The sequence below is a fragment of the Priestia sp. BR_2 genome (genome assembly GCF_041954005.1).
In the GTDB taxonomy this organism is placed as follows: domain Bacteria; phylum Bacillota; class Bacilli; order Paenibacillales; family Paenibacillaceae; genus Paenibacillus_AQ; species Paenibacillus_AQ lautus_A.
The window spans coordinates 1-115,343 of record NZ_JAVFHM010000110.1; the positions used below are offsets into that span (position 1 = coordinate 1).

106 protein-coding genes, 1 rRNA gene and 1 riboswitch (1 of these 108 running past the window's edge) are annotated in these 115,343 nt (G+C 52.7%); of the genes, 22 read left to right on the forward strand and 85 right to left on the reverse strand.

The window, feature by feature from the left end; translation table 11 throughout:
* Together RB298_RS03015 and RB298_RS03020 are read right to left on the reverse strand one after the other, a co-directional pair.
* Positions 1-162: ribosomal RNA gene (locus RB298_RS03015) — 16S ribosomal RNA — on the reverse strand; the annotation flags it as partial.
* 466 nt (positions 163-628) lie between these two features.
* Positions 629-1,510, reverse strand: a complete 882-nt coding sequence (locus RB298_RS03020) for a nucleotidyltransferase-like protein (protein WP_015737450.1) — start codon at positions 1,508-1,510, stop codon at positions 629-631.
* A 185-nt stretch (positions 1,511-1,695) separates the two neighbouring features.
* On the opposite strand from RB298_RS03020, the gene RB298_RS03025 reads away from it, so the two are divergent.
* Entirely contained in the window at positions 1,696-2,061 is a 366-nt protein-coding gene (locus tag RB298_RS03025) for a YgzB family protein (protein ID WP_009594056.1), read from the forward strand.
* A 130-nt stretch (positions 2,062-2,191) separates the two neighbouring features.
* Here the strand turns inward: RB298_RS03025 and RB298_RS03030 are convergent, their stop codons facing one another.
* The 20 genes from RB298_RS03030 to uptA all read right to left on the reverse strand — a co-directional run bounded on the left by RB298_RS03030 (position 2,192) and on the right by uptA (position 17,608).
* Entirely contained in the window at positions 2,192-3,841 is a 1,650-nt protein-coding gene (locus RB298_RS03030; RefSeq protein ID WP_441007221.1) for a glycosyl hydrolase family 18 protein, read from the reverse strand.
* Between the two features lie 188 nt (positions 3,842-4,029).
* Entirely contained in the window at positions 4,030-4,449 is a 420-nt protein-coding gene (gene perR / locus RB298_RS03035) for a peroxide-responsive transcriptional repressor PerR (protein WP_009594041.1), read from the reverse strand.
* A gap of 87 nt (positions 4,450-4,536) precedes the next feature.
* Positions 4,537-5,856 (reverse strand): DUF4097 family beta strand repeat-containing protein, encoded by a 1,320-nt coding sequence (locus tag RB298_RS03040; protein WP_096776972.1) that lies wholly within the window; start codon positions 5,854-5,856, stop codon positions 4,537-4,539.
* 57 nt (positions 5,857-5,913) lie between these two features.
* Positions 5,914-6,531, reverse strand: a complete 618-nt coding sequence (locus RB298_RS03045) for a hypothetical protein (RefSeq protein WP_096776971.1) — start codon at positions 6,529-6,531, stop codon at positions 5,914-5,916.
* A gap of 196 nt (positions 6,532-6,727) precedes the next feature.
* A complete protein-coding gene (locus RB298_RS03050) occupies positions 6,728-7,441 on the reverse strand; it encodes an MgtC/SapB family protein (RefSeq protein WP_096776970.1) in 714 nt (237 codons plus the stop codon).
* A 48-nt stretch (positions 7,442-7,489) separates the two neighbouring features.
* Positions 7,490-7,948, reverse strand: a complete 459-nt coding sequence (locus RB298_RS03055; protein WP_096776969.1) for a GNAT family N-acetyltransferase — start codon at positions 7,946-7,948, stop codon at positions 7,490-7,492.
* Positions 7,949-8,164: 216 nt separating this feature from the next.
* The gene (gene gatB / locus RB298_RS03060) at positions 8,165-9,604 is read right to left on the reverse strand and encodes an Asp-tRNA(Asn)/Glu-tRNA(Gln) amidotransferase subunit GatB (RefSeq protein ID WP_192570574.1); all 1,440 of its coding nucleotides are present in this window, start codon (positions 9,602-9,604) and stop codon (positions 8,165-8,167) included.
* Between the two features lie 30 nt (positions 9,605-9,634).
* On the reverse strand, positions 9,635-11,092 hold the full coding sequence (gene gatA, locus RB298_RS03065) for an Asp-tRNA(Asn)/Glu-tRNA(Gln) amidotransferase subunit GatA (RefSeq protein ID WP_009594131.1): 1,458 nt from the start codon (positions 11,090-11,092) through the stop codon (positions 9,635-9,637).
* Positions 11,093-11,112: 20 nt separating this feature from the next.
* Positions 11,113-11,400: an Asp-tRNA(Asn)/Glu-tRNA(Gln) amidotransferase subunit GatC gene (gene gatC, locus RB298_RS03070; RefSeq protein ID WP_009594109.1), complete on the reverse strand. Its 288-nt coding sequence runs from the start codon at positions 11,398-11,400 to the stop codon at positions 11,113-11,115.
* Between the two features lie 174 nt (positions 11,401-11,574).
* Positions 11,575-11,955 (reverse strand): ATPase, encoded by a 381-nt coding sequence (locus RB298_RS03075; RefSeq protein WP_096776966.1) that lies wholly within the window; start codon positions 11,953-11,955, stop codon positions 11,575-11,577.
* A 211-nt stretch (positions 11,956-12,166) separates the two neighbouring features.
* Positions 12,167-12,943, reverse strand: coding sequence for a hypothetical protein (locus tag RB298_RS03080; RefSeq protein WP_096776965.1), 777 nt, complete (start codon positions 12,941-12,943; stop codon positions 12,167-12,169).
* Complete coding sequence (locus tag RB298_RS03085; protein WP_375121779.1) at positions 12,940-13,863, reverse strand: ABC transporter ATP-binding protein; 924 nt, start codon at positions 13,861-13,863, stop codon at positions 12,940-12,942. The genes RB298_RS03080 and RB298_RS03085 overlap by 4 nt, the downstream gene beginning before the upstream one ends.
* The gene (locus RB298_RS03090) at positions 13,860-14,054 is read right to left on the reverse strand and encodes a PLDc N-terminal domain-containing protein (protein WP_015737460.1); all 195 of its coding nucleotides are present in this window, start codon (positions 14,052-14,054) and stop codon (positions 13,860-13,862) included. The genes RB298_RS03085 and RB298_RS03090 overlap by 4 nt, the downstream gene beginning before the upstream one ends.
* A 36-nt stretch (positions 14,055-14,090) precedes the next feature.
* Complete coding sequence (locus RB298_RS03095) at positions 14,091-14,300, reverse strand: hypothetical protein (protein ID WP_304145438.1); 210 nt, start codon at positions 14,298-14,300, stop codon at positions 14,091-14,093.
* The gene (locus tag RB298_RS03100; RefSeq protein WP_096776963.1) at positions 14,297-14,635 is read right to left on the reverse strand and encodes a YxlC family protein; all 339 of its coding nucleotides are present in this window, start codon (positions 14,633-14,635) and stop codon (positions 14,297-14,299) included. The genes RB298_RS03095 and RB298_RS03100 overlap by 4 nt, the downstream gene beginning before the upstream one ends.
* Positions 14,619-15,176 carry an RNA polymerase sigma factor SigY gene (gene sigY, locus RB298_RS03105; RefSeq protein WP_096776962.1) on the reverse strand — a complete coding sequence of 186 codons (558 nt, stop codon included), beginning with the start codon at positions 15,174-15,176 and terminating at the stop codon, positions 14,619-14,621. Before sigY ends, RB298_RS03100 begins: the two co-directional genes overlap by 17 nt.
* A gap of 237 nt (positions 15,177-15,413) precedes the next feature.
* Positions 15,414-15,605, reverse strand: coding sequence for a hypothetical protein (locus tag RB298_RS03110; protein WP_009594128.1), 192 nt, complete (start codon positions 15,603-15,605; stop codon positions 15,414-15,416).
* A gap of 180 nt (positions 15,606-15,785) precedes the next feature.
* Positions 15,786-16,424, reverse strand: a complete 639-nt coding sequence (locus RB298_RS03115; protein ID WP_015737464.1) for an MBL fold metallo-hydrolase — start codon at positions 16,422-16,424, stop codon at positions 15,786-15,788.
* Between the two features lie 2 nt (positions 16,425-16,426).
* Positions 16,427-16,993 (reverse strand): thioredoxin family protein, encoded by a 567-nt coding sequence (locus tag RB298_RS03120; RefSeq protein ID WP_096776960.1) that lies wholly within the window; start codon positions 16,991-16,993, stop codon positions 16,427-16,429.
* Positions 16,994-16,996: 3 nt separating this feature from the next.
* The gene (uptA, locus tag RB298_RS03125; protein WP_096776959.1) at positions 16,997-17,608 is read right to left on the reverse strand and encodes an undecaprenyl phosphate transporter UptA; all 612 of its coding nucleotides are present in this window, start codon (positions 17,606-17,608) and stop codon (positions 16,997-16,999) included.
* A gap of 163 nt (positions 17,609-17,771) precedes the next feature.
* Here uptA and RB298_RS03130 point away from each other — a divergent pair, with 163 nt between their 5' ends.
* Entirely contained in the window at positions 17,772-18,086 is a 315-nt protein-coding gene (locus RB298_RS03130; RefSeq protein ID WP_009594078.1) for a hypothetical protein, read from the forward strand.
* 238 nt (positions 18,087-18,324) lie between these two features.
* On the opposite strand, the gene RB298_RS03135 is transcribed toward RB298_RS03130, so the two are convergent.
* From RB298_RS03135 to yyaC, 5 genes are all read right to left on the reverse strand, one after another.
* Complete coding sequence (locus tag RB298_RS03135; RefSeq protein ID WP_096776958.1) at positions 18,325-20,484, reverse strand: O-antigen ligase family protein; 2,160 nt, start codon at positions 20,482-20,484, stop codon at positions 18,325-18,327.
* A 366-nt stretch (positions 20,485-20,850) separates the two neighbouring features.
* Entirely contained in the window at positions 20,851-22,041 is a 1,191-nt protein-coding gene (locus RB298_RS03140) for a class I SAM-dependent methyltransferase (protein WP_176502548.1), read from the reverse strand.
* Between the two features lie 27 nt (positions 22,042-22,068).
* On the reverse strand, positions 22,069-22,896 hold the full coding sequence (locus RB298_RS03145; protein ID WP_486045716.1) for a DUF6483 family protein: 828 nt from the start codon (positions 22,894-22,896) through the stop codon (positions 22,069-22,071).
* Between the two features lie 204 nt (positions 22,897-23,100).
* The gene (locus tag RB298_RS03150; protein ID WP_015737470.1) at positions 23,101-23,892 is read right to left on the reverse strand and encodes an alpha/beta fold hydrolase; all 792 of its coding nucleotides are present in this window, start codon (positions 23,890-23,892) and stop codon (positions 23,101-23,103) included.
* Positions 23,893-23,998: 106 nt separating this feature from the next.
* A complete protein-coding gene (yyaC, locus tag RB298_RS03155; RefSeq protein WP_486045718.1) occupies positions 23,999-24,538 on the reverse strand; it encodes a spore protease YyaC in 540 nt (179 codons plus the stop codon).
* Between the two features lie 178 nt (positions 24,539-24,716).
* Here yyaC and RB298_RS03160 point away from each other — a divergent pair, with 178 nt between their 5' ends.
* Positions 24,717-24,944 carry a DUF1128 domain-containing protein gene (locus RB298_RS03160; protein WP_015737472.1) on the forward strand — a complete coding sequence of 76 codons (228 nt, stop codon included), beginning with the start codon at positions 24,717-24,719 and terminating at the stop codon, positions 24,942-24,944.
* A gap of 105 nt (positions 24,945-25,049) precedes the next feature.
* Here the strand turns inward: RB298_RS03160 and RB298_RS03165 are convergent, their stop codons facing one another.
* Positions 25,050-25,769: a pirin family protein gene (locus RB298_RS03165; protein WP_096776953.1), complete on the reverse strand. Its 720-nt coding sequence runs from the start codon at positions 25,767-25,769 to the stop codon at positions 25,050-25,052.
* A 65-nt stretch (positions 25,770-25,834) separates the two neighbouring features.
* Entirely contained in the window at positions 25,835-26,839 is a 1,005-nt protein-coding gene (locus RB298_RS03170; RefSeq protein WP_486045721.1) for an asparaginase, read from the reverse strand.
* Between the two features lie 281 nt (positions 26,840-27,120).
* On the opposite strand from RB298_RS03170, the gene RB298_RS03175 reads away from it, so the two are divergent.
* The 3 genes from RB298_RS03175 to RB298_RS03185 all read left to right on the forward strand — a co-directional run bounded on the left by RB298_RS03175 (position 27,121) and on the right by RB298_RS03185 (position 28,403).
* Positions 27,121-27,378, forward strand: coding sequence for a GlsB/YeaQ/YmgE family stress response membrane protein (locus RB298_RS03175; protein ID WP_015737475.1), 258 nt, complete (start codon positions 27,121-27,123; stop codon positions 27,376-27,378).
* A gap of 48 nt (positions 27,379-27,426) precedes the next feature.
* The gene (locus RB298_RS03180) at positions 27,427-27,837 is read left to right on the forward strand and encodes a YtxH domain-containing protein (protein WP_009594054.1); all 411 of its coding nucleotides are present in this window, start codon (positions 27,427-27,429) and stop codon (positions 27,835-27,837) included.
* Positions 27,838-27,971: 134 nt separating this feature from the next.
* Positions 27,972-28,403, forward strand: a complete 432-nt coding sequence (locus tag RB298_RS03185; RefSeq protein WP_036663874.1) for a DUF5665 domain-containing protein — start codon at positions 27,972-27,974, stop codon at positions 28,401-28,403.
* 99 nt (positions 28,404-28,502) lie between these two features.
* On the opposite strand, the gene RB298_RS03190 is transcribed toward RB298_RS03185, so the two are convergent.
* The 11 genes from RB298_RS03190 to RB298_RS03240 form a co-directional block, all read right to left on the reverse strand.
* The gene (locus RB298_RS03190; protein ID WP_096776951.1) at positions 28,503-29,480 is read right to left on the reverse strand and encodes a magnesium transporter CorA family protein; all 978 of its coding nucleotides are present in this window, start codon (positions 29,478-29,480) and stop codon (positions 28,503-28,505) included.
* Between the two features lie 122 nt (positions 29,481-29,602).
* Positions 29,603-30,373 (reverse strand): sigma-70 family RNA polymerase sigma factor, encoded by a 771-nt coding sequence (locus tag RB298_RS03195; protein ID WP_009594120.1) that lies wholly within the window; start codon positions 30,371-30,373, stop codon positions 29,603-29,605.
* Entirely contained in the window at positions 30,370-30,819 is a 450-nt protein-coding gene (gene rsbW / locus RB298_RS03200) for an anti-sigma B factor RsbW (protein ID WP_015737478.1), read from the reverse strand. The genes RB298_RS03195 and rsbW overlap by 4 nt, the downstream gene beginning before the upstream one ends.
* Positions 30,820-30,851: 32 nt before the next feature.
* Entirely contained in the window at positions 30,852-31,175 is a 324-nt protein-coding gene (locus RB298_RS03205) for an STAS domain-containing protein (protein ID WP_009594079.1), read from the reverse strand.
* 112 nt (positions 31,176-31,287) lie between these two features.
* Positions 31,288-32,967 carry a response regulator gene (locus tag RB298_RS03210; protein ID WP_486045725.1) on the reverse strand — a complete coding sequence of 560 codons (1,680 nt, stop codon included), beginning with the start codon at positions 32,965-32,967 and terminating at the stop codon, positions 31,288-31,290.
* A gap of 20 nt (positions 32,968-32,987) precedes the next feature.
* Positions 32,988-33,842 carry a CheR family methyltransferase gene (locus RB298_RS03215; protein ID WP_486045727.1) on the reverse strand — a complete coding sequence of 285 codons (855 nt, stop codon included), beginning with the start codon at positions 33,840-33,842 and terminating at the stop codon, positions 32,988-32,990.
* 78 nt (positions 33,843-33,920) lie between these two features.
* The gene (locus RB298_RS03220; RefSeq protein WP_486045729.1) at positions 33,921-37,580 is read right to left on the reverse strand and encodes a response regulator; all 3,660 of its coding nucleotides are present in this window, start codon (positions 37,578-37,580) and stop codon (positions 33,921-33,923) included.
* Positions 37,577-38,752 (reverse strand): SpoIIE family protein phosphatase, encoded by a 1,176-nt coding sequence (locus tag RB298_RS03225; protein ID WP_096776948.1) that lies wholly within the window; start codon positions 38,750-38,752, stop codon positions 37,577-37,579. The genes RB298_RS03220 and RB298_RS03225 overlap by 4 nt, the downstream gene beginning before the upstream one ends.
* A gap of 251 nt (positions 38,753-39,003) precedes the next feature.
* A complete protein-coding gene (locus RB298_RS03230) occupies positions 39,004-39,345 on the reverse strand; it encodes a YflT domain-containing protein (RefSeq protein WP_009594092.1) in 342 nt (113 codons plus the stop codon).
* 87 nt (positions 39,346-39,432) lie between these two features.
* A complete protein-coding gene (locus RB298_RS03235; protein ID WP_096776947.1) occupies positions 39,433-39,966 on the reverse strand; it encodes a hypothetical protein in 534 nt (177 codons plus the stop codon).
* A gap of 56 nt (positions 39,967-40,022) precedes the next feature.
* A complete protein-coding gene (locus tag RB298_RS03240; protein ID WP_036663863.1) occupies positions 40,023-40,544 on the reverse strand; it encodes a DUF948 domain-containing protein in 522 nt (173 codons plus the stop codon).
* Positions 40,545-40,822: 278 nt separating this feature from the next.
* On the opposite strand from RB298_RS03240, the gene RB298_RS03245 reads away from it, so the two are divergent.
* Positions 40,823-40,987, forward strand: a complete 165-nt coding sequence (locus tag RB298_RS03245) for a DUF1328 domain-containing protein (protein ID WP_036663891.1) — start codon at positions 40,823-40,825, stop codon at positions 40,985-40,987.
* 123 nt (positions 40,988-41,110) lie between these two features.
* On the opposite strand, the gene RB298_RS03250 is transcribed toward RB298_RS03245, so the two are convergent.
* The 3 genes from RB298_RS03250 to RB298_RS03260 form a co-directional block, all read right to left on the reverse strand.
* Positions 41,111-42,616 (reverse strand): DHA2 family efflux MFS transporter permease subunit, encoded by a 1,506-nt coding sequence (locus tag RB298_RS03250; protein WP_096776946.1) that lies wholly within the window; start codon positions 42,614-42,616, stop codon positions 41,111-41,113.
* A 56-nt stretch (positions 42,617-42,672) separates the two neighbouring features.
* Positions 42,673-43,122 carry a MarR family transcriptional regulator gene (locus tag RB298_RS03255; RefSeq protein WP_096776945.1) on the reverse strand — a complete coding sequence of 150 codons (450 nt, stop codon included), beginning with the start codon at positions 43,120-43,122 and terminating at the stop codon, positions 42,673-42,675.
* A 256-nt stretch (positions 43,123-43,378) separates the two neighbouring features.
* On the reverse strand, positions 43,379-43,957 hold the full coding sequence (locus RB298_RS03260; RefSeq protein WP_096776944.1) for a hypothetical protein: 579 nt from the start codon (positions 43,955-43,957) through the stop codon (positions 43,379-43,381).
* Between the two features lie 188 nt (positions 43,958-44,145).
* Between RB298_RS03260 and RB298_RS03265 the strand changes: the two genes are divergently transcribed.
* Positions 44,146-44,490, forward strand: a complete 345-nt coding sequence (locus RB298_RS03265) for a hypothetical protein (protein ID WP_096776943.1) — start codon at positions 44,146-44,148, stop codon at positions 44,488-44,490.
* 108 nt (positions 44,491-44,598) lie between these two features.
* Here the strand turns inward: RB298_RS03265 and RB298_RS03270 are convergent, their stop codons facing one another.
* Positions 44,599-45,474 carry a cation diffusion facilitator family transporter gene (locus RB298_RS03270; protein WP_036663860.1) on the reverse strand — a complete coding sequence of 292 codons (876 nt, stop codon included), beginning with the start codon at positions 45,472-45,474 and terminating at the stop codon, positions 44,599-44,601.
* A 222-nt stretch (positions 45,475-45,696) separates the two neighbouring features.
* Here RB298_RS03270 and RB298_RS03275 point away from each other — a divergent pair, with 222 nt between their 5' ends.
* Positions 45,697-45,885: a hypothetical protein gene (locus RB298_RS03275; RefSeq protein ID WP_486045734.1), complete on the forward strand. Its 189-nt coding sequence runs from the start codon at positions 45,697-45,699 to the stop codon at positions 45,883-45,885.
* 116 nt (positions 45,886-46,001) lie between these two features.
* Here the strand turns inward: RB298_RS03275 and RB298_RS03280 are convergent, their stop codons facing one another.
* Positions 46,002-47,627 carry an ABC-F family ATP-binding cassette domain-containing protein gene (locus tag RB298_RS03280; RefSeq protein ID WP_090913202.1) on the reverse strand — a complete coding sequence of 542 codons (1,626 nt, stop codon included), beginning with the start codon at positions 47,625-47,627 and terminating at the stop codon, positions 46,002-46,004.
* A 160-nt stretch (positions 47,628-47,787) separates the two neighbouring features.
* Here RB298_RS03280 and RB298_RS03285 point away from each other — a divergent pair, with 160 nt between their 5' ends.
* On the forward strand, positions 47,788-47,982 hold the full coding sequence (locus RB298_RS03285; protein WP_486045736.1) for a hypothetical protein: 195 nt from the start codon (positions 47,788-47,790) through the stop codon (positions 47,980-47,982).
* Between the two features lie 90 nt (positions 47,983-48,072).
* Here the strand turns inward: RB298_RS03285 and RB298_RS03290 are convergent, their stop codons facing one another.
* The 4 genes from RB298_RS03290 to RB298_RS03305 form a co-directional block, all read right to left on the reverse strand.
* A complete protein-coding gene (locus RB298_RS03290; RefSeq protein WP_096776941.1) occupies positions 48,073-49,104 on the reverse strand; it encodes an MBL fold metallo-hydrolase in 1,032 nt (343 codons plus the stop codon).
* Between the two features lie 127 nt (positions 49,105-49,231).
* Positions 49,232-49,333, reverse strand: a complete 102-nt coding sequence (cydS, locus tag RB298_RS03295) for a cytochrome bd oxidase small subunit CydS family protein (RefSeq protein WP_015737491.1) — start codon at positions 49,331-49,333, stop codon at positions 49,232-49,234.
* Between the two features lie 5 nt (positions 49,334-49,338).
* Positions 49,339-50,370 carry a cytochrome d ubiquinol oxidase subunit II gene (locus RB298_RS03300; RefSeq protein WP_375121784.1) on the reverse strand — a complete coding sequence of 344 codons (1,032 nt, stop codon included), beginning with the start codon at positions 50,368-50,370 and terminating at the stop codon, positions 49,339-49,341.
* The gene (locus tag RB298_RS03305; protein WP_486045739.1) at positions 50,367-51,719 is read right to left on the reverse strand and encodes a cytochrome ubiquinol oxidase subunit I; all 1,353 of its coding nucleotides are present in this window, start codon (positions 51,717-51,719) and stop codon (positions 50,367-50,369) included. The genes RB298_RS03300 and RB298_RS03305 overlap by 4 nt, the downstream gene beginning before the upstream one ends.
* 356 nt (positions 51,720-52,075) lie before the next feature.
* Between RB298_RS03305 and RB298_RS03310 the strand changes: the two genes are divergently transcribed.
* A complete protein-coding gene (locus RB298_RS03310; protein WP_096776938.1) occupies positions 52,076-53,206 on the forward strand; it encodes a virulence factor in 1,131 nt (376 codons plus the stop codon).
* Between the two features lie 118 nt (positions 53,207-53,324).
* A riboswitch (Lysine riboswitch) is annotated at positions 53,325-53,506 on the forward strand.
* A 113-nt stretch (positions 53,507-53,619) separates the two neighbouring features.
* Complete coding sequence (locus tag RB298_RS03315; protein ID WP_096776937.1) at positions 53,620-55,071, forward strand: amino acid permease; 1,452 nt, start codon at positions 53,620-53,622, stop codon at positions 55,069-55,071.
* Between the two features lie 74 nt (positions 55,072-55,145).
* Here RB298_RS03315 and RB298_RS03320 read toward each other — a convergent pair whose 3' ends face one another.
* The 5 genes from RB298_RS03320 to xylA all read right to left on the reverse strand — a co-directional run bounded on the left by RB298_RS03320 (position 55,146) and on the right by xylA (position 62,865).
* A complete protein-coding gene (locus RB298_RS03320; RefSeq protein ID WP_486045742.1) occupies positions 55,146-56,288 on the reverse strand; it encodes a transglutaminase domain-containing protein in 1,143 nt (380 codons plus the stop codon).
* Positions 56,289-56,395: 107 nt separating this feature from the next.
* Positions 56,396-58,747 (reverse strand): YcdB/YcdC domain-containing protein, encoded by a 2,352-nt coding sequence (locus RB298_RS03325; protein ID WP_486045744.1) that lies wholly within the window; start codon positions 58,745-58,747, stop codon positions 56,396-56,398.
* A 193-nt stretch (positions 58,748-58,940) separates the two neighbouring features.
* Positions 58,941-59,564 carry a bifunctional 4-hydroxy-2-oxoglutarate aldolase/2-dehydro-3-deoxy-phosphogluconate aldolase gene (locus RB298_RS03330; protein ID WP_486045746.1) on the reverse strand — a complete coding sequence of 208 codons (624 nt, stop codon included), beginning with the start codon at positions 59,562-59,564 and terminating at the stop codon, positions 58,941-58,943.
* Between the two features lie 270 nt (positions 59,565-59,834).
* Positions 59,835-61,331, reverse strand: coding sequence for a xylulokinase (gene xylB, locus RB298_RS03335; RefSeq protein WP_096776933.1), 1,497 nt, complete (start codon positions 61,329-61,331; stop codon positions 59,835-59,837).
* 217 nt (positions 61,332-61,548) lie between these two features.
* A complete protein-coding gene (gene xylA / locus RB298_RS03340) occupies positions 61,549-62,865 on the reverse strand; it encodes a xylose isomerase (protein WP_015737501.1) in 1,317 nt (438 codons plus the stop codon).
* Positions 62,866-63,233: 368 nt separating this feature from the next.
* Between xylA and RB298_RS03345 the strand changes: the two genes are divergently transcribed.
* Positions 63,234-64,406, forward strand: coding sequence for an ROK family protein (locus tag RB298_RS03345; RefSeq protein WP_486045749.1), 1,173 nt, complete (start codon positions 63,234-63,236; stop codon positions 64,404-64,406).
* Positions 64,407-64,557: 151 nt separating this feature from the next.
* Positions 64,558-64,761, forward strand: a complete 204-nt coding sequence (locus RB298_RS03350) for a hypothetical protein (protein ID WP_009594106.1) — start codon at positions 64,558-64,560, stop codon at positions 64,759-64,761.
* Between the two features lie 124 nt (positions 64,762-64,885).
* On the opposite strand, the gene RB298_RS03355 is transcribed toward RB298_RS03350, so the two are convergent.
* From RB298_RS03355 to RB298_RS03375, 5 genes are all read right to left on the reverse strand, one after another.
* Complete coding sequence (locus RB298_RS03355; protein WP_006212730.1) at positions 64,886-65,122, reverse strand: glutaredoxin family protein; 237 nt, start codon at positions 65,120-65,122, stop codon at positions 64,886-64,888.
* A gap of 66 nt (positions 65,123-65,188) precedes the next feature.
* The gene (gene trxB / locus RB298_RS03360) at positions 65,189-66,130 is read right to left on the reverse strand and encodes a thioredoxin-disulfide reductase (RefSeq protein WP_486045751.1); all 942 of its coding nucleotides are present in this window, start codon (positions 66,128-66,130) and stop codon (positions 65,189-65,191) included.
* Between the two features lie 416 nt (positions 66,131-66,546).
* Complete coding sequence (locus RB298_RS03365) at positions 66,547-67,611, reverse strand: leucine-rich repeat domain-containing protein (RefSeq protein ID WP_452520737.1); 1,065 nt, start codon at positions 67,609-67,611, stop codon at positions 66,547-66,549.
* Between the two features lie 136 nt (positions 67,612-67,747).
* On the reverse strand, positions 67,748-69,772 hold the full coding sequence (locus RB298_RS03370; RefSeq protein WP_486045754.1) for a heavy metal translocating P-type ATPase: 2,025 nt from the start codon (positions 69,770-69,772) through the stop codon (positions 67,748-67,750).
* Between the two features lie 340 nt (positions 69,773-70,112).
* A complete protein-coding gene (locus RB298_RS03375; RefSeq protein ID WP_486045756.1) occupies positions 70,113-71,222 on the reverse strand; it encodes a PEP-utilizing enzyme, TIM barrel domain protein in 1,110 nt (369 codons plus the stop codon).
* Positions 71,223-71,409: 187 nt separating this feature from the next.
* Here RB298_RS03375 and RB298_RS03380 point away from each other — a divergent pair, with 187 nt between their 5' ends.
* A complete protein-coding gene (locus RB298_RS03380; RefSeq protein WP_486045758.1) occupies positions 71,410-72,024 on the forward strand; it encodes a nucleotidyltransferase domain-containing protein in 615 nt (204 codons plus the stop codon).
* Between the two features lie 86 nt (positions 72,025-72,110).
* Here RB298_RS03380 and RB298_RS03385 read toward each other — a convergent pair whose 3' ends face one another.
* Both RB298_RS03385 and RB298_RS03390 read right to left on the reverse strand, forming a co-directional pair.
* Positions 72,111-73,403, reverse strand: coding sequence for a homocysteine synthase (locus RB298_RS03385; protein ID WP_009594125.1), 1,293 nt, complete (start codon positions 73,401-73,403; stop codon positions 72,111-72,113).
* Positions 73,404-73,553: 150 nt separating this feature from the next.
* On the reverse strand, positions 73,554-74,381 hold the full coding sequence (locus RB298_RS03390; RefSeq protein WP_486045760.1) for an SDR family NAD(P)-dependent oxidoreductase: 828 nt from the start codon (positions 74,379-74,381) through the stop codon (positions 73,554-73,556).
* A gap of 240 nt (positions 74,382-74,621) precedes the next feature.
* Here RB298_RS03390 and RB298_RS03395 point away from each other — a divergent pair, with 240 nt between their 5' ends.
* Positions 74,622-74,879: a DUF3949 domain-containing protein gene (locus RB298_RS03395; protein WP_277747071.1), complete on the forward strand. Its 258-nt coding sequence runs from the start codon at positions 74,622-74,624 to the stop codon at positions 74,877-74,879.
* A 75-nt stretch (positions 74,880-74,954) separates the two neighbouring features.
* Here RB298_RS03395 and RB298_RS03400 read toward each other — a convergent pair whose 3' ends face one another.
* From RB298_RS03400 to RB298_RS03430, 7 genes are all read right to left on the reverse strand, one after another.
* Positions 74,955-75,812 (reverse strand): ATP-binding cassette domain-containing protein, encoded by an 858-nt coding sequence (locus RB298_RS03400; protein ID WP_036663839.1) that lies wholly within the window; start codon positions 75,810-75,812, stop codon positions 74,955-74,957.
* Positions 75,805-76,647: a hypothetical protein gene (locus RB298_RS03405; RefSeq protein WP_015737511.1), complete on the reverse strand. Its 843-nt coding sequence runs from the start codon at positions 76,645-76,647 to the stop codon at positions 75,805-75,807. The genes RB298_RS03400 and RB298_RS03405 overlap by 8 nt, the downstream gene beginning before the upstream one ends.
* Complete coding sequence (locus RB298_RS03410; protein WP_009594062.1) at positions 76,628-77,317, reverse strand: RNA polymerase sigma factor; 690 nt, start codon at positions 77,315-77,317, stop codon at positions 76,628-76,630. The genes RB298_RS03405 and RB298_RS03410 overlap by 20 nt, the downstream gene beginning before the upstream one ends.
* Positions 77,318-77,371: 54 nt before the next feature.
* Positions 77,372-79,606, reverse strand: a complete 2,235-nt coding sequence (locus RB298_RS03415) for an ABC transporter permease (protein ID WP_486045764.1) — start codon at positions 79,604-79,606, stop codon at positions 77,372-77,374.
* Positions 79,599-80,468 (reverse strand): ABC transporter ATP-binding protein, encoded by an 870-nt coding sequence (locus tag RB298_RS03420; protein ID WP_036663835.1) that lies wholly within the window; start codon positions 80,466-80,468, stop codon positions 79,599-79,601. Before RB298_RS03420 ends, RB298_RS03415 begins: the two co-directional genes overlap by 8 nt.
* Positions 80,469-80,785: 317 nt before the next feature.
* Positions 80,786-81,691 carry an aldo/keto reductase gene (locus tag RB298_RS03425; RefSeq protein WP_486045766.1) on the reverse strand — a complete coding sequence of 302 codons (906 nt, stop codon included), beginning with the start codon at positions 81,689-81,691 and terminating at the stop codon, positions 80,786-80,788.
* A gap of 50 nt (positions 81,692-81,741) precedes the next feature.
* Positions 81,742-82,536, reverse strand: a complete 795-nt coding sequence (locus tag RB298_RS03430; RefSeq protein WP_081746330.1) for a sulfite exporter TauE/SafE family protein — start codon at positions 82,534-82,536, stop codon at positions 81,742-81,744.
* A gap of 122 nt (positions 82,537-82,658) precedes the next feature.
* Between RB298_RS03430 and RB298_RS03435 the strand changes: the two genes are divergently transcribed.
* Complete coding sequence (locus RB298_RS03435; protein ID WP_015737517.1) at positions 82,659-82,844, forward strand: hypothetical protein; 186 nt, start codon at positions 82,659-82,661, stop codon at positions 82,842-82,844.
* A 43-nt stretch (positions 82,845-82,887) separates the two neighbouring features.
* Here RB298_RS03435 and RB298_RS03440 read toward each other — a convergent pair whose 3' ends face one another.
* Together RB298_RS03440 and RB298_RS03445 are read right to left on the reverse strand one after the other, a co-directional pair.
* Positions 82,888-83,442: a hypothetical protein gene (locus tag RB298_RS03440; protein WP_486045768.1), complete on the reverse strand. Its 555-nt coding sequence runs from the start codon at positions 83,440-83,442 to the stop codon at positions 82,888-82,890.
* Positions 83,439-84,341, reverse strand: a complete 903-nt coding sequence (locus RB298_RS03445; RefSeq protein ID WP_486045770.1) for a hypothetical protein — start codon at positions 84,339-84,341, stop codon at positions 83,439-83,441. Before RB298_RS03445 ends, RB298_RS03440 begins: the two co-directional genes overlap by 4 nt.
* A gap of 193 nt (positions 84,342-84,534) precedes the next feature.
* Here RB298_RS03445 and ymzB point away from each other — a divergent pair, with 193 nt between their 5' ends.
* The gene (gene ymzB, locus RB298_RS03450; protein ID WP_192570541.1) at positions 84,535-84,876 is read left to right on the forward strand and encodes a protein YmzB; all 342 of its coding nucleotides are present in this window, start codon (positions 84,535-84,537) and stop codon (positions 84,874-84,876) included.
* A gap of 154 nt (positions 84,877-85,030) precedes the next feature.
* On the opposite strand, the gene RB298_RS03455 is transcribed toward ymzB, so the two are convergent.
* The 5 genes from RB298_RS03455 to RB298_RS03475 all read right to left on the reverse strand — a co-directional run bounded on the left by RB298_RS03455 (position 85,031) and on the right by RB298_RS03475 (position 92,503).
* Positions 85,031-87,220 carry an alpha-galactosidase gene (locus RB298_RS03455; RefSeq protein ID WP_192570540.1) on the reverse strand — a complete coding sequence of 730 codons (2,190 nt, stop codon included), beginning with the start codon at positions 87,218-87,220 and terminating at the stop codon, positions 85,031-85,033.
* A gap of 47 nt (positions 87,221-87,267) precedes the next feature.
* Entirely contained in the window at positions 87,268-89,310 is a 2,043-nt protein-coding gene (locus RB298_RS03460; protein WP_486045772.1) for a beta-galactosidase, read from the reverse strand.
* Between the two features lie 115 nt (positions 89,311-89,425).
* Complete coding sequence (locus RB298_RS03465) at positions 89,426-90,712, reverse strand: ABC transporter substrate-binding protein (RefSeq protein ID WP_213580955.1); 1,287 nt, start codon at positions 90,710-90,712, stop codon at positions 89,426-89,428.
* A gap of 70 nt (positions 90,713-90,782) precedes the next feature.
* Positions 90,783-91,622, reverse strand: a complete 840-nt coding sequence (locus RB298_RS03470; RefSeq protein WP_015737524.1) for a carbohydrate ABC transporter permease — start codon at positions 91,620-91,622, stop codon at positions 90,783-90,785.
* Positions 91,622-92,503, reverse strand: coding sequence for a carbohydrate ABC transporter permease (locus tag RB298_RS03475; RefSeq protein WP_486045775.1), 882 nt, complete (start codon positions 92,501-92,503; stop codon positions 91,622-91,624). Before RB298_RS03475 ends, RB298_RS03470 begins: the two co-directional genes overlap by 1 nt.
* Positions 92,504-92,627: 124 nt before the next feature.
* On the opposite strand from RB298_RS03475, the gene RB298_RS03480 reads away from it, so the two are divergent.
* Together RB298_RS03480 and RB298_RS03485 are read left to right on the forward strand one after the other, a co-directional pair.
* Positions 92,628-94,472 carry a cache domain-containing sensor histidine kinase gene (locus tag RB298_RS03480; protein ID WP_249732910.1) on the forward strand — a complete coding sequence of 615 codons (1,845 nt, stop codon included), beginning with the start codon at positions 92,628-92,630 and terminating at the stop codon, positions 94,470-94,472.
* The gene (locus RB298_RS03485; RefSeq protein ID WP_096776915.1) at positions 94,450-96,087 is read left to right on the forward strand and encodes a response regulator transcription factor; all 1,638 of its coding nucleotides are present in this window, start codon (positions 94,450-94,452) and stop codon (positions 96,085-96,087) included. The genes RB298_RS03480 and RB298_RS03485 overlap by 23 nt, the downstream gene beginning before the upstream one ends.
* A gap of 127 nt (positions 96,088-96,214) precedes the next feature.
* On the opposite strand, the gene RB298_RS03490 is transcribed toward RB298_RS03485, so the two are convergent.
* From RB298_RS03490 to yicI, 8 genes are all read right to left on the reverse strand, one after another.
* Positions 96,215-98,248, reverse strand: a complete 2,034-nt coding sequence (locus RB298_RS03490) for a beta-galactosidase (RefSeq protein WP_486045778.1) — start codon at positions 98,246-98,248, stop codon at positions 96,215-96,217.
* A gap of 78 nt (positions 98,249-98,326) precedes the next feature.
* Positions 98,327-100,726 (reverse strand): glycoside hydrolase family 95 protein, encoded by a 2,400-nt coding sequence (locus tag RB298_RS03495; protein WP_486045815.1) that lies wholly within the window; start codon positions 100,724-100,726, stop codon positions 98,327-98,329.
* Positions 100,727-100,896: 170 nt separating this feature from the next.
* The gene (locus tag RB298_RS03500) at positions 100,897-102,609 is read right to left on the reverse strand and encodes an ABC transporter substrate-binding protein (RefSeq protein WP_486045780.1); all 1,713 of its coding nucleotides are present in this window, start codon (positions 102,607-102,609) and stop codon (positions 100,897-100,899) included.
* A gap of 77 nt (positions 102,610-102,686) precedes the next feature.
* Complete coding sequence (locus RB298_RS03505) at positions 102,687-103,595, reverse strand: carbohydrate ABC transporter permease (protein WP_009592812.1); 909 nt, start codon at positions 103,593-103,595, stop codon at positions 102,687-102,689.
* A gap of 15 nt (positions 103,596-103,610) precedes the next feature.
* Complete coding sequence (locus RB298_RS03510; RefSeq protein ID WP_009592813.1) at positions 103,611-104,573, reverse strand: ABC transporter permease; 963 nt, start codon at positions 104,571-104,573, stop codon at positions 103,611-103,613.
* Positions 104,574-105,156: 583 nt separating this feature from the next.
* Positions 105,157-106,713, reverse strand: coding sequence for a response regulator (locus RB298_RS03515; RefSeq protein WP_486045783.1), 1,557 nt, complete (start codon positions 106,711-106,713; stop codon positions 105,157-105,159).
* Positions 106,688-108,496 carry a cache domain-containing sensor histidine kinase gene (locus RB298_RS03520; protein WP_096776909.1) on the reverse strand — a complete coding sequence of 603 codons (1,809 nt, stop codon included), beginning with the start codon at positions 108,494-108,496 and terminating at the stop codon, positions 106,688-106,690. Before RB298_RS03520 ends, RB298_RS03515 begins: the two co-directional genes overlap by 26 nt.
* Before the next feature lie 213 nt (positions 108,497-108,709).
* A complete protein-coding gene (yicI, locus tag RB298_RS03525) occupies positions 108,710-111,037 on the reverse strand; it encodes an alpha-xylosidase (RefSeq protein WP_486045785.1) in 2,328 nt (775 codons plus the stop codon).
* A gap of 172 nt (positions 111,038-111,209) precedes the next feature.
* Here yicI and RB298_RS03530 point away from each other — a divergent pair, with 172 nt between their 5' ends.
* The gene (locus tag RB298_RS03530) at positions 111,210-112,088 is read left to right on the forward strand and encodes a helix-turn-helix transcriptional regulator (protein ID WP_192570532.1); all 879 of its coding nucleotides are present in this window, start codon (positions 111,210-111,212) and stop codon (positions 112,086-112,088) included.
* Here RB298_RS03530 and RB298_RS03535 read toward each other — a convergent pair.
* A complete protein-coding gene (locus RB298_RS03535) occupies positions 112,083-113,486 on the reverse strand; it encodes a glycosyl hydrolase family 18 protein (RefSeq protein ID WP_404565840.1) in 1,404 nt (467 codons plus the stop codon). The two genes, RB298_RS03530 and RB298_RS03535, sit on opposite strands and share 6 nt — an antisense overlap.
* Positions 113,487-113,807: 321 nt before the next feature.
* The gene (locus RB298_RS03540; protein ID WP_486045788.1) at positions 113,808-114,560 is read right to left on the reverse strand and encodes a YqcI/YcgG family protein; all 753 of its coding nucleotides are present in this window, start codon (positions 114,558-114,560) and stop codon (positions 113,808-113,810) included.
* Between the two features lie 183 nt (positions 114,561-114,743).
* On the opposite strand from RB298_RS03540, the gene rnjA reads away from it, so the two are divergent.
* Positions 114,744-115,343, forward strand: the beginning of a protein-coding gene (gene rnjA / locus RB298_RS03545; protein ID WP_015737537.1) for a ribonuclease J1. 1,119 nt of this gene lie beyond the right edge of the window; the window shows 600 of its 1,719 coding nt (coding positions 1-600); its start codon is at positions 114,744-114,746; its stop codon lies beyond the right edge, outside the window.

Sequence of the window (115,343 nt, forward strand, 5' to 3'; positions counted from 1 at the left end):
TTCCGGTAGTTATCCCAGTCTTGAGGGCAGGTTGCCTACGTGTTACTCACCCGTCCGCCGCTAACCTTCAGGAGTGCAAGCACTCCATCAGGTCCGCTCGACTTGCATGTATTAGGCACGCCGCCAGCGTTCGTCCTGAGCTAGGATCAAACTCTCCAATAAAGTTTGACTTGCTCATTTCTAAACTGACGAGAATTTGTTCAATTCTCTATTTCAACGCCCCACCGAAGTGGTTCGTTTTACTCACTCGTTGTTCAGTTTTCAAAGATCAACTTCTTTGTCTTTCGCCGAAAACTCATTTCAGCGGCGACCTTTATAATATATCATGCTGCCCATCATTTCGTCAAGAACTTTTTTTGAAAACTTTTTAATTCGACATCTTCTTAACCGAATTATCAAAGTCCCTTTCGAAGGGGCGAGTTATAATGTATCACAGAAACAGCTGGCTCGTCAACATGATTCGGCAAATTATTTTTCGACTTCATGTAACAAAGTAATCGACACATTATTCGCTAAGCCTTCCCCCTATCTTGATGTCACTCTCGTTAGATACTGTTTCCTGAGACGCGGTTTCATAAACGTTAGATTAACTTCTTCTGCACAAAAAAAGAAGGACTCCCGTCCTTCCTCATAAGTCGGTGTAGTACCGGATGGCTTCAGACCCGTAGGATCTGGATTCCCTCCATAACGGAACTTCCTTCACCAGCGACCGATACACCAATTTGCGCATCACGATCGGCAGCTCCTTGCATACTGGTGCCAGCTCAGGGTGGAGCACCAGCTCCTGTATCGTCCAAGGATTCCGACGGCTTCTTAATATGCGGAGCAATAGCGCAGAAGAACTCTCCAGCTTGGATATCATCGAGAATTCATAGGCAAGCAAGGCCAGCTCTACCCGTTGTCCCAGCGTTTCCGTGCTGACCGTAAGCTCTTCATATAACTTGCGTACAGGCGTGTTTAATCCTGTAATCTGCTCCCAGACCGCCGATTCCGGATGAATCCCCCGCTCGATCAGCTCCAGCTCGCCCCAATGGTGCAGACCTTCCAATAGAGTATGGTAAGCATCCAGCACCCGCTCCTCCTTCAAAAGCATCTTGGCATCCATGTACTTTTGCAGGAAGTGGGCAAAGCCTATAAACAATTTTTGCTCCCGGAACGGTTCTGCGAACCTGAGGAAATCTCGCCGCAGATTGGAAAGGCGATCTTGATTGTCTTTTATGACATCCCCTTCCAGGAGGCATTTGATCAGTACTTTGTGCGTGCCCCTCAGGAGCTCCCGATGCAATTCGTCCAAGCCGATGCTTAACACCTGACAGCGTTCCCCGCCTACGATAGAATGCTGGATGGGAGGCTCATCAGGTGTTCCGTCATACACGACAACAATATTGACCTCAAAATCGTGAACTAGTGATCCTCGCTGCATTTTGTCCGAATTACGGTATGCTATCGCTCCTACAGCTTCCTCATCAACCGTATTTCCATAATAAAAAGAAAAGTTGGTTAATTCCACGTTTCCCTCCATACATTCCTTGGCGAATTTCAGCCATTTCAGTTATAATGTAATTCTACATGTCCATGTAAGTTCCTTCTTTTAGGAGATAAGATCTTATAAGATGACAAACGGAATTCAAGATTTCATTTCTTGTTTCGCCTTATTCCATAAACAACTATTTGAATGGACAGGAGTTTTCGAGCATGATCTTTAAGAATGCAAAAATCAACGCCTTCCGCACATGGGGATTGCTGCTGACAATGCTCGGCATGGGCCTTATGGTGCTTGGCACGGCCGGTATCGTATTCTTTGGACAAGCAGGCAAAATATTTGCCGGTATCGGATTGGTGTTTGGCCTGATTATGATGCTGGGAAGTCTCGGCATTTACTTTTGGGCAGGCATGCTGTCCACGAGCGCCGTCCAAATCCAGTGTCCGGAATGCAATAAACTGACCAAAATGCTGGGCAAAACCGACCGCTGCATGTTCTGCCATACGATTTTGACGCTGGATCCAAGCCAAGCCAACATCACAGCAGAAGAGCTTGAAGCCCAGCAGATCAAATCCTGACAAGGATTTGCAGAACCTGCTTATATGTAGGATTCGCAACGCTTAAGACGAATAAACACAAAGAACCCGGTTATCGCGAGGATAACCGGGTTCTTTGTGTTTAGGATAAGAATGATAAGTTCATGGATTCCTAATCGTGTATCGTCTTAAGAACATGCCAGGTTTCCGGGACGGCAAAGCTTCGATTCCAGGAAGCAATGCCGCCAAGCTCCAGCTTTTTGGCCATTTTGACCCGGGATTGCAATGAAGTGCCGTCTTCCATCCATATCTTCTTAATGGACTCTCCCTCCGTGAATTGGACATAATTCTGTCCGGTCCCGGCATCCAGCGAGCCTTTCACCTTCTGCTCCTTCAGCAGGGCTTGCAGCTTCTCCATACCAATCGCTTTGGAGGAAACCTTCGTCTCTCCCGCTTCGCTCGTTTCCGTCCAGACCCTTGTATATAACGGTACGCCCAACACCAGCTTGGATGGCGGTACTGCATCCTCTTCCAGGATTCGCCTTACCGACTGCTCAGCCCATGGCAATGAGGAGACCGATCCCGCTTTCGGACTGGTGGCCCAGTGCTCGTCGTAGGCCATCACCATCATGTAATCAACGGTTTCGCCAAGTCGTTTCCGGTCGAGAAAGAGCGACCACATCTCGCTGTTCGATTTGGGCGTAACGTCGATGGACACAATCAAACCTCTGGCTTTGGCCAGCGGCTTCATTTCCCGCACGAATTGTACGACATGATCTTTATCCTTGGTGTAGACATTTTCAAAGTCGATATTGATACCGTCAAGATTGTATTGCTTGGCATAAGCCAGCATCTGTTCGATGATATGGGATCTTCTATCGAACGTAGACAGCGCTTCGGTTGTCAGGTCAGGGTCGAAGCTGTTGTCCATAAGACCCCAAACTTCCTTGTTCCTGTTATGCGCCCAACTCACATACTGCTTAACCGCTTTGGACTTGACCGTTCCTTCTCCGTCCACGATGCTGAACCAGGTCGGACTGACCACGTTGACCCCGGGCAGTTCGCCAATGCTATCCGTGCTTGGATTCTTGGTGTAAACGGCTTCCCATACCAGGTTGACCGACTTGTTCTTCCATTCCAGCTCAGCCCGCGAAGGGGTCTGCTTCAGAGCCGGAATTTCTTTCAGTTCCCCAAGCTCGATCTGCTCTTTAAGAACATATCCCGTATACCCGTTATCCGCCTGAACGAATAACCATCCCTCCTCTTCGCGCCATACCCGAAGCCGCTCGCCGGCCGGCATGTCCAGTACGAACGGGGACTTCTTCTCCCCGCTCTCGCGCAGAGCCACGGTGTCCTCAGGTTTACCGGGAGCCGCCTTCGCAAGCTGAATCGCATCCCCGGCGCGCATCAAAATGACCGCGCCTGTTGCCGAGTCTTCGTGAACGGCCACGCCATAATGCTGTTTGAGCGGCTTCAGCGGAACGTAAGCAATGCCGTTAACCAGTTCAGGCGCATACGGCAGGGTCACCGTTTTGCCGTTCAGTTCCCCCTTCGTGCTATCCATCTTCATGCGAAAAACCGATTCGGAAGTCGTGATAATAATCGATTCCGTTTCCTGCTCGTAACGGATGTCGGCATCCACGCTCTCCTGAATCACCGTGATCGGCAGCAGCAGCTCTTCGCCGGAACCCAGAGCAGGATGCTCCTTCAATTCGCCCTGAACGAAAATCGGCTTGTCCATTCCGCGCCAGTCCGGTACGGTATAGGTCTGGTTCGGAAACAACGTGGTGACAACCCACCAGACCCCCGCCGCAATCAGCATCAGCCCCAGATAAAAAGAGCTTCTGTTTGCACGCCTCTTTTTTCCCCGATATCTTCTTCTTGCCAAACTACTCCCCCATTTCACTTTCGCCAAATCGCCCCAATGCCGTCGCGAAAAAATAAGCCGTTAAAAATAAAAACGTGTGGAATGGTTCATTCCGCACGTTCATCATCTATAACAACCGGCGTCTATTGACAGGACTTGCAGAGCCCATACAGCTCCATTCTCAGTCCCTTTACTTCAAATCCGGTGCTTTTCTCAGCCTGCACTCCCACATCTTCGAGGGACGGATAGCTGAAATCTTCGATTTTGCCGCAACTTTGACAGATGACATGATGATGGTCGGAGACGTTGGCGTCAAAGCGACTCGAATTGTCTCCGTACGTCAGCTCACGCACCATGCCGGCTTCAATAAACATTTTTAAATTGTTATATACTGTGGCTACGCTCATACTAGGAAAATTAGGTTCCAGAGCCCGATAAATATCATCCGCTGTCGGATGGCCCATAGATTCCACCAAATACGTTAAAATCGCATGACGTTGCGGCGTGATTCGGACACCGGTCGTTTTCAGTTGTTCCAGCGCATGCTGTACGGACGTTCCCATGGTTGCCCACCGCCTTCAAGTTTAACTGGTTTTTACAAAGCTTAGATCGCTCTTACGCTTTATTGTACGGCGTTTCTTGGATTGTTGTCAATCCGGCAGAGGCGTCCAGCCCCCGCTGTTCCGGCCTTCCTCCTGTTCCGGGTAGCTCCGGTAAATGTTCAGGTTACTGTTACCTTCAATGCGAATGGAATGCTCGCCGGTGCCGGATTCCCCGGAAATGGTTTTCTGCTCGATCTTAAGATTAGGCAGCGTGGTCAGAATTCTTCCGTAACTAATCGTCCCTTCAAGCTTGTAATCGCCCTCGAGAGGAACATGAAGATTCATCTCTCCAACCGCGCTATATACATTCCAATCGCCTCCGATCCGAGGGGAACGAATGGCTACTCCGCCATTAAGGGACTCGGCGCTTAATTGCGACTCCGCACCGCTGATCAGAATATTGCCGTTCCTCGTCTGGACCCGGATATGATCCGTCGTTCGTTTGACCGTCATGTTTCCTACTTGCGTGGTCAAGTCGGTCTCGCCCGTGATGTCGACGGCCAGCATATTCCCGCGGTTGGTGGACATTTTAATATTACCGATAACGCCGCGCGCGGTCATTTCGCCGTTCAGCGTTTTGCCTGTGACATTCCCGTAGACCCGATCCATCGTGATGGGTCCATTCCCGCTCTCCAGCAAAATATTCTCAATCGCCTCCACGCGGTTTAAGGTAATCGCTCCGTTCATCGTCCGTATCTCAAAATTGAACCGGCGATCATCCGGGACCGCGATATTCAAATTCATTCGGGGCTGCCGTTTACCCGATTCTCCATAGGCTTTTCCCTTGGACCGAATCGTGATCGTCTTGCCTTCCCCGACCTCGATCGTCGACTGCTCGGCGATCGCCTCCGCTACACCGGGCTGCTCTCGGTCGACCCACACTACCGCTTCGACCCGGATATCGTCGACATCCTGCCGCGTGATGGAGATATCTCCGTTCAAGTGATCGACGATGATCTTCTCGGTGTCGAGCTCCACCGGTATATCCAGTGCCGGCTTCTGGAACCGGTTATCTTCCGCTTCGCTGTAATCCACGCCCGCTGCCGTCAAATTCAGGCTCACCCGGTTCCAGAGATGAAGGAAATGCTCCTGCTGGGAAATCACGAATACGGACGCCGTAACGGCGACTGCCAGCAGAATTCCCCGAATATCCGGCCGAAACCGAAATTCCCTGCGCCGGCCCAGGGCGCGGGACAGCGTATACCTGACTATATATTCAACGCCGAGCAGGATAAACAGCAGCGGCCACCAACGCTGGAGCATGAATATATAATCCGTCCCTCTCCACTCGTCAAGCAGCAGCAAAGCGCCCGTACTGACAAGCAGCAAGGCGGCCGTATATCGCCCAACTCTGATTTTGTGTTTCATCCGTCTCCTCCCCTCGTCTGATTACGCGGCTTTCACCCATGTGCCGCTGTACGTGTACTATAGGGATTTCCTCTTGTCTTTATGATGCCTGAGAGCTTCCCGGATCCCGGCCCAAATCCCGACAACGATGAGCACGACGGCGGAGGCCTCCGCACCGTAGTCGCGAATTCCCTGCTGCAGCCAAGGCGGCTTCTGGTGAAACAAAATGAGCAGGGACCCGGTAACAACCAGCATCAAGCCAAAGGCGATTCCCCGTTCGCCGCGGAACAGATGATTAGCCCCGTTCCCTCTTCCGTCACCTCCGGAAGCAGCGGCTGCCTCGCCGCGTCTTTTTCGGGAAATAATATATTCGGCTGCCTGCAGCACGTCATACACGTTATAGAAATAACCGACCGGAATCAGAAGCCCCAGCACGACAAGCAACGGAACGTTGATCTGCATGCCGATGGAAGAGAAATATAGAAGCGCCGATATATCCAGCAGCAGCAGCATGATGAACGTGATTCCCTTACGGTACATGCCGAGGTACAGATGACCCAGACCTGGAATGAGAGCGGCTAATAAAAGCGCGTAGAGTTTCCGTCTTTTTCGCTGAAGTCCGGGATGCCGCTTCATCCGAATCGAGCGCCTTTTTTTCTTGCGGACTGCGGTTTGCGTTTCGGTGGTTGGATTCATAACCTTCTCGCCTCCTTCCAAACATCAAGGGACTGGCGTTGTTTACCGATGTTTTTCTTTGATAGTACCCCAATGCGAAGCCGAAGTAACTGGCAAAAAACTGGATAGGCCGTTCAGGAGAAGCTGATAAGCCTACAAAAAAACGGCCCTGCCGGTAATTCAGCAGATGCCGTTGGGTTATGATGATGGAAGCCGGTTATTCAGCCGTTACCATCGTTACGTGGCCGATTCCCCGCAATCGCCGGGTGATCTCCATCGGTTCGAATTTACGGTCGGTCAAGACTTGCAGCGAAATTTCGAGTCCTAGGACCGCAGGCTGCAATTCCCCGTATGCCGCATTGCTCCGCTCGTTTACGACGAGCTTCTTGATCACGAATTCCTGCTCCTCCAGAACCGCCGATATGTCATCCAAAATATTCGGCGTATTCGCCGCATGCAGGGTGATCAAATGCAGTTTGCTGCCGCGGATGTACCGCTGCTCCAGTTTATTAAAGACCACCAGGTTCAGAAGGATCAGCACCGTGGATACAATCGACGCAAAATAAAACCCGGCCCCTACGGCAAGCCCCACGGCACCCACAACCCAGATGGACGCGGCGGTCGTTAATCCGGTAATGGATTTGCCTGTAAACAAAATGGTGCCGGCGCCCAGGAATCCGATCCCTGTAATGACGGCCGTGGCCAAGCGCGCAGGGTCAATCCGAACGTTAATCTCGTCTACGAAATCGGAGAAACCGTAAATGGATAACAGCATAATAAGTGTAGAACCCAAGCATACCAATATATGCGTGCGAAGTCCTGCAGCATGGTTGGAACGCTCCCGTTCAAAACCGATCAAGCCGCCAAGCAGCATAGCCAGCAGCAATCGTAATAATATGGATACATTATCTATCACCCAAGGATTAGTCAAAAGAACGATACTCCCCTCACGTCACGTCTGTCGAATATGCGATATCATTCATTGTTGATGAAGATGGAACTCGGTCAATTCCACGCCCGGAGCAACCTCGAATGCATGGTCCCTCACGAACCCGAATTTCTCGTACAAGGTCACCGCCGGCGTATTGCGCGTCCCTGTCGAGACCGTGAACATCGGCGCCTCCTTGTAGCATTCCAATACATGGCGAATTAAACTCCCCGCAATACCCTTGCGAAAATGACCGGGATGGACCATCATCCGCGATATGGTAACCTGATCCTCTTCGGGCTCCACCGCTATGGCTCCGATGAGATCCCCTTCTTCATTTATATAACCAAAAAAGGTTTCCCCGCTCGCACGGATCGTCTCAAAGGTGTCCAGCAGCGGAGGAATTTCGGAGAATCCGATCAATTCGGCTTCCAAAGGGTACGCCATGTGCTGCAGGCTCCATATCTGCTGCACGGTATCCCGATCCTCCAAGGATAGTTCCTTAATCATCTGTTCATCCCCTAACCGAGTTATTGTAAGAAAAAAATCATCGGCGTGCTCTCAAAGAAGACAGACCGCGTTTAACGGTATCTTTTCTGGCGATATCAGGCTGCAGCCCCTCCGAAGTTCATACTTTCTGATATCTTAAAAAGGAACTTGCCCCGATTTCGGGACAAGCTCCACATCTTCTAAAAACATGATTCGAGGAAACCCCGGATCGTTTAATTATCCGTTCAGCACCTCAACCAGCAGTTTGTTGGCGAGGGCCGGGTTGGCTTTCCCTTTGCTCTCTTTCATCACTTGACCAACCAGGAAGCCGATCGCCTTCTGTTTGCCTGCCTTGTAATCCTCCACGGATTGCGGATTGTTCGCGACCACCTGCTCGACGATGCCCTTGATCGCACCTTCATCGCTGATTTGGACAAGTCCTTTTTCCTCAACGATTTGCGCAGGCAGCTTGCCGCTTTCCAGCATCTCCTTAAAGACGGTTTTCGCGATTTTGCTGCTGATGGTCCCCTTTTCGATCAAGCCGATCATCTCGCCCAAGCCTTGACCCGTAATCTTCACTTCAGACAGCTCCAGATTGTTCGAGTTCAAATAACCCAGCAGATCGCCCATGATCCAGTTGGATACGGATTTGGCATCCTTCGTGTAGTTCAAGCTGTCCTCAAAAAAGTCGGCGAGCAGTTTGGATGACGTAATGACCGCAGCATCATAGTCCGGCAGGCCGTACTCGGAAGCATAGCGGGCCTTGCGAGCATCCGGAAGCTCGGGGATCGTCGCGCGAACCGCCTCTTTCCACTCTTCGCTGATATGCACCGATACCAGATCCGGGTCCGGGAAATAGCGGTAGTCGTGCGCCTGCTCCTTGCCTCGCATGGAGAAGGTCTTTGCCTGGGCTTCGTCCCAGCGCCGCGTTTCCTGTACGATCACGCCGCCTTCATCAAGGATTTCCGCTTGACGGAACTGCTCATATTCCAATCCGCGCTGCACGCCGCGGAAGGAGTTCATGTTCTTCAGCTCGGCTTTCGTTCCGAATTCCTTCTGTCCCCATGGACGAAGGCTGATGTTGGCGTCGCAGCGAAGCGAGCCCTCTTCCATCTTCACGTCGGATACGTCGCAATACTGCATAATCGCGCGCATTTTCTCCAAGTAAGCCTTGGCTTCCTCCGGCGTTGAGATCTCCGGTTCGGACACGATCTCAACGAGCGGCGTTCCGACCCGGTTAAAGTCGACCAGCGATGCATAACCTCCGTCGACATGCGTGAGCTTGCCGGCATCTTCCTCCAGGTGCAGGCGGGTAATGCCGATCCGCTTCGTCTTCCCGTCCACCTCAATATCGATCCAGCCGTTTTCGCCGATCGGCTGATCGTACTGGGAAATCTGGTATGCTTTCGGGGAATCCGGGTAGAAATAGTTTTTGCGGTCGAATTTGCTGACATCGCCGATGGTGCAGTTCAGCGCCATGGCAGCCTTTATGGCATATTCCACAGCCTGGCGGTTCAATACGGGCAGAACGCCGGGATGGCCAAGGCAGATGGGACATGTATGCGTGTTCGGCGGAGCTCCGAACGCAGTGGAGCAGCCGCAAAAAATTTTGGAATGGGTATGCAGCTCTACGTGAACTTCCAATCCGATAACCGTTTCATATTTAGATGTAGACATCGATTGTTTCCCTCCTTCTCTGCCGCCGGTTTACAGTTCAGGGCGCCGTTTATGATGATCTGTATTTTGCTCGTAGGCATGCGCGACGCGCAGCACGGTCGACTCATCAAAAGCTTTCCCGATAATTTGCATTCCTACGGGCAGTCCGTCCGCGAATCCGCAAGGGACGCTTACTGCCGGCACTCCCGCCAGGCTGACAGGAATCGTCAGGATATCGTTCAAATACATCGTCAGCGGATCATCGACTTGCGTCCCCAGCTTGAAGGCCGTAGTCGGAGCCGTAGGTCCGATGATGACATCATATTGCTCGAATACTTTATCGAAGTCCTGCTTGATGAGGGTGCGGGCTTTCTGCGCCTTCAAATAATAGGCATCGTAATAGCCCGAGCTGAGCGCGTAAGTCCCCAGCATGATGCGGCGTTTCACCTCATCCCCGAAGCCTTGGCTGCGGGATTCGTGATACAGATCGATCAGGCTGCCTGCATTGTCGGAACGAACGCCGTAACGCACGCCGTCAAAGCGGGCCAGATTCGAGGAAGCCTCCGAAGAAGCAAGCAGATAATACGTAGCGACCGCATAATCGGTATGCGGCAGGGAAACTTCGTCCCAGGTAGCGCCCAGCGATTCAAGCACCTTCAGCGCATTCAGGACGGTTTCCTTCACTTCGGCATCAACGCCCTCGCCCAGATATTCTTTAGGCACGGCGATGCGCAGACCGGCAACGTCTCCGGACAATGCGCTCAGATAGTCGGGCACGTCCACTTTGGCGGATGTCGAATCCATCGGGTCATAACCGGCGATGGCTTGCAGGACATAGGCAGAATCTTCTACGTTTTTCGTCAAAGGCCCGATCTGGTCCAGCGATGAAGCGAAGGCGACAAGGCCAAACCGGGATACGAGTCCGTAGGTCGGCTTAAGTCCCACGACGCCGCAATAAGAAGCCGGCTGCCGAATGGAGCCGCCGGTATCCGAGCCCAGCGCGAAGTAAGCTTCGCCGGCAGCTACGGCCGCAGCCGAGCCGCCGCTCGATCCGCCTGGTACCCGGTCCAGGTCCCAGGGGTTGCGCACGGGATAAAAGCTGGAGTTCTCATTGGAGCCTCCCATTGCAAATTCATCCATGTTCAGCTTACCGATCGTTACGGTGTCCGCCGCGCGCAATTTGCCGACAACCGTCGCATCGTAAACCGGCGTGAAGTTAGACAGAAACTGACTTGCGCATGTGGTGCGAAGCCCTTCCGTTACGATATTGTCCTTAATTCCGACAGGAAGTCCGAACAACAGTCCGCGCGTCTCCCCAGCAGCCAGCTTGTCGTCCAAAGCCTTGGCCGATGTACGCGCGCCTTCCTCGTCCAGCGTAATAAATGCCTTTACCCGATCCTCACGTTCGGAAATACGGGTAAACGCTTGGTCGACCAGATCGGTTACGGAAAGCTCCTTATTCTGCAGCTTATTATGTATCTCCGATAACTTGTAATCAAACAGACTCAAGTGTGTATCCTCCCTCCAGGCTATTCCAAAACAGCAGGTACTTTAATTTGATCGTCTTCTTCATCCGGTGCGTTGAGCAGCACTTTCTCGATCGGCAGGCTCTCGCGCACTTCGTCTTCCCGCATGACATTGCTGAGGTGCAGCACGTGCGTAGTCGGCTCAACGCCGTCCGTATCCAATTCGTTTAATTTCTCGGCATATTGTAAAATCGCATTCAGTTGGCCGGTAAACATCTGCTCTTCTTCAGGCGTCAAATTTAATCGGGCCAGCTTCGCTACATGCTGAACATCCTTATCGGTAATGCTCATGGCTTTGCGTCCTCCTTCATGCCCCCATCCAGTTAAAGGGGTAAAGTCTGTCTCGATAACTTTTCTCATTATATTGTAGAAGCATGGAAGATTCAATCCAATGGCTTGAAGCGCGGAGCTCTCAGGAACTGCTTGCCCGTCACTTCAAAAAAGAGTCGGCCTCAGCCGACTCTCCTAGATCCAAGCGCGAAGATTCACCTGTTTGATGAAGTCCGCCTGGGACATTGCTTCCTTGGTTTCCTCTTCCTCTTCAACACTTTCCATCTCGCCGTTCATCACTTGACGAAACAGCTTCTCATTATATGTCGACAGGGCGAAATCGATGAGCGCTTCCCGCTCGACCCGCTCGGCTTCCTGTTTCAACACGATTGATTCCAGCTCTACATCATCCGCCGGAACAAAAAAATTACGGTTGAGGCTCGGAATCCGAATGACGTAATCGAACGCATTGTCCGGATTTCGGTCATACGCGATGATATAGCCGTATTGACCGATTGGAAGATTCTGCTCAAAGGCATCCGCAACGATTGTGATCTTTTCCCCTAAACGCAGCATCGTCTACCTCCTGAGTTGTCTATCCTTTTTCAAACGATAAGAAAGTATAAACTTCTATGGCTAATCATCCTTATTTCCCAAGAAAACTTCCGCTATATGCGGTCTGTCTTCCGAAAAGTAAGTCGATTGCCGTTTTCTTATCTTCATAGTCTACTAAAAAAAGATAGAGATGTCCATGTGATTCAGATAAAACCTGAATCTCCCATGGAAACTAGGATTGCGGGGACAATGGGCTCCGTCTGAGCAGCCTCGCGGCAACGATAATCGACAGCACCATGAGCAGTATCGCCACGATGATCGGAGACCAGACGCTGCTCACTTCGCCGACAATCCGCTCCGCGGCCATGCTGCTTAATCGGCCCGGGTTCCATTGAAGGCGGGAGGGCAGCAAACCGGACAAGAGCGAAAGCGCGCCGGCCACCGCCAAGCTGATGAAAGCAGCGGCAGGGCCGCGGAGGACGGCGCCGAGCGGCAGGGCAAGCGTTACGATCCAAGCCAGCCATACGACATACAATCCCCCGCCGCTGGCCACCGCTCCCCATTCCAAGGGACCGATGAGCAGATGCGTATAATACGCTGCGCCGCCAAGCCCAAGCGCAAAGGATGCGGCTACCAAAGTCATCATGGCGGCCCATTTGGCAGCCATCATGGGAATCGTGGATACCGAGCGGGCAAGAACAAGCTCAGCCGTGCCGGTGGCCCTTTCCCCAGCTACCGTGTTCATCCCCGCAAGCACAAGCACCAGCAGGCCGATGACGCTGAACTGGCTTAAGGCTGACGCCATCACGCTCTCGGCGGACGGGACGGTAAATAACGCCGCCGCTTCCGGCGGCACTTCTCCGGCCATGGTCAGGATTTCCGGCAAATAATAGGTCGATACCGGCTGCATAATGCCAAGCAGCAGAAAAACGGCGGGGACCCAAATCCATTTATAGGTCCGGCCGGACTCAAGCATCTCTTTTTGATAATAGATCCAGAACGGCTTCATGAGCCCACCACCTTCATAAACATATCCTCGAGCGTAGACGTGCCGGCTTCAAAACGAAGCAGCTCGATTCCGCCGTCGGCAAGCTCTTGGATCAAAGCGGCACGCGCCACCTCCATATCCGTCACCATCAGCTTGGCGCCGCGTTTGCCGAGCTCGATCTCTTGCACATAAGGACGGTTCGCGAGACTGTCGAGCCAAGCAACTTCCCGCTCCCCCGGTTCAACATCAATCGATAAGACCGGCTGGCGGTATTTCGTGCGTAGTTCGCTAAGCGCGCCCTTCTCCGCAATCTCCCCGTCTACCATCAGTATCATGTCATCGCAAATTTCCTCCGCATCATGAAGCACATGGGTCGAGAACAGGACGGTGACTTCCCCCCGCAGGCGGTCGAGCAGGTCCATAACCTCCCGGCGTCCGATCGGGTCCAGCGCCGATACCGGCTCGTCCAGCATGATCAGCTCCGGCTCGTGCACAAGCGCCTGTGCGATGCCAAGCCGCTGCTTCATTCCGCCGGAATAACCGGATATCCGGCGTTTGGCAGCCTGCTGCAGGCCCACCATCTCGATCACTTCCCGACTTCGCCGAAGGGCCTCTTTTCCGGATAATCCCGACAGCTTGGCGCTAAACGACAAATATTCCATACCTGACATCCAGCCATAAAACTTCGGATACTGCGGCAAGTAACCAATCCGGCGACGCCAACTGTCCGTATGGCCATCTCCCGATCCATATCGGATCTCGCCCCGGGTCGGAGGAATCAATCCTGCCAGCATTCGCAGCGTTGTCGTCTTCCCTGCGCCGTTCGGTCCCAGCAGTGCCGTACAGCCTCCGCGCTTCAATTCAAACGAGATGCCTTTAACCGGCATGATGCTTCCGATGCTTTTGGTCAGTTCGTGAATGCTAAGAAGTTTCTCCGTCAAGCCTCTCGCCTCCCCGCAATAAAATAAGCAATGCTGCCAAGAATGTTACCCAGCAATATAATCAACACCCACATCCATCTCGGCCCACGTATGTTTGCCGGCTCTGCCCGAAACAAAGATATAAGACCCGTGACCGCAAGAATCGCTTGCAGTGCAAGAATCGGCCAGATCAATCCCCAGTTAATATCCATAACAATCCCCCATGTTCCATATTTTAATAAAGAAGCTTAAGACTCACTGCCGTCTTTGCGAATGACGAATATCCAGTAAAAGAGCAGCGGCAACGGCATCGTCGTAGACCCCCATATCCCCCAGAACCAAGCCATCTTGCCAAGCCCCCGCTTCCTTGCATCCAGGAAAAGCCATGTCCCTTGGATCAGCACCAGCACAACGGCAAGGACGATCACTGCCAGCGGGCTCTCGTTCACTTCATTCATCGGATTCCCTTCTTTCCGGCAGATCTCAGACTCTTGGAAAATACAAGAACGGAAATCCCCGCGACCATGCCGAACCCGTGAATAAACAGCAGGATCATCGGCGCTGCCAAGGCAGCCATCAATCCCCCGCCGACGATAAAGAGCGCAACCAGAAGAAAGAGAAGCAACTCGTATTTCATCCGCTTCCGTTTGCGTTCCAAGGTATGAACGGCCAACGCATGCAGCCCTTCCAGGGATGGGGATGGCGCATCTTCAAACAATTGATCCACCCGCTTCATTTCCTGGTTCAATCCTTCAATCCATTTTTCATCCTCATGTTCAGGTCCTCTGACCATCGTCACCCATCTCCTTTCGCAGCTGTTTAACGCCGTAGGCGGTCCGCGATTTCACCGTTCCTTCGGGAATGCCGAGCATCGTTCCGATTTCCTCGTAGCTGTAGCCGTAATAGTGCTTCAGCAGGATGGCAATCCGATGATCCTCGGATAATCGGGACAATCCATCCAGCATATCCGTCCAGTCTTCTCCCCGCCGCTCCATCTGCCAGCGCATCCGCCTTGCCGACTGAACCGCCTCCTGCTCCAGCCATTTCTTCTCCCGTTTCTTTCGCCGGGTATTATCGATGAACAAACGGGTAGCAATGGTAATCATCCAAGAGGAGAAGGACGAAGTCCCGTTGTAACGGTTCATGTTCTCCATGCATCGAACGATGGTATCCTGCGCGGTATCTTCGGCAAGCATCGGGTCCATCGTCACTTTCAGCAAATATTTATAAAGGAAGGAGTAATGCTGCTTGAACAGCAGCGCCATGGCAGCAGCATCTCCTAACTGCGCTTGTCGTATCAAATCCTCTTCGCCAGGGATCATGATTGAAATCATCACCTTCTTTCGCCTTCGCCTGTAATACGAATAACTGCAGCCAATCGTTCAAACGGTTATTATATTTATCGTGTGCCAAATGATGTAATTTATATAGATACCTCCGGATGCTTCAGAAATTTCTTATGGTATCCGTAAAAAAACAAAAAAAAGCAGCCGGTGGACCCGGCTGCAGTCTCCAATCGGAGGGATCATTGTTTCTCACTTCATGATGAGGGTGTCATGTTAGCGGTCCACCTATTGATTCAATCTGATAACCTGCAGCCGATGATGCCATGGCTGCTGCGCGATCCCTTCATCCTTCACCAGCCTGTCCCAGACAACGGATGAAATATCCGTCTGGCCCCGCCGGCGGAACTCCGGTTGCCGATCAATCGCTTCGCTTCTTGTAACATTCCCGTTCAGCAGCGATAGATGATCTTTTCTCACTGGCGCTTCCCCCTAATCACGTCCATGCCAAAAAAACTCCCCATAAAATAAAAGAACGCAAACCGGGATGAATTCCACAGTCTGCGTGCTTCGCAATGGGTAACATTTAATTAACCGTATTGTATCAATCTTGTCTATATTTGTCCAGACAAAGTTTCCCGATTTATGTCGGATGTAATCCTACCTGCTCGCAGGAACATAAGGATTCCGCTGCTTTTCATAGCCAATGGTTGTCCGAGGCCCGTGGCCGGAGTACACAACGACCTCATCCGCAAACGTATACAGCGTGTTCTGAATGGAATCAACCAAATCGCGCTCACGGCCGCCCGGAAGATCCGTTCGCCCAACGCCTAGACGGAACAGCACATCGCCGGAAAACAGGTCATTTCCGCACTTGAAGCTCACGCTTCCCGGCGAATGGCCCGGTGTATGAAAGACCTTGAAGGTATGCCCGATCAGCTGCAGCTCCAGTCCATCGGCCAAATCGTACTCCGCCGGCTCGGTGGACAGCGGTCCGGTGACCTGAGGCCACATCAGCGAACCGTTAAGCTTTGGACTGGCCAGCCATTCGCTCTCCAAGGTGTGGAGATAGACAGGACAGTCCTTCAGCTTGCGGATCTCCTCGACGCCCCCCATGTGGTCAAAATGCGCGTGGGTCAGCAGGATCGCTTCAATCTCCAAATCCGCTATTCGCTTCACGAGCGGCCCCGGGTTCATGCCAGGATCGATAATGATCGCTTTGCCTTCTACAGGCCCTGTCAGTAAATATGCATTCGTCTGAAGCGGTCCTAAATTAAAGGTCTCAATATGAAGTGTCATGATTAAAACCCTGACATCAGTTCACGCAATTCCTTAATGATGGCAGCGTGAAACTCATACCCTTCCCCGTAGGCTTGAATGATGCTTTGCCGCGTGACGGCAAGGTTGTCCTGATAGTCCGTTGCTTCACGATCCGGATTGTTCTGCTTGAACTCAATCATAAACTTCTGAACGTGCGCCGGACGCGGTCCCCATGTGCCGAGGACATGTCCCCCGGTATCCGAAATGATCACAACCGGAATGGAACGGGCGCCCATGGTCAGGAACTGATCCATGACGTCCAGATTCTCTTCCATAATCAGCACTTCCGTCTCAATCCCCGCGGTCTCCATCGCACGGAATACGACAGGGATATTGCGCGCAACATCGCCGCACCAATCCGCTGCCAGAATGAGGACCCGCAGATCATCCCTGAAATTGAGGCTTTCAAAAAACTCTTGATCCTCTTCATTCTCCCATTTAAACTGCTCGTAGCCTGCCTTGAACGTATCCTGGTTCTTCTGCATGCCGTCCATGAATTGCTGCGGAGATATGCCCGTACCCAAATGATTTGCCATATTCATACTCATTCGTTATTTCGACCTCGCCTTCGCTGATTTTATCCATTTTATCAAAAAATAAAGAATCATGACGGCTAATGCGCCCAGCAGAATTTCCCGAACGTAAGGCCCTGCCTTCTCGTCGATATGCTCCCACTGGTCGCCCAGAAGCAATCCGAGGTATAAGAATAATGCCGTCCACGGAATAATCGCAAGGGTGGTCAACAGCGTAAACCTGCCCACATGCATTTTGGATATGCCCGCCGGGATGGAAATCGCATGTCTTACCACCGGTACAAACCGAGCCGTAAATATAACGCCGGTACCATACTTGCCGAACCATTCCTCGGCGTAGTCGATATGCTTCTTCTTAATCAGTATGTACTTCCCGTACTTCTCCAGGAAGGGTCTGCCCCCGTAACGGCCGATCCAATAAATGAATAACTGGGCGAGCACGCCGCCAACGGTACCAAAAATCATGGCACCGATAAAATGAACCTCACCCATGGAAACCAGATAACCGCCATAGGCGAGTACGATCTCGCTTGGGATGACCTCCACCATTAATCCGAGCATGATTCCGAAATAGCCCAGCTGCTGGATCCATTCAAACAGTCGGCCCACAGCCTCGTAAAAGAATTCCACGCTTGTCCCCCGCCTTCCTACTGCGTTGATTTCTAGTACTAGCCTATTCTAACACAGCCCGGGACATGCCTTCTACATGCCTTATAATGCGCCCAATTATGGGCGGCGCAGTGACTTTCGCCCGTTTCGGGACATATGGTGAAGCAAAGGAGTGAGTTAAAGCATGCATTCTCCCCATGCCAAACGACCGGGCAGCAAGCCCCCCTCCCCGCGCGGGATACGGCGGGCCTGCAGCAAAGAATTATACCGTACGACCAAGCGGCTCAAGCTGTACCTTCCTCCGGAAACCTTGAAGCAAGGAGAAGAATTGTATTATCGGAAGGTCATCGGAAATCTGATCTGGATTCACGAAAACTACAGCAATAAAAAACTGCTGTGCGACTGGTGGGAAAAAGACGTCTGCGGCGAGCTTGCCGAGCTCTGGCAGGTTCCGGAGCGCCAGCTGGCCTCCGCCTTTCGGGATGCCTTCGGGGGATGACATGCCCCCCTCTTCCCCCGTCACACCGTGAGAAATTACGACAAAAGGCTGCATTTGGATCGTCAACCGTAGATTGATAGGTCGTCCATTCTACACCGTTCGTTCTAAGGCGAACCAGCAAAGCGTCGCCAACGCCATGCCGCCCTTCATGGTACCGCGTAATGTGGGGCAAGGTAAGTCGCCGCAAACGGTTGCGATTCGGCATGATTCGCCGTAGGCAGTGCGGGGATAACGGATATCAGGGCTGCCTTGCGGCATGCTCCCGTTCTCCCCATGTCATCGTGTTATCGAAGCGGTTGGCCTGCCGAGCCGCAAGCACGGACAGATGAAAGCCACGGTCATTTCGAAAAGGATCAAGCTCATGAAGGGCAGCCGCAAGGAAGCGATAGCGCTTCAAGGTATCCCATCCGGCCCGGGCCGCCTCAACCGCTCCGGCGGAATCTCCCGCCCTGCGGTGCCAGTCCGCAAGGGCGGCCAGCTTCAGCACGGCCCGGGTTTGCTTGACCGGATTGAAACGATCCAGTTCGATGCCCCTTTTGAACCATGCCGCCGCTTCCTCCGATTCGCCTCTTAGGGAATAACCTTCTGCCAGCTTCCAGCTTAAACCCGGGTGATTCGGCGCATGCACCATGCTTCGTTTCAGCAGCGGAATCTGCTCGCTTGGGGGAAGCCATGCCGAGAGCTTTATGGCCGCATCCGTATTGGCGGGGTTCCAATTTAACGAGGATCGGAGGAGCAGGATCTGCCGGCCTGGCGGCTCCGATACGGCCCATCGCTCTTGAAGCTCGCTGATGCCCAGCGCCGCGGCGAGGAAAGTCCAAGCCGCGAGCGGGAGAATGGCCACAACCCTGAGCCGTCGCAGCAGGGAAGGGGCCAGCTCCCCTTCATAGCCGGCTTGCAGTTGATTCCATCGTTTGAACGGCCGGGTTAGCCGAGTTGCCATAGATCCATGCTGAGGCGCCTCATCGGGGGAACCCCCTGCCAAGCCCATTACCGTAAGCCACAATAGGAGCAGCCATACTAGCCCGAAGCCCCAATCGAAATCCACGGACGCATGTCCGATCAGCACGAGGGCGGGGGGCATGAATCGGGAGCTTGCCGCGATGAGCCTTGCAACCATAAAGATAACCAAAATAAGGACAAGCAGCAGCCCAATGATTCCCGTATTCAACAGGATATCCATATATCCATTATGCACCTCGGCACCCACATAGGGCTGGGACTGAATGGCAAGGTAGGATTGCCGCCACGTCTCCCCTCCCCGTCCCAGCCACGGCGACGACCGGGCCAGCTGCCAGGCGTCGCTGTACATGAGGCTGCGCGCGCTGAGCGTTGCCGCGCCGCCCAGGGTCCGATCCTGCACCTGGAGCAGGATCACGACAACCGCTGCGGCTGCCAGCAAGGCCGCAGCTCCCAGGGCCCCGGGCGCGGCGTAACGCCGGCCGGGGCCCCCGCTGTGCCGCCAGCGGCACAGCAGCAGGCCGGCGAGGACGCCGCCGGCCCAAAGCCCGGCCAGCCACAGCAGGCCGGGCAGCACGGCTGGCGCCAGCTTGGCATCCGCCAGCTGGCGGTACAGCAGCGCCGCGCTCGCCACAGGCGCGGCGGCAGCCACCAGGAGCGGCGCCAAGGCACGCCGCTCCTTGGCGAAGCCGGCCGCGCACGCAAGAGCGGCCGCGAGCCAGGCGCCGCGCGACTCCGTCAGGAGCAGCGCGGCGGTATAGGGCGCAAGCGGCAGCAGCGCAGCCGCTGCGCGGAGCGTGCCCGTCCGGTTCCGCAGGACGGACGGCAGCGCGAACAGCCGCTCCAGCAAAAAGGCGGCCATCACCGCCCCGAACGTGTTCGGGTATTGAAGCAGGCCGCCAAGCCTCGCGCCGGTCGCGCTAATGTCCGCATCCGCCGTATGATAAATCCCATACGGCAGCTCCATAAGCCCGTATACGGCAAGCAAGGCGCTGCCGCACAGCACGGCGCCCAGCAGATGCCAGCCGGCATGCATGATGCGTAAGCCGGGGCCTGTACGGCACGCGCGCCAAGCAGCAATGGCAAAAGAACCATAGCTTCCCCACAGGATGATCTCCTTCATCGTGCCTTCCAGAGAGAGGGGGCGCCCTATCCCGTGAAAGACGTAGATGAGAAGGATTGCGCAGATGCAGCCAAGAACCACCCGCAATTCTCTGTCCGAAGGTACCGCCTCCGGCAGTTTCCCCATGCCATGATTCTTCCGGCCTTGAACGGCACCATGCCAATCGGCTCCCGTCATGAGCAGCAGAAGCACGCCGAAACCCGCTCCGATCCAATATATATCCTCGTCAAAAAACATTCCGCTCCGGATACTGGCCGCAAGCCCCAGCCCGATCAGCATCATCCCGCAAACACGATGCAGGGTATTCGATGCCATTACACCACGCCCCGTTCAAGAAAGAATGCGTAACCCTTCTCCGTTTCTGCCACTTGCACGCTCCCGCTCCTCCGCGTGCCGAACATGAAACCCGCCTAATAGCCATTGTGGACCAGGACGGTCGGCGTTATTCTTGATTCAATGTTGGCGATCACATCTGGTGCTGTAAGGGCCACACGATTCCCTGGATTAAGGCTTTGATTGCCATCGCAAGAAAAACTTCTATCGACGACGCACGTTCTTAGAAGAATGACCGCGTTTAGATGTTGATTTTGTTTCGATAACCGGAAGGCCGGCTCCGAAGTTCCTATTTTCCATTAAAAAAGCGATGAACGTGCGCGCTCGCACGTTCATCGCCAAACCGGTTCAACGCGATTCCATTTCCGTATTCGGGAGCAGGTCCTTGCAAGCCCGTTCAAGGTACGGCGAGGCGCTTAAAAAATCGCGAAACGCGGTATACTCCTGCCATAGTTTATTCCGGTCTCCGGCAGAACCGCTGACCGCACGGATCAAAATATTCTTGGGCGTATGTTCCATATCGATAAACTCCAGCAGCTGCGTCTTGTATCCCATCAGGTCGAGAAGCTTGGCCCGAATGGCGTCCGTGGCCAGCGCCGAGAAGCGTTCCTTCAGTATGCCGTGGGACAGCAGCGGCTCCATGACTGGGCTCTGGACTTGGGCGAACAGCTCGTGCTGGCAGCAAGGTACCGACAGAATCACCGAAGCCCCCCAGCGGACCGCTTTTTCCAGCGCCGCATCGGTTGCGGTGTCGCATGCATGCAGCGTGACCACCATATCCACCTGCTCCAGTTCGTCATAATCCGCAATGTCGCCGACAAGAAACCGCAATTGGGTATAATTCAGTTTTTTCGCCAGCATACTGCAGTGTTCGATGACATCCGCCTTGAGATCCAATCCGACAATATTCAGCTTTCTGCGCGCGGTTACCGCCAAATAGTGATACAAAGCGAAGGTCAGATAGGATTTGCCGCAGCCGAAATCGACGATCGTAAGCGGACGGTCCTCCGGCAGATGAGGGAGGACATCCTCCACCATCTCCAAGAAGCGGTTGATCTGTTTAAATTTATCGTATCTGCGGGCAAATACTTTGCCATCCTCGCTCATGATGCCGAGCTCCACCAGAAACGGAACCGGCTCTCCCTCTTCAAGAATGTAGGTCTTTTTCCGGTTATGCGACAAATCCGTTTTGGTCTTGGAAGCGGATTTGGTCAGAATCGAAACCTTGTATTTCTTCGAAATCAGAACCTGATAGTCCGCTTCCGGCGTATAGATCATCGCTTGCCGGAATACATTTTCGAACATATCCAACAGTACGGCCTCCGCCTCATCCGCCGGCACATTCTGATGAGTGACCTTGGTTGCGGAATAATAGGCGAACTGATAGTGCAGCTTGTTCTTGAGCTCTACGGGCTTAACCGTTACTTTGCTGTAGGTCATGCCTTCCCGCTTGCGAAGCTGGCTTAGCGTAGCCGTAATCAATGATGCTTCTTCCATGATGTTATGAATCAATTTTCTTAATGCATCCAAAAGGTACATCTCGCTTTCTTTTATGTTATAGACAGGTTAATCGAGGCCGGGAAACGGTTTGTCTCCGTCCACCGCCGCATGCGGAAAACGGCGGCGGAGCTCATCCATTCCTTCCTCGACTTCCTCCAGCGGAAGCCCGCCTTTTGCCAAATCCTCGGGCCGTTTCTGCTGCAATCTTTGATAGAACCTTACGCCTTCGTCATATTCGATCTTACCGCTATCCAGCAGTTGGTGCAGGGTATTCTCCGCTTCCGCGAACATCCCCTGCTGCTCCGTAAACGCATAATAATCCAGCATCGCCGTTTCGGGCCACGCGTAAGCCCTTAAACGTTCTTTCAGCAGACCGATCCGTTCCGTCAACCCGATCAGTTTCGGATCCGCCCCTTGCAGGGCTGACTTCAAATATAACTGAAAGACCTTGGTATAGAGCATAACGGCTTCTTCTTCGCGCTCAAGCTCGAGCAGCAGCGACGCTTCCTCTTCCATCAGCCTTGCTGCACTCTGCAGCTTGTCCGCTTCCAGATAACCATGATTGCGAAAGAGCTGCTCGATATCGGCTGCGGACAAGGAGCGAAGCAGCCCTGAATTCAGTCGGAACTGCCGTTTAAAAAGCTCATCCAGCTCCCATAAAGCTTCGGTGTGCTTGCGCTCCTGCTTGAGCGAAAACACTTTGGCTATCATCTGTGTCATATCCTCAATAAGCCGCACAAGATAATCCCTGCGAAACATGCACTCGCCCCCAACCTGCATCCGTGCCGGATGCAGCGAATTGTTGACCTCATCTTTAACCTTCCGGCAATTCCCGCTGCCGAGGAACTTAGGACCGGCATGCCAGGCTGTTCGGTGAATCCCCTGCAGGCGCATTCATGCCGGGTCTATTCCAATCCGGATCACGATTAAATTGTAGGCTATCCGGGACCAGAATTCCAGTAGCCGCCCTTCTGCCTCGTTCACGCTTTGTTCAATCGGGGTCCGGATACGATGGAGGGGCCACTGCAACTGCAGCCCGCAATGCAACAAACGGATACCCCGCAATAGGAGTATCCGTTTATTATAAACGATATGGATTTATTCTTGCTCCAGCCGTCCCATGAAAGAGGAAATGACTTCGCCGAGCTTCTCGGGCGTCTCCATCATACTCATATGACCCGCGCCCTCGATCACGATCCGGGTTACGTTGTCATGATCTGTGGTAAAGGTGCGCTCCGCCGGAATCAAGCCGTCCTTCTCTCCTGCTACAAGCAGGATCGGCAGCGTGGAAGCCGAGAGCACATCGCGCCGGTCTGGACGCTCGCGCATGGCCAGCGCCGCCCCTATCGCACCTTGCGGCGGCGTAAGGTAACCGATCTCCTTCGCCCGCTGAATGCATTCCGGCTTGGTTTCCTTCGTATCCGGAGCAAACAGGCCCGGCACCAATCCGTCAACAAAAGCCGTAATGCCCTCCCCTTGGATGGTGCTGACCGCTTTCACCCGTTTCTCCTTCGCTTCATCCGAATCCGGATAGCCCGTAGAATGGATCAGGCCAAAGCCGTTCAATCGAGAAGCGTAGCGCTGGGCGAAGGAGAGCGCTATATATCCTCCGAGGGAATGACCGAGCAACGCTGCCTTCGGAATATCGAGCTCATCCATCAATAGCAGGACGTCGTCCGCCATTTGTTCGATGGTATACGATCCCATCGGTGCATCAGACCGCCCGTGACCCCGGAGATCCGGTACAATGACTCTGAAACCTTGAAGATATGGCAGTACCTGTTCCCAATAGGCGGAGCTTCCGCAGAAACCGTGAAGCAGAATGACCGGCTCACCTTGTCCCTGATCCACGTAGCAAATCGTGCTGCCGTTGCATTGTACTTTTTCCATAGCGATACCCTTCTTTCTATTCAGCGATGCCCTTGGATAGACACCCATTATTTTATAAAGAATGAACTATTATTAAACTAAAACAACCCCGGTTGAAACGCGTGTCTTACGGCCTAAGGCCAAAGGCCGCAGCGGCTTGCTTCGCTATCTGCTCCGCCATTCCCATGACCTGGTAAAGGGACGTCACTTGGAGGGTCCAATACGGCTTCGGTCCATGAACGTTCACGACCGCTGCCACGCTGTAGTCTCCCACAGCCGGCAGCTTCCCGCCGACGGATTGGGCCGGCGCCAGCGGACCTTCGCTTGTAAAGAAATAACCGACGGAAGAGGATTGTCCCAAGCAAGCATCAATGGCAATAACCACCTGATCCTCGGGTATGCCTTGAAGCTTTGCCTCAAGATTGAAAGCATCACATGGTTCGGGCAGCGTGCCGATCACCTGCGGAAAACCGTATTCCACAAGCCGGCTTCCAGTCAACGGACCGAGCGCGTCACCTGTGGAACGGTCGGTGCCAATACATAAAAATACGATGCTGCCCAGCGCATGGCGCCGCGAAATCCCCTGAAAAAAACCGGCCAGTTCATGGCCCGACATCTTGGCTTTGGCAGCATGCACGCTTGGCGTCTTGCCGGCTTGTTCGCTCATGACGGACCTCCTTGATTAAATGGTTCGATGATTAGCATCGCTGACGGTGAAGCGTTTTTTTCTGATTTTAACCTATCTTCCTCACCGATGGCAAAAACATTGGTCGAGCCGCACGCTAACATGTTACAATACAGGGATGAAAATCGTAAATCCGCCTAAGAGAGGATGGTGTTATTCCATGGATTTGAGTGAAAAATCCCAAGCAAATGTCGAGTATATGATCGAACAGATTAAAACGAAGCTACGGATGGCTACAGGCGCTGCCATGCAGGCCTCTGCCTTCTCGGTTAACCAATATGATGATATTTATGATCTGTACGATATGGTCATGAATAAACAGAATCTTAGTATTTCGGAAGTGGAAGCCGTTGTATCCGAGCTTGGACAGCTCCGCGGAAACCAGTAGGACGGTATCTTCACGTACTTTGAGTGTATTCTTAAGAAGCGCTTTTGTCATGACAAAAGCCCCGGTACTTGCGAATCTCGCAAATCCCGGGGCTTTCTGTTTACGTTATGGCATATCGATAAGGACCATTTCCGAGCTTCCCTCACTGGAGTTCCCCCGGAAGGTCAGCTCATGACGACGCTGTATCCTTGCCGCATCGCCCGCCTTAATATCGAATACGCCGTCTTCCGATGATATTTCGACATGACCGCTTATGACGTATAGATGCATTCTACGATCCCCGGCCAGACTGTACGTCAGTTCTTGTCCGGTCTCCAGTATGCTGCTGTACATCACAACATCCAGCGACTGGGGCAGGCTCGACTCACCATTGCCTGAACCGATGATCGGAAGCATCTGGTTCAATTGCTGTTCTTTTGTGAAATTGCTTTGATGGTGACTGGTCTCAAGGCCCGGCTCCGCAGGGAGAAACCACATTTCCAGATAGCGTACGTCCTCCGAAGATGAGGCATTCCTCTCGGCATGGTACACGCCGGAGCCTGTATTCACGACATGAACCGTACCGGGCGTAAGCTCCATGACCTTCCCTGTATCATCCTCATACGTCAACGTGCCTTCCAGCACCAAATGCACAATCACCAAATCATGATGAAACCTTCGATCAAACCCCTCCATCGGTTGGAGCACGTATTCATTATGCGCCAGAAGGCTTCCAAAGTGCTCGTTATGCGGGTCTGTATAATCACCAAAAGAAAAGCTGAATTCGCTGTGAATACCGTCTTCATGGGTAGTATGTCTTTCCGCTGCCGTCATGATTTTAATCATGGCCGGTCACCTCCGCCTTTTTTACTATTCAATACCCCGGCGGTTTCCGGTCTAATCAGTCGCCTTTAAGCGTGGAGCAGCTTAAATCCGGTTTCTACCCTGCCTACTCGAAGACCCTCATCATTATATAAATCCTTAGGATATGCAGCTTTCAGCCGTTCGATGGTCGCTTTGCTGCCATAGCCGATTTGTTCCAATATGGACTCCGCGATCCAGCCCCATTCTTCCTCGGAGCCGTCCGAAATTTTGAAAGAAATGCCGAGCCGCTCCTTCTTAAGGCCGAAACAGTACACTCCCTTGAAGCCGCCCTTGGCCACAATATTAGGATCTTCCAGAAGAAGGGTATCCACTTTGTGTTTACCCGCCACCATATAAGGGGCTGCATGCATGGCCTTCGTGATTTGCATGACCGCCTTTCGCGTCGGCTCGTCCTCTATGAGGTCCGGGCATGCAAGCTTCATGTAGGCTGTTGCCAAAGCGCGGAGCGGCATGGCGAATACCGGCAGTCCGCATCCATCGGTTCCCAGTTTCACATCGCCGGGAGCCAATCCCGCCAAATAGGCGACCGTCCGAAGGATTTCCTGCTGCAGCGGATGTTCCGGCTGATCGTATCCCGTCAACGGATATCCCGCCATCTGGCAGTAGGCCAGCATGCCATAATGCTTGCCGGAGCAGTTATGGTACCATTTACTTTTCTCGCCGCCGCCTCGCAAAAGTGTTTCTTTGCTTCCTTCGTCCAGCGGCCAGTTGGATGCGCACACCATGTGGGTTTCGCTGATGCCCGCCTTGCGTGCAAAACGCTCCAACACTTCCACATGAGCCTGCTCCGCACGATGCGAAGCCGTCATGATCGCAATTTCCTCATCGGACAGTCCGTAATGATCGACCAGCCCGCCCCGAATGGAAGGAATCGCCTGCATCGGCTTGGCCGAAGAACGCGTAAATGCGACATAATCCGGATCTCCCGCATAAGCCTCGACCTTACCTTGTTCATTCACAACACATATATGTCCATTGTGGACGCACTCCAAGATGTCCGCCCGATATTCCTTCACCAATACAGTGTCCATGTTGAATAACTCCTTCTATATACCGTCTGTTACGTATGATGCCTTGAGAAGCCTGTATGCTTGCATCTCCCCGAGATCACGCTTATTCGAGAATGATTGCGAATCTGTATTCAGTATAGTACAAAAAAGGGCAATTGACAGCAGGATACGTTCCATAGAGGACGGACATTTCATTTATCTCCCGTTTTGCACGTCTCCTGTTTCATGGTGTGGCCTTGCGTTTAATTACGAGATAAGCAAGCCCACTCGAAACACATTGCTCTGAAAAAGGAGGCGATCGTATGTGGGGAATCATCATCAGCATCGTGATGGCAATCATCATCGGGATAATCGGGGATGCGCTGGTTGGTCATGAAATGCCGGGCGGAATTATCGGTTCCATGATCGCAGGTTTCATAGGCGCATGGCTCGGACCGTGGCTCTTCGGAGCTTGGGGTCCTGTCATAGGCGGATTTGCCATTGTGCCCGCAATCATCGGTACGGCCATCTTTGTATTCCTGCTCGGTCTTGTTGCCAAGTTGTTTAGACGCACAGCCTGATCCTCGTGTTTATATTCATTTTTATATTAACTAAAAGGAGTGAAAGTTATGAATAACGCAGAACAAGAATATCCAGTACAAAGCGGTTCCACATTCTTCAAAGGTGCTTTTATCGGTGCCTTGGTCGGAGCGGCGGCAGCTCTGTTGTTCGCTCCAAAGCCAGGCCGCGAGCTTCGCGGGGATTTATCCGAGAAGCTGAGCATGGTGTCGGATAAAACCAAAGAAGTCGCTTATACCGTAGGCGATAAAGCTTCTGAACTGGCAAAAACGGTAGGAAGCAAAGCCTCCGATGTCATGGCCACCGTGAACGAAGGCCGCCAAAGCATTATGTCCAGCGTCAAGGAAGCGTCGGCAGACGTGTCGAGCGAGGTTTCAAGTGCTTCCAAAGATGTGAAGGATAAAGCGATGGACACCTCTTCCGAAGTCAGCCGTGAAATGAAAACGACAACGAATTATTAATTCGTAGGGTCACGAATAGCCAGCTGACGCAGCTGGCTATTTTTGTGCCAGATCCGGCACGTTGTCTTATCCACATTGTATGGATTCCGAAGTGAAATGAAACGGCGCATCTGCCTGGAAAGCGGGGATATTTCATGAGTAAAGCAAACCCATATCATGGCGGCTCCGGCTTCTCAACCCGAAGCGGCAGTCGTTCGACACGAAACGAGGAACAACGAGTGCAATCCGAATCGTCCAGGGAAAGACACTCGAAAGAGGCGGATGAGGTGCAGGAGCATCCCTTTGAGCTTAGGCACGAAGTGAAGAAATTGAACACGCGACTGGACAAAATCGCCGCCACGCTGGAGAAGTCCGAAATGAAAGACATGATCGATAATTACATGAATCCCAAGAAACGCATCATTGCCAACCTCACTGCCGGCCTGGCCCGGGGGTTGGGCTTAACCCTTGGCACGGCTCTCGTGCTGGGTCTTCTGGGTTACATTCTCAGCTTCTTTGTCAATGTGCCGATGATAGGGGATTTCATCTCGAACCTGCAGGGATATATTGAACAATCCAAATCCTAATTCGTCTCTATTACCTGAACAAGCCCGGTACCTTTAACGGTTACCGGGCGATTGTGATGAGTTATTGCTGCACTTCTTATGCAATCGTGTACTTCGCACTCAAATATTCCTGTTTTTGGACTTTACTTGAAGCAGGTCCCCCGTCCATCCCTTCGCACGCATCCAAAGGTACATCCCTCCGGTCCAGAGCAGGGTGAAGCCAATGACTGCCGTGAAGCCCCAGAACGTCTTAATGCCGGGCAAGTTTTCGAAATTCATGCCCCATACGGCTCCGATCACGGTTGCCGGTGTGAATACGACCGTAAAGATGGTCAAGGTCTTCATGATTTCATTGCCGCGGAACGCCGAGATGGCATCATCTATGGATACCAGCGTATCGATTTCGCGCTCATAGTGATAAATCAGCCTTTCCATTCTTTCTACTCGATGCAGGAGCTGTTGAAACGAGCGGCTGGCATCCAGCTCGCCGTGATACCCTTCCTTCGCCGCAGCGATCAGCTCCTGAAAAGGAATAAACAGGTTGCTCCATTCCAGCAGCTCAAACCTTGACGAGAGAATGTTATCCATTAAAGATCTTCGGTTGCGTGTACGCATATCCTTTTCGACAAGACGCAGGTTATGTTCGAATTGATCCATTCCTGCATGGTAATAATGCAGAATGGCCCGGGCCAATACAAACAGGCCGTCTACGGGCCGCTCGCATTGATGAAGCATCGAGGCTCTATCGGCCTTGGCCATCACGCTGCGGGTATGCTCATCCAAATTAATGGTGATCAGCACTTGAGCATCCACATAGAAATAGAACTGTTCCGACTTATGATGCTCGCGTTCATTCGTAACCTTGTAAAGCATGGACCCCATAATGACCGCCTCCACCCCATCCTTGAAACGAACGGATAAGTAATTCCGCTCCTTTAACGACGGTGCCAGATTAAACCATTCGGCTGTATAAGGATAGCGTGACCGAAGCTCGCCGATCCAGGAGGATTGCCAGTTATCCGTTCGGACATCGTGCCATTGCCACCCCCCTGCAAAATCATAAATATCCTGACCTTCTGTCGTATCCGGCCCAAGCATGATTTCCTTGCCACTCCCTTCGATAAATACGGATATTAGGTTTCAAAAAAGGCACGCATTCCCGTGATGGAGGAAGCGTGCCTTATGTTGCTATACGTCTGTCTCTACGAAGCTTGTCCATATCAATACGAAGAATTGGACATGATTTGCTTCAGTTTTTCCGTTGCCCGCTTCTGGATACGCGAGACACTCATTTGCGACACACCTAACCTTTGAGCGATCGCTCGTTGGGACTGCCCCTCCTGAAATGCCAGCAGCAGCACCTTCTGCTCCTGCTCCTTCAGCTGGCTCATCGCCTGTTGAAGATCCATGCGCTTCTCGACGGAATCAAAGTCGTTCACGTCCGAACTGATCAGCTCTCCAAGCGTGGCCCCGGTTTCTTCCTGAGACAATGGGGAATCCAATGATACATAATGATAGCATTCCCTACCCGCCAACACTTCAACGGTTTCCTCAACGGAAAGATCCAGGTAGGATGCAATCTCATTCACATCAGGAGATCGTTCAAGCTTCACCATTAATTCATCAATCGCTTGCTGGACCAAGGCCCCCTTCTCCTTGATTCGTCTTGGCACTTGAATGTACCATGATTTATCGCGGAGGAAGTTTTTCATATGCCCGATCATACTCTTCATGGCGTAGGGCTCAAACGGAATCCCCAGGCTAATGTCGTATTGCTGAAGCAAACGGATTAATGCCATTTGACCAACCTGATATAAATCCTCATACAGATCGGGCCGATTCCGGGCGATTTTGCCTGCTGCCATCTTGACCATCGGTTCATATTTTTTAATCAGCACCGTTGCGATATCGTTATCCTTCGTCTGCTGATACTGTTCTATTAAATGAACTGCTTCATCTCTGGACTCTTGGGGAGTCGCCTTATCACTCATACTGGCTCCTCGCTTCTTGCGAGCCGCTTCGTCAGCGTAACCTCGGTTCCCTTTCCAGCCTGGTTTGTCACGCTCACCTCGTCCATAAGCGCCTCCATCAGGTAGAAGCCAAGTCCTCCGATTTGGACCTCGCTGAGATCTTTATCATGAAGTGTACGATCGCCAACCGCCCCCACACTGTCGAAACTCTCCCCTTCGTCTCTGACCGTAATGGATAGCGACTCGCCGGTCACTTGAAATAAAACCTCTACCATTCCGCCTTCCTGGCTATAAGCATATAAAACCGAGTTGTTACAGGCCTCCGACACCGCAACCTTCATATCTTCGATCTCTTCATAGGAAAAGCCCATCTTGGAAGCTATCCCGTATAGATTCAACCTTACAATATCCACGTATTCAGCACTGGCAGGCAAATTAAGTGTTATTCTTTGTACATCTGAATTCATTCTTTTCGATCCTTTCCTATTGGGAATTCTTCTTACGACTGAAAGAACTTCGCAATACCCGTCATATCGAACAGCTTTTGAATTTGCGGCGGAACTTCCTCAACTGCAAAGCGTGCTTCCATGCCATGTCTGGCTTTCAGTATCGACAGAAGAATACCAATGCCCGTACTATCAATATATGTCATGTCCTTCATGTTGACGATCAAGTCTACTTCGGAATTGCCGACAAGAGGCTCCATTACCAATCGAAAATCCGGAGCGACGGACAAATCAAGTTCACCGCTCAAAAATACAGTGCATACGCCCTCGTTCATTTGGGTCTTGGCATTGAACTTATCATTCGTTTTTGTATTCATAGACACTCTCTCCCAATCATTTGTTTTCCCTTTACATAACCCGTTATCTCGCTTGTTGAAACAGGTTAACGAGGGATCAAGGCGCGCTAATATATGGAAAACGATTCATTCACTAGCCGTTGATGATTCGAACTTGGCTTGGGCTGATGTCCCACCCGTCCGGCTCTACCGGCATATAACGGGAGATCAGGTGCTTTACACAGCTGATTTTGACCGGTTTGCTGATATATTCATTCATGCCGGCATCAAAGCAGCGCTTCTGAATCCCGTCCATGACATTGGCTGTCATCGCAACGAGTACGGGAGCGTCCGCTTCCGGCTTCATCTGGCGGATGAGGCGAGCGGCCTCCAAACCGTCCATGACCGGCATTTGCAAATCCATAAAGATCATGTCGTAAGATTTATGCCCGGCAGCCATCTCAACGGCCTGCCTGCCGTCTTCGGCCATATCCGCGATCATTCCCATCTTTTCAAGCATGCTCTCCATCAGCTTTCGATTAATCGGATGGTCGTCCACGATCAGAATGTTCGGCTGTCTTCCCCCGTGCACCCGATATTTGTCCGAATGTTCCTCTTCCCGTAGCCGAGGATGCTCCTCCTCATGCGTGTGAACGCAGATCGTGAATACGAAGGTGGCTCCCTCCCCTTCCTTGGAGTCAACCTCGATCTCTCCGCCCATCATCTGCACAAGCGATTTACAGATCGCTAGCCCCAGACCTGTTCCGCCGTAGCGTCTGGTCATCGAGGAATCCAGTTGAGAGAACGGCTTGAACAGCCGGTCAAGCTTCTTCGATGAGATACCGATTCCCGTATCTTTTACCGTGAATTCAAGCGTTAATCGATTCTCTTCAGCCTTGGCAAGCGAAACAACCAAATACACGCCGCCCTCATTCGTAAATTTTACGGCATTGGATACCAAATTCACCAACACTTGACGCAGGCGCCCCATATCGCCGAATACCATCGAAGGGATTTGATCCTCGATATAATACGTAAGCTCCAGGTTTTTCTTGGAGGCTTCTCCGGAGAACAAACCGAACACTTCCTGAACGCAGGACTTAAGATCAAACGGATATTCCTCCAGCTCCATTTTGCCGGATTCCATCTTGGAGAAATCCAGAATGTCATTAATGATGTTAACCAAGGCATCCGCACTGTTGCGGATAATCGTGGCATATTCACGCTGTTCATCCTGAAGCTCGCTGTCCATCAGCAAATCAATCATCCCGATGACGCCATTCATCGGCGTTCGGATCTCATGACTCATCATCGCCAGAAACTCGGTTTTGGCTTTGGCGGCAATCTCGGCTTCTTCCTTGGCCAGCACTAGCTCTTGATTAATCTTTTCCAGTTCCTGAGTCTTCTGGTGCAATTGCGCGGACTGGATCTTCAGCCTGTTATTGGTCCGATACATATCGACAAAACCCTCGATCTTGGATTTCAAGATTTGAGGGATGAAGGGTTTAACCATATAGTCGATTGCACCGGCGGAGTATCCCGCAAAAAGATGCTCCGCGTCCTTGCTGTTTGCGGAAATGAATATTATCGGAATATCCTTTGTCTTGTCTCTCGCCTTGATCAGCCTTGCCGTTTCAATGCCGTCCATGCCGGGCATTTGGACATCGAGAACAATCACGGCAAAATCATACTTCAAGAGATATCGCAAAGCCTCTTCGCCCGAAGTAGCTTTAATGAGCGTGTATTGTTCGCTGTCCAGAACAGCTTCGAGTGCAAGTAAGTTTTCAGGGCGGTCATCTACCAACAGAATATGAATCGGTTCGTGAAACCCCATGAGATCCTCCTACAAAACTTCTATTTAATCTTTCGATAGATTTTCTCGACGCGGTCCAATGTCTCATAAGCTTCGCTATAATTCGTAAAGTGTATGGACTCTTTGGCGCCCAGGACGAGAATACCGAAATGGCTTAGACTCTCGTGAAACAATCCGTGCACGTGATCCCGCAGCTGGTCATTAAAATAGATCATGACATTCCGGCAAAAAATCACGTTAAACTCGTTAAAGGAGCGGTCCGTTGCCAAATTGTGCTCGGCAAATATCATGTTTTTCTTCAAGAACGGCTGAAAAATAACCGAGTTGTACTTCGCGGTATAGTATTCGGAGAACGAGCGGGTACCGCCCGCCTCCAAGTAATTCTTCGTATATTGCTTCATGCGTTTGATGTCGAATACGCCTTCCTTGGCCTGCTGGAGCGAACGCGAATTCATGTCCGTCGCATAAATCCGGGATTTTTCATACAGTCCCTCTTCATGAAGCAAAATGGCCATGGAATACACTTCTTCTCCGGTTGAGCAGCCCGCATGCCAAATCCGTATATACGGATACGTACGAAGCAATGGAACCACCGACTGCCTGAATGTCAAGAATAGTGTCGGATCCCTGAACATTTCCGTAACAGGAATCGACAAATTATATATGAGCCGCTCAAAACATGAACGGTCGTGCAGTACTTTGTCTTGGAGGGCAGAAATCGTGGAAACACCCTCTGCATGAACATGATGCCAGATTCTCCGCCTCAACGAAGGAATGGCGTAATTTCGAAAATCGTAACCATAGAATCGATGAATGCCATCCAAAAGAAGTTCGATCTCGATCTGTTCCAGTTCACGCTCGCTATTCTCTGTCAACAACAGTAGTTCTGATTCCATATGGTCACTAGATGACATTACGCTTGCACCGCTTTCCGAGTGTTTATTTGCTACTTGTACTTTACCCACAAAAGCGGCTTACGAATACAACCAAACCCTCATTAGGGAAAGAAGTTGCTCTGTCTGAATCGGCTTCTTCATATAATCGGAAGCACCCGCTTCAATGCATTTCGCGCGGTCCTCTTTCATGGCTTTGGCCGTCAGGGCAATAATCGGCAATTTGTCGAATTCCGGCATTTCGCGTAAACGGCGCATCGCCTCATAACCGTCCATCTCCGGCATCATCATATCCATTAACACCAGATCGAAATCCGGATTCTGCTGAAGGAGCTCGATCGCTTCCCGGCCGTTCTCGGCAAAGGTCACTTCCATATTGTATCCCTCCAGCACGCTGGAGAGGGCAAACACGTTGCGGATATCGTCATCCACAAGCAGAATTTTCTTGCCTTCAAACAGTTCTTCCTTGTTGTGCAGCTTCTGCAGAATTTTACGTTTGTCCTCCGGCAAATCGGCCTCAACCCGATGCAGGAACAGCGTCGTTTCATCCAAAAGCCGTTCCGGAGACTTCACGTCCTTAATGATGATCGACTCCGCATATTTGCGAAGCTGCATCTCTTCCTTCGAATCCAAATCCTTGCCGGTGTAAATAATAATAGGCAGATCCACCAGGTTCTCGTCATCGCGAATCTGGTCAAGCAGTTCAAAGCCTGTCATATCCGTCAGCATCAGATCAAGCACCATGCAATCATAGCGCTGCTTACGCAGCTCGCTGAGCGCCTCGGCGCCCGTGGATGCCGCCGTAATCGACACATCGTCATGGCCGATCAATTCGATAATGGAATTCCGCTGAATATCGTCATCCTCGACAATCAAGAGATGTTTCATCGATTTTTCCGCATAGGATTGGATATGCGTAAACGCGTCCTCCAGCGCTTCCCGGCTTGAAGGTTTCTTCAGGTAAGCGATCGCTCCCATCATTAAGCCTTGCTTCACTTCATCCACAACGGAGATGACATGCACCGGAATATGGCGGGTAACCGCAGAGCTCTTCAGCTCGCCCATGACGGACCAGCCGTCGATTACCGGGAGCTGGATATCCAGAATGATGGCATCCGGTCTGTACGACTTGGCCATCTCCAGTCCGATGTCACCCTGCAGTGCGACCAAAGCCTTGAAGCCGCGGCCTCTGGCCATATCGAGCAGGATTCTGGCAAACTTCACGTCATCCTCAATGATGAGCAGCACTTTATCCGTCGGCCCGAGCTGGTTGCGATCATCGTCTACCTGTATGGCAGGCTGAACCTCTTTCGTAACCATCTTGGCTTTCGGTACGATCAGAGCGCTCTCCGGCGGTGCCTCCATCGCTGCGGCCGCTTCCTTCGCACCGTCTGCCACTTCTGGATGGCTTGCCGGCAGGAAGAGGGTGAAGCAGCTTCCTTTGCCTTCCTCCGATTCAACCGTAATCCCCCCGCCCAACAGGCGGGATAGCTCGCGGCTGATGGAAAGGCCAAGCCCGGTCCCGCCGTATTTGCGGCTAGTGGTACCGTCCACCTGCTGGAAGGCTTCAAAGATCAGATCCGTTTTGTCTGCCGGAATGCCGATTCCGGTATCTTTGACAGCGAAGGCCACATAGTCCGATTCGGCATTTAGGTAAACCGGAAGCTTGTCCTTGTCGGCCTTCTCCACCTGCAGCTCGACAGAGCCGCTATTCGTAAACTTGAAAGCATTCGATAACAGGTTGCGCAGAATTTGCTTCACGCGATGACTGTCCGTCACGATGCTTTGCGGGATATCCTCTTCAATATGCACGCCCAAATTAATATGCTTGCGCGATGCCACCGCGGCGAAATTCTGCTCCACGAAGGCTTCGATATCCGGAAGCTGGACGTCTTCATAGTTGATTTCCATTTTCCCGGCGTCCACTTTCGATAAGTCGAGAATTTCATCAATCATTTTGAGCAGGTCGGATCCCGACATGTAAATCGTCTGTGCATACTCAATCTGCTTGGAGCTTAGGTTCCCATCCTTGTTCTCAGACAGCAGCTGCGACAATATCAGCAGGCTGTTAAGAGGGGTGCGCAGCTCGTGGGACATGTTCGCCATGAACTCCGACTTGTATTTGGTTGTAATCGAGAGCTGCTTCGCTTGCTGCTCGAGCTGTACTCGCGCCTTCTCGATTTCATCGTTCTTCTCTTCCACTTCCTGCACTTGTTCCTCAAGCGCACGCGTCTTGGCAACAAGCTCGGTATTGTAGTGCTCCAGCTCTTCCTGCTGGCGCTGCAGCAGGTCCTCGGAACGCTTGAGGGCATTGGTCTGCTCCTCCAGATTCTCGTTGGTACGGCGAAGCTCTTCCTGCTGCGTCTGGAGCTCTTCCGATTGAACCTGAAGCTCTTCGGTCATGGCCTGGGATTCGCGCAGCAGCTGCTCGACCCGCAGTCGGCCCGTGATGTTGTTCAGAATGATGCCGAGGGACTGGCTTAGCTGAGACATCAGCTGCTCCTGCAAAGATGTCGTTTCCTCGAACGAAGCCAACTCGACGACGCCCAGCACTTCATTCTCGAACAGAATCGGGTAGATCATGATAGACACCGGCTTGGATGAACCCCACGCGGATTCCACCTTCATATAGTCCTCAGGAGCGCCTTTCAGGACGACCGGCTTCTTATCGAGCGCCGCCTGGCCTACAAGCCCTTCCCCGATCATGAACGCAACCTTCGGCTCTTCTCCGCCTTCATGGGCATAGGAGCCCTTCATCTCCAATTTGTTCGGATGTTTGTCTTCCTGACGGATATAGATGGCTCCGTAATGAGCTCCCAAGATCGGCGTGAATTCGCTGATAAATCGCTGGCCGACCTCTTCCAGGGAATTGATTCCTTCCAGCAGCTCGGTGACTCTGGCCATGTTCGAGTTCAGCCAGGATTGATCACGCTGCGCCTGGAGATAGGTCTCCTCGATGCGCTGCTTCTCGATGATGTCTTCGGACAAGTCTTTGAATACTCGAGCTACGTCCCCAAACTCGTCCTTGGACGTAACCTTGATACGGCGGATGGCCTTCAGCCTGCCTTCGCCGAAGCTCTTCAGCATCATGGAAACCACGTTGATGCCCCGGGTTATGCTTGGGAGAATCCATAGAATGACCAGCATTCCGATAAGAAGCCCGCCGGCCATGATGTAGATGAATATTTGCACGGAGCGGTCGTAAGCGGCTTGCGCTGCGGCTATATCATCGTTGATCTTCTGATTCTCGTAGCCGCTAAGCTCGTTCAGGCTCATCAGAATCTCATCCTGAACCGCTTGCCCGGTGGAATTACGGAGTGCGTTGGCCCCATCTGCGTCGCTGGTAGAGAGCAGTTCCAGCGTCTTGTTCTGATACACGATATATTCGTTACCCGCACGCTCGATCCGGACCAGCAATTGCTGTTCCTCTGCGGTATTTACGCTTTCCTTGATGGCCTTGAAATACTCCTCCGCCTGTGCCGTCATCGTCTCGATTTCCTGTTTGGACACCGCATACGTAGACGGATCGTTGCTCAGGATCATATTCGTAAGCTCTCGCGCCATATTGTTGACTTCTCCGCGCATGCCGCTGGAGTTTCGCACCTTCTGGTATCGCTCCTGGAAGATCTGGTCCATCTGGTTGTTCATATAACTGATCCGGTCGTACCCGATCAGGGTTAAAACCAGCATAAGCGCCAGTAATGTTGTAAAACCAATGACTAACTTGCTCTTAAGCTTCATTGATGGGTTCCCTCTCCTTTTTTAAGAGATATCCAAACCAGGCATTTATCGTCCTCTCGCTCCTGCGATGGATCATCCACAAAATACTGTTCCTTCATTTCGTCCTCTCTCCAATGGTGAGGGCCACCCAGATGCGTCTTCAGGTGATCCAGCTTCTCGTCATGTCCGCCCTCTACCAGTTCGAGCAGGCCATCCGTATACATAACCAAATGACCTTCGCCTTCATAATGAAAGCTTCGTGGCTCCATGTCCTCGATCCGGTCGAACAAGCCAACCGGGCAGCAGCCTTGATCCAGCGTCATGACCTCGCCGTCCTCCTTGAAGAACAGAGCCGGGGGATGTCCAGCGTTGACATAGTCCACCCGCTTCAAACGAGTGTCCACGACAAGATAGATGGCCGTAAAATAGTACTGAATCAGCTGTTCGCCCAGGTTCAACTGATTGAATCTGCGATTCAATTCTTGAACCACCTTCTCCGGTTCGACATAAGTCGTCACCGTATCCTTCAGCACCGAAGCAATGAACATGCAAAACAGGGACGAAGTAATCCCGTGTCCCATCATATCCAGCAGAATCACGCCATAACGTCCGTCGCCTAGCGGAAACCATGCATACAAATCTCCCGCAAGCTCTGCCGAGGGCTGGTACAGCGCATGAATCTCCAGCTGTTCATCTTCGATGGGCGAGCTTAACACGGCATTCTGAACCATGGCCGCAAGCTTCAATTCCGCCTGGACCCGCTGTTCCCTTTCAATATGCCAGTCTTTCTCATGCTTCAACCGAAGCGCGAGGCGTATCCGCGCCATCAGCTCCACCTTGTTGATCGGTTTCGTGACGTAATCGACGGCACCGGCATCCAGCGCTTCCGCCAGCTTCTTCGAATCTCCGACGGCGGTGACCATAATGATCGGTATATCTTTCAAATGCTCGTATTGCTGAACAATACGGCAAGCTTCTATTCCATCCATCTCAGGCATCATCATATCGAGCAGCACCAAATCGATATCCGCCCTACGGGGTTTCGGATCATGGCTGCGATCGCCGATCCCCAGGTGTTCCAGCATTTCCAGGGCCGAAGATGCAGATAGTGTATTTTGATAATTTTCCTTCTTCAAGATTTCTCGAATAATAATGACGTTAGTCGGATTGTCATCTACGATTAATATTCTCATTGCCCTCTCCTTTAACGTTACGGCTTATGCGGCAGAAATCCTTTTCCTACTATTATACTATAATAACCCTTTGATCATTTGCCATAGAAAAAGGTTCTCAAGCTTGAATCTTCCACTTTTAATAGATATATGGAACATTCTTTTAAAACATAGATAAGGAATGAGACGTCAATAGTCTCATTCCTTATCTATGTTTTAAGTCCTATAACTCCTATGTCGAATCAGCGCCAGGCTGAACGTTCAATGCTTCCTCAATCCTTCTTAGCTATCACGAGCACTTTGCCAAGGTCCAATTGTTTCTCGTAAAATCCCGCCTCGGCTTCGGTAAAGCCAAGCGATACGATTTTGGCACGCAGCTCATCCCCGCGGGACCGGAACAGATTCGCCAGGGCATCAAACACGCCTTCTTCCTTAATGCCTACATTATTGGCATCGGCTGCTTCCACAATCCGGCTCGTTTTGTCCGAATCATGGGCCAGTACGTAAATGTGATCCAGATCGTAACCGGACTGCCGTAGATTCTGAACCTCCTGAACCGCTTGCGTCCCGTTTTCCACGACTTTGGCATATGACTTCGTATTGGTGAATTCCATTGTGAAAACCTCCCCTAATAGTGTTAAACCTCAATTTAGGTTATAGTCCATTGGTTATTAACCGTAATTCTCAAGGTTGAAACAAATTTATTCACTATAATCGAAAAATAAATCGACGCCTTCGATTTCACCGGTATCCCGGTCAATGTATACCTTAAGCGCATGATGGTTCTCAAGGTATACATCTCCGTCCTCCGCCTTAAAATACGGCTTACCCAGGGATGACCGGACATGATCGGTTGACATGCCTATATGCTGGCCTTCAACCTGAAAGGACTCGGCAGAGGGCTTGACATGAACATATTCCGTGTAGCCGTTGCGGACTCCAACTTCCATATTTTTATAAAGAAGCTTAGTGGTTCCGCTCAGCCCGTCCTGCTCGATTCGTGCAGGCGTTCCCAGCTTGCGGACGATATCACGCTTGGTATCCGCAAGCGATATCCCGTTTAACGTCCCGTAGCCCTCTGAAGAGTTGTCGCCGGTGTGTGCTTGTCCAACATCCGCAGCGGCATGAACTACAGGCGCTTGCCATATCTCGGCAGCAGGCTGCTGCGCTGCCGCAGCACCCCCACCTCCGGAGTAAACCATGAGCCCGACCATCAACAGTGCGACATTCCACATGCGACCTCCTCCTTTCATCATCTTGCCGTGTTATACCCTGGCTTGGCTTAAACCTGTTATCTGGCTTTTTGACGACGGAAACTGTTCCACAGGCCAACTGCCGTGTCCACGTAGGACAGCCAGTTCCGGCTGCGGGACTTTTCTTCCGCTTCCGTCTTCTGATAGACGGCGTCATACGACTGGAACGTGCGATCTTGTGCCGTCAAAGGCACTTCCATGCGGGCGGGCTGCTCTTTCTTCTGCTCTATCCGGGATTGCTTAAAGCGGCTAACCATGCCGGCGGATATTTGCTTCACCGCATAAGTGACTTCGCTTAAAGCTTCTCCCAGGTTTTTGACGGTATCCATAACCGGATCAATTTGTTTCATCTTATGCTGAACATCCACCGTAATATCGTTCGTATTTCGAATGGTCTGCTTCACTTCATAACTCAATTCGTCGACCGTCTTTTGTACTTCCTGAAGCGTTTGTGTTACCTTTTCGAGCGATTGCGTGGCCGCCTTCAATGTCTTGATCAAGAAGAATACGAGAACCGCAAATGCCACGGCAATAATGGCAACACTGATTTGAGTTAGCATACGTTGTCCCTCGCTTTCAAGTTATGTTTGGTTTCGGATACGCAATAGTTACCCTATCCCCCACCTCACGAAACAAAGGGTTCCTTGCCATCCATGCCACTGTTCTCCAGCTTGTTTCATCCCCTGCCGCCCCGGTTAAAGAACACTACGAAGGGCGCTGCGGCAACGCCGATGGCCCCTACCGATCTTCAAATTGGATAAGAGCTCCTTACTTGGAGCAGCATGCGATGACATGCCATATATCCAATAAAATCGATGAAGAAAGCAGGGTGAATATGATGTTAAAATGGTCCGTAATTTTTCTGGTGGTTGCACTGATTGCAGGGATCTTCGGCTTCTTCGGCATCGTTGAGGCTGCAGCCAGTATCGCGAAGGTTCTGTTCTTCGTCTTCGTTGTCCTGTTTGTGATCTCTCTCTTTACCGGACGCAGACGAAGTATGTGACGGCGTCACATGTTGTTAAAGCCCGTGCATTGAATATACACATAGGAACGTGAAAAAGGGTGTCCCTCCGTTGTTAAACGGATGGGACACCCTTTTTTGTGGCGTGCTTGAATTTGAGGCGGATTAAGCGTTCGTTGCTGCAGCCTCCCGGCTTCCGGCTGCCTTCGGCTCTTCCGCCGGCTTCGTCTTCTTGATGAAGAAAGCCAGAATCAAGGAAACCACGCTGATCCAGGTGGCAATAACAAAGGCATAGTTAATGCCATAAATCGTTGCTTCGTTGCCCAGCTTAAGCAGGTCGGCCTGATTCTTCGGATCAAACAGGCCCGACTGCATCAAGGCTTCTCCTCGGCTCTCCGCCTGGGTGGACATGACGGTAACGAGAATCGCGGTTCCGATCGAGCCGGAAACCATGCGGAGTGTATTCGACATGGCCGTACCATGGGCGTTCAAGCTCCGCGGCAGCTGATTCAGTCCCGCGGTCTGAATCGGCATCATGAGCATCGACATACCGAACATGCGGGCCGTATAGATAATCATGATCTGGCCGTAAGACATCGTTTCGGTCAGATTACTGAACTCCCATGTCGTAATGACCGTAATCGCCAGACCGATAACAGCCAGCCATCTTGCGCCAACCTTATCGAATATCGCGCCCGTGATGGGTGACATAATCCCCATCAGAATCGCGCCGGGAAGCATGAGCAGACCGGATTCCACCGGCGTAAACCCGCGAATCTGCTGCAGATAAATCGGCAGCAGGATCATCCCGGCATACATCGCCATCGTGACGATGACATTGATCAAGGTCGTTAACGTAAACATGTTGTACTTAAATATACGGAATTCCAGCATCGGATTGTCAGCCTTCATTTCCCGCCATACAAACAGGATGAGGGCAACCGTGCCGACCGCAAGGGTCGTCACGACCGGCGTGCTGGACCAGCCGTCGTTCCCGGCGTCACTGAAGCCGTAGAGCAAGCCGCCGAAGCCGAGCGTCGACAAAATGACAGCGATCATGTCCAGCTTGGGCCGGCTGACCTCGGTCACGTTTTTAAGGAAGAAGACCCCGATTAACGTAGCGATAACGGAGAAAGGCAGGATCATGTAGAACAGCACCCGCCAATCGTAATGCTCCACGATATATCCGGAAAGCGTAGGACCGATCGCAGGAGCAAAGATCATGGCGATCCCCATCATGCCCATGGCTTTACCGCGGTTCTCGATAGGGAAAATGTTCAGAAATACGACGGTCATAAGCGGCATGAGAATTCCTGCACCCGCTGCCTGAACGAGGCGTCCGGTTAGAAGGAATGCGAAGTTAGGGCTGATGGCACACAGCAAGGTGCCGATCGTAAACAGCGTCATGGCGCTGATGAACAGCTGCCTGGTCGAGAATCGCGCTATCAGGTAGGCGGTAACGGGAATCAGCACTCCGTTCACCAGCATAAAGCCTGTGGTCAGCCACTGGGCTACCGTCGGTTTGATGCTTAAATTTTCCATGATGCTCGGCAGAGCAACATTCATCAAAGTCTGGTTAAGAATGGCGACAAAAGCGCCAATCATTAATGCGGCAATGATGGGGCCTTTCTTGACAGGCTCGCCGGGGCGAGCAGCAGTATGGGTATTCATCGGAAGCTTTCACTCTCTTTCTAAGTAAGTTCGTTCATATCAATAGCATGTTTGTTCTATGTGGACAGCTGACCTTGGATATACTCAACATTCGTCAAAATTTTGCGGTACAGGGAACTCAACTGCCTAACCTCTTCATCTGTTAGAAAACCATATAACAAATCGCTCAGTTCGGCGCGTTTATTGGCCAACTGCTCGATCAGCTCCCGCCCGAGCGGCGTAATCTCCAGATGGATGACCCTGCGGTCGGTTGTATCCCTTACGCGGCGCGCGAATCCGCCTTCGATCAATTTATCGGATATGCCCGTGACCGCGCCGCACGTCACATGAATGGAATCCGCCAAGTCAGACAATCTCAAAGCACCCTGTTCGTGGAGCTTCTCCAAGGCGGTGTACTGAGTTCTCCCCAGCTTAGGGAACCCCTCCTTCTGCCATTCATTCTGCACAGTCCGAAGCATCTTCTTAAATAGCATCTCCAACTCCAGAATTTCATTCCGCATGGACATGTATTTTTTTACACTCCTTTAATGGTCCAGCACTCCTTCAATAGAGACACCTTTCCTTCGCCTCTAAATACTTTAGTACTAAAACATTTATTTCTAAACATTTACTGATTATAGTAGGGGATCATTTCAGTGTCAATGTTTACATATATATTTTTTCCATAATTATTTTCTGAAAATAATGCTTTATCATGAAAGAAAATGCAAAAAAGACCCAGACATCGTTTCCTTGTCTGGGTCTTTAGCCGATTCTCTTGCTTTACTTAAACAACGAAGGAATCGACATCCAATCCATCGTAAAGTTCAATTCCAGGCCATCGGACAGAAACTTAACATTCTTCACGGTTACCAAATCCGGCAAATAGTCCTTCAGCGAAATTTGAATGGGGTCAAGCCGGAACACATTCAGCGGAATTTCAACGCCACGAATCGTTGTCGATTCATGCGTCAGGTGAAGGTAGCTTCCCTCGGCTGACATCTGGAAGCGCAGGACGGCTCCAAACGGCAATACGCCCCATTTTCCGTTCATGCGGGCTGTCATGGTGGTACCGTTCATTACGAAATCGGCACCGGTTATATCGACGCCAAGGTCATGCGTGCTCATATATTTTACCATGTTCTTCTTGCTGAGTTCCCCGACTTCCTCCGTGCTTAGTTTCATGCGGGTATCCCGGTTCGACACCATGGTCATCAATTTGTCCTTGAAATCAACGGATCGATAGCGCATGTCCAGGGATTGCGTAGGATAAACAAACCAGACTGCCGCACCGATGATCACAAGCAACAAGACAAGTATTCCCAATAGGAATCGCCCGGTTCGTTTCTTTCGGCGTACCATCCAAAGATCCCTCCTCCCAAAGGATTTCCCTGCTGGAGCAGGGCTTTTCCCATCCCCAAAGTATATAGGAATCCTGGAAACTTGTCACGATTTGAGAATTGTACCCAACTTTCTTGGTTCAAAACATCCAAATGGTGGTTATTACGATATTGTCAAATACTACTTCGGTCCCAAGGAGGAATCATTCCATGAAAAAAACGCTAAGCATTACTGCAGCCCTAGCACTCACCCTGTCCCTAACCGCCGTAGCAAGCGCGGATCCGATTAACGGTACGGTATCCAACACTTCAGGACCGGCTCCGATCTCGGTGGAAGACCCGCTCATCAAGCCTGAAGAAGTCGTGATCGTACCGACGCCGATGATTGAGCTTACAAGCAAAACTTACTTCTACAACGCTCCAAACGGCGAAAAGCTTGGTGCCTTGGCTCCGCAAAAGCTCGACACCACCGGCAATCGTTACGATGTCATGCTTGGCGGGGAATGGGTTGAAGTATATACATGGCTCGGTAAAGCTTGGATTTATGTAGAGTAATCGTGTATGGCTATCGGGCTTCATGATCCTTCATGCACCCCGGCATGTTAAATGGCAGGTCAAGAGAATCTTGGCCTGCCATTTGTATACCTGCACATTCGGTATCCCTTAGGAGGATCCCTTAGGCTCCACATGAATATGGACGCTCATAATATTATGAATCTTCTCCATCTGCTCTTCGATTCGGTCACTGATCTGATGCCCCTCCAAAACGCTGATATCCGGGTCTACCTCGATGACGACGTCCACCAATACATGATTGCCGTGGATTCGGGCTTTCATATCCTTGATTCCCTCGACACCGGGCGTACGGGCAATCGTGCTGCGCAAATCCGACAAACGGTTTTCATCAAAGCCGTCGGTGAGGCTATAGGTACAATCCCTGAATATTTCCCAAGCCGTTTTGCAAATAATGACGCCAACCGCTACGGCCGCCACGGTATCCAGCCAGGGCAGGCCGAATTGTGCGCCGATGATGCCGACAGCGGCCCCAACGCTGACGAGCGCATCGGACAAGTTATCCTTGGCCGCTGCCATCAGCGCCTGGTTATCGATGCGCCGCGCAAGGTTCCGATTGTAACGATATACGCCCAGCATCGCAACGGCACAGATGCCGGCTACGCCGGCAGACCATAAATTCGGCACTTCCTTGGAGCCTTCAAAAAAAGAACGGACGGCTTCAACCAGCACTTGGATGCCCACGACCGCCATGATGAAGGAGGCCACCAGCGCCGCGATCGTCTCCGCCCTCAAGTGTCCGTACGCATGATCGGAATCCGGCGGCTTCTGGGAAATCCGCAGCCCGATCAATACGGCGAGCGATGCCACGATATCCGTCAGGTTATTGAAACCGTCGGCGAGCAAAGCACTGGATGCAAACAAGTATCCGCAGAATATTTTAAACGATGACAATACGAGGTAGGCCGCAATGCTGATCCAGGCCCCTCGCTCCCCTTGTTTGATGTTATCATAGGCATTCACTATACGCGTCTCTCCTTTGCTTGCTCCGTGCAGACTTCAAGCGATATCCATCATTATCCATATTTAATCCTAGCAAAGGTCTTTCGTGTGGGTCTAGAGAAACATAATTGCTTCGGTCAAAGAACCATGGACGTAGAAAATGGTATTAATCATTGTTACCCTTGCCGGACGATTTAAAAACGAATAAAATGAGGACAAGCGAACACGAAGAGGAGGGTGATTTCTATGCCCGAGAATAATGAGCCACGCAAAGTGAATTTGGCTGATGCGATCAAGCAAAAGCTGGAACAAAAGAAACAGCAAAATACATCCGCGAACAAGCCGGGACAATTCCAAGCCGATTCAGCGCAAAAAATGAAAAGCCAAAACAACAAAAAGCCAAACAACCAGCGTCGTCGTACCGGCGGTTCGTAAAGAGCCGATCCGTACCGCACGCCAAAAAATGCTGCATCTCCCATACCCGGGAGGTGCAGCATTTTTAATGAAAAGGCGGGATGACAGCTTATCACCATCATCCCGCCGCTTAATTTTTAAACTTCAACCGGGTACATGCTTTCGCGAAGCCCCTTGATCTCTTCACTCTCCAGATACTCGTCATAACTCATGCTGCGGTCGATGATGCCGTTAGGCGTAATCTCGATAATCCGGTTGGCAATCGTCTGAATGAACTGATGGTCATGCGAGGTGAACAGAATCGTTCCGTCGAAATCGATCAAGCCGTTGTTGAGCGCCGTGATGGACTCCAGATCCAAGTGGTTCGTCGGCTCATCGAAGATCAGCACGTTCGCGCCGTTCAGCATCATTTTGGCCAGCATGCAGCGAACCTTCTCGCCTCCGGACAATACGCTCGCTTTCTTCAGCGCTTCCTCGCCCGAGAACAGCATGCGGCCAAGGAATCCGCGCAGGAACGTTTCGTCCTGATCCTTGGAATATTGGCGCAGCCATTCCACGAGATTCAGGTCGACTCCGTCGAAATAAGCCGAATTGTCTTTCGGGAAATATGCTTGGGTCGTGGTTACGCCCCAGCTGTATTCGCCGGCTTCCGCTTCGGTTTCGCCGGTGATGACCTGGAACAAGGTCGTTTTCGGCAAGCCGTTTGGTCCGACAAACGCAATTTTGTCACCTTTATTCACGACAAAACTCACGTTGTCCAGCACTTTCTCGCCTTCCACGCTCTTCGTCAGGCTGTCCACGGTCAGCAATTGTTTGCCGGCTTCGCGTTCAGGCTTGAAGTTGAGGAACGGATATTTACGGTTGGATGGACGGATATCGTCCAGCGTAATTTTATCGAGCTGCTTCTTCCGGGATGTCGCTTGCTTCGATTTCGAAGCATTCGCGGAGAAGCGCTGAATGAAGGCTTGAAGCTCCTTGATCTTCTCTTCCTTCTTCTTGTTGGATTCGCGCTGGAGCGCGAGGGCCAGCTGGCTGGATTCATACCAGAAGTCGTAGTTGCCGACATACAGCTGGATTTTACCGAAATCGATATCCGCAATATGCGTACATACCTTGTTCAGGAAGTGACGGTCATGGGATACCACGATAACGGTGCCTTCATAATCCATCAGGAAGTTCTCGAGCCACTGAATCGATTCGAGGTCCAAGTGGTTGGTAGGCTCATCGAGCAGCAGGTTATGCGGCCGGCCGAACAATGCTTGGGCCAAGAGAACGCGGACCTTCTCGTTGCCGCTCAGCTCCGACATTTTCTTGTCGTGCAGCTCACGCGGAATGCCGAGGCCGATCAGGAGCGCAGCCGCATCCGGCTCGGCATCCCATCCGTTCAGCTCAGCGAATTCGCCTTCCAGCTCACCCGCACGCATGCCGTCTTCTTCGGAGAAGTCGGCTTTTGCATACAGCGCATCCTTCTCTTTCATGATGGTATACAGTCTGGCATGACCCATGATGACCGTCTCCAGAACCGGATACTGGTCATATTCATAGTGGTTCTGCTTCAGAACCGCCATCCGTTCGTTGGGAGTCATATGAACCTCGCCTGAGTTCGGTTCGATCTCGCCGGAGAGGATTTTTAGAAATGTAGACTTACCCGCCCCGTTAGCGCCGATGAGGCCGTAGCAGTTGCCCGGGGTGAATTTTATATTGACATCTTCAAATAGTGCTCGTTTGCCATAGCGGAGCGTTACGCCGCTTGTACTGATCATTAAGCATTACCATCCTTTATCACTATTGGTTTCAGCACATTATAGCATAAGTACGGCGGTTATCGAAGCTTCTGGACGATATAAAACGGTTTTAAACAAATAAAACCTCCTGCATGGGCCATTTCATGCTGACCAGCCACAGGAGGCCGACGATCAAAGATTGCTTTTTTCCAAGTTTCATAGAACCGAGGCGTTTCTATTAATTAGAAGAAACCAGTCGGACCGGATCCGCTGCCTTACCATAGACTTCACCGGGAATCGATTTGACGATCCCGTGCAGTTGGCTAAGAAAAACGCTGCTGCCGCAAGAGCGGTCGGCATTTGGCCCAAAACGATGACGATTAGAAGCAGCTAATAAATGGGCCCGAAAGGTTATACGACCTTTCGGGCCTTTTTAGGCAGTCTGTAGTGTGTATGCCGATCGGAATCGCTTCTTGGGTTTCCGTTACGAAGTCACGCTTCTTCGTTCCGGCTGAACCTTGAAGGTTTCCCCGTACTTCAAGACGCGAATCCGCTCCTTGGCAATCCCGAGCCGCTTTCGTTCCGCTTCCATCCGGTCCAGCGCTTCCCTGGCCGTATCATCGGCCAGCTTGAAGGTCCCGTAATGCATCGGAATCATCGTCTCCGCCTTCACGTCCTGAAACGCCTGCAGCGCCTCTTCCGGATTGACGTGCTGCGACGTCATGAACCACTCCGGCTCGTATGCCCCGATCGGCATCAAAGCGAGGTGAATGTTGAACCGTTCGCCGATCAGCTTAAAACCCTCGAAATAACCGCTGTCTCCGGCAAAATACAAATTCGGCGGAAGCAGTCGGGTACCGTCCTCTGCGACGGGTTCGTTATTGCATGGCGATTCATCGGAAGAACTCGAATCCGTCTTTCCATCCTGCAGCACGGGCTCCATCACGAATCCTCCCCAATGGGACGTATTCGTATCAAACGGTGTCCGCCGCGTCCAATGCTGTGTCGGCACGAAGGAGAATTTCACGCCTTTTATGGCGACCGATTCCCACCACTGCAGTTCGATCACGCGGCGAAAGCCTTTATTGATCATTTTCCGACGCAAACCAACCGGTACAATGATGGTGGTATCCGCACGGTACAGCTTACGGATCGAGGAAACATGCATATGGTCATAGTGGGAATGCGATATCAAAATGACATCGATCGGGGGGATCTCATGAATGGGAAGTCCAGGTTCCCCAAGGCGCTTATTAAACCCCATTCTCCGCGCCCATACGGGATCAGTCACAATATTCATGCCTTCGTATTGAATGAAGAACGTGGCGTGCCCGATCCAGGTAACGGAGGTTTCGTGCCGGTTGCTATGCAAATACTGAAGATCCGGCGTCAGGTTCGGAATGCAGTAGGAATAATCCTTCTTCTTCTGACGACGTTCGTCGCGCCACTGCTTGAACTGTTTAAGCGTTTTGTCCGTGCTGACGTTATCGATATTGTTATAGCGAATTCTTGGCATGCAGCCTCCTCCTTCCATTACCCTGTATTTTACCCGTATTGAGCTATCCGCTCAACTTTGCGCTTTGTTGTTCTTTTTACACCGAATGATTCTTGGCGAAACAGCCCGGATTTATTTTGTCCATCCCTCAATCCGAAGGGTCTTTATACTTGACGACGTAAATCGCCATAAAGGCTACGGCAGCCAGTACCGTGAGCAGCGGTGCTATGAAAATGCCGAAGTCCTCCACTTGCCTCACCCCTTCTTCGCGGATTTGCCGCGAATGTAGTTCGCATCGAACAGAAACAATCGCATCAGCAGGATCAGGGAAGGCACCAGCACGCAGAAGCCGAGAATAAACGCGGTAATCAAAGCGATGGCCATCGTATCGTTGGTGATGCTCTCATCAATGTGGATGTAATCATAGAGAATGTACGGCAGATGCGAGCGACCATATCCGTACCAGGCAAAAGCGAATTGAAGCATGACCATGATAAATGCGATGCCAAGGCGGGTGCGTTTCCACACGAGGTATACCGCGATCACAAAGCAGACGAACGACGCGATAAACATCCAGGCGATATCCAGCATTTGCCCAAAATGGACCGGATTCTGATGGTTGATCTGGAAAAACGCGAAAACCGAAGCCAGGATCGTCGGCCCGCTCCACCCCAGTGCATAACCCCGTACCACGCCGAACGCCACCTCATCCCCGGCACGCTGCGCGTAATAGGACAGGAACATCGCCGAGATGTACAGAACGCTGACAAGGGCAAGCAGAATGACCGACCACGTGTACGGATTCGTGAAGAACGTGTACCAGTGAAGCTCCACCTTCCCGCCGTCCATATAGATGATGCCGCCTTCGGAGATGGCCAATATCGTCGACAAGGCGGCAGGAATGAGCAGCCCCGTCGCTCCGTATAGTCCCATGTATACGATATTGTTGCCCGTCTGGCTGCCATACGTATGATAGGCGTAGTAAGCGCCTCGGATGGCAAGCAGCACTAGCGCCAAGCTGCCCGGGACAAGCAGCGCGGTACCATAATAATACGCGGCATCGGGAAAGAATCCGACGAGCCCGACCACAAAAAAGATCAGGAACACATTGGTCACTTCCCAAACGGGAGACAGGTATCGCTGGATGATATTGTGGATCTTGTTCTCATGTCCGGTAAGCACGCTATAGAAGCTGAAGAATCCAGCACCGAAATCAATCGAGGCCACCAGCAAATAGCCGAACAGGAACGTCCATAGAACGGTTATGGCTACCATGGCATAGCTCACTTGCGGTCTCCTCCTTCGATTTCGAGTCCCAGCAGCCGGATTTCCTCTTCCGCGCTTTTATTCCGGAACAATTGGCTCAGCACGCGGATTGCGGATACGGACAAGACCAAATACAGTAGAATAAACAGCACCAGCATCCAGCCGACGCTCGATGAAGTGGTCGCCGCATCCGATACCTTCATATAGCCCCGCACAATCCACGGCTGCCTTCCGATCTCGGCAAGGAACCAGCCCAGCCATATGGCTGACATCGATAAAGGCCCTAAAGCCAATATACTGAGCAGCAGCCACTTTGGGTAAGGCTTTTTGCCAGGAAGTTTCCTTCGGAACATATACAGGAGAGGAATCAGAACGATCACGGCGCCGCTGGTCACCTTCAAATCAAAAAAATAATGCACGGACATCGGCGGTCTCTCGTTCTCCGGAAATTCATTCAGGCCGATGACCTCCGTACTGGGGCTGTTCCCTGCCAGTATGCTAAGCGCGTACGGAATCTTTAACGCATACTTGATTTCGTTATTCTCATCCAGAAAGCCGCCGTAAATGAGCGGGGCTTGTCTCATCGTTTCAAAATGCCACTCGGCGGCCGCCAGTTTCTCGGGCTGGTATTTGGCCAGGAATTTGCCGGAAAAGTCTCCGATCATCACGGTGGCCGCGGCAAACACAAAGGTGGAAACGACGGTGAGCTTCAGCGCTTTCTTAAAATAGACGTGCCTGCTTCCCCGAAGTAAGCTGAAAGCCGCGATGCTGGCCAGCGCCGCTGCGCTTGTCGTAAACGCCGACGCCAGCACATGGCTCACCTTGGTCGGCGTCGCCGGATTGAACATGGCCACGAACGGATTCACGTTCGTAAACACCCCGTCCACCAGCTCAAAGCCCTGCGGCTGGTTCATAAATGCATTCATGCTCGTGATAAAGAATGCAGAAGCGGAGGAGCCGATCGCCACGGGAATTAGCAGCAGCAAGTGGGTCCATTTGTTTTTGAACCGATCCCACGTATAGAGATAAATGCCAAGAAAGATCGCCTCCACAAAAAAAGCGAAGGTTTCCATGAACAGCGGCAGCGCAATGGCCTTACCGGCTACGCGCATAAAGGTGGGCCACAGCAGGCTGAGCTGCAAGCCGATGGCGGTTCCTGTCACGACGCCGACAGCTACGGTAATCACGTATCCCCGCGCCCAGCGCCTGGCGAGCAAGGTATAATGGTCGTCCCCCGTCCGGATCCCCCTCCACTCCGCCAGAGCCAGCATAATGGGAATCCCGACGCCGATGGTTGCCAGAACAATATGTACAAACAGGGTCAGTCCGGTCAGTATCCGGCTCATCAGTACTGGATCCAGTGATGACATCAGGTTCACTCCTCGGGTGTGTTATCCAAAATGATGCATGTAGCGCAAATATCCTTTCACGGCCCCGTACAGCATAATGGCCGCCACGATAAAACATAGAATCGCAAGCTTTTTCTCCTGCTTCCTGTACATCGACAGCCTAGCCTCCCTTATGTATTTCGGACTTCCTGCAAGGGGTGCCGCCCTTCGCCGTAATTCTTTGAAAAACATGAATGAATTCCATCCAACATTATCAGTTTTACAAACCCTTCCTCTTTTTATCCAAAGTCCGGTCAATTTGTTGGAATCCTGTGCATGATGTTTTTTCCGGCATGGAAAAGAGGTACAATAAGAGGATAAGGAGGCGATAAAAAACCATGAAAATTACATTCATTGAACCAACCCCGAGCCCGAACTCCATGATGCTTCATCTTGACGAAACCCTGGAGTCCGGAATTCGCAGAACATATACACTAGACAACGAACGGTCGGCTCCTCCCTGGATCAGGCAGCTGCTCCATATCCCTGGCGTAAAGAGCGTGTTCCACACCCTCGATTTCATCGCGCTCGACCGTAAAGGCAACGCCGATTGGCCTTCCATTCTGGGCGCCGTTCAGGAAATATTCGGCCAGGAGGGACTCGCCGCCGGACTCAAGGAAGGCGCTGATGATATCGCATTCGGGGAAGCCCAAGTGTTCGTGCAATATTTCCGCAATATTCCGATGCAAATTCGTGTCAAAAGCGGGAATCAGGAAGAACGTATCGGTCTGTCGGAGCGCTTCTCCCAAGCCGTAGCCGCGGTAGGGACTTCCTCGCTTATCAAGGAACGCAAGCTCAAGGAGTACGGCGTACGCTACGGCCAGCTGGAAGACATCGCCCGTGACGTGGAGCAGGAGCTGGAAGCCGCATTCCCGCAGGAGCGCCTCGATAAGGTCATTGCCCAGGCGATTGCCCACGGTGCCAGCGACGAGGATTTCGTCGAGCAGCGCCGGAAGCTGACGGACGAGGAAACCGAGGCCGCGATGCAGGATGAGGACTGGCGCGTACGTTATGCCGCGCTGGATGCGCTGGAGCCGACGGAGAAACACATTCCGCTGCTTCGCAAAGCGCTTCGGGATCCGAAGATGCAGATCCGACGGCTCGTCGTTGTGTACTTGGGCGACCTTCGGACGCCTGAAGCGATGGAGCTCCTGTATGAAGCCATGCGCGACGAAACGCCGGCCGTTCGCCGTACCGCTGGAGATACCTTGTCCGATATCGGCGATGCCGCCGCTACCCCGGTCATGGTCGAATCGCTCAAAGACAGCAGCAAGATCGTTCGCTGGCGTGCAGCCCGCTTCCTATACGAAGTCGGTACGGAGGAAGCGCGTTCCGCCCTTGAAGAAGCGGCCAACGATCCGGAATTCGAAGTAAGCCTGCAGGCGCGAATGGCGCTGGAGCGCATCGAATCCGGCGAAGAAGCTGCCGGAACCGTCTGGCAGCAAATGGCTAAACGGAATCAATCGTAATCGCTCGGCGGAAACCGACTTGAACCGTAAAAATTAACCATTGCTTATGACATGGAATGTGATTTATACTTAGGACTCTCTTGTTAGAATTGAATATACAGATAGCCTCATCATTCCAAGATGAGGTAGAGGTTGCAGACATGATCAGTAGTTGTGCCGAGGCAAAGAGAAGCCGGTGAAGCACAGTGAAAGGCATGAATGCCGAAGTGCAGGGTATCCTCTTGTATCCTGTGCTGGGGCCGTTGTCGAAAGAGACGGAACTGTCACGGGGGAATTTCCTCGTGTTGTGCTATCTTCATGGAGGGTATGATGCGGATACGATCAAGACCGCAGGTATAGGACCTGCGGTCTTTTTGTTCTAACAGGGTATATTTTAAATATCATTTCTTAATGTATAGAAGGAGTGTTCGACCTTGAATCGCAAAAAAGCACCGGCTGCTTCGCTTAAGCAGAGCTTTAAAGCCCGTCATATGACGATGATCGCCCTTGGCGGATCAATCGGTACGGGCCTGTTCCTGGCAAGCGGAACGGCCATCGCCTCTGCCGGTCCGGGCGGAGCGCTTATCGCGTATGCCGCCGTAGGCCTCATGGTTTACTTTCTGATGACCAGCCTGGGCGAACTCGCTACGTATCTTCCGGATTCCGGCTCATTCAGCACCTACGCCTCCCGGTTTGTCAGTCCCGCCTTCGGATTTGCCGTCGGCTGGAACTTCTGGTACAACTGGGCCGTTACCATTGCCGCCGAGCTCGCGGCGGCGACGGTTATAATCAAGTTCTGGTTCCCGGACAGCCCGTCATTTCTGTGGAGCCTTCTGTTCCTGGCGATTATGTTCGGCTTAAACATTCTATCCGCCAAAGGATACGGCGAATCGGAATATTGGTTTGCTATCATTAAAGTAGCGACCGTCATTGTATTTCTTATCATCGGCGTTATGATGATTTTCGGTATTCTTGGCGGCGAAGCGGTCGGATTCAGCAACTTTAGCCTAGGCGACGGGCCGGTACACGGCGGATTCTTCGCGCTGGTCGGCGTGTTTATGGCTGCAGGCTTCTCCTTTCAGGGAACCGAGCTGATCGGGGTAGCCGCAGGCGAAAGCGAGAATCCGAGAAAACATGTGCCCAAAGCCATTCGTCAGGTTTTCTGGCGCATCCTGATCTTCTATATTTTCGCCATTTTTGTTATTGGCATGCTGATCCCGTACACCCATCCGAGCTTGCTTCAATCCGGGGTCGACAATATCGGTGTCAGCCCATTCACCCTGGTGTTTGAGAAAGCCGGCCTTGCGTTTGCGGCTTCCGTAATGAATGCGGTCATTCTCAGCTCCGTGCTGTCTGCCGGCAACTCCGGGATGTATGCCTCGACCCGCGTCCTGTATGCCATGGCGAAGCAGGGCATGGCTCCGAAATGGCTGAGCCGCCTGAACAGCCGCGGCGTGCCGGTTGCAGCCCTGATCGTAACCTCCGCCGTGGGCATGCTGGCGTTCCTGGCCTCCTTCTTCGGCGATGGCGTCGTTTACGTGTGGCTTCTTAACGCCTCCGGGATGTGCGGATTCATTAACTGGCTGGCGATTGCGGTGAGTCATTACCGCTTCCGCAAAGCCTACGTTGCCCAAGGCAAGGACCTGAAGGATCTTCCGTTCCGTGCGCGCTGGTTCCCCTTCGGCCCCATCTTCGCTTTCCTGCTCTGTCTCGTGGCCATTATCGGTCAAGGCAATTTCAGCGGGAAGATCGACTGGTTAACGATCATTGCCACGTATGTCAGCATTCCGTTGTTCCTCTCCATCTGGTTCGGCTACCGCTTGATTAAGAAGAGCCGCATCGTGCCATTGGATGAGTGCGATTTGAGCACGGATGCCAAATCATAATAAAGACGAACATGCAAAAAAAACAGCTTCCTCCCGTTGTTGGGAGGAAGCTGTTTTTCATTTGGCACGGACATCTACCATATGATCTGCACTCTAAGATCACCCGTGTTTTCAAAAGCATTGTGGTAATACTTGATGGACCCCAGATTGTTCTTTAACTGCAGCTGCTGGAGCACGCTCACAAGCTCTCGCTCGCTCCCGTCAAACCGGAATACCAGCTTACGGCTGCCTTCCGCCTTCGCTGCCTTCACCAGCGGCTGAAGCTGAAGGTGGGAGCTGACGATGGCGCGGGCATCGTATAACTGATACTCCAGATCCTTCTTAATCGCTTCATATGATCCCGCTTTCGAACGATCCTTCGCGGCCAGTCCGGCCAGCGTGTTGCGGTAAAGCGTATTCGCCTTCGGATAGGATTTCACCCAGGTATGATCCCGGCCCATCTGCTCATCCGTTCGGAGGTAATACGTGTAGGATACCTCGTTGTCACGATCAGGAACGGGATCGTTCCACGTCGTGTCCAGGTGGTACCATTTGCCGTCCAAAAGGACCAGATTCCAGGCATGGAGCTGGCCTTGTGGATTGTCGGAGGCGTAAGCCGTACCCTCCACGATTTTGTTCTGAATCCCGGCTTCCTTCAGCAGCTTATGAGTTAATAGAGAATAACCCTGGCATACCGTGCTCCCCGTGTAAAGCCCGTCATAGGCCGTATATTTCGTAAGCGTCGTATCGTATTTCAAGTTGCGGACAACCCAATCATGGATGGCTTTCACCTTCTCATGATCATTCATGCCCGGCTTGATGATCTGCTTCAAAATGCGGTCGGTATGCTGGTTCACGTAGTTCGTCTGCTCCGCGGTCTCGCGATAGCTCAACCGGACGGTAACATTGGCGGAACTGGATGTTCCACGATAGTCGTAGCTATAGCTGGCAATGGTGTAATGGATATAAGGATCACTGGCCATCGCCTGATCAAGTGCGTCTTTTAGCTGCGATTTCAGCGATTTGGTCTCGCCCTGGTAAACAAAACGCACCGTCGATTGCCTGTCGCTCATCGCTGTCAGCAGTTTCTGCTGTATCGCATGGACCGACTTCACGACCGCTTTGTTGGAAGTGGCATAGACATCACTGAGATTTGCTGGTTCTGGTACTGCTGCAACGGTTACCGCCAAAGTCCCTATGAACAGTAATTTAACGATCGTTCCTCGGCTTCGTTTCATCGGTACACCCGCCCTTCATCTTCCTCATCCGTATGCACCATCATTGTAACACATAACATCAGGGCTTAAGGGTTCTAGTTTTGTCGACCGGGCACGAATATTAAATACTACCAATAGAATGAGGACAAGAAGGAATCGCTTCGCCCCGCCAGCTTCGACATGCGGACCAGAACCTCAGCCGCTTCCGCGCGCGTCACTTCGCGATTAGGCAGGAACTTGCCATCCACCGCCGGAAGAAGTCCCAGCTTGAGCGCGATCAGGGCTGCGCCTTTGTTCGTCACGGCGTCGGCATCGGATATCCCCTGCACATCGGTTGGAAGAATAAAGGCTTTGGACAGCTTCTCGTAATTCAAAATCCGGGTCAGCGAGCTTGCCAGTTCATCCCTGGTCAGCTTACGGTCCAGCTGCAGCGGGCTGTCCGGGTCATACGGAATCCAGTTCTGCCCGATCAGCACTTGGATGGCCTGGTAATACGGATGGTCCGGCTGCAGGCCCGCGTACGGATCCATGGTGGATCTTCCGTACACCTGCTCGTAGGATGGGCTAACCGAAGCCGCTACCAGCTGATACCATTCTCCAAGGGTGATCTGACGATCCGGGTACACCTTGCCGTCCTTGTCCGGAACCAATACCCGATATTTCACCAGCTCCTTGAGAGCCGCTTCGGCTGAATGCCCCGCCGCGTCAGTCACTGGCGGAATATCCTTCCGGTTCATTTCCGGCATGATATCGCGCCATTCTCCGCTCTTGGCATCGAGCGGTACCTGCATGCCGCCTAAAGCCTGCTGTTTATGTGTCGGATAATAAATCAGCTTGATGAATGGCTTGGTGATTTCATTATTGGCAGACAGGTAACCGCCGTAATAGCCGTATTTCAGCTTCAGGTCGATCTCCTTCAAATACTGCGCTCTAGCCTGCTCCTCGGTAATGGCCGGCTTTACGTCCGTTGGCAGCTTGGAGAGGACGCCTTCCGAATTCACGCTAAAGCCCTGGATTTGCCCGTTGGCCTCAATCGTGAGGTTCAGGGAATCGCCCATGACGCGAATATCGCCGACATAGCGCTGGAATGAAAATTGATAGTTGAGGGTTTTCGTGTCCTTACCCATTTTATCAACCGATGTCAGCTTCCATTCCTCGGAAGCGTTGGGCACCAGCTTGCTTACCGTCTTGAAAGCAAGATCCTGCGCAGCCTGCTGCGAAATCGGGTTCTTCACTTCCGCAGTTTCGGTCCGGTCATAACGATATCGGTTGTACGAGTAGATCTGTCCGGTCTTGGCGTCCACCTCTGCGGATACCATCTCTCCTCCGCCCATGGCGGAGATCGCATGTTCGCCCCATCTGATGTTCCACGTCTTAACCTCTTTGTTGTTCCATCTTGTACCTAGACTCTTGGATTCTGTCTTCAAGCCTGACGGCAGCTTGATCTGCGACTCCACCCATCGGGCTGCCGCATCACCGCCGGCGAATGGACCCGCGATCGGCTTAAAGGTTTCTTCGGTTGCCGGAATCGTGCCGTCCTCAACGGAGACAAGCCCGCTCTCTTCCCCCGTGAAACTGATGAATTTGCCGGTATTGGCATCCATTGAATAACCTGACAGATCATTAGGTATGTAACCTAAAAAATATTCGCCTTTGGCATTGTTATATAAATTTTCCGGCACATAGGCCAAGGATACTTGGAATTGATCTTCAAACAATTTGCGGATCGAGGCCTCGTTCAATTTCGGCGTAGATGAAGGAAACTCCTCACTGACTTGATTGCGGGAATATTGAATCGTATTGCCCTGTCCATCCAGCGTGATCGTAATGCTGTTCACATCCGATTCAATTCCGTTCACCGAGGTCTGGAAATAGAAATCAAACCGGGGCGGACTGAACAAAGCAGCTTGCATACCGAGATACGCTTCATTCTCCTTAAGCTCGCTTGCCTTCACGTCCGACACGTGGGTGCTGATCCATTTCAGCGCCTTCTCCTTGGCTACTTCCCGGGTTAACGCCGGTTTGTCGCTATCCTGCTTCAACAAAGAGTTAGGGAGATAGATATGAATAAGTTCACCCGTAACCGCATTGACCTGGGCATTGAAGCCGGAGCTTGAGTTCCCTTTGGTCAACACCAATTGCAGATCCCATGCAAGCGCACTTGATCTCATGTCGTCATTCTCCAGGAACTGCACGTTCGACACCTTTACATTCTTGAGTTCAGGAAAAGCCTTCTTCACGATTTCTTCCGCCTGTTTGGACGAAATTTTTGCACCCTTCGGTATTTCGTTATCCGTAACGCTTTCGGAACCGGCTTGACCACTGCTGTCGACGGAAGTTACCGTTTCGGATACAGCGACTCCGCTGCCCGGAACGGAATTATCCCCCCATACCGGCTGCGCCAAACAAAGCATGGCCGTAGCCGTAACCGCACAAACGGTCTTTTTTACCCTTACTTTCTTCTTCCCCGATGGATTCACTTGATTCGCTCCCTTCCATTTCTTGAACCTAACCATGCATTACTTACACACGATGCTATCCTCAACAAGTGCCTGTACACGGCAGCAATGACATAACCAAGCTACCTAAATAATACCATAACTTGTCTATATATTCCTTATGTAGTAAGCTTCCAAAACATAACCTGCGTGGTTAAGGATGAACAAAGTGTAACTATTTCGCCGCTTCCACGAAAGCCGCTGCACGGCGCTGGATCTCGTCCGAATTCCCGGACGCAAGCGCATCCTTCGGAAGCAGCGCGCTCCCTAAACCCACCGCTGCCGCGCCTGCGTTAAAATAATCCGGAAGATTGCCCAGCGTAACTCCGCCCGTGGCAAGCAGCGGAATGTGATTCAGCGGGCCCTGAAGCTCCCGGATAAACGACAAGCCGAGGCTTGCCATAGGAAACAGCTTCACGATCTCCGCCCCGGCGGCGTACGCCGCAACGATCTCCGTTGGCGTCATCGCCCCGGGCCATACGTCGATTCCCTGCTCCAGGGCAAATTCGATGACGGAAAGATCCGTGTTCGGCGAGATCAGGAATTGGGCTCCGGCAGAGACCGCTTCCTTGGCCATCTCCACATCTAGGACGGTACCCGCGCCGACATACACGTCACCGTCATAGCGGGCGCGCCAATCCTGAATCATATGTAAAGCGCCCTTCGTATTCATCGTCACTTCCATAAACCGGATTCCGCCCCGGGCCAACCCTTCCCCCACGAAGCCCGCTTGTTCTTTTGGAATGCCGCGCACGATAGCAACGATTTTCTCGCGTTTCAGTTCGGCTGTCAGTTTCATTGACGTCCCCCCATCTCTTTTTTTACACTTTCCGCGCCATCCTTAATCGGATTGGCCGCAGATGTTACACAATGATCACAGGCCATCCAATAAAGGGAACCTGAAAATCGATATCCAAACCGGTTCCCATCGAAGAGGGTCGACCCTCATTCCCCGGCGTAACCTGCTTATGACTTCAACCTGCTTCAAGTATATGCGGTCCGGAGCGTTCACGCAAAAAAAGCAGGCCGGGAGAAATGTCTTCCCGACCTGCTCTTCAACATCTGCAGGTTATCCGCGGAATTCGGACAGCTCCGCGCCAAGTTCACGCGTGGCTCCGTATACGCTTTGATAGAGTCCAAACAATTTGTCATAGGCCTGAACCGCTTGCGGGTTTGGAGAATACGAGCGTGCCGGCCGCAAAAACGCCTTCGCGCAGTCCTGAAGGCTTGGGAACCAGCCGCAGCCGTAAGCTGCAAGCATCGCCGCGCCCATGGCCGGGCCCTGCTCGCTTTCCAGCTTCACGATTTCCGCGTTGAACACATCCGCCTGCATCTGCAGCCAGGTCTCGTTCTTGGCTCCGCCGCCAATGGAAATCACGCGGTCGATCTGCTTGCCCGATGCCCGTAGGATATCGATGGATTCGCGGAGAGAGAACGTGATCCCCTCGAGTACCGAACGCGCAAAGTGAGGCAGCTTATGCCCGGCGTCCATGCCAATGAAGCTGCCGCGGATGGTGGCGTCCGGATGGGGCGTGCGTTCGCCGACAATATACGGCGTGAACAGCAGCCCGCCGCTGCCTACCGGGATATTCCCGATATCGCTTAACAGCGCGTCAAAGGAAACATCCGGAGCAAAGGTATCCTTGAACCAGGTCAGGCTGTATCCCGCTGCGAGGGTTACCCCCATGATATAATAAGCGTCTTTCTCGCTATGGTTAAAGAAATGGACCTTTCCTTCAAAATCCACCTCACGGCGCTCCTCATAGGACAGCACCACGCCCGATGTACCAATGCTGCACATCGTCTGCCCTTCTTCGAGAATGCCGGCGCCGATAGCGCCGCAGGCGTTGTCCGCCCCGCCGGCAAATACCTTCGTCTCCGGCAGCAGAGCGGCTTGCTCGGCAATCTCGGGGAGCAGCGTGCCGCATTCGTCGAAGGATTCGACCAACGGCGGGCATAAGGTGTGCGGCAGCTGGAAAGCATCCAGAATGTCGGTGCTCCAGGATTTCCCGGCCACGTCCAGCAGCAGCGTGCCGGCTGCATCGGAGTAGTCCATCGCGTATTGTCCGGTCAAGCGGAAACGCACGTAATCCTTAGGCAGCAGGAACAGGGCAGCCCGTTCGAGCACTTCCGGCTCAAACTCCTGAACCCAGAGAATCTTCGGCAGAGTGAAGCCTTCCAGCGCGCGATTGCGTGCAATGCCGAGCAGCTTCTCCTGCAAGGTCTCCTCGATGCGGCGGCATTGCGCCGTTGTCCGGGTGTCGTTCCACAGGATCGCCGGCCGCAGCACGGCGCCCTCTCCGTCTACCAGGACCAAACCATGCATTTGGCCGGAGAAGCTCAATCCCTCAACCTCGGATGGATGTATGTTGTTTCCTTTCATTAATTGTCGTAGCGACAATACCGTTTTGTCCACCCAGTCCTCCGGCCGCTGTTCGCTGTAACCGGGCTTCGGCTGGCTCAGCGGGTATGACTCCGAATGCTCGGCAACCACCGTGCCGCTGCGGTCCACCAGCACGGTCTTCACGGCACTGGTCCCCAAATCAACTCCGATAACGTAACTCATCTATATCCTCCTTCGTCTCCTCATGAACCGAACGTGAAAACATCGTTGGCATTCTCCCCTAGACGCATCGTCTGGTCCGGGACATGCCTCCAATGACTGCCGACCATCGATCGCGCCATCGTTTCCGGTTTGAAATAAGTACACCGGCATCCCTGGAGGGAGCCGGTGAAGGTTTTGGATTTCATGGAACAAGCTTAAACAGCCGTACCGTTATGAATTAATTCGCAAGAATGTACTGATTCAGAATCGCCTTCAGCATTTCTTGGCGTCCGGACTCGTTTTTGCGAGGGGACTCGTTGTTCAGCGCGTATTCCGCAAGGGAAGCCAGCGTAGCCTTACCGGATACGACGTCAGCGCCGATGCCTTCATTAAAGCTGCTGTAGCGCTTCGCGATGAAGTCCTCGAATACGCGGTCTTCGATCAGCTTCGCTGCCACTTTCAAGCCTTTTGCGTAAGTATCCATACCAGCGATGTGCGCATGGAACAGATCTTCCGGCTCGAAGGATGGACGGCGAACCTTCGCGTCGAAGTTCACGCCGCCGCGGCCGAGGCCGCCGTTCATCAGCACTTCGTACAGCGTCAATGTAGCGTCATAGATGTTAACCGGGAATTCGTCCGTATCCCATCCGATAAGCATATCGCCTTGGTTCGCGTCGAGGGAACCGAGCATGCCGTTGATGCGTGCTACGCGAAGCTCATGTTCGAAGGTATGACCGGCCAGCGTGGCGTGGTTTGCTTCGAGATTCAATTTAAAGTGTTTGTCGAGACCGTATTTCTGCAGGAATGCAATCGTAGTAGCCGCATCGAAGTCATATTGGTGCTTGGTCGGCTCCTTCGGTTTAGGCTCGATCAGGAACTGAGCGTCAAAGCCGATTTCCTTCGCGTAATCCACCGCCATATGGAACAGGCGCGCCAGGTTATCCAGTTCAAGGCCCATATCCGTGTTCAGCAGGGTCTCGTAGCCTTCACGGCCTCCCCAGAACACGTAGTTCTCGGCGCCGAGGCGTTTGCCTACTTCGAGGCCCTTCTTGATTTGCGCTGCCGCATGAGCGTATACATCGGCGTTGCACGTAGTGCCCGCACCATGCATGAAACGAGGATTCGTGAACATGTTGGCCGTGTTCCACAGCAATTTTTTGCCGGTGGACTTCATGTGGTCTTCAATCGAGTCCACGATCGTATCGATGTTGCTGTAGAACTCGCGCAGGCTGCTGCCTTCCGGCGCAATGTCCACGTCGTGGAAGCAGAAATACGGAAGGTTCATCTTCTCCATGAATTCAAAGCCTGCCTCAACGCGTGCTTTGGCAAGGTCCATGCCGGAGTAGTTGCCCCAAGGACGAACCGCCGTGTCGGCACCGAACGGATCGGAGCCGCCTGCAGTCAATGTATGCCAGTAAGCCATCGCGAAACGGAGATGCTCTTCCATCGTTTTGCCGGCTACGACTTCTGTCGGATTATAAAATTTAAAAGCATAAGGGTTGGTCGATTTGCTGCCTTCGTACTCGACTTTGCTAATGTTGTTAAAATAGGCCATGAATAAATCCTCCTATACCTTGTTAAGGTGTGGTTAACGCTTACAAGGTTATCCTATCACAGCTCCACCACTTTGTCTATTGGTTAAACAAAGTTATTCCTTTACAAGTTTTTCAAAAGCGATTCCGCCTGCCGTTGTGACGGTTTCGCTCTGCGGCAAAGGACATGTTCCACGTCTAATCCAGGGTACACCCTTCCTCCACATTCGGATGAAGACATCGCCGACCGGACCCGGCTCATTAAAGATTCCGTGACTTAAGCTGCGTTACGGGCTGTTGCATTTTCCCGGCTTTGCCCCTAGACTATGAGCATATCAAGTCTCACAAGCCTAACTGGATTAGGAAAGCAAGACTAAAAGGATGAATACACATGACGAATATTACCGGTGACCAGGCTCTGGTCAAAAAAATAAACACTTCCATCATTCTCGATACGATACGTCAACACGCGCCGGTCTCCCGGGCGAAGGTGTCCAAGCTGACGGGCCTGAACAAGGCTACCGTCTCCAATCTTGTGCAGGAGCTGTGCAGCAACCACCTGGTCCAGGAAATCGGGCCCGGCGAATCCAGCGGCGGCAGGAAGCCGCAGCTGCTGCTGTTTAACGGACAAGCCGGGTATGCCATCGGCGTCGAGCTGCGCGTGAAGCAGATAACCGCCGTGCTTACCGATCTGGAAGGACGGATCCTTGCCGAAGAGGACACGGCGCTTGAAGCGCACGGCGTTGAATCGGTGACGAGGCTGATGGTGGGCATGATCCACGGCCTGATGCGTCAGGCCCCTCCCTCCCCGTACGGCATCATCGGGATCGGCGTGGGCGTCCCGGGAATGGTCGACGGCGACGGCACCGTCCTCTTCGCCCCCAACCTGGGGTGGGACATGGTCCCGCTGCAGGAGCAGCTCGAGCTCGAGCTCGGACTCCCCGTCACCATCGACAATGAAGCGAATGCGGGTGCCCAGGGCGAGCTGCGCTTCGGAGCCGGCCGGGACGCCCGCCATCTCCTCTATATCAGTGCCGGCAGCGGTATCGGCTCCGGCATCATCATCAATGGCGAGCTCTATAAGGGAGCCCGCGGATATGCCGGCGAAAGCGGCCATATGTCCATCGAAGCCGAGGGTCGGGAATGCAGCTGCGGCAACCGCGGCTGCTGGGAGCTGTACGCCTCGGAGAAATCCTACGACGGCAAAGATGCCGTTCTTCCGTCCAGGCGGACATCCGAGCTTGTCCATCATGCCGAGCTCGGCCATGAGGAAACCATCCGACATTTCGAGGAGCTCGGACGCTATCTCGGCATTGGCATAACCAATCTTGTCAACGGATTCAATCCGCAATCGGTCATCATCGGCGGTCCGCTGTCCGACGCCCGGGCTTGGATCGAAGAAACGCTCCAGCAGGTCGTTGCCCAGCGCACGCTTCCATATCACCGTGAGCGGATGGAGATCCGGTTTGCGGAGCTGGGCAGCCGCTCTACCATGATCGGTGCGGCCTACTCTGCCATTTCGCAATTTCTTGGCCCGGTTCGGGTCTCCATGCCGATTCATTAAAATTGACGATATTTTGTCGTAATTAACGCCCAGCAGATTAAGGAAAATCCAGCGATTTTCCGCTATAATTAATCTCGTCCTGTAATTTAAATCAAGTTTCTCCTCGTGAGAAACGTGTGATCGTTATACAAAAGGGAGAGGAAACGCTCAAATGACCTATGTAAGCACTGCGGAAATATCGGCACAAATGTTTGTGACCGTATTGCTGTTTCTCCTAGTTATCGCACCTTTGTTCAGTCTCGCCATTATGCGTTTTTTTCAAGGCAAGAAAAAAGCCGGCTTCATTCTCCTCGGCTCCGGCGTAGCGGCATACGTCGTATTCCAGATCATCATGAGCCTGTTTTTCAGCAAGTGAACATGATCTGTACGAACGTATGGCAGCATGAGCATGGCTTGGCAACAAAAAAAGCTCCTTCCCGAGCCTCGGGAAGGAGCTTTTTATCATAAGCAAGCGATTGGCTTGCCATCTGCTGATGAGATTAAGCTTCCGGATTCAACGCTTTGTTGAACTGGAGCTTGTTCATGCCAAGAATTCGGTGCTCACCGATGATGGTGAGAGGTACAGCGCGAACGCCCATATCCCATACTTGCTGTGCGAATTCGTCGTTCTGCTCGATGTTGCGCTCTTCAAACTCGATACCTTGATCGGACAAGAAGCCTTTTACTTGTTTGCAGTGCGGGCAGTTGTTCGAAGTGTATACAATCACGTTTTCCATGGTCGGTCAGTCTCCTCTACTCATGATTTGGGCTGCTTACAGCCGGTTCGATCTCTATCTATCAGTTTACAACACGACAGCGCTGTGTTCCAAGCTCTCGATGTATTTCTCCGCATCCATAGCCGCCATACAGCCGCTTCCCGCTGCCGTGATCGCTTGTCTGTAACGGGTATCCTGCACGTCGCCGCAAGCAAATACGCCTTGGATATTCGTTTCGGATGTTCCCGGAGTCGTTACGATATAACCGTTCGGGTCGGTCGTAATGCTTCCGCCAAGGAAACCGGTGTTCGGATGGTGGCCGATCGCCACGAACACGCCGCTGACCGCGATCGTCTCTTCTTCGCCGGTCTCATTGTTGAGCACTTTGATGCCTTTTACGCCTGTCTCGTCCGCAATGACTTCCTGCGGCGTGCGGTTCAATGCCCATTCGATCTTCTCGTTGGCACGGGCGCGATCCTGCATGATTTTCGATGCACGAAGCTCCTCCCGACGGTGAACCAGCGTTACTTTGGATGCAAAGCGGGTCAGGAAGTTGGCTTCCTCCAGCGCGGAATCGCCGCCGCCTACAACAACGATCTCTTTCCCGCGGAAGAAGAATCCGTCGCAGGTTGCGCATGTGCTGACGCCGCGTCCCACATTGTTCTGCTCTCCCGGAATGCCGAGATATTTGGCCGTTGCGCCCGTAGAGATAATCAGCGTCTCGGCAACCACCTCGCCCATTCCGTCAACGTCCAGCTTGAACGGACGCTCTCCGAATTCCACGCTGTTCACCCAGCCTGTACGAAATTCCGCGCCAAAACGTTCCGCCTGCTGGCGCATATTGTCCATCAGCTCAGGACCCATGATGCCTTCGGGAAACCCCGGGAAATTTTCAACTTCGGTCGTGGTTGTCAGCTGTCCGCCAGGTTGCGGACCTTCAATGACGAGCGGGCTCAAATTCGCGCGAGCCAGATAAATGGCAGCCGTAAGCCCGGCAGGGCCTGTGCCTATAATAACGGATTTGTACATATCGTTTCCCTCCTATATATGGAACACTTAATTATAATCATTATAAATTAATATTAATTATGGTTATATCGGAGCCGTCTGTCAATATGTCACATCACACCCCAACTGCAAATATTGTTAATCCATTCTTCATAAACCGCTGGGGAATTTACTATTTTGAAAAAATGAATCTCCTGCTCGAAAGAACACCTCGTTGTAAAACGTTTACTTCGAGGTCAGGAGTGCGCTGAGATCAGGTTAGAAGAATTTTGGGTTACGAAAAGACTTCAACCACACGATTAACGGTGCGAAGATGAATGTTTGATGAAGTTCCGAAGCGAAACGCGATACCTGCACAAATCCCCCTGTACTCGCCATGCGAGCTCAGAGGGATTCTTAGCTAGGTCATGATTTTCCAGATGCTCAGATTTCTCCGATTATTCAATGTAATCATCCCAATGCTGATTTTGAGGACTTGGGTTATACCGGTTATCCGACAGATTAACATACGAAAGTCCCGTCAGTTTCTCTATGAATTCCGGCTCGCTCTGGAGTTGGTTTCGGCTTAGGTCAAGGAATCTCAGATTCTGCAGCTGCCCCATCTCCATGGGAAGTTCCAAAATCCCCGTGTAATTCATACTAAGCTGCTCCAGCAACCTCAATCGTCCGATCTCCGGAGGGACCCTCGTCAACGATACTTCCTCTCTCCGGATCACATGATCTGTAGGTCCATGATAACTCCCGCACGCGATATTCAAGCGTTTTAACTGGGTCAACTCACCGATCTCCGCCGGAATCTCCACCAGATCCTCCGTATATACCGTCAAATCCTCTAATTCCGTAAGACCGAACAGGGCCGCAGGCAGTCTGGTGACGTAACTTTCATGGATCATAAGTTCCTTCAGCTCCTTCAGCTCTCCGATGCTTTCAGGAATCTCCCGGATGCCAAAACCGAAAATTTCAAGCTTGCGCGGTTTGTGAAACAATACATCCTGCCAAAATACTTCAAACTTCTTATGTTCCGGACGGCTTAGAAACAGGCCTGGAACCATGGCCGATATGTTCTCGGCTTCTTCTTGGCCGATCTGAAGCCCGCCCATTCGTTCATGAGCTACATGATGTAAGAGGTCTTGTCCATCATGATCCCAAAAGTTCAAATCCTCCGGAAGATGGGGATGCTGCCATGCAAACAGATCATCCGCCGCCTGCTTCAACACAACAGCGGCTTCCTCGCAGCATTTATAAATATAGTAAGTGCCCGCTCCGTATTCAATCCCGTTGCCACGCACGGTCTCCTCATCCAATCGCTTCATGATATCGCGCTCGCTAATCTTGCGTTCTTCGATCAGATAAGGCTCCAGCAGCGAAAACACACGCTCGGCTTCCTCCATGAGCTGGAACTCTCCACGTCTTGCTAACACGAATACCGCCGACCGCTCCATCGCATAATCAATCAGCCAGGAATAAGCAGCTCCCCTAGGAGAGTCGTAAAAGAATGCCATATTGCTGATCACCTCTACCTCTCATCTTCCACGATTTCAAGCAGCCTGTTTATTTCGCTGCCCACAGTAAAATCCCCTTCTTCTCCAGCAAGGAAAAGAAGGGGACGCTTTGTCATTGCAGATGATACTCAGTCCATTAACGGCTGCTGCGCAGGAGGCGCAGCCCGTTCAGGATGACCAGAATCGTGCTTCCTTCGTGGCCGATGACCCCGAGCGGCAGCGCTACGCCTTCGATGAAATTGGCTGCAATCAGTGTCAAGATGACGGTTATGGCAAAGATCATATTTTGCTTCACGATGCGTTGAACCTTGCGTGCCACTTTGACGGTACCGGCGATCTCATCGATGTTGTCGTTCATCAGCACCGCATCCGCTACCTCCAGCGCGGTTCCGCTTCCCGAAACGCCCATGCCGATGCCGACGGTTGCCGTGGCCAGCGCCGGTGCATCGTTCACGCCATCCCCTACCATGACCACATGGCCGTAACGGGCACGCAGGTCCTTAATATGGGTAACCTTATCTTCCGGCAGCAGGTCGGAGAACACCATGTCGACGCCGCTTTGCTTGGCGATGACTTCTGCCGTCGCCTTGCGGTCCCCCGTCAGCATCGCTACCTTGATGCCCAGCTGCTGGAGCCGCTTCACGGCCATGGCCGCCTGAGGACGGACCGCGTCCTGCAGCGCGATCATGCCCACGATGCTTTCCCCTTTCAGGATAACGGATACCGTTTTGCCTTCGGATTCCAGCGTGTTCCGAATGGACAGCCAGTGCTGGCGATTCTCTTGAACCGCGCCCAAGCTTTCATCTTGATCGGAAATCGCACCCGAACGCAGATCTCCGGTCCCTTCCTCCAGTATATCGCTTTTGCCTATTTTCCAGGTGACTCCTGCGACTTCCGCCTGCATGCCCCAGCCAGTGATGGACTGACCGTTCTCTACCTGCTGCAGCGGAGCTCCCTCTTTCTCGGCCGATTGGACAATCGCCAGAGCCAGCGGGTGCTTCGACATCCGTTCGATGGAAGCGCTGATGCCAAGCAGTTCGTGCCGATCCCATCCCTCACCTGCGATAAAATCCGTAACCACGGGTGAGCCGAGCGTCAAGGTACCGGTCTTATCAAATGCGACAACGGCCGTGCGCGCCATATTCTCGATGTGGGCACCGCCCTTGAACAAGACACCCTTTCGGGCGCGATTGGAAATCGCCGACAGCATCGCTGGCATAATGGAAGACACCAGCGCGCAAGGGGATGCCACAACGAGAAACACCATCGCTTTATAGAAGGTAGTATCCCAATCCCATCCCAGAACGGGAGTGGCCAGAACGATCAGCGCCACGGTCGCAATGACTACGACGCGGGCATAAATCGATTCGAACCGCTTGATGAACCGCTGCGATTCCGGCACCTCGTTCTCCGCTTCTTCCACCAGCCGGACGATCTTGGCGAACAGCGTAGATTCCGCCGATTGGGTAACCTCAATGTACAGGACCCCTTCCCCGTTTAAGGTGCCTGTGAACACTTCATCGCCTACGGACTTATCGACCGGCACGGATTCGCCGGTAATGGAGGCCTGGTTAACGGAGGAGCTGCCGCGATAGATTTTGCCGTCTGCCGGAATCAGCTCGCCCGGCTTCACCAGGATGAGATCGCCGATCTCCAGCTTGTTGATGGATACCGACACCATTTCCCCCTTCTCGATGCGAAGGGCCGTCTCCGGCTGCAGCTCCATCAAGGACGAGATGTCCTTGCGGCTTCTTTCCATCGTATAACTCTCAAGCGCTCCGCTGAGGGCAAAGATGAAGATCAGCATCGCGCCTTCGTTCCAATATCCGATCGCCGCAGCCCCCATAGCAGCAGCGATCATCAGCAGGTTCACATCCAGATCGCGTTCCTTCAGAAGGGTCTCGACGCCTTCTTTGGCTTTCACCCATCCGCCGACGGCGTAGGATATCACGTACAGCACAACGGAGAGCGGCTCAGACCATTGGCTGGTCAGCCAGGCCACCAGCATCAGCAAACCGCTGCCCAGCGCAGCCACTACCTCCGCATTGCTCAGCAGGCTGCGGATATCCCATTTCCCCGGCTGCCTCGGCTCACGCGGATCAGCTCCATTTTCTATTGTCGATATGCGTCCAGTTGTCGTTTGATTTTGTATCCATTGCATAACCAATCACCTTCCTAGTTGAGAATGAAATCCATTATTACTACCCTTAAAATGACACATGCTGCCCCGGCTAGGCCGGAGCAGCATGCTAAATGAGAATGAGAATCATTTTTGAACTTATACAATTTATTTTCCTTCGTACAACTTTATATGTATCATACTCACTTTGCTTTCATTTGTAAACCATATTTTTCACGTCATTTTAATTTCTGAAGAGCACTATCGGAGTTGTTGTCCACACATATGAGGCGGATGAGCTTCCAAACGTAAAAAAGGTCCTAGCGATTTCTTCGCAAGGACCTCTCTTATGAACCAAACCGTATAAAGCGCTCTCATTCCCTCAATCGACGATCGTGGAGCATCTGCGCCGCATTTCCAATCTTGCGCCGGTTATCCGTATGGCCGCAAGTTCCGAAGGATGACAGCATACCTCGTGTATGCCCTGCCGGTACACCATCCGCAAATCCGCAGTGCCCACGCCATTGATCCGGAGCGTCAACTGCGGCTTCGTTCGTCTGATTCGACTGATCATCTCCGAGAACGCCGAGACCTTCTGACCTTCTTCATCCGACGATTCGTAATTCCCTATGCCTTCGCAATCGAATACCAGCACATCGGCCAAACGGGCAATCTCCGCCGCAACCGACGGGCTCATTCCTTCGCCAAGCAGCGCCCCGTAACGGATTCGGACAAAACGCTTCTGATCCATCAAGGTCTGCTCCGCCACTTCTTCGATAAAATTATGGATCGATATAAACTCATCCGCATGTGCAGGACGCACAGCCAACAGCTCTAAATGGCAGTCTATCCCTTCCGCCCCGCACTGCTCCATCGCCCGGAACAAGGACTCGAGCTGAGCATCCTGCGCCTCGCGTAAATCCATCGTATTGGAAAGCCGGGCATCTTGCAGCAAACTGATCGCGCATCGGGCTCCGGCTGCCGCTTGAAACACCGACACCCAATACGTCACCCATAACATAATGAGTCTCCGTCTCAACAAAGCGCTCTTCTCCGCGCTCCGTGAATTCAGCCATGCCGAATATACCTCCTGCAGCAGGCCATGCTGCAAAGCATCCTCACCGCGTATCAGTCCGATTCCCTGAGCACCCTGCTCGAGATCACGTGTTATGGATTCAGGATCCGCGGATCGGCTCATGACTTTCAGTCTTCGGTTCCTGTCACTCCACCCCAGCAGTCGGGTCAAGGAAGGTCTGTCCGTGCCGTTATGACGAATCCCCGAAACCCTGAGGGCTTCTTCAATGTCGTCGGGCGATGCCAGTAACAGCAATACCTCCTCATGGGTGACTCCTCCTGCCATAGCAAAATGCTTCAGCAGATCCGTCTCGGGAGAAAAATCGTTTGCCGTGATGTCCTCTGCTCCGATAAACTTCTTATCTTCCCATAAACGCTCTCCCAATTCACTGCCTGCTCCCCAATGCCTTTCCGTCATGGTTATCCTTCTACTCCCTTTCACCTTGAATTGGATAAACGCTTCTTTACAGGTTATTATGAAACATTTGGAAATATACAGCGCACGGGATAAACACCAATCGAAAAAATATCCACCCCCGACCATTTCCCGACCATTTATAATGGAGGAACGGGCCGAAGCGAGAGAACAAAGAGGAGGAAGAGACATGCGAACAGATTATGACCATTGGGAACCCGTCAGCGTATCGGAGGCTGCCGGGATTTTTACGGAAATCCCCGTTCATTGGTATATCGCAGGAGGATGGGCGTTAGATTTGCATTTGGGAGAGCAGACCAGAGAACACAGCGATACCGATATCCTGATCCATCGCGAAGAGCAGGCCGATGTTTATGCCGCCTTAACCAAAGAATGGACGCTGTACAAAGCCGATCAAGGAACCTTGTCGTTATGGGAAGAAGGCGAGTATCTGCATTCCGTCGGGGACGTATGGGTCAGTAAGGATGCCAAAGCTCCATTTGCATTCCAGCTCATGTTGACGGAAACCGAACAGGATTGCTGGGTCTATCACCGGCAACCGTCGATCCGAAGACCGCTTCGCGATATCTTGTTGAAGACAGACCAAGGAATCCCCTACCTGAAGCCGGAAATACAACTCCTGTGTAAAGGAGGCAGCAGGAACATCCGCGACAAAGACGAGCGGGATTTCAGGACGGTCCTCCCCACCCTGGACCATGAGGCTATAGAGTGGCTGGCCCAATCGCTCCGCACGGAATTTCCGGAAGGTCATCCCTGGATCGACTACATCGAATCAACGGGGTAACTGCCGTGTGGCATCACAAAAATAGGGCGCCTTCCCCCAAGAGGGAAAGCGCCCTTTGTCTTACCTATCGATATAGCAGGATTGTCTTACTTCTGGCTGGCCGCAATCGCTTGTTCCAGATCGTACAAAATATCGTCGATGGACTCGGTCCCGATCGACAGTCGCAGCAGTTCCGGATTGACGCCTGCCGTAAGCTGCTCGTCTTCGGACAGCTGCTGATGCGTCGTGCTGGCCGGATGAATGATAAGCGACTTAGAATCGCCAACATTGGCAAGGTGGGAGAACAGCTTCACATTCTCGATCACCTTCTGCCCTGCTGCTGCCCCGCCTTTAATGCCGAAGGTCAGAATGGCGCCTTGGCCCTTCGGCAGGTACTTTTGCGCCAGCTCATACGAAGGGTGGCTCGGCAGCCCTGCATAGCTGACCCATTCCACGGCTTCGTGATTCTCCAGATACTTGGCAACCTTCAGCGCATTCTCGCTATGGCGCTCCACCCGGAGATGCAGGGTTTCCAGCCCTTGGAGAAGCAGCCAGGAATTGAACGGGGACAGCGACGCGCCGATATCCCGCAGCAGCTGCACACGCGCTTTGATAATGTAAGCGATCGGGCCTACGGCTTCTGTATACACGACGCCATGATAGCTTGGATCCGGCTGCGTCAATCCCGGGAACTTGTCATTAGCCGTCCAATCGAATTTACCGCTATCGACAATGACCCCGCCGATGGAAGTGCCGTGGCCGCCGATGAATTTGGTCGCGGAATGAACGACGATATCCGCTCCATATTCAATCGGGCGCAGCAGATACGGGCTAGGGAACGTATTGTCGACGATCAGCGGAATGCCGTTCTCATGCGCGATGGCCGCAACGGCTTCCACGTCCAGCACATTCCCCTGCGGGTTGCCGATCGTTTCGGCGAACAGCGCCTTCGTCTTGCCGTTGATCGCTTGGCGGAAATTCTCCGGATCCGTGGAATCCACGAAATGGACCTTGATGCCCAGCTTCGCCAGCGTATTGGAAAATAAATTATAAGTGCCGCCATACAAACTCGAGGAGGAAACGATTTCATCACCTGCACCCGCGATGTTCAGAATGGAGAAGGTGATGGCTGCCTGCCCGGAAGATGTCGCCAGTGCTCCGGCCCCGCCTTCAAGCGCTGCAATCCGTTTCTCGAATACATCCGTGGTCGGGTTCATGATACGCGTATAGATGTTGCCGAATTCTTTAAGCGCAAACAGATTGGCTGCGTGCTCGCTGTCTTTAAACCCGTAGGAAGTGGTCTGGTAAAGAGGGACTGCGCGGGATAATGTGGTCGGGTCAAGCTCCTGACCGGCGTGAACCGCTAGCGTTTCAATGGAAAATTGGCGTTCTTCTGACATGGGTATTTCCTCCCTTTTCTTCATATGGAAAGTATGATCATTTCATAATTTCTCCCATTCTCTCATACTTTCCTTCGTTTGAAAAGAGTGATACCCAACTAATTTCATCGGAATATAATATTTTATTTTGCATGAGGTTTGAAAACCCCTTCATTCCTTCTCCTCTTGATAAACTTTACCCCATCCATATCCAGCTTCCGGGGACGTATCCTCGGGCATGCCCGGCAAGATCAGGCCGCCGTCAATACGAAGGTTAATGCCGGTAATGTAGGAAGCCGCATCCGAGCACAGCCAAGCGATGGCTTCCGCGATGTCCGACGGCGTCCCCATTCGCCCCAGTGGGATTTTGCTGCCAAGCGGCTCTTCCTCCGCCGATTGCTCCGGCTTGTGAACCGTCGCACCCGGAGCGACGCAGTTCACCCGGATGCCATGCGGCGCCCATTCCAGCGCCAGCGATTGCGCCGCGCGGATCAGCGCCGCCTTCATGCCGCCGTAGATGCTGTCCTTCGGATAGGCTCTCTCTCCCCGGGAGGACGTAATGAAAATGACGTTTCCCGGAATTCCTTGGGCGATCATCTCCCGAACCGCATATTTGCTGAGCAGCATCGGCGCCCGGAAATCAAGATGCATCGTCATGTCCAGCGCATCCTCTTCAAGCTCCGTCAACTCGTCGTATAGACCGATACCGGCATTGTTCACCAGCAAATCGATCCGGCCGAATTCCTCCAGCGTCTTTCGTATCGTATTCTCCGCTTCGCTGCGAACGGTTAAATCGCTCTGAATAATAAGCGGCTCCTTGCCATAGGTATGGCCGATGTCCTCCGCTACATCCACGATTCCTTCTTTGCTCGAATTGTAGGTCATCGCCAGCCGGTAGCCTTTTTCAGCCAGCACCTTGGCAATGCCTCGTCCGATTCCCGCGCCAGCGCCCGTTACCAGCGCCACCTTCTCCGTTCCCTGTTTACTTACGGTTCCCATGATTTCTCGCTCCCTTCCGAATTCATCCTTTCATGCCACAGTCGCTTGCCGCCGTTCAACGATGACGCGCACCGTGCCTACCCTTCCTTACCCTGTTCTGAAACGGATGATTGGCTTTCGATAGATAAAGTCGGCATGGCGGGCGTTCAAATGGTACATATTTGAATCCATTCCGATATTTATACGTAGTGTATATTAATATGGCTTTCCATATACGATAAACCAAAGGAGCGTGACCTTATGAGCTCTATGATCTGGATCTTTGCAGGCGTTCTGCTAGCCGTATTCCTGATCATGATTCCCGTACAGTACCGGTATATTGCAGCGTTAAAGGAAGATCCCCGAAGGCAGGGGACCAATCAGGAAACGTATTACAACAATATGTCCTTTCAGGAAGAACAGCTCCACTACAATACGCAAGTCTTGTTTTTGCCTTCCACCATGGTTGCCTCGTGGATTTATAATTGGAGGCATAAGAGCGGAAAAACGACCAAGTAGGCGAATTTAAACGAATGAAAACGCAAAAATCATCGCCCGAATGAAGGCGATGATTTTTCATGATCCAAGCTATACTCACCCGCGTCTGGCTAAGGCGTTCATATGTAGGAAAAAGGTGTCCTCCAGTGTAGGCGCCTTCTCCATGAACTCGGGACCCGGCTGCTTTTTCCCCATCAGCCTGACTCTCATCCGATGCTCCGTCATTTGAAAATGAATCAGCAGCTCCTGCGGTATCCGCTCGAAGTCTTCCAAATCGATTTCGCCTTCCCAGACGCTGGAGGCCACATTCAGCTTCCATTGGGTCGGCGAACCGATAAACCGGAGGCGGCCGCGGTGTATCCAGATCACGGTATCCGCCGCCTCTTCCCATTCGTTCAGCTCGTGGGCCGCAACGATCACCATACGGCCCCGGGCGTATTTGGTCAGATACGTGATGAGAAATTTGCGCTCCTCCGCGTCCATGCCGTTCAAAGGCTCATCCAAGAACAGAAAAGACGGTGAGGCCAACAGCGCTTGTACGACGGCAATGCGCCGCTGCACCCCTTGCGACAAATTCTTAACCTTGCTCTTGCGGAAAGGCTCCAGCCGAAAGTCCGCCATCAGCCTGTCAATAGCCTCCGGGTTAAACACGCCCTTCAATTCGGCCATATAGGTCAGCAGCTTGCCGACCTTCATATCTCCATACAGCTCGATATCCGCCGGAACATACCCGATTTGACTGCGGATCAGCGGCAAATGATCCCCTGCCCTGCGCCCGCTGTACAGGATCTCGCCTGCATCGGGTGCCTGCAGCGTGGTCAGCAGCTCGATCAGGGTTGTTTTTCCGGCGCCGTTCGCCCCCACGATGAGGTTCAGGCCGGATTGAATCTCCGCTTTCTCGATTTCAAGCCGGTACGTGCCTGCCTGCCGTTCCAGTCCTTCCAGCCTAATCATTCGCCAATCTCCAGGCTCCGTTCAGCTTCAAGCTGCGTCCGTACGAAGAAATCAGCAGAATCAAGCCGATCACAAGCAGGGACATGTCCGTCAGCATCTTGCCGCTCATGGAAACGCCGTGGTCCACGATCTGGCCCTGTATCACGATCCACATGCCGTACACCAACACCGCCGAGATCAGCGAATAGACCATGCCTTTGCGAAACAGCATATACATCGCGGCCCCTCCCGTCACCAGAAGAATGCCCATCCACTCCAGAATAAAGGGCCCGAATAAAAAGCGGGAGGATTCTGCTTGGATGGATCGAAGCCCGAGCGCAAGGGTACTGAGCAAGGCCATTCCGACGACGATGCCTGTCACGAGAAGCAGGCGGGTATACAAGACCAGTGCCGGCGGGTAAGGGGTCAGCGTCTCCACGGCCCGCATCCCTTTATCCCAGGTTCGGCTGCTGAACAGCATCGATACGATCAGCAGCAAAGGGGTGATCAATGGAAAAATGCCGCCGGGCAAGCCGGCAAATTGATCAAGCGGATATTCCGGATCGATCAGCATGACCAGCATGCAGAATACCGCGCCTGCCGTGAGCAGAATGGATCTTTGATTCAATCGAATCTGGCTCCGAAGGATCTGTTTCAATGAGGGCGGGTCGACCTGCGGATTAAAATCCAGCTTGGGCGACTCGGGCTCAATCCGGAGCTGATTGAACTCCCCCTGAAGGGACGCGATGAGCTGGGCCGTCTCATCCGGCGTCGGCGACGGAAGAGCCGCGCGTCTGAGCGGGCCGCGAAGCTCGTCTTCAAGTCTTCTCAATTCATTATCGAATGGATGATCCATGGAGATACACCTCACTTTCTTTTACTTTGCTCTGCGAATCAGACTCTTCCGACTTGGAGCGGTTCCGTACCTGTTCCTGAGGACTCTTCTCCCGCGTCCTTCGGGACGAATGGACGGGAACCAAATCGGAATGCTCCATGGACAATGTTTTCTTCAGCTTTCTCAAGCCGTTATATAAATGCGTTTTGACCGTACTCAAGGGGAGGTCGACCAGGTCGGCGATTTCCTGCAGCTTCAGGTCGTGAAAGAACCGAAGCGATATGACTTCCTGTTGTATATCGGGCAAGGTCTCGAGCGACGCCGCAATTTCGAGGGAAGTTTCCTGTCTTTCCACAAGCTCCTCCGCGCCTGGTTCAGGGTCGTATGCATCCGGCATTTCCTCACCCGCAAGACCTTCGGACCTGTAGGATGCGCTTTTCCAATAATCCTTGCACATATTCAGAGCGACGCGGTACAGCCATGAGCGAACATGCTCGAGCGTCCCGTGCTGCTTCAGATGCCGGATGAGCCGGATAAAGGTTTCCTGAACGATATCCTGGGCCTTTTGCCTGTCGGCCAGCCTCTGGGTCGTATAACTGAGCAGCGGACCATGGTACCTCGTCACCAGCATTTCAAACGCTTCCTGGTCGCCGGCAGCCATGCGTTCGGACAGCTGCTGATCGGAAATCATGCCTTCCCCCCCTTTCTACATGCATTCTCATCTTCCGTTATAACTATTTCTCAATTATAACCGACCGCGTGCAGGTGCATAGTCGTCATTATTTACATTCATCATGGCATCCCACTTCTGCTGCCACTCTTTGTACGTGATCGGGTTCTCCGGTCGTAAGGCCGGGTTGCGTTCGGTGTCGGGAAGCATCAGCCCCCGCCCATAAAACTGCACCAGCAGCTCTTTGACCTGATTCCCTCTACCTTCCTCCAGCGCCTTTCTAACCTGTCTGGCCATACTTATGCCTATTTGGTTCTGGGGATCCTCCCCGCTTCCGTTTTTGAACAACAGCTGCTGTACCGACCGGAGATTTCCGTAAGCCGATCTTAATTGTTTATCGCTAAGCCCTTTCTCCTCTACGTAGTATACATACCAGAAAAGACTGCTGATCTTTCCGCGCACGTCTCGTTCCGGATGCTCAAAATTATAATGGAACGCACCCTGGTTGCCGAACAGAATCGAGTTCATCCATTCGCCGGGCAAGTTCGCGAAGTTATAGGTGTAGTGGTTCGAGGACAGAATCAGGCGATGATTCACCTGAGGGTAATCAAAGCCTTGGCCCAAATACAAGATCTTCTCGACGCTGCTGTTGAACTCGGGTATCCACTCGGAAAAATAGTCATATTTCTTTTTCATATCCCTCAGCAGCGATACGGATGCCTTCTCCAGATAAGGCGTTGTCACGATGGTAATCGGGAGATCATTCCGGTGGATTTCCTTCCAAAATTGTCCCCCGTACAGAGAGATATTCTGCTCGATCTCCCTGTCCTCAAACCGCTGGTAGCCCGGCTTCCGCTCCAGCTCTTTCATTCCCGTATACAAGGGTTGCGGATAACCCTCCACCACCAGCTTCATCTCTCCGGCAGAGTAGCGCAGCTTGCCGAATTCCCAGCCCAGATAAACGTATTTCGACGTAAGATCTCCGTTGTCACTCTTTAAATATACCTCCTGATGACCGGGAAGCGGATACCAGGCCATATGCCCCTCCAGTTTAACTTCAGGCCCCACGCTATAGGCCGCAAATTCTTCATTGGAGTACCCGGCCATAAAATCCATCACCTTGCCCCTATATTCCAGCTCGGCTTGAAGGTCCCCTCCCTTGGCATCGCCAACCATCCTGATCGATATCCGCTCTCCCTGTCTGCGATAAGGAGCGTCGATGCCCTGGAGTTGGACACGTTCAAGCTTGAACATCCGGTTCAAGGTTAACGGCAGCTGCCTCATGCCCGATATTTCGGAGGCCGGTATCGTTAACTTCGCCGTTACGCGTAGCTCGTCGTTTGGCAGCCGTTTCAGCTTGATGTCATAGGAAGACACATGATAGAAGGCTATATTTTCAGGATCATCGACATAAGAAATCGTCGGGTCCTCCAGCTTCGCATCAATTTTGGCATACCGTTCCGCCCAAAGCGTGCCGTAGGGCACGGCGGCGGCTGCCGTCAACACGACAGCCCCCAGCACGCCCAGCCACCCTGCCTTTTTCAGCATCGTGGGGCGCTTCGAGTTTAACAAGAACAAACACACCGTCAGCAGCAGGAAGGTGAAAGCCAGCACGAACCAACGGGACAGCTGGATATCCTTGGATAGCAGGCCGTACCCCCAATTCTCATATTCAAACCGATTGGATTGAAGGAAGAATTGGTTAAGGTGAAACACTTGGGCCGGCATCCATCTTAATTCGCTGATAAAATAAATTTCCATAAAAAACGTTCCAAACATCCATGCACAGAAACCGATCAAATACACGATCCGGTTCGGAATGCTTGCCCCGAGGAGCATCGCTAGCGCGAGCGTCACCATATAGGAAACCTCATACTGCACCGCGAATTGCATCGTATGCACCATCGCGATATCACCGGCTATCCCCTGGCTGACCGACAGGATATAGAATACAACCGACGTCGAGAGGGTAAACAGGGAAAAGTACAGCAAGCTGACCGCATATTTCGACGACAGCAGGGTGAAGAAGGACACAGGCAGGCTGTGGTTCCATTCAAACGACCGACGGCGGACATCCCGCCGGATGGACAAGATGCCGATTAACATCGTCGGACCCAGCGTCATCGTATGACCCAGCATGTGAAAGGAATACGCAGCCGAATACAGGTTATGATTCGGTCCGTTTCCGCTTGCCGCCTGCAGCATGATGACGATGAACAGGATCGCGTAGAGGACCGGAAGCGAGGCAAACAAGGGATTGCCGAACAAAAGCCGCAGCTCTAACAGACTGTGCCTCCACCACTTATGCATGGCGATCCCTCCGCAGCAGAGCCAGATAGCCGTCCTCCAGGGTCGGATCCGCCGGAAACGCGCCGGTCACGGGGGCTGCTGCACTGATAAACCGGCAAAGCACGCCTTCCGGTACCGTTCGAGTGGACACGACGGACATGGGATCCATCAAGGCAAATTCTTCATGGCCCATCACCGCTTCCCACACTTGTCCCTTCCCGCAGGCCTGCAGTTCGGGCAAGCTGCCGTTCATGGCCAATCTCCCCTTGTTCATTACGGCGATGCGACGGCAGTTGCTCTCGATATCCGCTACGATATGGGTGGACAACAGGACCGTCCGGTCGATGCTGAAACGGGTTAACACATTCCGGAACCGGACACGCTCCTGGGGATCCAGCCCCGACGTCGGCTCGTCTACGATCAAAATATCCGGGGAACCGAGCAGCGCTTGGGCTATGCCCAATCTTTGCTTCATGCCCCCCGAGTACGTACGCACTTTTTTGTCCGCCTTCTCCTGAAGATTGACCATCTCAAGCAGCCTGGAGATCTCCTTCAGCCTGGCGCTCCGGTCCGTGATCCCCTTCATGGCCGCCACATAATCCAGATAATCTCTGCCGGTCAGCTGCGGGTAAATGTGAAAATGCTGCGGCAAATAACCGATCATCTGCCGAATCTCCTCCGGCCGTCCAAGGGATATTCCGTTCACCCTCACCTGCCCGGAGGTCGGCGTCAATAAGGTTGCCAGGATGCGCATTAAGGTAGTTTTGCCGGCGCCATTGGGTCCTAGCAGACCCGTCATGCCTTTATCCAATTGTAATGAAACATCCAAGAGCGCCCAAGCGCCCTTGCGATAGGTTTTTGATAGATGCTCAATGGTAATCATTCTAGAATCCTTTCACCATGTACGATTATGGCATAAGCCGCGCGGTTTACGTTCCTTGGAACGAACCATCGCTTCAAAAAGTTTGACATTCCCCAAGGTTTGACGCCAATTTATTGATAAAGTACAAATAAGGTACAAAAAAGCCCGTGATCCTAAAAGCGGATTGCGGGCATGAACTATTTCGCCTGACGTCAGGCTCTTATCCAGTTATTATAACATGCGGGAATGCGGTTCATCCGTAAATCTTCAGGCCATAAATATTTCATGCCCCAAAAGATTAACGGGATAGACCATTCACACGCTTATCGCTCCCGGTGTTACCGATGCGCCTCATATTGGTTGGCGCGGCTGATCGCCTGGATCGATTGGATGTCCTGAGGCGATAAAGCTTCCATATCCCCCGCAGCCAGGTTATGCAGCAGCTGTTCAAGCGAGCTCGCCCCGGGAATGGTGCAGGCCACAGCGGCATGGGCCAAAGCATAACGAATCGCCAGCTGGGACAAATCCCGGCCTTTTCCAAACGCTTCAAGCCTCTTGAGCACGTCGAGTAGCTCTTGTTTGCTGTAATCCAGGTATCCCTTCTCGGCTTTGGCTTGTCCTCGGTCCGACAAGATGCCGCGGGCAACGGGACCCCGGGCAATCGCGGATATTCCGTTCTCCTCAAGCAGATCAAGGACCGTTTCCTCCGGTCTCCGGTCCAGGATGCTGTACTGGCTCATGACGCTGACGATATGGGATTTAGCGACATATTCGCGGATGACGTTCGGCCGGATGGACGATATGCCGTAATATCGAATCCACCCTTCCCGCTTCAATTCTTCAAAAGCTTCAATCGTCTCTTCGATCGGATCATCCAGCGTCCCCCCGTGAAGCTGGTACAGATCGATATAATCCGTACCCAGCCTGCGCAGACTGTCCTTAACGGCTGATTTGATGTAGTCCTTCGAAGGATCCCATACCCAGCCCTCCTGTCCCGGCACGCGGCGGTTGCCCACTTTGGTGGCGATGATGACGTCCTCGCGCCGGCCCTGAACCGCTTTGCCTACCAGTTCCTCGTTGCGGCCTTCATCATATAGGTCCGCCGTATCCAGAAAATTCACGCCCCGATCCAACGCTTCATGAATAAGCTTCACCGCTTGTCCTTCGTCCGTACCCAGCGACATGCAGCCCAGCCCGATTTCGCTTACATACAATTCCGAAGAGCCCAGCCGGTTGGTTTTCATCGTTCATCTCCTCCTCTTCCATCATGATGAATAAGGTTCTACCTCTTTACTTACCCTAAAATATCGATCCAGATCTTGACCGCCGTCACTGCAATGAGAAGAGCCAAGGCGTACCTCAGCAGGCGGACGTTCATCTTGCGGCTGATAATCGCGCCGATGGGGGCACCCATCAGGCTTCCGGCAACGGCAAACAGGGACGGCCAAATCGGAATGTCGCCCGAGGCGATTTTGCCGATAACGCCCCCGACCGCAGACAGAAAGACGATCGCGAGCGAGGATGCGATGGTGATCCGCGTCGGGATCTTAAGAACCGTCAGCATAATGGGGATCAGGATAAAGGCGCCGCCGGCCCCGACGATTCCAGCAATGCCGCCGACAATAAAGGCAGCTCCCATTGCAATCCATGCATGGTAAGTCACCTCGCTCACCGATCTGTTCTCCATGGATGCCCGGGTCGGCACAATCATCAATAACACCGCGATTACCGCCAGAAATCCATAAATCACGTTAATCGTTCCGCTCGTCATGAGCATCGAGGACAAGCTCCCGATCAGACTGCCAATCAGGGTACTGGCCCCCATCTGGATGACCAATCGCTTGTGAACGTACGACTCACCGCCGCGCGAACTCATCCGATTGGTTAGCATGCCTGACAAGGAAGCAAAAAATACCTGCAGCATACTGATGGATGCGACCTCCTTGGAGGTGAAGGCCTCCAGTCCAAACCAGGAAGGTACATATAAAAGCAGGGGGAAATTAATGATCGCCCCGCCTATTCCCAGCAGCCCTGAGAAAAAAGAACCGATGATACCTATAAAGACCATGACTACAAGTTGCACTATCAAGGTGATCGATCTCCGTTCATTTGATATCGTTGCCGGGGCACATTGCTATTGAATGTGCCTCGCTGTTGATTTATAATAAACCCAAGTATTTGTATCGGAAATTAAGGAGGTGTGTGGTGATCATGTTGAATAAGCTGAAATTTCTTTTCCAGGACCGCTGTCCCGACTGCGAGCAGAAGCTGATCTCCAGGCAAGAAGACATGGCAACGATCAAGCACTGCCCGGATCACCACTACACCGAAGAAATATATAACCAGCTGGGCGTTACGATCGTGTATCATCCCAGCAAAGACAATGGTTCAACATGATTATTTCATAATCGTTAACAAACCTGGGTATAGCGCTTTATTCCTAAATCTCGGTCGATTCCCGTACGGCAAGCCTGACCAGGAGCAGAACCGCGATCTCGGCAGCCATTACGATGAGCGAGCACAGTAAGAACACAAGGAACATATCGCCTGAATCCAGATTTAAAACGAATGGGTACACAATCAGCCACAGGAGCTGTCCCGCCATAAATAAGCCCCGCCGGAAGCTTGCCTTGTGATCCAGACCGGACGCGTTACCCGCGAAATGCGCCTGGATGCCTCTGCAAATTCCGTAAATCAATACGGTATGCAAGCAGAGGGCAGGCAGCTGGATCCATACATCCTTCGCGGATTGCACGGGTAAGCCGACTATCCCCGCTTCGGTAAACCAAAACAATTGTAACACCGACCAGGCCATCAGCAGCCAAGCCGACAGATGCCCTGCCTTAAAATATCCGTTCAACTTCTGGAGCCGCCATAGTCCCGAAGCGATCAGCAGGTACCCGAGCATATCGGGCAACATATCCACCGAGTCCAGCTTAAAGTCGACAAGTACAATCAACAGGCCCCAGCCCATACGCCCGTAAGCCCTACTCATGGTGTCCTCCTGCTATCCCGGACAAATTCCGACAATTCTTGATCTGTCGGTCTCGGGTGATAGGGAATTACCGTTTCTCCATGCCACTGGCGACCGCTTTCCTCGATAAAGGTCGTTTTCAATAGGAGCTGGTAAACCTGCAAGCTCTTCTCAAGCGACGGCATATCAAATAGGTGGCTGATTCTAATGGAATCCCCTTTATGAATGTTAAGTGGAAGCTGAATCTCATCGATGGGCTCGCCTCTTAACTCGATGTGCGCTTCCGAAGGCTGCGACCGGTAGCTGGTACCTGGTATTTGACTTGAAATGTCGGCATAGATTCGGAGATGCCCCTCTAGAGCGATATCCAGCAGTTTCGAGGAGAACGCCGTTAACTGTACCGGACGCTTCACGACAGCGGAGTCGTATCCCGAATGATCGGAGGAAGATCCGCCGGATGTCCACGATATCGGATCGTGCTCTTCCTGACGATATACGCCGGGCCAAACGTATATTTCCCCGACATTCACTTGCTCCGAGCTTCCGTCGGAATAATGCGCGGTAACTTCCCGAATAAGAATCGGCTCCTCCAGCTTCTCTCCCGTCCCTTTTTGCTCGGGGGCATTTAAGTTCACCATCATTTTTCCTAAGTACTGCCTCTGATACTCCGCATATCGGGGATAGGGCGTGACGATCTGTCCAGGGTAACCTTCGATCCGGATGGAGCTCAGCCTCTTATCCGCTTGTTTGTCCTCCACATAATACAAGTCGAATACGCGGCCTCCCCCTTCCTTTGTCTCCACATGATGCTCGAGAAATACGGTTCTTCCCAGTTGGTTGGCTTCGTAATACCAGACATTCCCGATCCAGCTGCAGGCTGCGAGCAGGATGGCGAGCACGTAATACCATTTCTTGCCCATGGACCCTCCATATGTAGCATGCGTTTGTTCCATATTCTTTAACTATCTTAACACGTAATATCGAAGAAGAGGGTTTGAACTGCGTTAATTTTTCCTTCGACTTCCTGCGGGAGAAACCCGGTCCGAATTGAAATAACGAACCCCCTTCGTGGACAGACTAGTTGAAGCCACCCTAAAATCAAGGAAGGTGTCCATGATGAATCCATCGATCGAAGAGGTTACGAACTGGCTTCAATCCAATAGCAACCGCACGCTGCACATATCCAAGCAAGAAGAGAAGGATCAAGACCAGGTTGAATTACGGCTGGAACGATTTGAACATCAGCAGCAGCAAGCGCAGTCCATCGACGGGTATGGAGATCGCCACGCTCTTCTGCTGCACGGTCCCGGCGTGGTCATCACGGCAGGACACGAAGCCCCGCTGCCAAGCAATGCCTTCGTCATCGGGCTGGACGGGTTGACGGCTGCGGAGGTTCAAGACCGTCAAGTGGTGCTCACAACGGAACGCGGCATTTATTCCATCACGGCGATCTGAAAGCAGCCGGTTATAGAAACAGCAAGAACCGCCAGAGAGTGCTTCTCTGGCGGTTCTTTTGGCTTCTCCCGCAGCTCGACTTGATGCCGGATCAACCTTGATATTATGTCGCGCTCGGGACGCGGATGGGTTCCGCAGGCTTTTAGTAAACAGCTTATACCCGTTCGAATCTCCAGATAAAGCTTTGGAAATCGCCGTGCATCGGCGGAACGGCCAAGCCGGCGTTCATCAGCCGGTCTCCGCCGTAGATGTTCCCGTCCTCCAGGCACTTGTAATCCCCTTCCGGATCCAGCCCCATCGTACGCAGCCACCGAATCGGTTCATTCGCCTCGCTTAAGATGCGGAAATAATACAGCACCGCTTCCGAGCGATCCTCGGAGACGATCGTCCAGGCCGCTTCATTCCCTTCGAACGGGTTCCGAAGGCGGTAGAAATCCCCGAACTGCACGAGATGCCGAATCTCTTTGTACAGCTTTACCTGCTCGCGTACCTCCTCCTTCTCCTGTTCGCTGAAGGCCGTCAGGTCCAGCTCATAACCGAAATTGCCCGACATTGCCGCGTGTCCTCTCGTCCGCAGCGAAGTATTCCGGTGCACCTGATGGTTCGGAACGGCGGACACATGCGCTCCCATGGAGCTGAGCGGATAAACCAGGCTCGTTCCGTATTGGATCTTCAATCGGCTGACGGCATCGGAGTTATCGCTTGTCCACGTCTGCGGCATGTAATACAGCATTCCCGGATCGTAGCGTCCGCCGCCCCCGGAGCAGCTCTCGAACAAAATATGCGGGAACTCCGTCGTCAGCTGTTCCATCACCCTGTACAGACCCAGCATATAGCGATGGGCCGTTTCCCGCTGGCGCTCAGGCGGCAGCGCAGCCGATCCGATCTCCGTCATGTTCCGGTTCATGTCCCATTTCACGTAGGTGATCGGCGCGCTTCTCAGGATGCCGCGAACCATATCGGCCACCGCATCGCCTACTTCCTGGCGCGAGAAATCCAGGATCAGCTGCTGTCTCCCTTCCGTCCGCCGGCGCCCTTCCACGTGCAGGCACCAGTCGGGATGCTGACGGTACAGATCGCTGTCCGGCGATATCATTTCCGGCTCAAACCACAAGCCGAACTGCATATCCAGACCGCGTACCCTCTTCACGAGATCCTCGAGGCCGTCGGGCAGCTTGTTCTTGTCAACGACCCAATCCCCGAGGGAAGTCGTATCGTCGTTGCGCTTGCCGAACCATCCGTCGTCCAGCACGAACAGCTCGATGCCGAGATCCCGTCCCGCGCTTGCAATCTGCTCGATTTTATCGGCATTGAAGTTGAAGTAGGTTGCTTCCCAATTGTTCACCAGCACCGGGCGCGTGGCATCCCGGAATTGCCCCCGGCACAGCCTTGTGCGGTACATTTTATGATAGCGTCTGGACATGCCGCCGAGGCCCTCCGCCGAGAAGACCATCACCGCTTCCGGCGTCTGGAACGACTGTCCCGGCTCCAGCAGCCACGTGAAGTCGAACGGATTCAATCCCATCGTGACCCGGGTCGTATCGTATTGGTCCACCTCGACCTGTGCGGAGAAGCTGCCGCTGTATACCAGACTGAAGCCGTACACCTCGCCGAACTCTTCGCCTGCCCCCTCGGACAGCAGCGCTAGGAACGGATTGTGGTTATGGCTGCTTGACCCCCTGCGGCTCTCGATGCCCTGCATGCCCGGGGATAGTCTTCTGCGCTGCACATGGCGCTCTCTCGCCCATGCCCCATGGAGATGCAGCAGGTCATAACGGCTGTGATCCATATCCACGCTGGCGCTCATGGCACGCAGCAGCGTCATGTTCTCCTTGCTGTCGTTGCGGAAGGATACGGAGCGGGAAATAGCGTCAAACGCCTTCATGACCGTATAAGACAAATAAATCGTCAAACCGCTTACCCGATCAAACAGTTCCAGCTCCAGCGTATCCGCCTCGTCATCCTGTTCCGTGTATACGGCAGGCAAGCCCTCAAGCTTCGGCTTGCCGCTGTAGATCCGGTGACGGACATATTCCGCCTCGGTGACCGTGGTCCCGTTAGCCAGCTGTACCTGATATGCAGGCTGCCGAAAATCGCCGCTGCCATAGCCCGGGTATTCCTGAGGCAAACTGTCCAGGGAGAAGGAAGCATCCTCGCGAAACGGCGTCGGCGAAAAGGATGCTCTTCCCCTCCGTTCCAGCAATCCTAGGACGCGGTTATCGCGAATCCGGCGTCCCCAATATGCATGCGCAGGATAAACGCCGCGCACCAACTCAATCACATAACTTGACCGATCGCTCTGGAGATGGAATATCCCCAGATCTTCATGGAAATGTATACTCACTGCTTTTGCCCCCTAACCAAGGTCCGAGTAAGATCTCCTTGCTCTCTTTAAGACCGGGCGGCGGCAGCCCGTTCCAGAATCATGACGTCCCTTCCCGGAATCGTGACATGGCCCGTAACCTGCCGGCTGCCCAGGAGATCGAATGAATTGGCAGAACCTGCATCAAACGTCATCTCTTCGGCATTGTGGTTCAATATGAACAGATAGGAGTTTCCGTCCTTCACCCGTTCCACCACCTCTACTCCTTGTGGTGTATCCAGCAGCGGCTTCACGCCTTGTTCTTCGCACAGATTGGCAAGAAACCCTTGCAGGAACTGCGCATCCGGACTGCTGGCCACATAATAGGCCCGCCCTTCGCCAAACGCATTCTTCGTTAAAACAGGCGTGCCTTTGTAGAAGTCGGATCCGTACTCAGCCAGAACCTCCGCCGTCTCCGCATGGATGACATCGCACAAAATTCCACATGGATAACTTCCACGCAGCGATCCCCAATCCTGCTTCATGTCGATCTGATTTTGCATTCCGGGCAGCAATGCATCGATTTCCTCAGCCCAAATGCCGGTCACGCTGCGCAGCTCGCCCGGATGACCTCCGAGGGTCACCAGATCGTTCTCATTGACGATGCCGCTGAAGAAGGTGGTCACGAAGGTTCCGCCCTGCGCTACGAACCGCTCCACGCGCTGGGCAACGCCCGGCTTCACCATGTACATCACGGGGGCAATCACGATATCATACTTGCTTAGATCCTCTTCGACGCTGATGATATCGGTCTGGATATTCTGCTGATACAGCGCGTCATAATATTTATGAACCTCATCCACGTAGTTCAGTGCTTTGGAAGGCCCGCTTGACAGCTCCAGCGCCCAGCGGTTCTCCCAGTCATACATGATCGCCACCTTGGCATCCGAACGGGAGTCGAGCAGCTTGTCTCCGAGCTGCTGCAGCTCATGCCCCAGCTCCGCGCACTCCCGGAAGACCCGGGTATGCTCATGTCCCACATGCTCGATCAATGCGCCGTGGAATTTCTCGCACGCCCCCACGGAACGGCGGAGCTGGAAGAACATGACCGTATCCGCGCCGTGCGCTACGGCCTGATAACTCCACAGCCGCATGACGCCGGGACGCTTCGCGGAGTTGTAGGGCGACCAGTTCTGAACGCTCGGAGTCTGCTCCATCAGCATGAACGGCTGTCCGCTTCTCAGCCCGCGCATCAGGTTATGCGACATCGCCGTAAAGCTCACCGGCGTATCGATCGCGGGATAGTTGTCCCAGGACACCACATCCATATGCTTCGCCCACTCGAAGTAATCCAGCTCCGGATAAAAGCCCATCAGATTGGTGGTGACCGGAATATCCGGCGTGACCTTCTTCAGCTCATCTCTTTCCAGCCGGTAACATTGCAGCAGGCTGTCGGACTGGAAACGGCGGTAATCCAGCGATATTCCCTGGAAGAACGACCGGTTTCCGCCGAATTCCTCGCTGAGCGCATTCGGTACCACGATCTCGTCCCACTCGTAGAAGGTATGGCCCCAAAACCCGGTATTCCATGCGGCGTTCAGCTTATCCAGCGACCCGTAACGCTCTTTCAGCCAGACGCGGAACTGACGCTCGCAGTTGTCGCAATAACAATACCCGCCATACTCATTGGAGACGTGCCAGATGACCAGCGCCGGGTGATCCTTGTACCGTTCAGCCAGCTTGCGCGCCATCAGCACGGAGTATTTGCGATAGGTCGGGCTGTTCGGACATGAATTATGGCGGCCGCCGAATTTGCGTTTGCGTCCATCGTAATCGACGCGCAGGATGTCCGGGTATTTCTTGGCCATCCAAGCCGGGTGCGCTCCCGTGCTGGTTGCCAAACAGACGTGAACCTGCTCCTCCGCCAGGCGGTCCATAATTTCATCAAGCCACCCGAAATCATAGCTTTCCTCATCGCGCTGCGTTTTGGCCCAGGAGAATACATTGAGGGTCGCCACGTCGACGCCCGCCAGCTCGAACATCCGCAGGTCCTCTTCCATCGTTGCCTTATCCCATTGCTCGGGGTTATAGTCCCCGCCATACCATATCTTAGGAAAACGTTGATTAATCATAGAATTGCCTCCTTCGTAGACTCTGCTATAGAAAAGAGGTACCATCCCCTATCTTGTCGGACAAGGGATCATACCTCTTATGAACGGTCTGCTAACTTAAATCTTGCATGGCTCCTTACTTGCTCAAGCTATCCCAGGATGTCTGCATATCTTCAAGCATTTTGTTCGTATCGGATTTGCCGGCGAAGAATGCCTGCATCGCGCCGGAGAACTCCTGTGCCGCGCCGTCCGGGAACTTCGCGGATTGTCTTGGCAGCACTTTGCCTGCCTGCACGTACTCCCATACGGCCGAACCCAAGTCGCCCATATCCTCAGGCGTTGCTTCGATGGTCTTCAAGGCCGGGATGAATTTGAATTTTTTCACGATGTACTCTTTGCCGATATCGGATGTGACAAACCAGTTCAGGAAGATCTTCGCTTCTTCCTTCGACGCGGAATCTTTGTTAATGACCAGGTTCGCAGGTACGCCGACGTTCAGCTTGTCATTTTGCTCCGCATTGTCGCCAAGCGGCATCGGCAGGTAGCCGAGATTCAGATCCGGATTGATGGCATCGATCTCGGTTTGAGCCCAGTTCCCGTTCTGCATCATGGCGGCTTTACCTGTAGCCAGCAGGGAAATGGCCGTATTGTAGTCGGTGGTCAGCGGGTTCTTGTTGCCGTGGTCCAATGTCAGCTGCATCAGCTTGGTCCACTCTTCGAACTTCCCATTGCCCACGAATTTTTGCGTGCCGTCGTTCAAGCCCTGGATAAACGCATTCGGGTCATCCTGCTGGGCGAATGCCGGGTTAATGCCCTGGTTGCCGATCAACCACCATTCCTGGTAAGCGTTCGCAAAAGGAGTTATGCCTGCGGCTTCCAGCTTCTTCGCGGCATCCGCCAGCTGGGTATACGTTTTAGGAAGCTCGGTAATGCCGGCCTGCTCAAACAAATCCTTATTGTAGATGTAACCCCATCCTTCAAGGTTCATCGGCATGCCGTATACTTTACCGTCTTTGGTCATCGGCTCTTTCGCCATGTCGACCAGATCGTTCACCCAAGGCTGATCGGACAGATCCTCGAGACGGTCGATCCACATCTCCATCTCGGCGTCGCCGCCATTGGAGAAAATATCCGGCGCATCGTTGGATGCGAATTTGGTTTTCAATGCAGCACCATAGTCAGCGCCGCCGCCTACCGTTTGAATATCCAGCTTGATGTTCGGGTATTCCTTCTCGAATTCGACTTTAAGCTCATTCAGGCCGTCCACGATCTCGGTTTTGAATTGAAAAATCTTGACCGTTTTGACATCGCCGGAAGCTCCATTCGAGCTTCCGCCCTGGCCTTCTTCCGACTTGCCGCCGCAAGCTGCAAGCAGCAGCGAGAAAGCCAGCAGCATCACGAGTGATAATTTCATTTTGTTCATCTTTACTACCCCCTGATATGATTATATATAAAGATGGAAAAACCGGTTATGGGCGAGGCGCCCGCTGCCCTTACCCCTTAACGGAGCCGGCAGCGACGCCCTCAACGATGTACTTCTGCAGTGACAGGAAGAAGATGATGATCGGCGTAATGCCCAGCACGAGCGCCGGCAGCGCCATATCCCACTGCTTCGAATACTGCCCGAAGAAAGCAAAGGTCGCAAGCGGAATCGTCCGCAGTTCAGGACTTTGCAGGATCAAGGATGGCAGCAGATAGTCGTTCCAGACCCACAGGCAGTTCAGGATGATGACCGTTACCATCATAGGTTTCAGCATCGGCATAACGATGCGGGCAAATACCCTGAACGGAGAAGCGCCGTCGACCGTGGCAGCCTCTTCGATCTCCAGCGGAATGCCTTTCACGAAACCGTGGAACAGGAAGACCGACAGCGGGATGCCGAGTCCGAGATAACTGAGAATCAGACCCACGATGCTGTTGTTGACGCCGAGAAAGTTAATGACCTGCAGCAATGGAATCATAATGGATTGGAACGGAATGACCATGGCCGATACGAACAGCATGAACACGATTCGATTGAATCTCGTATTGGACCGGACCATCCGGTAAGCTGCCATCGCGCTCAGCAGGGCAATGATCAGATTGCTGATGACCGTAATGATGATGGAGTTCGTGAATGCTTCCGGAAAGCGGGTCATTTCCCAAGCCTTGCTGTAGTTGTCAAAGTGAAAGGCCGTTGGCCAGTTGGCCGCGTCGACCATAATATCGCCCAGCGATTTGACCGAGTTTACCAGCAGGAAGTAGAACGGTGCCAAGAAGATCAAGGCAACAATGACCATCACGATCTGCAGTACGATCGTGGAGGCCGACATGGGAGGTTTCTTCGATCTCATTAAGCTTCAACCTCCTTCTGCTTCGTTAAACGGACTTGAATGAGCGTAATGACGGCGACGACCAGGAAGAAGATCAAGGACTTGGCCGTGCCGAGACCGTACCGGTTGTTCAGGAACGCCTCGTTGTACACGTTCATCGCCAGCGATTCCGTGGAGCGGTAAGGTCCGCCCTTGGTCAGCGACAGGTTCAGGTCGAACATTTTGAAGGACCAGGAAATCGCCAGGAACAAACATACGGTAACCGCCGGCATAATAAGCGGAACGATGATGCTCTTAAGCACTTGGAACCGGTTGGCCCCATCAATCTCGGCAGCTTCCATGACTTCCTTGGACACGTTCGTAATGGAGGCGATGTAGATGACCATCAGATAGCCTGACGACTGCCATACGAATACCATGATGATGCCCCAGAAGCCGGTTACTTCGTCTCCCAGCCACGGAAGATTAAAAAACGGAATTCCCGTCGCTTCGCCAACGGTTGCAAAGCCTTTTATGAAGATAAACTGCCAGATGAAGCCGAGCAGCAATCCGCCGATCACGTTCGGCATGAAGAATATCGTCCGCAGCCAGTTGCGCGCCCGAATGTTTTTCGTTAAGAAGTAGGCCAGGAAGAATCCGACCAAATTCGTGAGAAACACCCCGACGATCGTAAATTTGGTGGTGAACCAGAAGGATTGGGCGAATGCGCTGTCATTTGTGAAAATCTGTTTGAAATTGTCCAGCCCGACCCATTCGACGTTCCCGGAAACGCCGTTCCAGTCGGTAAACGAGTAATACATCCCCATCACAAATGGGATAATGATCGTAATACCGAAAAACAGCAGCGCGGGTCCGATATAAACCAACTGCTGCGTCAAAGCAGCCGTTCTCTTGCTGTTCATGTTAATCCCCCTCCGCTTGTCCTATCGTTTCTCTATCCATTTCTCTATGATTTAATTATGCTAAGATGAAGACCTTGGGACTACCATAGGATGTGAACTAATTGGTATAGAAAATTGATCGGCGGTGAATTTATTGAACTGGAACTGGAACAGCATCCGCACCAAACTGATTACCTTCATGATCATGGCGACCATCATTCCGACCACCATTTCCATGATCATCAGTTACGTCATGACAACCAACTCGCTCAAGGAACGGGCCGTTGTTGAGAATATGAACCTTCTCTATCAGGGACGGTTGAATTTGGAGAGCTATTTGGAAGAGATGAACCGTAGTTCCCTTACGGTCTACTCGGATCCGGATTTTTTCCGCAGCCTCTATTACAGTCATGAGAACATCAACGCCAGCGGCAGGCAATCCGCCACGCTGCAATCCATTCAAAAAGCCATCAGCGGCTCCAGGCAGGTCTATCTTTACGTCGACGGCAAACGGGAAGCCACGTTATTCGCGCAGGATATCGCCAGAAAAACAAGCGAGGTCAACCTCTATCCCGAGATTCCCGATCTTCGTAACGATACGGTGGTCCTTCAGCCGCCGCATCCCCTTCATACGTACGGGTTTCAGTTAGCTTATCCCTATGAAGCCGATCAACAAGTATTCACGATGTACCGGGTCATTGAACGGGTCCCTTCAACCGAACGATTAGGCATTCTCGCCATCGATTTGGACATGGATTTCCTGAGCCGGATCAGCGGCCAGCTGTTCCAGCCTGATCATGAGCAGCTGTACATTGCCAATGAAGACGGGTATATCATGTATTCCGGCGATGACGAAATGCTGGGACAACAAGTCCAGGCGGACTGGTACGCCAGCATCAAGCAATCCGGCAAGAAGGAAGGCCATTTCGAGTATAACAACAAAATCTATTTATATAACAATATCAAGACGTCGGTCAGCGACTGGACGATGATCAAGGAGATTCCTTCCTCGTATATTTTAAGCAGCGCGGACAAAGCTGCCTTCGTCAATATTTTGCTGATCGGCGTGTCCCTTATTCTCATCATCGCGGCCACGATCTGGATATCGGTCTATATCACGGCCCCGATCCGCGAATTGGTAGGCCTCATGAGCCAGGTCAAAAGCGGACGAATGACCGTGGATATCTCGTCCAATCGCAAAGACGAAATCGGAGCCCTCCATCGCAGGTTCGGCAGCATGATGGATACGATCAACAACCTCATCCTGCAGGAATACAAGCTGAAGCTGGCGAACCGGACCAACCAGCTCCGGGCGCTGCAGGCGCAGGTGAATCCGCATTTCATGAACAATGCGCTGCAGACCATCGGCACCCTTGCGCTGGAGCATGGCATGAAGAGGATCTACTCCCTGATCTCCGCTCTGGCCCGGATGATGAGATACAGCATGTACAATACGGACAAGCCGGTCACGCTGGCCACGGAGCTCGATCATATCAAGGATTACGTGGAACTGCAGAAGGAACGATTTGAGAATCAGTTCGACTTCCGTTACGATGTGGATGAGTCGACTCTGCAGGTGTTGATTCCGAAGATGCTGATTCAGCCGCTGATCGAGAACTTTTTCAAGCATGGCATGAACCCCTTGGAGCAAGACAATTTCATTGCGCTCACAAGCCGGCGCCTATCGGCCTCGATCGTGCAGATCACGGTCGAAGATAACGGAAACGGGATGCAGGAGGAGCCGTTCCAAGCCCTTCAGGAGCATTTGCTTCGGATGGAAGAGTTGGATCTGGAACAGCTTCAGGTTGTGTCCGAGCTGGAGACGGAAGACAGCAGCGGAATCGGACTCATCAACATCATGACGAGGCTGAGGCTGTACTATCGTGGAAAATCCAAATTCAACATCGAAAACAACCAGCCGCACGGCTTTCGTGTAGTGCTGACTATAAATGTGGAAGGTGAAACGGATGAAGGCATTGATCGTGGATGACGAGTCTCGCGTGCGCAAAGCCATCCGCCTGCTGGTCCAGTGGGAAGCGCACGGGATTACCGATATAGAGGAAGCGGCCAACGGGCTGGAGGCGATGGAGCTGATCCCGGCGTTTCGGCCCCATCTTGTGCTGATGGACATGCTGATGCCCCTCAAAAGCGGCGTGGATCTCATGGAATGGATTCACAAGCATTACCCGGACATCAAATTCATCGTCATCAGCGGGCATGACGATTTCGAATTCGTGCGCAACACCATCTGGTACAGCGGCACGGATTATATCCTGAAACCCATCGAGGAGGACGTCATCAACCAAGCGGTCGCCAAGGCGACCGCGGCCTGGAAGGCGGAGGAACAAGAACGCCTTGCGGCGCGTCAGCAGCATGTTCAGGTGAACGAGTACCGGCCGGTCTATTCGGAGAAGCTGTTATCCAGCCTTATTGATGACAGGAGCGCCCATTCCCAGGTGGTCAACCGCCTCAGGGATGAAGGCATCGTGCCGGCGCAGACCAACGCAATACGCCTGGCCGTCATGCAAATCGACAAGTCAGATCATGCGCTGTACGGCCGCTTCGGCCACCATCAGGATCTGCTGATGTTCGCCTTGTTGAATATTTGCAATGAATTTCTGCAAAAGGACCGGATCGGGATTGCTTTCCGTCCATTCGGATCGCCGCATCAACTGGTTCTCTTATTGTGGGAACAGCTCGCCACGGTCCCTACGCTGCTTCAAGAGATCAATAGCGGGATGTTTCGGACGCTGTCGCGCCAGATGCATTTTGGCATAAGTCCGGAAGGTCAATATCCGGTAGACGTTCCCGAGCTCTATGCCCAATGCTCGAATGCCCTGCGTTCGCGTGATTTAACGGTCCTGAACCATTTCATCCACGATGCCGAGCAGCTGCGACGATCCGGAATGGATCATCATCGGGGCGTCCAGTTCAGCGGGTTCGAGGATACCTGGAAGCTCGCTGTGCTTAGCGGTCAGCCTGCTCCCATTGGCGAGGCCGTCGATTCGTTCCTTGCCGCCATCCGAAAAAGCGGCGTTCTCACGCCCGAGCTTCTGGAGCGATGGGACCGTGAAATTGATCGGTTCGCCAATCACGTCATTCATGAAACCGCGAACCCGTCGTCTGAGGCTTTGTTGAAATTGTACAAAGAGGAAAGCGCCACCATCGAGCGGCCAAGCCCGGACAAATATGTATGCTCCCTGGCAGAATGGCAGCAGTATTGGGATCAATTAATGAGCCTGCTGGCCTCGGCGCTGCAGTCCCAGAAGCAGACGGGGCAGGACCTGATCCACGACATCACGGCATTTATCGAGCAAAACTATCAGAACGACGTATCACTGTACGATATTGCAAACCGGTTTCACGTAAGCCGGGAGTACATCTCCCGCAAATTCAAGCAGAAGCACGGGATTAATATCCCCGAGCATCTGAACCGGATCCGCATCTCGAAGGCCAAAATCCTGCTGCAAAATCCGGGGCTGAAAATGGCCGCGATTTCCGAAATGGTCGGCTTTAAGAACGAGAAATATTTCAGTCTTGTTTTTAAGAAACAAGAGGGCATTTCGCCCAAGGAATTCCGCAAGCTACACGAGAAGGATGCCTAGAATGGGCAGCGGTCGATAAGCTTCAGAGATAAAATAAAGCAGAGAAGGCGGGAGTCCCCGCCTTCTCTGCTTTTTGTTGAGAGCGCTCCAAGCTGTCCACTCTTCTTGGAAAGCCCTTATGTTATCTCTATCCCAACCGCTTCTCTAATATCAACACGCCTCGTGCCGGCACTTCGCAGGTATCCCGAAGCTCCTCCCCTGTCAGCAGGTCAACATAGGCTTCCCCATCCAAGGACACGGATTTGCGCTCGGTCATGTGATTAAGCACAAAGATAAACTCCGCGTCCTCCTTCACCCGCTTTGTCACCTCAATGCCTTGGGGAGCGTTCAGGACAGGCTTAATGCCATGGTCGCTGCATATCGTTTGCATCAAATCTCGCAGGAATTTAGGCTCCGGGCTTGTGGCCACATACCAGGCCTTCCCTTGTCCGAAAGCGTTCACGGTCAACGATGGCATGCCTTGATAGTAGTCCGAGCCGTATTCGGCAACGACCTCTGCTCCCTCGGCATGGATCACGTCGCACAGAATGCCGCAGTCGTAGGTGCCTTCCAGCTGGCCTTTCCGGCCCCGCATTACCACCTGATTCTGCTGGCCCGGAAGCAGCGCATCAATCTCCTCGGCCCAAATTCCCATGACCTTGCGCAGTTCGCCCGGGTAACCGCCCAGCGTCACCAGATCATTCTCGTTCACGATCCCGCTGAAGAAGGTCGTCACAAAGGTGCCGCCTTGCGATACAAAGGCCTCCACGCGTTCTGCAAATCCCAGTTTGGCCATATACATCACCGGCGCGATGACAACGTCATACTTCCGGAAGTCCTCTTCCACGCTGATCATATCGGTCTGAATATGCAGCTGGTGCAGGGCATCGTAATATTTATGGACCTCGTTCACGTAATTGAGGGCGACGGTCGGACCGCTCGACAGGTCAATGCCCCACCGGTTCTCCCAGTCGTAGATGATCGCGACTTTGGCATCGGAACGGGCATCCAGGATCCGGTCTCCCAGCTGCTGCAGCTCCTTGCCCAGCTCGGCGCACTCGCGGAATACGCGGGTATGTTCATGCCCGACATGCTCGATGACCGCGCCGTGATACTTCTCGCAGGCTCCGATCGAACGGCGCAGTTGGAAGAACATCACCGTATCCGCGCCGTGGGCGACCGCTTGATAGCTCCACAATCGCATTACCCCTGGGCGCTTGGCCGAGTTATACGGCTGCCAGTTCTGAACGCTCGGCGTCTGCTCCATCAGCATAAAGGGCTGACCGCCCTTAAGCCCCCGCATCAGGGCATGCGCCATCGCGGTATAGCTGTACGGGGTATCCAGCGACGGATAGTTGTCCCAGGATACGACATCCATCTCCTTGGCCCATTTGAAATAGTCCAGCTCCGGATAAAAACCCATAAGATTCGTGGTCACCGGCATATCCGGCGTGATCCGCTTCAATTCATCCCGCTCCAGCTTGTAGCAGTCCAGCAGGCTGTCGGACTGGAAACGGCGGTAATCCAGGGATATGCCTTGGAAATTCGTCCGGTTGCCGGACCACTCCTCGCTTAAAGCGTTAGGAACGACGATGTCTTCCCAGTCATAGAAGGTGTGGCCCCAGAAGCGGGTATTCCATGCCTTGTTTACGGCATCCAGCGTGCCATATCGCTGCTCGAGCCAAGTCCGGAATGCCGCGGCGCAATTGTCGCAGTAGCAGTACCCGCCATATTCGTTCGATACGTGCCAGATCAGGACGGCCGGATGATCCTTATAGCGTTCCGCCAGCTTGCCTGCCATGATTTTGGCGTATTTTCGGTAGGTGGGGCTGTTCGGACAGGAGTTATGGCGTCCGCCGAATTTGCGTTTGCGGCCCTCGTAGTCGACGCGCAGCACATCCGGGTATTTGCGCGCCATCCAGGCCGGATGGGCTCCCGTGCTCGTTGCCAAACAGATATACACCCCGTTCCGGTACAGCCGGTCAATCGTCTCGTCCAGCCAAGCAAAATCGTACGTATCCTCATTCGGCTGACTCAAAGCCCAGGAGAATACATTTATGGTGGCTACGTCGATGCCCGCCAGCTTAAACATGCGGTCATCTTCCTTCCACGCTTCCGCATCCCACTGCTCGGGATTATAATCCCCGCCGTACCACATTTTCGGCAGCTTTTCGTTAATCATCAGCATTCAGCTCCTTTAGCCTTCATCAATTCGTATCCGGTTATCGTTCAACCAGCCATGCTCGAGATTAGCCCTTATTCACAATGCCTCCATGGCAGCCAATGCGATCTGGTAGGTCATGCCGCTCACCGTCTCAAAAGAAAGCCGATCTCCCGTCGTCACAACGCTCCCGTCTTCCCTTCGAACGGCGAGAGGCTCGGAATATTGAATTCTGCAGATCCGACCATGCGTAGAGGTTATGCTTGCGGACGCAAGAATGCCGCCCTTCCATTCCATGTCCACGATAAATCCTCCGCGGGCCTTCAATCCTCGCACAGAGCCTTCTGCCCACGCTTTCGGCAGCGCCGGCAGCAGCTGAATGGCATCCAAATGGCTCTGGAGCAGCATTTCCACAAGTCCGGCGCTGCCTCCAAAATTCGCATCGATCTGGAACGGAGGATGGTCCCCGAGCAGATTGGGGTGCATGGAGCGGGAAATCAGGGTTCGGACATAATCATAAGCCTTCTCCGGCTGCTGCAGTCGGGCAAACAGGTTAATCAGCCAGACGCAGCTCCAGCCCGTATGCCCCCCTCCGTGATCGATGCGCGACATCAGCGTACGATAAGCAGCTTCTGCAAGCTGCGGCGTATCTTGGAGGGTAATATCGGAGCCGGGGTACAATCCGTACAAATGGGATACGTGCCGATGTCCGGGCTCCGCTTCCGGATACGGCTTGCTCCATTCCATGAGCCTGCCCTCGTCATCGATGGCGTAAGGGAGCAGGCGCGCGACCGCAGCTTTCCATTCCTCCCGCAATTCATCATCTTGCTCCAACAGCTGCGAAGCTTCGATGCAGTTATGGAATAAATCGCGAATGATGGCCATATCCATGGTCGAACCTGCCGACACGCTGCAAGGCAGGCCTTCCGCGGTAAGAAACTGATTCTCCGGCGATGTCGACGGGCTGGTCACCAGATGCCCTTTCCCGTCTTCAATCAGCCAATCCAGGCAAAACAAAGCGGCTCCACGCATCAGCGGATACGCCGTTTCCCGCAAGTATTCAAGATCCGGGTGGAATTGATAACGCTCCCATAGATGCCGGCACAGCCAAGCACCGCCCATTGGCCAGAAGGCCCACATGGCTCTGCCGTCGCTCGGACTGGCCATTCGCCATAAATCCACGTTATGATGGGCGACCCATCCACGGGCGCCATAGTGAATCTTCGCGGTCCGGGCACCGCTTACGCTAAGCTCCCGGATCATTTGGATGAGCGGCTCGTGGCACTCGCTCAGACGCGTCGTTTCCGCCGGCCAATAATTCATCTCGGTATTGATATTCGTTGTGTAATCGCTGTTCCATGGCGGCTGGACATGGGGATTCCATATGCCCTGCAGATGGGCGGGCTGTGTACCCGGCCGGGAGCTGGCAATGAGCAAATATCTTCCGAATTGAAACATCAGCGCTTCGAGCGCAGCATCCTCCCTTCCTTCCCGGTACGCTTCCATCCGCTCGTCGGTGGCTAAAGCTGCTATGGAACGCTCATTCTCTGGACGGCCAAGCTGAAGCTCCACGCGTCTGAACAAGGCTTGATGGTCTTGGACATGCCGTGAGCGCAATTGTTCAACACCATGCCGCATGGCGCCCTGAAGTCTCTCCCTGCATATGCTGGACGGATCGGTACCGCCAGAACCCGGAGAACGATCGAAGCCTTCAAAATTCGTAGCAGCCGCAACCAGCAGCGTAACCGAGCCTGCCGCGCAAATGCGCATGCCGCTGTCATCGACCGTCACCTGACCGCTGTCCGTCAAGGCCAGCAGCCTCATTTCGTACCGAATGCCCAGCCCATCCTCATAAAGCACCGACCCGGGATGATCGCCCCTGTAATTATCAGCAATATGAGTCGGAGCATGCCCATGCAACACCAGCGTCCCGTCTTCCTCTGTACGCGTACGATGCTGCAGCGGTGAACGTAAACCGATCTCCAATTGGATGGATCCGCTCCCCGAGCATTCATAACGGATAACCCCGACCTGGTCAACCGCACTGATGAACATATCCCTGCTGAAAATATGATCGGAGCCGCCACCTTGAAAACGAGTGGAAGCAATCCCCGTATCCAGGTTCAGTTCGCGCCTGTATTCCGAGCATGAATCCCCTATTCCCGACTGTCGGATCAACAGATCTCCTAACGGCAAAAAGGACTCCGTATTTCTGCCAACCACCCTGCCCTCGATCAACTGTTCGGCTTCGGCATTCTTGCCGGACGCAATCAGTTCCCTCGCCTTTGCCAGATACCGGAGAGCCTCGTAATTATTCGTGTCCCGGGGAAAGCCGGACCAGAGCGTATCTTCGTTCCATTGAATGCATTCTTCCCGCACGCCTCCGAACACCATGGCGCCAAGGCGGCCGTTTCCAAGCGGAAGCGCTTCTTCCCACTTGGCCGCAGGCTTCCGGTACCACAGGGTTGTGTTCTTATGCTCTGCTGAATACAGCGTAATCCCCCCTTATGTCCAATGATTTATAAAGGTCTTCTCGAAGAGCACCTGAAATCCTTCATATATGGTTGTATTTCTTCTAATAAATTGAGGTCCGCGATTATAACAGCAGCCTACCTTGAATAGCGGCAAAAGGGACCGCATATTGCCGGCCCCTTCGATTCGCCTCTACCTTAATTATTCCAGAGTTCCACCCGTTCGCGTACCAATTGGGTGTATTCCTGCTCCATTTTCTCGGCGCCGGCATCATTCAGTTCTTTGATGAACTGGTCATACAGTGCATCGAATTTCGCCGGATCGGCAAGAATGACTTCCGGAATCCGCTTCCGGGTAATCTCTTCCACCTTTTTGTACGTGATATTGATATTGGAGTCGCTCGGTACCGGAATGTTGTAAGCAACGCCCCACGGCTTCACATCAAATTCCTCTTGTTTCGGCCACAGGTCTTTCCACATTTCCGCGCCGTACGCTTTCAGCGTTTCCTTCGCGGCCGGCGTATAATTCTCGATGATCGTCTCCGGGAAGTTCGTTGTGTAATAGTTATCCGTCGAATCCTTCACGCCGTCGCCGTAACGAGGGAACATCGCATTGTACAAGCCGATTCCTGTTTCCTTCGTGAAGTTGGCGTTGTCATAGGTTTTGCGCTCTTGGACGTCTTCAGGAATAACTCGCTTGCCGTCCACCACGTTGTAATGCTCGCCTTCAATACCCCAATTCATCAAAACTTGCCCTTCTTCGGAAGCCAGATAATCCAGGAACTTGATGATTCGAACCGGATCCTTGGCGGATGTCGTAATGCCTACGCCCCATCCGGCGACGTAACCCGTGTCTTGGAACGTTGCATCCTTCGTGGACTCATCCAGCTGGATCGGGAATCTCGCATAGGTGCGGTTTTCCTTGCCGGAAGTTCTCAGTGCGTTCGTTGCATTGCCGAAGCCCCACTCCTGATCAATGACGCCAAGGACGCGGCCGGAGGAAATTTTCGCTTCGTATTGGTCCGTCTTCTGCACGAACGTTTCTTTATCCAACAAGCCCTCGGCGTTCATATGATTCAGCCAGCGGAAGTATTCCTTCTCTTCCGGCCGCTTGTAATGAAGCTTCGCCTCGGTTGTTTCCGGGTCGATATAGTACTCGCCGTCATCCGATACGCCTGTCGCGATAAACGCCGGGTTCGTTACCGAGATCATGATTCTCCATCCGTCCGCATTCAACGTCAGCGGAATCGTCGGCTGGCCGTCAATGGTCGGGTGTTTCTCGGCATAGTCTTTCAGCGCTTTCTCATAATCCTTCACCGTTTTCAGTTCAGGGTATCCGAGTTCTTTCAGCACCTCATGTTGGATCTGGAACGTGCCGCCGGCATCGAGTGCCTGATGATCCACTGCCGCAAGCGTCGGAAGGACATAGATGGCCTCATCCTCGTTGCTCCATTTCAGGCGGCTCATATATTCTCCGTACACCTTCTTGATGTTTGGCGCATGCTCTTCGATCAGATCCGTCAGATCGATAAACGCCCCGGAATCCACGAACAGATTGGCGTCCCCCTTGGCAAATACCAAGTCAGGGTATTCCCCGCTCGCCACCATCAGCGGAAGCTTCTGATTGGAGCCGTCCACCGCATATTCGGCTTGGATCGTAATGCCGGTCTTCTCGGTCAGCTTCTTCCCGACCGCATCCTGCATGTTGGCCCAGTTCGCATTGGAATCCGCGCTGTAATACGTCATGGTCATCGGCTCGAGCTTCTCTTCCTGCTGCGTATCGCTTCCGCCGCTGCCCTCATCGCCGCCGTTTGCGTTATTGTTGCTGTCGCCGTTGCCGCACGCCGCCAGAACGAATGTAGCCATCATCATGATCGCGAGCAGGAGCGACAATCTCTTCTTATGTTTCATTGCTATACCCCCTAAATCGATTTTTGATCATTTATCGTATAACAGGACGTTGTGCCTGCTGATACCGTTACATGCGCCTAGCTTTTTACCGCTCCAAGCGTCATACCTTTCACAAAATACCGCTGCAGGAACGGATACACGAGCAGTATCGGAACGGTTACCACGATCGTGATTGCCATTTTGATCGACTCCGGCGACACCTGCTTCACGATCTCGGCCATATTCTGCCCGGTCATCATGCCGCTGGTTTGCCCCTGGGTGCTCTGCAGCACCTTCATCAGCTCGAATTGGAGCGTGGTGAGATGGGGTGCGTTACCGTTGTAAAGATACGTATCGAGCCAAGAGTTCCACTGCCCGACAGCCAGGAACAAGGCGATGGTAGCCAAGACGGGCTTACAGAGCGGAAGAATGATTTTGTAATAGATCGTAAAATCGTTGGCACCGTCAAGCTTTGCCGATTCCTGCAGCGAGTACGGCAGGCTGTCGATGAAAGACCGGATGACGAATACGTTAAACGCGCTCACCATGCCCGGAATGATGTAGACCAGAAACGAATTCATCATGTTCAGGTCGCGGATCAGGATGAACACCGGAATCATTCCGCCGGAGAAGTACATCGTCAGCGCAAGAAAGGTCGACATGAACTTTCTTCCCTGAAAGTCTACCCTGCTGAGGACGTAGCCCAGCATCGTGCCGCTGAGCAAGCCCAGAAAGGTCCCTGCAAGCGTACGGAGAATCGTGTTTTTGGCCCCGGTGACCAAGCCGTCGTATTTAAAAATCTGCACGTAGTTATCCAGCGTGAACTCTCTCGGCCAGATGTAGATTCCCCCGCGCACCGTATCAACGGAATCGTTCAGCGATATCGCCAGAACGTTCAGGAACGGGTAGAGTGTGACAATCATGACCAGTGCCATGATGGTAAAATTCGCGATATCAAACACCCGATCGGAGAGCGAGGGCTTGAATGCTGCTTTGGTTCGTGCCATGCTGTTTCCCTCCCCTTACATAATCGATTGCTTCGTGAATTTTTTGAACACGCCGTTGGCAAGCAGCAGCAGGATGATGCTTACGACCGAGTTGAACATTCCGATGGCCGTACCGAATGAAAAACGTCCCATGCCAAGTCCATAATTCAGCGCATACAGGTCAAGCACCTCGGAATAATCTACCACTAGCGGATTACCCAGCAGGAACTGCTTCTCGAAACCGATGCTGATCAAATGACCGATGGACATGATCAGCAGGATAGCAATCGTAGGGGCGATGCTCGGCAGCGTAATGTGCCATATTTGGCGAATCCGGCTCGCGCCGTCAACCTTGGCTGCTTCGAACTGCTCCTGATCAATCCCTGTAATCGCTGCCAAATAAATGATCGCGCTCCAGCCCATTTCCTTCCATATATCGGAGCCCGTTACGATGTACCAGAACAGGTTCCCCTGAGCCATGAACTGTATCGGCTGATCGATGAGCCCCAGCCACATCAGCAGCTGATTGACAGCGCCTCCATCCGTGGACAGCATTTTGGTCACGATACCAGCAACTACGACCCAGGAGACAAAATGCGGCAGATAAGATATCGTCTGTACGGTCCTCTTGAATACGCTTCCACGAAGCTCATTCAACAAGACTGCGAATAGGATCGGAATCGTGAATCCAACGATCAATCCCATGAAACTCATGGCGAGTGTATTTCGCAACACCAGATAAAACTTATCGTCCGCGAAAAGTGCTGCGAAATGGTCCAGGCCCACCCATTTTTGCTCGAATATCCCTTTGCCCGGCTTGTAATTCTGGAATGCCATCAGCCAGCCCCACACCGGCAAATAACTGAAGATGAATACAATGACGATGAATGGAAGCGACATTCCGTACAGTACTTTCTGCTCTTTGAAAGTGGTCCAAAAGCCTTTCTTTTTCTTTGCGGCAGGTTGGATGCTGCTTTCCGTCTTTGTTACCGCTTTCAAACCAACCCCTCCTCTCTTGTATATCCTGATGATAAACCAAGCTGGGGCGGGGAAGTACCCGAAGGATTGGCTTAAAAATCATATAAAAATTAGACATTAACGGTGGGAGGGAAAATGCGAAAGACCTTTATGCCGCTCCGTGTCCGGATCGTATCTCCGATCGCTGTTAAACCCGGGAAACTTCGATTGATACGGGGAGGTGGTTTCCCGGCTTTAAAGGCGACCGCTGGCGCTTCTCCGATACGATTCCGGCCCCTCCGCTCGGAGCTTCGCAGCAATTGGATTCCCCGCTAATGCCTTGGGGAAGGAGGAAAGGGGGAAAACAAAAAGACGCGTACCTTTGTCGCGTCTAAAGGGCACGATATGAAAGTACTTATGCTAAGTCTGGTTGTAGGTGAGAATGATGAGACGTGCAAATATGAACCATCGGAACACGACATTAGGCGAACCGCACCTGTTTGAAGCCTATTTGTCGTGCGCTAGCTCCTGCGTGTGATGCTCTGGTCATGATAGGCTTTATGACCTCGGAGCCGCATCCATGGCTCGATCACGTTGTGCGAATCCGCGTTACGGCACGGATAAATTACAGGTCCAGCTCCTTGCGGAAATTGGACGGAGACGTGCCGACGTATTTTTTGAATTTGCTATGAAAATAATCGACGTTCGTATAACCGACCTTCTCCGCGACCTGATACACCTTCATGCCCTGCTTCAAAAAATCTTTGGCTTTGTCGATCCGGACCTTATCGAGATACGTATTGAAATATTCCCCGGTCGTATTCTTGAACATTTTTCCGAGGTAAGCGCTGTTGTAATTAAATATCGACGCCAGCGTTTCCAGCTTAATGTTCTCGTTGTAATTGCGCTGAATCAGATCCATTATCCGCTTCATCTCCTGATCCCGTCCGCCATTGCCCGCCTGCCATATCAGCTCCTCCAGGAATTGGGACGAATGGCGGCACAGATCATAGGCCGTTCGCTGTCGGAATATTGCCGCAATCCGATCCGAGTATTCCTTCGTGCGGGACTGCAGCTCCGTATGATGCTGCATCAGTTTGTTGTGCACCCCGGTCAGGAGCTCCACGAAGGCGCGTTTCATCCTCTCCTCCGTGTATTCTTCATTCACCATGGCTGAGGCTGCCGTATACAGCAGCTTCTGCTGCACCTCCACGTTGCCCACATCCACCGCATAATAGAGCTGTTCCATCAGCTGCTCCGGATCATAGGGCTGCCGTTCTTCATCCGTGTTGCCGCCGGCAAACCGCTCGGATTCAGGAAACAGCATCTCCCCGGGAGCATAGAAGAACCGTTCGCGAATCCGTTCTTTGGCACAACGGTACGAATCCGCTACATCCTCCAGACGGTGGACCTGACGTCCCAAAGAGGCCGTTATCGCCGTGCCGGCCCGGCTTGCGGCTTCCTCTACCAACTGCAGCAATTCCTTACGTCCACCTGCCGTCAAGACCGGCGTGGGCATTAGGATACCGAGCTGTCCATGCATGGAAAACACCGCGCCGCGGCCGTTATCTTCAAAAGCTTCGATCAGCTGGTTTTTCAACCGGTCGTCGGTTTCCTCACCGGATTCATCGCTGCCGTTATGATGAACAAGCAGCACTTGGTAATGGTTCCATAACAGTCCCGACCTCTCGGCCATATGCCGCAAAGCGACCGGATCGGGCTTGCTCTCCGGGTTGAACCATGTCTGAATGAACTGCTCGCGGCTCATATCGGAGGCTGCCCTGTTCAGTGCAATCCTCTCCTGTTCCTGCTCGATGGCTTCTTTAATCTGCAGCAAATACTTGCTCAGCTCGTCCTCATCCACCGGCTTTAGAAGGTATCCGTCCACACGGTGGGAAATCGCCCGCTTGGCATAATCAAAATCGGCATATCCGCTCAAGATGAGCAGATGAATCTCGGAATCCACGTTTCGGATGGCTTCGATCAGCTGCAATCCGTCCATTCCCGGCATCCGGATATCAATCAGCATCAAATCCGGGTCGTGCTTCCCGTGCTTCTCCAGCGCTTCGTTCCCGTTCGCTGCGGTATCAACAACCTGATACCCAAGCTCGGTCCATGGCACAATGCTCTTCAGCCCTTCGCGCAGTTTGGGTTCGTCATCCACGATCAACACTTTCATCATCGCTCTCTCCTCCTGTCGGAATACTGAATTCAATACGCGTTCCTATGCCCGGTTCGCTATAAATGATCAGACCCGCTTCAGGGCCGTACGTGAGCTGCAGACGGACATGTACGTTACGGAGCCCGATCCGTCCGCCATCCTTCTCGTCGGTATCGTTCAAATAACCGTAGATCATCTGCAATTTGTCCAGGGATATGCCTGCACCATTGTCCTCGGTCATGACGTGCAGTTTCCCTTCGCTGGCCGAGACCCTGACCCTTATGGAGGTTCCCTCTTCTTTGTGATCCATCCCGTGTATGACCGCATTCTCCACAAGCGGCTGGATGATCAAGGGCGGGATTCTTACCCGGTTCGCTTCAGGGTCCACCTGAAGTTCATATTTCAGGCGGTCCTCATATCGGAACTTCTGAATGTCGAGATAGCACTGTACCATCTCGATTTCGTCCTTGATTGTGGTTTTTCCGCTGCCCACCTCGAGGTTGCTCCGCATCATTTTGCCGAGCAGCCGCACGATCCGGGCAATTTCGGTCTCGCCCTTGAGATGGGCCTCCATGCGAATGGACTCCAGGGCATTAAAGAGAAAATGCGGATTGATCTGGCTGGCCATCATTTTGAACTTGATTTCGTTTTGCTTCTGTTCCATTAACCGCTTCTGTTCGTTGGACTCCTGCACTTCGTTCATCAGGTCGTTAACGTTGCCCACCATGGAGTTGAATTGACGGGACAGCTGGCCGATCTCATCCTTGCCGTCGATCTCCATGGCAACGCCAAGATTACCGGTACCTACCTTCGTAATATGTTTGCTGAGGCGCAGCAGCCGATTGGAGATCAGTGAAGAGAAGCTGTAGATCAGAAGAACGGCCAGCAGCAGGCTGATGATGATGACGGTCATCGCCAGCTTGCTGATCCGGTTGGCATCCGCCACGATGCTATCGATCGAGAATATCGAAATAATGCGCAAGCCGTTCACTCCGGACTCTGTATTCAGCGGTTCGATCAGCACCTTGGAGGCTTCGTCATGGATGACCGACTCGTAGCTGCCGCTCGCGTGGTAAACGGCCCCGCTGGCATCTTCAATCTCGGCTAACGTTTTCCCGTACAGCTCCGGGCGGTTAGCCGCAACAATATTGTTGCTGCTGTCCACGATAATCGTGTCGAACGCTTCCTGGCTCAGGATCGTATTGAGCATGCCGGTGTTGACATTGATCACCAGCACGCCGCGGTTGTCCTTGCTTCCAAGATCAACCCCCTTGATCAAGCTGAGGTATACCTTCTGATCACGCTCATCCTCAATGTAGTCCCAATAGATGACCCCGATATCGTCCTCCGCCCGCCGATACCATTCCGTACTCCTGATTTCATCCTCGGGATATAGAAACTCCCAATTGTTCAGCATGGTCGGATTGTCGCTGTAGAATCGGATATTCGATATTTCCTTGTACATTCTTATCGCCTGCTGCAAATCAGGATACTCCCTGTATGCCACGAACACGTCGTATACGCTTTCATATTGCCGGTTGGCCAGATTCCTCAGACGCTCGTCGTAGGACAAGCGGTACGATAAATCATCCGCCACGTTGATGACTTCGGTCGACCGTTTCTTGACCCGGTCCACGTTCTGATAGGCTTGTTCCAAAGCATTGTCGAATGCAAATTTACGGAGCTCTCCCGTAAGGAATATCCCTACGATGGCTACCGGTACAAAGACCACGACCACAAATGACAATATCAATTTATTGCGGATTTTCATGTCATTCATAAGCTGAATGAAATTCGATAACATCGGACCGTCGACGCTCCTGTCCTTTTAATCTTCGGCAAGCGAAAGTAAACGGTTACATTCCATCGTGAATAGCCTGCCTCAGGCCTATTATATCAGCACAGCCTCCCTTTCAAGGCCAGCTAAAATATGGAAGAAGCCCGACTCCAGCACACAGCTGGTCCGGGCTCATCTTCACTATGCTTTTACCCGCTTAACAGCAGGGGGAACCCGAGCTTATCCTTCCAGCGCAACGCTGAAGGCCATCGCTTGTTGACCGGCTTCCACTTGAATTTTCCCTTCCTGCAGGCTCACTCCCGAGCCCTCCACGGAAGAAATGTTTCCTGTGTCATGCAGCTTCACTGAAAATGGCTTGCCGCTGCCTTCCACCGTAAAATTGATCCGGCTGCCTGCACGCACAGCCCGTACAACCAGCTCGCTCTCTCCGTTCATGTTGCGAACGATGGCGGAAGCTTCGCTGCCGTCTTCCAGTGCATACAAGCCAAGCTCTACTCCGTCTGCATAGTCATATTCCGGAAGGGCGTCGCTCGAACCCAAGGCGAGGAACGAGTTGCCGCGTACGAACAACGGCAGTCCGAGGAAACCGTACGTTTCCTTGCGCCAGGTTCCGCCATCCACCGTTTCTCCGGTTAACAGATGCGTCCAGCGGCCCTTCGGCAGATAATACTTCACGTCGCCTTTCTCGCTGAACACCGGTGCAACGAGCAGGGAATCGCCCAGCATGTACTGACGATCCAGCATTTCGACGGCCGCATCCTCCGGGAATTCCAAGAACATGGCGCGCATGCTCGGCACGCCTTGCTCCGATGCCTGTACGGCGGTATGGAACAGATACGGCATCAGACGGCTCTTCAGCTTCGTGAAGAAGCGCGTAACGTCTACGGCCTCTTCGTCGTAAGACCATGGCACCCGGTAAGAGCTGCTGCCATGGAGACGGCTGTGGCTGGACAGCAAGCCGAATGCCAGCCAGCGCTTGAACACATGCGCCGGAGCCGTATTTTCGAAGCCGCCGATGTCATGGCTCCAGAAGCCGAAGCCCCCGAGACCGAGGGACAAGCCGCCGCGCAGGCTCTCCGCCATCGATTCATAATCCGCATAACAATCGCCGCCCCAGTGAACAGGGAACTGCTGTCCGCCAACGGTTGCGGAGCGTGCGAATACCGCTGCCTGATTCTTGCCGAATTTCTCGACCAGCACGTCAAAGACCACTTTGTTGTACAGCTGGGTGTAGTAGTTGTGCATTTTATGAGGATCGGAGCCGTCAAAATACACAACGTCCGTAGGAATGCGCTCGCCAAAGTCCGTTTTGAAGCTGTCCACGCCCATATCAGCCAGCTCGCGCAGGTACCCTGCGTACCATTCGCAAGCATCCGGATTGGTGAAGTCCACCAGCGCCATGCCCGGCTGCCACAAATTCCACTGCCAAACATCGCCATTGGCTTTCTTCACGAGATAGCCCTTCTCACGGCCTTCCTCGAAGAGGCGCGAACGCTGCGCGATATACGGATTGATCCATACGCAGATTTTCAAGCCTTTTTCTTTCAGTCGCTTCAGCATGCCTTCAGGATCCGGGAATACCTCTTCATCCCATTGGAAGTCCGTCCAGTTGAGGCCCTTCATCCAGAAACAGTCGAAATGGAACACTTGCAGCGGAATGTCGCGCTCCAGCATACCGTCCACGAAGGAGTTTACGGTCGCTTCGTCATATTGCGTCGTAAAGGAGGTCGATAGCCACAATCCGAAGGTCCAAGCCGGCGGCAGCGCCGGTTTGCCTGTCAGGCTTGTATATTTGTCCAGAACGCCTTTCGGGTCGGGCCCGTCAATCACGAAATACTCCAGCGACTCGCCCGGCACGCTGAACTGAACCTTCTTCACTTTCTCTGAAGCCACTTCAAAGGATACGAGGTCCGGCTGGTTGACAAACACGCCATAGCCCTTGTTGGTCACGTAGAACGGAATATTTTTATAGGCTTGCTCGGAGCTTGTGCCGCCATCCTGGTTCCAAATATCCACAACCTGGCCGTTCTTCACAAACGAAGTGAATCGCTCGCCAAGGCCGTAGACCCACTCGCCCACGCCAAGATCGAGCTCTTCGCGCATGTAGGTCTGTCCGCCGTCCTCCACGATGCGCGCCATGGATTTGGCTCTGCTGCCGGTGATACGCTCCTCTCCTCTATAGAAGTGAACCGACCATTCCGGGCCTTTCTTGATCACGACGCTCAGATTGCCGCTCCGAAGAACAGCCTGTTGATCGTTCTCTTCGATGACCGTATGGTCACCCTTCTGTTTGTACAATTCGAATGCAGGTCCACGATCTCTTACGCCCGCATAGTGGACCAGCTTCACGCCGATGACGCCGGGTGCCGGGGAATGAAATTGCACGGTGATCAGCTGCGCATTGATGGTCGCGCCTCTGCCCGGAATCGGTGCCGTGGAAGCATAAGCCGTCAACGTATCTCCTGTTACCGCAAAATCATAGGCCTGAACCGCTCCCGAAACGGAATACCCTTCCCGGATTAGCCAGTTGCCGTCTGTAAATTTCATCGTTACTTCCGCCCTTCTATATTTTTAAAATTGAACTTTCAGATGTAAGCGTTATAATATCATTATACTGATCCTTTTTTACCTATTCTAACAATATCCGATTGTTTTATAGCACAATTTTGATATCAGATAACAGTGTTCAGGAACACTTCACATCCCAAGGAGGTGCAGCATGGATCAATCCATCCGCCAGTCGTTAAAAGAAAGCACCGTCCACGGGAATGAGCGTTTCCCCTTCGGTGCCTATTGGTATCAATTTGCCCCCGGCGCCCATGTGGTAGACTCCCATTGGCATAAGGAAGCGGAGATTTTTTACGTGCTGGAAGGCGAGGTGCTGTTTCAGATCGATTCGGAATATATCCCCGTCCGTGCGGGCGAAGCGATATTTATCGATGGGGGAGATCTGCACACCGGCCACGCCCAGGGCAATGAAGGGTGCAGCTTCTGCGCCATGGTGTTCGATGTCGGCATGCTCGCCAGCAGCAGCTATGATCTTGTGCAGGAAGGGATGATCGTTCCCTTCCAGGAGCGGAGAGCCGCTTTTCCAAGACGGATGACAGCCGGGACCGATGGGCGCCTGCTTGAACATATAAAAGAAATGATGCTGCTGTCCAAGCACAAACCGGCTGGATATGAGGCTGCCATTAAGGGGCATCTGTTTCTCATGCTGTTTCAGGCCGCAGCCTCCGGCAGGCTTGCCAACCGCAGCCGGAGCGAAGCGGCGGACATGACGAGAACGGAACGCTTGAAGAAGGTCATTCTCTACATCCAGAGTCATTACCATCGACCTATCCGTTTGAGTGAGCTGGCTGACCTGATCCCGATGAGCGAAGGCCAATTTTGCCGCTTCTTCAAATCCATGACCGGGCAAACGCCCGTCGACTATATGAATTCCTATCGCGTTCGCCAGGCGGCGGAGCTCCTTCGTTCGCCGGACAATAAAATATCCGACATCGCACTCGATGTCGGATTTGGACACATCAGTTATTTTGTTCGGGTATTCCGCAAAATCATGAACTGCACGCCTTCGGAATATCGGAAGAAATTATAATTTCGGCAGGCTTGGTATGACCTGATTGCAGTCCCCCTGAAGCGGCAGGTTCCGGCATACGTATTGGCCGGCGCTGTTTTCGTTCGCCGCGCCGGGCGGGGCCGGCTGATGAACCCGCTGTTTCCAGAGCTGCCACAGCATGAATCCATCATTCGCTCTTCCTTTATTCTTGATGTAGTTTACCATCGTTTCTACATTATAATAAGCCGTCGCGATGTTATTCTGACCGTTCATCATATCGGCATCGTATACCGTACCCGGCGCGGCATTCAATTGCAGGACGGCCCCGCCGGATCCCTCCGGCGCAATCTGCATGCCCATATTGATGGGTCCGTTGTATATCGCCTTGTAGGATTCATATCCTTCGCGCGGGTCGTAATAAATACCGCCGTCGTAGGACATCAGATTGATAAAGTCGATCTTGCTGCCATGATCCTTAACCACGCGGTACATGGTACCGCCAAAAGGAGAACCCCATTGGACCTTGCCTTCCTCAAACGGCGTCCCCTTCACATAATAGGCGCCCGTGGACCAGCCGGCGATGGAAATCTGTAAATTCGCGTTCCTGGCTTGGATTTCATTGTAGAGGCTCGTTATAATGCCTGCGATCTCGCCATCCTTGGTACAGCTGAACTGGGCAGCCGTTCCTTTGTTGCAGCTGCTGCCGCTGGATTCCCAGTCAATGTCGACGCCGGCTGCGCCAAGATCCAGGGCCAAATCGACGATGTTCTTAGCATTGAATCTGGACCACTGCGATCCTTGGCTGTACGACCAGCCTCCTACCGAGAGGAACGCTTTCGTTCCGCGGGCTCTCAGTGCGGCGATGTTGTTGCGCAGATCCTGCGACTGCTGGGCCGTAAATTTACGCTGCCCATTCGGCGTCGTGGCTCCTTCCACGAATTCCAAGCCCGCTACGGCTTGATCAAACGCATACGACCCTTGCGTATACGTGGTGTCCGGCCTTACGAATGCTAGATTGAGATGCGTGATGTAATTGGGAATGTTCGCAGTCGTCAAATCGTAGATACTGGTGTTCCATGAGCTGGCGTAAGCGACGTACATCCGATCACCAGTCCCCGGAGGATCTACCGGCGGGTCTACTGGCGGATCCACCGGGGGATCTACCGGTGGTGTCCCTGGATTGCACGCTCCCAGGTCCTCCCATACTCCCCACTGTCCCGTCGTTCCGGGCATCTCACCCTGAGTCCACCATTTTGCTTTCCAGGCCTTACCCCCGTGGGATACGATATTGCCCCCGCCATATACGGCAGAACTGCTCCAAGCAGGCTCAGCGCAGGCCTCGGCGGCTTGAACCTGGGACGCAGGAAAGACACTGAACACCAGTACGGCGATAAGTCCGAGAATCCATCCTTTCATCGTTCTGGACTGCCTTGTCATTCATTAAACAACTCCTTCTCCATGGGTATTCGGCTCATTAAAGCGTTTTCAAATTTGGTGAAAGCTCCGTACCTTATACACCTCCTGACGCATTGGGATGAAATCGAATGAAACACTTTAAGTGTAACTTGGTAATTTTTTGTACAACAAGGATAAGATTTACTAATTCAGGGGCAAAATCCTATACCTTGTCACAGCAGCGCATCTTCGCAAAAAAAGCCGACACCCTGCGGATGATCGCATAAGTGGCAGCTTTTGAAATGGAATGCCTGTTAACCCTTACTCCAATTTAGGGTATGATGATAGAAGCATGTTATTTTTCTATTTATGAGTCTCTTTGTGCAGCCTTGCAAACGGACATTTCGACAGAGACTCCTCGTTATCCCGCAGGAAATATTGCTTCCATTCATAATTGTCCTCCGCCCCGTAGAACTTCAAGTCCGGGTGCGGGGGGATTGGATCATATTCGGTCAACCGCTTGCGTATCAGCACTTTGGTATGTTCAGCTTGTCTGGCCCGGGCATTGAACTGCTTCAGAACCCAACGAGGCGTAAAAGCAAGCATCATGTAGGGGAAATACCTGCTCTGGCGAAGCTCATGTGCCGGCGTTCCGCAATATACGAAATAAGGCTCGCCTGCATAACAAAATTCCCACAGATGATCATCTGGTTCCCCCGGCAGGTCCGCCGGCCAAGGCTCCGTATCGTATTCGGTGGTCCGGCTCAGCAGCTGCCAGAACAAACGCTCATAATACTCCACGCCCTCGAGGCTATCTCGGCCATGTTCCGTATTTATAAATACGACAAGGGAAGTATACGGGCCGAAGCCCCTGGAGCCGAGCACGAACTCATGCAGCAGTGCGGCCAATTGCCCCGCCGCCTCCTGCGATTCGCCGCGGTTGATAAAACCGTATCTAAAATGATTCAGCGCATGTCCTTGCACTGCCGGAATGCAGGGGAATTTGGCGGAACGATCCGTCATTTTCTCAGTCAGCTTAACGATCGCTTCCCGCTGCCATTCCTCCGGCAATCCATAAGCAGCGCCCATACCGTCTAACCTTATTAAACCGCTCATCACCAGTCCTCCTCTTCTACAGCATATAAGAGTGGGTAAAAATAGGTGACTGTCACGGACGAAATGCACATGAATTTTGAAAAGCGTTTCCCAAAAGCTTGAACTTTCTGATATCTTAAGTAGAGAAGAAATTAAAATACCAGGCTTATGCCTTAATTACCATAGAGAGGATTCTTTCACATTATGTCTAAACCCCTGCTAACCGATAAGATTCAAACTGCCAAACCGGCCAAAAAACCGAGGCCTTCCGCTCCGCCCGTGCGCATCTTTGCGCTGGGGGGGCTTGGCGAGATCGGAAAGAACATGTACGGCGTCGAATTCAAAAACGAGATCATTATCATCGATGCCGGACTGAAATTCCCGGATGCCGAAATGAGCGGCGTCGATTACATTATTCCGGATATCCGTTACTTGCTCGATAATAAGCACAAAGTAAAGGGGATGTTCCTGACCCATGGCCATGAAGACCATATCGGGGCCATTCCTTACGTGCTTCGTCAAATTCAGATGCCGATTTATGGCGGAGCCCTGACCATCGGCTTGGTTCGTGCGAAGCTGGAAGAGCATCGCCTGCTGGATCAGAGTGATCTGCGCATATTCCATGAAGACGAGACGATTGCATTCCGTCATCTTTCCGTTCATTTTTTCAGAACCACCCACAGCATTCCGGATGCCTTCGGGGTCGTTGTCGAAACCCCGTATGGACCGATCGTACATACCGGGGACTTTAAATTTGATTTTACGCCGGAGGACAAGCCTGCCAATCTGCACAAAATTCTGCAT

Excerpts from the sequence above, each read along its gene's own strand:
- RB298_RS03205 (WP_009594079.1), bottom strand. The coding sequence starts at position 31,175 with ATGAATACAAAAACGAATGATAAGTTCAATGCCAAGACCCAAATGAAC.
- RB298_RS03405 (WP_015737511.1), bottom strand. The coding sequence starts at position 76,647 with ATGGATCATCCATTCGATAATGAATTGAGAAGACTTGAAGACGAGCTT.
- RB298_RS03220 (WP_486045729.1), bottom strand. The coding sequence starts at position 37,580 with ATGAAGCTTAAGAGCAAGTTAGTCATTGGTTTTACAACATTACTGGCG.
- RB298_RS03505 (WP_009592812.1), bottom strand. The coding sequence starts at position 103,595 with ATGGCACGAACCAAAGCAGCATTCAAGCCCTCGCTCTCCGATCGGGTG.
- RB298_RS03460 (WP_486045772.1), bottom strand. The coding sequence starts at position 89,310 with ATGATTAATCAACGTTTTCCTAAGATATGGTATGGCGGGGACTATAAC.
- RB298_RS03225 (WP_096776948.1), bottom strand. The coding sequence starts at position 38,752 with ATGAGAATATTAATCGTAGATGACAATCCGACTAACGTCATTATTATT.
- RB298_RS03365 (WP_452520737.1), bottom strand. The coding sequence starts at position 67,611 with ATGGCATTCTTTTACGACTCTCCTAGGGGAGCTGCTTATTCCTGGCTG.
- RB298_RS03350 (WP_009594106.1), top strand. The coding sequence starts at position 64,558 with ATGACCTATGTAAGCACTGCGGAAATATCGGCACAAATGTTTGTGACC.
- RB298_RS03370 (WP_486045754.1), bottom strand. The coding sequence starts at position 69,772 with ATGCAATGGATACAAAATCAAACGACAACTGGACGCATATCGACAATA.
- RB298_RS03435 (WP_015737517.1), top strand. The coding sequence starts at position 82,659 with ATGTTGAATAAGCTGAAATTTCTTTTCCAGGACCGCTGTCCCGACTGC.
- RB298_RS03425 (WP_486045766.1), bottom strand. The coding sequence starts at position 81,691 with ATGAAAACCAACCGGCTGGGCTCTTCGGAATTGTATGTAAGCGAAATC.
- xylB (WP_096776933.1), bottom strand. The coding sequence starts at position 61,331 with ATGAGTTACGTTATCGGAGTTGATTTGGGGACCAGTGCCGTGAAGACC.
- RB298_RS03265 (WP_096776943.1), top strand. The coding sequence starts at position 44,146 with ATGAAAAAAACGCTAAGCATTACTGCAGCCCTAGCACTCACCCTGTCC.
- RB298_RS03055 (WP_096776969.1), bottom strand. The coding sequence starts at position 7,948 with ATGATTAAGGAACTATCCTTGGAGGATCGGGATACCGTGCAGCAGATA.
- RB298_RS03380 (WP_486045758.1), top strand. The coding sequence starts at position 71,410 with ATGCGAACAGATTATGACCATTGGGAACCCGTCAGCGTATCGGAGGCT.
- RB298_RS03160 (WP_015737472.1), top strand. The coding sequence starts at position 24,717 with ATGGATTTGAGTGAAAAATCCCAAGCAAATGTCGAGTATATGATCGAA.
- RB298_RS03235 (WP_096776947.1), bottom strand. The coding sequence starts at position 39,966 with ATGTGGAATGTCGCACTGTTGATGGTCGGGCTCATGGTTTACTCCGGA.
- yyaC (WP_486045718.1), bottom strand. The coding sequence starts at position 24,538 with ATGAGCGAACAAGCCGGCAAGACGCCAAGCGTGCATGCTGCCAAAGCC.
- RB298_RS03230 (WP_009594092.1), bottom strand. The coding sequence starts at position 39,345 with ATGGAATTCACCAATACGAAGTCATATGCCAAAGTCGTGGAAAACGGG.
- yicI (WP_486045785.1), bottom strand. The coding sequence starts at position 111,037 with ATGAAATTTACAGACGGCAACTGGCTAATCCGGGAAGGGTATTCCGTT.
- RB298_RS03180 (WP_009594054.1), top strand. The coding sequence starts at position 27,427 with ATGAATAACGCAGAACAAGAATATCCAGTACAAAGCGGTTCCACATTC.
- RB298_RS03145 (WP_486045716.1), bottom strand. The coding sequence starts at position 22,896 with ATGCGCCTGCAGGGGATTCACCGAACAGCCTGGCATGCCGGTCCTAAG.
- RB298_RS03120 (WP_096776960.1), bottom strand. The coding sequence starts at position 16,993 with ATGAGTATGAATATGGCAAATCATTTGGGTACGGGCATATCTCCGCAG.
- RB298_RS03040 (WP_096776972.1), bottom strand. The coding sequence starts at position 5,856 with ATGAAACACAAAATCAGAGTTGGGCGATATACGGCCGCCTTGCTGCTT.
- RB298_RS03540 (WP_486045788.1), bottom strand. The coding sequence starts at position 114,560 with ATGAGCGGTTTAATAAGGTTAGACGGTATGGGCGCTGCTTATGGATTG.
- RB298_RS03215 (WP_486045727.1), bottom strand. The coding sequence starts at position 33,842 with ATGGAATCAGAACTACTGTTGTTGACAGAGAATAGCGAGCGTGAACTG.
- RB298_RS03420 (WP_036663835.1), bottom strand. The coding sequence starts at position 80,468 with ATGATTACCATTGAGCATCTATCAAAAACCTATCGCAAGGGCGCTTGG.
- RB298_RS03190 (WP_096776951.1), bottom strand. The coding sequence starts at position 29,480 with ATGCTTGGGCCGGATACGACAGAAGGTCAGGATATTTATGATTTTGCA.
- RB298_RS03100 (WP_096776963.1), bottom strand. The coding sequence starts at position 14,635 with ATGGTCAGAGGACCTGAACATGAGGATGAAAAATGGATTGAAGGATTG.
- RB298_RS03130 (WP_009594078.1), top strand. The coding sequence starts at position 17,772 with ATGCATTCTCCCCATGCCAAACGACCGGGCAGCAAGCCCCCCTCCCCG.
- RB298_RS03415 (WP_486045764.1), bottom strand. The coding sequence starts at position 79,606 with ATGCATAAGTGGTGGAGGCACAGTCTGTTAGAGCTGCGGCTTTTGTTC.
- RB298_RS03075 (WP_096776966.1), bottom strand. The coding sequence starts at position 11,955 with ATGCTGCGTTTAGGGGAAAAGATCACAATCGTTGCGGATGCCTTTGAG.
- RB298_RS03290 (WP_096776941.1), bottom strand. The coding sequence starts at position 49,104 with ATGCCAAGAATTCGCTATAACAATATCGATAACGTCAGCACGGACAAA.
- RB298_RS03475 (WP_486045775.1), bottom strand. The coding sequence starts at position 92,503 with ATGAACAGCAAGAGAACGGCTGCTTTGACGCAGCAGTTGGTTTATATC.
- rsbW (WP_015737478.1), bottom strand. The coding sequence starts at position 30,819 with ATGAATTCAGATGTACAAAGAATAACACTTAATTTGCCTGCCAGTGCT.
- RB298_RS03260 (WP_096776944.1), bottom strand. The coding sequence starts at position 43,957 with ATGGTACGCCGAAAGAAACGAACCGGGCGATTCCTATTGGGAATACTT.
- RB298_RS03345 (WP_486045749.1), top strand. The coding sequence starts at position 63,234 with ATGACGAATATTACCGGTGACCAGGCTCTGGTCAAAAAAATAAACACT.
- RB298_RS03400 (WP_036663839.1), bottom strand. The coding sequence starts at position 75,812 with ATGATTAGGCTGGAAGGACTGGAACGGCAGGCAGGCACGTACCGGCTT.
- RB298_RS03045 (WP_096776971.1), bottom strand. The coding sequence starts at position 6,531 with ATGAATCCAACCACCGAAACGCAAACCGCAGTCCGCAAGAAAAAAAGG.
- ymzB (WP_192570541.1), top strand. The coding sequence starts at position 84,535 with ATGATGAATCCATCGATCGAAGAGGTTACGAACTGGCTTCAATCCAAT.
- RB298_RS03385 (WP_009594125.1), bottom strand. The coding sequence starts at position 73,403 with ATGTCAGAAGAACGCCAATTTTCCATTGAAACGCTAGCGGTTCACGCC.
- RB298_RS03395 (WP_277747071.1), top strand. The coding sequence starts at position 74,622 with ATGAGCTCTATGATCTGGATCTTTGCAGGCGTTCTGCTAGCCGTATTC.
- RB298_RS03520 (WP_096776909.1), bottom strand. The coding sequence starts at position 108,496 with ATGTTATCGAATTTCATTCAGCTTATGAATGACATGAAAATCCGCAAT.
- RB298_RS03210 (WP_486045725.1), bottom strand. The coding sequence starts at position 32,967 with ATGGGGTTTCACGAACCGATTCATATTCTGTTGGTAGATGACCGCCCT.
- RB298_RS03255 (WP_096776945.1), bottom strand. The coding sequence starts at position 43,122 with ATGTCCATGCGGAATGAAATTCTGGAGTTGGAGATGCTATTTAAGAAG.
- RB298_RS03080 (WP_096776965.1), bottom strand. The coding sequence starts at position 12,943 with ATGAAGCCGTTCTGGATCTATTATCAAAAAGAGATGCTTGAGTCCGGC.
- RB298_RS03195 (WP_009594120.1), bottom strand. The coding sequence starts at position 30,373 with ATGAGTGATAAGGCGACTCCCCAAGAGTCCAGAGATGAAGCAGTTCAT.
- RB298_RS03240 (WP_036663863.1), bottom strand. The coding sequence starts at position 40,544 with ATGCTAACTCAAATCAGTGTTGCCATTATTGCCGTGGCATTTGCGGTT.
- sigY (WP_096776962.1), bottom strand. The coding sequence starts at position 15,176 with ATGATTTCAATCATGATCCCTGGCGAAGAGGATTTGATACGACAAGCG.
- RB298_RS03330 (WP_486045746.1), bottom strand. The coding sequence starts at position 59,564 with ATGAAACTGACAGCCGAACTGAAACGCGAGAAAATCGTTGCTATCGTG.
- gatB (WP_192570574.1), bottom strand. The coding sequence starts at position 9,604 with ATGTCTACATCTAAATATGAAACGGTTATCGGATTGGAAGTTCACGTA.
- RB298_RS03485 (WP_096776915.1), top strand. The coding sequence starts at position 94,450 with ATGAAGGCATTGATCGTGGATGACGAGTCTCGCGTGCGCAAAGCCATC.
- RB298_RS03305 (WP_486045739.1), bottom strand. The coding sequence starts at position 51,719 with ATGTCATCACTGGATCCAGTACTGATGAGCCGGATACTGACCGGACTG.
- RB298_RS03030 (WP_441007221.1), bottom strand. The coding sequence starts at position 3,841 with ATGCTGATTGCGGCGGGGGTCTGGTGGGTTGTCACCACGTTGTTTCCG.
- RB298_RS03140 (WP_176502548.1), bottom strand. The coding sequence starts at position 22,041 with ATGTACCTTTTGGATGCATTAAGAAAATTGATTCATAACATCATGGAA.
- RB298_RS03355 (WP_006212730.1), bottom strand. The coding sequence starts at position 65,122 with ATGGAAAACGTGATTGTATACACTTCGAACAACTGCCCGCACTGCAAA.
- RB298_RS03135 (WP_096776958.1), bottom strand. The coding sequence starts at position 20,484 with ATGGCATCGAATACCCTGCATCGTGTTTGCGGGATGATGCTGATCGGG.
- RB298_RS03185 (WP_036663874.1), top strand. The coding sequence starts at position 27,972 with ATGAGTAAAGCAAACCCATATCATGGCGGCTCCGGCTTCTCAACCCGA.
- RB298_RS03410 (WP_009594062.1), bottom strand. The coding sequence starts at position 77,317 with ATGATTTCCGATCAGCAGCTGTCCGAACGCATGGCTGCCGGCGACCAG.
- RB298_RS03390 (WP_486045760.1), bottom strand. The coding sequence starts at position 74,381 with ATGGGAACCGTAAGTAAACAGGGAACGGAGAAGGTGGCGCTGGTAACG.
- RB298_RS03250 (WP_096776946.1), bottom strand. The coding sequence starts at position 42,616 with ATGAATACCCATACTGCTGCTCGCCCCGGCGAGCCTGTCAAGAAAGGC.
- RB298_RS03245 (WP_036663891.1), top strand. The coding sequence starts at position 40,823 with ATGTTAAAATGGTCCGTAATTTTTCTGGTGGTTGCACTGATTGCAGGG.
- RB298_RS03530 (WP_192570532.1), top strand. The coding sequence starts at position 111,210 with ATGGATCAATCCATCCGCCAGTCGTTAAAAGAAAGCACCGTCCACGGG.
- RB298_RS03275 (WP_486045734.1), top strand. The coding sequence starts at position 45,697 with ATGCCCGAGAATAATGAGCCACGCAAAGTGAATTTGGCTGATGCGATC.
- perR (WP_009594041.1), bottom strand. The coding sequence starts at position 4,449 with ATGGGAACGTCCGTACAGCATGCGCTGGAACAACTGAAAACGACCGGT.
- RB298_RS03310 (WP_096776938.1), top strand. The coding sequence starts at position 52,076 with ATGAAAATTACATTCATTGAACCAACCCCGAGCCCGAACTCCATGATG.
- RB298_RS03500 (WP_486045780.1), bottom strand. The coding sequence starts at position 102,609 with ATGAAACATAAGAAGAGATTGTCGCTCCTGCTCGCGATCATGATGATG.
- RB298_RS03320 (WP_486045742.1), bottom strand. The coding sequence starts at position 56,288 with ATGAAACGAAGCCGAGGAACGATCGTTAAATTACTGTTCATAGGGACT.
- RB298_RS03535 (WP_404565840.1), bottom strand. The coding sequence starts at position 113,486 with ATGACAAGGCAGTCCAGAACGATGAAAGGATGGATTCTCGGACTTATC.
- RB298_RS03175 (WP_015737475.1), top strand. The coding sequence starts at position 27,121 with ATGTGGGGAATCATCATCAGCATCGTGATGGCAATCATCATCGGGATA.
- gatC (WP_009594109.1), bottom strand. The coding sequence starts at position 11,400 with ATGAGCATTACCGATAAGGATGTTCAGCATGTAGCGAAGCTGGCCCGA.
- xylA (WP_015737501.1), bottom strand. The coding sequence starts at position 62,865 with ATGGCCTATTTTAACAACATTAGCAAAGTCGAGTACGAAGGCAGCAAA.
- RB298_RS03090 (WP_015737460.1), bottom strand. The coding sequence starts at position 14,054 with ATGGATATTAACTGGGGATTGATCTGGCCGATTCTTGCACTGCAAGCG.
- RB298_RS03165 (WP_096776953.1), bottom strand. The coding sequence starts at position 25,769 with ATGATTAAAATCATGACGGCAGCGGAAAGACATACTACCCATGAAGAC.
- RB298_RS03170 (WP_486045721.1), bottom strand. The coding sequence starts at position 26,839 with ATGGACACTGTATTGGTGAAGGAATATCGGGCGGACATCTTGGAGTGC.
- RB298_RS03150 (WP_015737470.1), bottom strand. The coding sequence starts at position 23,892 with ATGGAAAAAGTACAATGCAACGGCAGCACGATTTGCTACGTGGATCAG.
- RB298_RS03440 (WP_486045768.1), bottom strand. The coding sequence starts at position 83,442 with ATGAGTAGGGCTTACGGGCGTATGGGCTGGGGCCTGTTGATTGTACTT.
- RB298_RS03095 (WP_304145438.1), bottom strand. The coding sequence starts at position 14,300 with ATGAATGAAGTGAACGAGAGCCCGCTGGCAGTGATCGTCCTTGCCGTT.
- RB298_RS03465 (WP_213580955.1), bottom strand. The coding sequence starts at position 90,712 with ATGAACAAAATGAAATTATCACTCGTGATGCTGCTGGCTTTCTCGCTG.
- RB298_RS03115 (WP_015737464.1), bottom strand. The coding sequence starts at position 16,424 with ATGACACTTCATATTGAGACCTTTAATTTAGGACCGCTTCAGACGAAT.
- RB298_RS03445 (WP_486045770.1), bottom strand. The coding sequence starts at position 84,341 with ATGGGCAAGAAATGGTATTACGTGCTCGCCATCCTGCTCGCAGCCTGC.
- RB298_RS03515 (WP_486045783.1), bottom strand. The coding sequence starts at position 106,713 with ATGATGAAAGTGTTGATCGTGGATGACGAACCCAAACTGCGCGAAGGG.
- RB298_RS03025 (WP_009594056.1), top strand. The coding sequence starts at position 1,696 with ATGATCTTTAAGAATGCAAAAATCAACGCCTTCCGCACATGGGGATTG.
- RB298_RS03280 (WP_090913202.1), bottom strand. The coding sequence starts at position 47,627 with ATGATCAGTACAAGCGGCGTAACGCTCCGCTATGGCAAACGAGCACTA.
- RB298_RS03375 (WP_486045756.1), bottom strand. The coding sequence starts at position 71,222 with ATGACGGAAAGGCATTGGGGAGCAGGCAGTGAATTGGGAGAGCGTTTA.
- RB298_RS03490 (WP_486045778.1), bottom strand. The coding sequence starts at position 98,248 with ATGATTAACGAAAAGCTGCCGAAAATGTGGTACGGCGGGGATTATAAT.
- RB298_RS03470 (WP_015737524.1), bottom strand. The coding sequence starts at position 91,622 with ATGAGATCGAAGAAACCTCCCATGTCGGCCTCCACGATCGTACTGCAG.
- trxB (WP_486045751.1), bottom strand. The coding sequence starts at position 66,130 with ATGTACAAATCCGTTATTATAGGCACAGGCCCTGCCGGGCTTACGGCT.